Raw genomic sequence first — 115,343 nt, 5'->3', positions numbered from 1 at the left:
CCGGAGTCGGCGTTTCGTGACGGCAGCGTCAATCAACATGACAAAATAGTCAAGTGCGAGATTCGGCGTCGCCGACTCGCGACGGCGGCCACTCAGTCCGAGTCGCACGACAGGCTGAGGCTGCGACAACAGACTTCGCACCTCCGGGTGACCGCGGCAGCACGCGAGGTAGCGATCAACCGCACGATCTCCTCCCTTGTGACGCTCATCTCAATGACAAAATAGTCAGATGCCGGGGACGACTGCAGCGCGAATCGGGGAAGCCGCTGGTGAGACCCCGTACGGGAGTTCAGCCGGGAGCCGCCGTGCGGCTGCGACCGCGCCCCACGCCCCCGCGACGCCTCTTGCCGGTTTATGCAACGAGTTGCAGAATCGCTGCCTGCCCCTGCCGAGAGCCTCTCCGCCGGTCACGTTGCCGAGAGCTCACCGATGCCGCTCAAGGACCCGTCATGCCGTTGCCCCCTGCCGTCAGCGCCTCCACGCAAGGCCATGTCCGTACGATCCGACTCGACCGGCCGGCCCGGATGAACAGCCTGGATCTCGACGCCAGGACGCGACTGCTGGCCGCGTTGCAGGCTGCGGCCGATGCCCCCGATGTCCGTGCCGTGGTCCTCACCGGAACCGGACGGGCCTTCTGCGTCGGCCAGGACCTGGAGGAAGCACGGACCGCAGAGGGCCCCGACGCCATGGCCGACGCTGTGCGCGAGCACTACAACCCCCTCGTCCGGACCCTGCTGACCATGCCCAAGCCCGTGATCGCGGCCGTCAACGGAGTCGCCGCCGGCGCGGGCATGGCGCTGGCGCTGGCCTGCGACCTCCGGATCGCCGCCACCTCAGCGGCCTTCACCAGCGCCTTCGTCGGCATCGGTCTGTCCTGCGACACCGGGATCTCCTGGACCCTGCCCCGCATCGCCGGACGGGCGGCGGCACTGGACCTGTTGCTCCGCCCCCGCCTCATCGGTGCGGCGGAGGCGCTCGACCTGGGACTGCTGCACCAGGTCACCGCCGACGAAGACCTCGACGCCGAGGTCCACCGCAGCGCCGCCGCACTGGCCGCCGGCCCCACCCGCGCCTTCGCCGCCATCAAGGCAGCCGTGACCTCGGCGTCCGGATCGACACTCGACGCGGCGCTGGAACACGAAGCGGCGCAGATCGCCCGCACCGGGGCCTCCGAGGACTACCGGCGCGGCCTGCACGCCTTCCTCGCCAGGCAGCAACCGTCCTTCACGGGGCGCTGACCCGGCCACGCCCCATGACTCGGCGCCCGCTGATCATGAATGCCTCGACCCGGCTTCCGGCCGTGTCAGTCGGACGCCGTCCCCGCGGCGGCACGGGCCCGAGCGGCCCACCCCTCGTCGGGCGCGCCCTGCAGGCCGATGGCCGACGCCCACAGCCGCGAGAGGTGATCGACGACCGTGTCCTCGTCGTACGGCTCCTCCATGGCGGACCGCGCGTGGGCGACCTGCTCGACCATCGACCCCAGCGCCAACGCCGTCAGGCGCGTGTCCAGGTCCGGATTGGCCAGCCCCGCGTCCTGCAGCCGCCGCAGGCCCTTCGTGGCCCGGCCGACGTAGAACTCGCGGATCTCCAGGACGATCTGCCGCAGGGCCTCGTCCGCGGCCGCACCCTGGTCCACGAGCCGCAGCACCTTCGACGCCCTGTCCCAGGCACGGAGGTAGAGCCGGTTGGACTCCACGAGCTTGGCGTAGGGATCGCCCACCACGTCCGGTGACACCAGGCTCGCGGCCAGCATCTCGCCCGCGACCGACCGGACGACATGGTGCAGCAGGTCGTCACGGGACTCGAAGTACGTATAGAACGTGCCGTACGAGACACCTGCCGCCTGCGCCACCGCTTCGGGACTGAAAGCGGACCAGCCTCGCTGCTCCAGGATCTCCCGCCCGGCAAGGATCAGGCCGTCCCGGGTACGCCGGCCACGCGTGGTGGTCGGCGGCGTCGGGGCCGGCTTGGTCCGCTGTCGTCCCATGCCCTCATCATCGCATTCCGCTCCCGGCCGACACCGAGCCTCCGTTCCGTGACCGTCGGGGCAGTGCGCCGACGGTGCTCCGCACCGCATGATGGACGTATGGGAACGGGTACTGGTCGCGCTCCGGACGGGGTCGGGAGCGACGAAGAGGTCGCCGGCATCACCGTGGGACCGGACCTGCTCGACTTCCGTTCCGGGCAGTTCCACGGAGATGTCGTGGGCAAGAAGGTGGAGCACCACTTCCACCACGCTCCGGGCGCCCTGGCCCTGCGGTCGCTGCCCGGCCCCGTACCCGGTTTCGTCGGACGCGACGGCGAGTTACAGGCCCTGCTGACCGCCCTGGACCCCGCCGAACCGGCCCGTGGTGCCGTCCTCGTGTCCTCGGTCACCGGACTCGGCGGCATCGGCAAGACCGCGCTCGCCCTGCAAGCCGCCCATGCCGCGCAACGCCGCGGCTTCTTCCCCGCCGGAGTGGTCTTCCTCGACCTGCACGGCTACGACAACGTCCCCGTGGCCCCGGAACAGGCCCTGGAACAGCTTCTGCTGGCACTCGGCGTGCCTCAGGACCACATGCCGGCGAGTGCCGACGCACGTGCCGGGCTGTACCGCTCGGTGCTGGCCGACGTCGCCGGGAATCAGGGTGCGCTCCTGGTCGTCGTGGACAACGCCTCCCACTCCTCCCAGGTGCGACCGCTGCTGCCGGGCCATCCGCGTCACCGCGTACTGCTCACCTCCCGTGACGTCCTGGCACCGTTGGGCGCGCGGTTGCTGCGCCTGGGGGTGCTCTCGCCCGAGCACTCCGTGGAGGCGCTGAAGACGGCACTCCGGTCGGCCGACCCGACCGACACGCGTATCGCACAGGAACCCGACCAGGCACGTCGGCTGTCCGAACTGTGCGGGCATCTGCCCCTCGCCCTGCACATCGCCGCAGCGCTGCTCGTCAACGACCCCGCCAAGCCGGTCGCGGAACTCGGTGACGAACTCGCCGACATGACGACACGCATCGACCACCTGGACGACGGTGAGCGAGCGATGAGGGCGGCCTTCGACATGTCGTACCGGCGACTGGGGCAGGGCCCGGCACGGCTGTTCAGCCTGATCGCCCTTGCGCCCGGGCCCGAGGCCGGACCGGAGGCACTCACCGCCCTCGGCGGTGCGCCGCCGGATCCGCGGTCGCTCGACGTCCTCGTCCGGGCCCACCTGATCGAGACCGGCAGCAGCCGCGGCCGCTGGCGGATGCACGACCTGGTGCGTGCGTACGGTGTCTTCAGGACCGGGGAGAACGCCGCCCTGTCCGCGGACGCGCACGCGGCGCGAGCCCGGTTGCTCAGCCGGTATCACCAGCGCGTCGCCGACAGTCACGCCTTCCTCCAGACGCTTGCCGAACAGCCGCGCAGCGGTGGGTTCACGGACCGCGAGGAGGCTCTGCGCTGGCTGGACGCGGAACGTGAGGGGCTGGTAGCGGCCTCCCAGTGGGCCGCCGATCCGGAACATGCCGGGACCGGTGTGCGCTTCGCGCTCGGCCTGAGCCACTACCTGTCCTGGCGGCACCACTTCGACGACGCCGCCGAGGTGTACCAGCACGCGATCCAGGGGGCTCGCCTGCTCGGCGACCGGCTCTTCGAGGGAATGGCGCAGGACAACCTCGGCATGGCCCTGCGCTATCTGCGGCGGGGAGACGAGGCGATCGCCGCCCACCGGCGGGCCCTGGACCTCTTCCACGTGATCGGCGCGGTCCGGGAGGAGGGTACCGCCCGCTACAACCTGGGCAACGCCCTGCTGGAGGGCCGCCGCTTCGACCAGGCCCTGGACGCGTTCCAGGAAGCGGACACACTGCTGCGTACGTCGGGCGCCGTCCGTACCGCTGCCATGACCCAGAACGGACTGGGCGTCCTGCGCTACAGGATGGAGCACTTCGAGCAGGCCCTGACGCATCTCGACGCGGCCCGGACCGCGTACCGCTCGCTCGGGGACACGATCATGGAGACCATCTCCACCAACAACCGGGCGCGCGTCCTGCGAGGTCTGGGGCAACTCGACGCCTCCCTCGACGACCACACGCGCTGCGTGGCGTTCTTCCAGGAACTGGGCCACACGGAGCGTGCGGCGAGTGCGCGCAACGATCTCGCCCTCACGCTTCATGCGATGGGCAGGTTCCCGGAGGCGATCGAGCAGCACACGAAGGCCCTGGACGTCGTCAGGCAGCAGAAGGAGCAGTACCGCGAGGCCATGGTCCTCAACGATCTGGGCAGCACCTTGCGGTCGGCCGGGCGCCACCGGGACGCCGTCGACTGCCACGAACGGGCCTTGGCGGTGTTGCGTGACGTCTTCTTCGACACCTACGGCCAGGCCCGCTCGCTCGATCTCCACGCCGCCGCGGTATGCGACGCGGGTGACGTCGACAGGGCGTTGCGGTCCTGGCAGGAAGCGGCCGCGCTGTACCGGCGCAGCGGCTCCGAGGACGCCGCACGAGCGGTGATACGACGGGTCACGGCCCTGGGTGTGCCCGCGGGAGCCGTCCATGCGGAGGCAGGCGATGACTGAACTGGCCCGGACCGCGTCGGTCGTCTTCCTGCAACCCACCACGCTGTGCAACCTCGACTGCTCGTACTGCTATCTCCCGTACCGTGCCGCTCACCGGCGCATGTCGGTGGCGGTGGCCGACGCCGTGGCGCGCGGCGTGGCGGCCTGGTCCCTCCTGCATCCGGTACGCGTCGTCTGGCACGGCGGGGAACCGCTCGCCCTCGGCACGCCGGGTTTCACCGAACTGATCGGACGGTTCAGCAGCGACGGCGGCCGGGTCACACACTCCGTGCAGACCAATGCCACCCTGATCGACGACGCCTGGTGCGAGGTGTTCACCCGCCATCGGATCAGCGTGAACGTCAGCCTGGACGGCCCGGGCCACGCCAACGGTGCCCGCACCACCCGGGCCGGACGGGAGAGCTTCGAACTCGCTCTGCGCGGCATCGCCGCACTGCGCGGACACGGCATACCCTTCGGGGCCATCGCGGTGGTCGAGGACCCCGACCCGGGCCGCGCCGTGGAGCTGTACGACTGGTTCGTGGCCCTGGGGTGCCACTCGCTCGGCATCAACATCGTGGAACGCAAGGGCGTCCACGCCGGCGGTCAGGTGGACGACGGGCGGGTGACCGCCTTCTGGGCCGCGCTCGCCACCCGCTGGCGCTCCGACCGGCGCCTGCGGATACGGGAGTTCGATCACGCGCTGCGCCATGTCTCGGCGACGCTGGCCGGTACGGCCTCACAACGCGCTCTGGCCCCGCACGACCCCATGCCCATGATCGGCTGGGACGGCGAAGTCACGGTGCTGGGGCCGGATCTGGCGGGGTTCTCCTCCCCGCGCCACGGCCCCTTCACCGTGGGCAATGTGCGCGACGCCGACCTCGTCGACCTGGTGCGGCGTGCGCCCCAAGCCGCCTGGGTGGAGGAGACCCTGGAGGGCTTCGCAGCCTGTCGGGCCACCTGTGGCCACTTCGGCTACTGCCTCGGTGGCGGGGCGGCGAACAAGTATTTCGAGACCGGCCGATTCGACGTCACCGAGACCGCGTACTGCCGCAACAGCAGGAAACGACTCATGGAAGGGCTGATCCGCAGTGTCGGACACACCTGAAATCAGCGAGAACCTCGAGGAACGCATCGAAGCGCACCGAGCCGCCCTGGCAACTCTGCTGGCTCAGACCGGAGTCACGGCCCAGCCCGCCGCGGCCGAGGGTGTGCCACCACGGGCGGACGTGCTGATCTCCTCTGACGCGAACCCCTGGCACGACGGCCGCACGAACAGGGAGGAGAGGGAGGAGAGCAAGGAAGAGGAGAAGAAGAGCGAGAGCGACTAGGACCTGTCCGGCGGGCCACCGCGCCGGGAACAGTTCGGTACGGGTTCGGCCGCCGTCCCCACAGGGTGTCTCCTGGCTCCGCAGCCGGGGACCTGAGCGTAAAAAGCCCAGGTCACCCCCCATCTCACCCTCCGCTGCTCCCCCGGTTGCGCCGGCTCGGTCGGCGCACAGCGCCGGGGGCTGCGGCATCCGGCCCCCCGCTCGTGGCACTGAGCGTGTCGAGACCGATCACCGTGATCATCCTTGTTAACGTCCACTTCGCCTTGAATGATCCATAAAGGACCGATTCGCACCCGCGAGTGGTCGAGAGGACACGGACCATGAATGACTTTTCCCGTCGCCGACTACTGAAGACTTCCGCGGTCGCCGGCGCCGGCTCTGTCGTCGTGCCGGGTATCGCGGCCGCCGCGGCTGCTGACGCGAGCGCCGTGACGGAAGGCGCCGCGGGTGCGGCACACGGGGGGCACGGGCACTGCCCGCCGGCGAAGCTGACCGGCCGGATCGTCCGGCCCCACGACGCCGGCTACACGAACGCGCGCCTGGGCTGGGACCAGCTCTTCTCCCACTATCCGCTGGTCATCGTCTTCGCCCAGAACACCCAGGACGTGGTCAACGCCCTGACGTGGGCGCGGCAGCACGACACCGCGGTGCGGATCCGCAGCGGCCGCCACAACCTGGAGGGCTGGTCGAACGTCGATGCCGGCCTCGTGATCGACATCAGCGACCTGAAGTCGGTCCACATCGACGCCCACGCCCGCGTCGCGACCGTCGGCTCCGGGCTCAACCAGGGTGAAGCGGTGACCGCGCTCGCGAAGCGGAACTTCGCGGTGACGACGGGTACCGAAGGCAGCGTGGGTCTGTCCGGCGCCACGCTCGGCGGCGGCTTCGGCTTCCTGACCCGCTGGATCGGCATGGCCTGCGACAGCCTCATCGGCGCCGAGATCGTCGTCGCGGACGGCGACGAGTGCGCCAAGGTGCTCAAGGTCGACCTGAACCACCACTCGGACCTGCTCTGGGCGCTGCGCGGCGCGGGCAACGGCAACTTCGGCATCGTCACCTCCCTCACCTACAAATTGGCCCCGCTGAAGAGCGTCACGTACCTCACGGCCACGTGGAACGACACCAAACACCTGCGCAGGACCTTCGAGACCTACCAGCGCGTCGCGCCGTTCACCGACAACCGCCTCGGCACCCAGCTCGAGATCCACAAGAACCAGATCCTGCTGTTCGCGGTCCTCGCCGAAGGTACGCCCGCGGAGGCGAAGCGGCTGCTGGCCCCGCTCCTGTCGATCGACAGCCCCGACGTCACGACGCAGGTGGGCAACTGGGGCGACGTGTACACGGGGTTCCAGGTCCCGATCGAGCTCGAACCCGCGAACTGGAAGTTCTTCTCGCAGTTCACCAGGAAGCCGTTCCCGGGCAAGGCGATCGACATCGTCAAGCATTTCATCGATCAGGCCCCCACGGACGACAGCAACTTCTTCGTCCAGGCGTTCGGCGGGGCGGTCCGCAAGAACCCCCGCGGCGGCACGGCGTTCCCGCACCGCGACGCGCTCTTCTACGCCGAGCCGGGCGCCGGCTGGGGCAAGCGCAGTGACCAGCCGGGCATCTGCGACCCGCTCACCCCGCAGGCACAGGCCTGGATCGCCGAGTTCAGCCAGAAGCTGCGCCCCTACGTGGACGGCGCCTACGTCAACGTGCCGAACATCGGCACGCAGGACTGGGAGACCGCCTACTGGCGGAACAACTTCGACCGCCTGCGCAGGATCAAGGCGAAGTACGACCCGCAGAACGTCTTCCAGTACGACCAGAGCATCCCGCCCGCGGTCCGCTGACCGTGCGCCGATGGAGCCCCCCTCCCGACCGGGGAGGGGGGCTCCCCCATACCTGCCCGCCGCGGGCAGGCGCTTCGCCGGACGGTTCTCTCATGCACGGGACAGGGACGAGCCCGTGAACTGCCGGTTCATCCGCAGCCGCAGCCCGCCGATTCGGGGGCAGGTCCGGCGGCCCGGCCGATGCAACAGCCGTCACCGGTGGCGTCGGTGGCACTGACGGCGTCGGGGTCGGCGCTCTTGCCGAGGGTGTCCGCGTCGGCCTTCACGACGTACACCTCCCACGGCTCCCGGCCGGGTCCGTGCACCCACACCTTGTCCTGGAGCGCGTAGCAGCAGGAGGTGTCGTTCTCCTCGAAGGTGGCCAGGCCTGCGCCCTTGAGGCGGTCGGTGGCGGCGTGGACCTGGTCGGCGGACTCGACCTCGACGCCGAGGTGGTCGAGCCGGGTCTCCTCGCCGGGACTCCCCTCGATCAGGACGAGCTTGAGCGGGGGCTCGGTGATGGCGAAGTTGGCGTAGCCCTCGCGCCGCTTGGCCGGTTCGGTGTCGAAGAGCTTCGAGTAGAAGGCGATCGACGCTTCCAGGTCGCTGACCCGCAGGGCGAGCTGAGCACGGGGCATGGCAGGACTCCCATCGGCTTGTATTGACACCTTTCGATGCAACCTTGCGCCCCTGCATCGAAGGATGTCAACATAGACGCATGTCAAAGCAAGAACTCGCGGTCCTCGGTCAGGACGACGAGAACGGCTCATGCTGCCCCGGCCTGGTGACCGCCCAGCTGGACGACGGCCAGGCGGCGGAACTGGCGAGGCTGTTCAAGGCCCTGGGCGACCCGGTCCGTCTGCGGCTGCTGTCGATGATCGCCGCGCGGGCGGGCGGTGAGGTGTGCGTCTGCGACCTGACCCCGGCCTTCGAGCTGTCCCAGCCGACGATCTCGCACCACCTCAAGCAGCTGCGGCAGGCCGGTCTGATCGACTGCGAGCGACGCGGCACCTGGGTCTACTACTGGGCTCTGCCCGCCACCCTCGACCGGCTCGCCGCCTTCCTGAAGACGTTGCAGGCTTCGGCGGCGACCGCGTGAGCGCCCCTCTCGGCCGCCGGGCCGTCGCCGAGTTCGCCGGTACGGCGGCCCTGGTCGCGGTGGTCGTCGGCTCCGGCATCCAGGCCACCGAGCTCACCCATGACGTGGGCGTGCAGCTGCTCGCCAACTCAATGGCCACGGTGTTCGGCCTGGGCGTGCTGATCCTGCTCCTGGGGCCGGTCTCGGGAGCGCACTTCAACCCGGCCGTCACCCTCGCCGCCTGGATCACCGCCCGCCGCACCGGCAACGGACCGACCGCACGTGAGGCCGCCGCGTACATACCGGCTCAGGTCGCCGGAGCCGTCGCGGGGGCCGTCCTGGCGGACGCGATGTTCGGCAGGCCGCTCGTACGGTGGTCCACCCACGACCGCTTCGCCGGCCATCTGTGGCTGGGCGAGGTCGTCGCGACCGCCGGGCTCGTCGTGCTGGTCTTCGGGCTCGACCGCACCGCTCAGACCCGCCATGCACCCGGAGCCGTGGCCGCCTACATCGGCGCGGCGTACTGGTTCACGTCGTCGACCTCGTTCGCGAACCCCGCGGTCAGCATCGGACGGGCCTTCACCGACACCTTCGCCGGCATCTCCCCCGGCTCCCTCGGCCCGTTCATCGCGGCCCAACTGCTGGGCGCCGCACTGGGGCTGGGGCTGGTGCGCGCGGTCTTCGGGCACCCGGCACCCGTACCGGCCGTCCCTGCCGATCTCCCGGGCGAACCCGGACTCGCCGCCCCCGCACACCCCTGACCGGCCCTCCGCCAGAAAGCGCAACCGCCGTGAACATCCCTGCCGAACGACCGTCCGTACTCTTCGTCTGCGTGCACAACGCCGGGCGCTCCCAGATGGCCGCCGCGTTCCTCACCCACCTCGCGGGCGAGCGCGTCCAGGTGCGTTCCGCCGGGTCCGCCCCCGCCTCGACGGTCAACCCGGCCGTCGTCGAGGCCATGGCCGAGGCCGGCATCGACATCTCGGCCGAGGTCCCGAAAGTGCTCACGGTCGAGGCCGTGCAGGCCTCGGACGTCGTCATCACGATGGGCTGCGGCGACACGTGCCCGGTCTTCCCCGGCAAGCGTTACCTCGACTGGGAACTCCCGGACCCGGCCGGGCAGGGCGTCGCCGCCGTGCGGCCCATCCGCGACGAGATCGACAAGCGCATCCGCGAACTGATCGCCGAGATCGCCCCGGTGGGCCGGGCGTGAGCGTCCCGCCCGGCCTGCGCATCACGGCCATGGGCCCCGAACACGCCGCCGAGGTCCTGACGATCTATCAACTCGGCATCGACGAGGGCGACGCCACCTTCGAGACGACCGCGCCCACCTGGGAGCACTTCGACGCCACCAAGCTGCCCGGCCACCGACACGTCGCCGTCGACGACTCGGGCCGGGTGCTCGGCTGGATCGCCGCGGTGAGAGTGTCGGACCGGTGCGTCTACGCGGGGGTGGTCGAGCACTCGGTGTACGTCCACCCCGACGCCCGCGGGCGCGGCGTCGGCTCGGCGCTGCTGGGCGCCCTGATCGCCTCGACCGAGGCGGCGGGCATCTGGACCATTCAGTCGGGCGTCTTCCCCGAGAACTCCGGCAGCCTGGCCCTCCACCAGAGAGCCGGATTCCGCGTCATCGGCACCCGCGAACGCATCGGCAAGCACCACGGAGCATGGCGCGACGTCGTACTGATCGAGCGCCGCAGTCCTGCCGTCACGTAGGCGGGCAGGCCGGCCGCCCGCGAAAACACCTCGCGCGGGATTTGCCGAACCCTGGCGTCGGCCGGGCTCAGTCGGGGGCTTCTTCCTCGTCCTCGCTCTCGAAGTCGGCCGATGGGACGAGCCTTTCGACGAAGGACCGGAAGTCCGGGGCGAGGGCCAGCTCGGTTTCGCGGTCCGCGTCGAACCAGACGACCGGGGGTTCGCCGTGCCGGCCGCAGGCCCGGTAGTCGAGCCCGATGAAGCACGCCCCGCCGGCGGCGGACACCAGGACCACGTCGGCCGGAAGTCCCCACTCCGCGACCAGATACGGGCTGTGGAGCAGGGAGAGCGTGTCCTCGCGGCCCCCGATGCCCATCACGAAGTCGAACGGCACATGGTCGGCGCTCCACGAGGTCGGCCCGCTCGTCGGGAACGCGTCCCAACTCTGCGCTACCACGCCCCCGTTGCGATGGCACAGCAGGCCGAGCAGGGAGGCGGGGAGCGTGACGCCCAGCAGCCGCTCGGCCTCCGCGATCGCCCGGTCCGTCAGCGGCGGCTGGACGACGGCCTCGCCGTCGGTGTCCCACAGGGAGCCGCAGAGATCCTCGAATCGCGCCATGCCCGGCATCATACGAACGAGCGGTGGGGCGGCCGGCGGCGCCGCCAGGAGCGGCGCCGTCGAAGTCGACCAGCGGACGCTGTGGATTGCGTCGCCGGAGACTGAGAGACACCTGTCAATTGTTCGCAGGGGGAAATTCCGCCCGGACGGGACGCTCCGCGTCCTGGGACCCGGGCCCGGCACCGCTGCGCCGGGCCCGGACCTGGGCCTACTCGGCCGGCAGGCTCTCCCGCATCGTCTTGGCGGTCGTAGCCGCGTCGTAGTTCTCGGGAACGCCCTCGACCAGGATGATGTCGCCCTCGATGTGCCGTGAGCGCAGTGGTGCGATCTCCTGGTACGCGGGCGAGTCCCACCAGGCCCGCGCCTCGGCGATCCCGGGGAAGCCGATCACCACGACGTGCCCGGGCCAGCTGCCCTCCTTCACCTCGTGCTGGGAGGCGTGTACCAGGAATCGGCCGCCGTACGGGGTGAAGGTGGCGGTGATGCGCTCGATGTACTCGGCGATCTCGGGGACCGGGGTGGCCTCTTGCAGGTGCGCTATCGCATAGGCGGGCATGATGTCCTTCCCTTCGGTCGGGCTCCGTACGTCACCGATCATGGCATGCGAGAGCACCGGGAGTGACAGCCTGCCGGGAGTTCCCGCTTCGCCGTGAGGGCCGGTGACGGCATCAGCGAGACAGGGTGACGAGCCCCGTCTCGTAGGCGGTGATTACGAGTTGGACCCGGTCCCGGGCGCCCAGTTTGGTGAGCAGGCGGGAGACGTGCGACTTGGCGGTGGCCACCGTGATGTACAGGTCTTCGGCGATCTCGGCGTTCGACCGGCCCCGGCCGACCAGGGTCAGTACTTCCCGCTCCCGCTCGGTGATGCCCTCGACCGGCCGAGGGCAGAGCGCAGGGACCGGCACCGGGCGCCCGACGAAGTTCGCGATCAGACGACGCGTCACACCCGGCGCGATCAGCGCGTCGCCGGCGGCGACCACGCGGATCGCCGCGAGGATGTCGTCCAGCGCCATGTCCTTGACCACGAAGCCGCTCGCACCGGCCCGGAGCGCGCCATAGACGTGGTCGTCCTCGTCGAAAGTGGTCAGAACGAGGACGCGGGTGGTCGCCGCCCGTCCGGTCGTGATCAGGCGGGTGGCCTCGATCCCGTCCATGCCTGGCATCCGGATGTCCATGACCACGACATCGGGGCCGAGTTCGCCGACCAGTCGGACTGCTTCGGCGCCGGTGCCGGCTTCCCCTACGACCTCCAGATCGCTGTGGTCGGCCATGAGCACGCGCAGACCGGAGCGCACCAGCGGCTGGTCGTCGGCGAGTACCACCCGGACGGTCATCGGGCTTCCACCACGGCCGCGACGACTGCGGGCAGCGGCAGCCGGGTCGCCACCCGGAAGCCGCCTCCGGGGCGTGGTCCGGCGCTGAGGTGACCGCCCAGCAGGGCGGCCCGCTCCCGCATCCCGATGATGCCGAAGCCGTGCGCGGGGCCGTTGCCGGTGACGCCGTGCCCGTCGTCGACGATCTCCACGGACAGTTCTTCGTCTCCGTAGTCGACGGCCACGCGGCAACGCCCGGTGCCCGCGTGGCGGACCACGTTGGTCAGCGCCTCCTGCACGATGCGGTAGGCGGACAGATCGATGTCGGCCGGCACCGGGCGCTGCTCCCCGGTGCGGTGCACGTCGACGCGTACCCCCGCGCCCGCCGTCGCCGCCGCCAGCCGCTCGACGTCCGCCAGACCGGGCGACGGTGCGAGCGGCGACCGCGCCTCGGTGGTCGCGGCCCGGTCGGCCTGACGGAGCGACACCAGAGTGCGCCGCAGACCCGACAGGACCTCTCTGCTGGTGGCCTCGATGGCGCGCAGGGCCTCGCACGCCTCTGCGGGCTGAGTCCGGATGACCCGGCTGCCCACACCGGCCTGGATGGCGACGATGCCGATGCCGTGCGCCACCATGTCGTGCAACTCCCGTGCTATCCGCAGCCGTTCGGCGAGCACCGCCTCGGCCACCTCCTGTGCCCGCAGCGCCACCGCGTGCTCGCGGCGCTCGCGGCTCAGCAGACCGGCAAGGCAGGACGCGGCCAGGGCCAGGACGGCGATCACCTCGTTGACGGCCAGGCCGTCCCCGTGCGAGAAGCCGGCGATCACCAGAAGCTGCACGGTGAACGACACGGCCACGGCAGCGATCGAGGCGCGCCGCTCACAGGTGGCGACGATGAGACCCAGCATGAGGTCCACCGCCAGATACGACAGGAACTGGCCCTGGTACGCCGCCGCCAGGCTCTCCCGGCCGGAACTCGGCGGGCCCACCACCACGACAGTGGACCCGAACAGTGCCATGGCCAGAGCCGGCAGCGGCATCCTGCGCACCATGCCGGCGAGCAGGATCACGGCCAGCAGCGCCCCGATCCCGTGGACCGTGCCCGACGCCCGCGGCGCGGCCCCCACCAGCAGACCCACCACGAGGAGGTAGGAGATGCTCCCCGCCCAGGCCGCGGCCTTGGTTGTCGTCATCGGCGATGTGCCCTCCCGGGAACGGGGCCACAGCGCAACGCGCGCAGGCAGAGGAGCAGTTGTCATGGGGTTCACGCGGCGAGACTAGCCGGGCCGCCGACGACGCGGCATCAGTCCGCGGACGTACGCCCACGGGCTGGTCCGGGCGCACGATTGCCGCCCACGGCCCCATGCCCGGACGGGGCTCCGGTCGGCAGTGTGGGTGCCGTGATCGAAGTATGCGAACTCACCAAGCAATTCGGTGGCAGGACCGCCGTCGACCATCTCTCCTTCACCGTCCGGCCGGGCCGGGTCACCGGATTCCTCGGCCCCAACGGAGCCGGCAAGTCCACCACCCTGCGGGTGATCCTCGGCCTGGACGCGCCCACCACCGGCGCCGCCACCGTCGATGGCGTGCCCTTCCACCGCCGCCCCCGCGGACTGCGGTACGTCGGCGCCCTCCTCGACGCCGGGCAGGTCCACGGCGGCCGCAGCGCCACGGCCCATCTGTGCGCTCTGGCCCGCAGCAACGGCATCCCGCGGAGCCGGGTGGACCAGGTGCTCCAGGAGGTGGGGCTGGCCGAAGCGGCGGACCGCCGCATCGGCGGCTTCTCCCTCGGTATGAAGCAGCGGCTGGGAATCGCCGCCGCCCTTCTCGGTGACCCGCCCGTGCTCATGTTCGACGAGCCGATCAACGGGATGGACCCGGAGGGTGTCCTGTGGGTACGTCGGCTCCTGCGACGCCTGGCCGCCGAGGGGCGCACGGTCTTCCTCTCCAGCCATCTGATGGCGGAGATGGAGAACACCGCCGACCATCTGGTCGTCATCGGCCGGGGCCGCCTCGTCGCCGCCGAGCCGCTGCGGGACTTCGCGGCGCGCAGCACCCGGAGCAGTGTCCTGGTGGGGACACCGCGGACCGCCGAGCTGGCGGCCCTGCTGACCGCGGCGGGAGCCTCGGTCGAGCCGGAAGGCTCGGCGGGAGCCGAGACGCTCGCCGTGACGGGTCTCCCGGCCGACCGGATCGGGGCGCTGGCCTTCGAGCACGGTATCCGACTGAGCGAACTGACCACCCGTGCCGCCTCGTTGGAGGCCGCGTTCATGGACCTGACCGCCGACAGCGTCGAATACCCGGCAGGACAGCCTCGATGACCACACTCGCCTCCCGCTCCCCGGCCGCTTCGTCCACCGGGCCGCCCGCCCGCTTCGGCGACCTGCTCGCCGCCGAGTGGATCAAGGTGCGGTCGCTGCGCTCCACACCGTGGACGATCGCGCTCACCCTTGTGTTCGTCCTCGGGGCCTCCGCGGTGGCCACACTGACGGACCGGGCCGCGAGCTCCGGTCCCGCCGATTTCCGGCCTTTCGACGCCTACCCGGCGGCCGGCTACTGGACGCTGATGCTCATCGCCGCCTGCATGGGTGCCCTCACCGTCGTGAGCGAGTACAGCAGCGGCCTGATCCGCGCCACCACCGTGGCCGTCCCGGCCCGCGGCTCGGTGGTACTGGCCAAGGCGGCCGTCACCGCCACCGTGTGGACAGCGGTCGGCACGGCGGCCTCCACCGGTTCCTTCCTGGTCCATGTGGCCGTCCTGGACGGGCACGGTGCCGCCGTTCCGGTCACTCACCCCGGGGTGTTCCGGGCCCTGGCGGCATCCGCGTTGCTGGCTCCGGTATGTGCCCTGGTCGGTCTGGGCCTCGGCGTGCTGCTCCGGCATGCCGCCGCGACCACGGGCACCAGCGTGTTCACCCTGCTGATGCTGCCCACCATGTTCCCGGAGAGCAACCGCTGGTCGGCGGACGTCAAACACAGCCTGGTGTCGGCCGCCTGGAACCGTCTGGTCCAAACCTGGGAGCCGGACCCCGCGTCCCTGGGCTACACCGCCACGGTCACCGGCTCCTGGATCGTGTACGCGCTCTGGCCGCTGGTCACGGTCGCACTCGCCGTACTGGCCGTGCGGCGCCGCGACGTCTGAGTGTGCCTCCCGAGGAACGGCGGGGTTGCGGAACGGCTTTCAGCGCGCCACGCGGTAGCGGACGTAGACGAACCTCGAACCGAAGGTGCGGGTCTCGACGAGTTCGAGATCCACCCGGCGCTCGTGCCGGGGAAAGAACGGGATGCCGCCGCCGACCAGCACCGGGTGGACCACGGCCCGGTACTCGTCGATCAGACCGGCCGCGGCCGCCTCGGCGGCGAGAGTCGCACCGCCGATCGCGATCTCGCCCCGGCCCGGCTCGGCCCGCAACCGCTCGATCTCCTCCACCAGGCTGCCGGAGGCCAGGCGGGCGCTGCCCTGCACCTCCGACAGCGTGGTCGAGAACACCACCTTCGGGAGCGGATTCCACAGCGCGACCCACTCCAGCTGGGCGTCGTCCAGCGACGGATCCTGGTCGGCGGTCTCCCAGTACAGCATCGTCTCGTACAGCCGTCGCCCCAGCAGATGCACACCGACGTCCCGGATCTCGTCGATCCAGAAACGGAAGACCTCGTCGTCAGGCTCCGTCCAGTCGAAGCCACCGTCCGGCCCGACGATGTAGCCGTCGAGCGACATACCCATCGAATAGGTCACGCTGCGCATCGCAACTCCTCCTCCGTAGCGGCTTCGACAGTAGGACCGCCGGTGTCCGCAGGACTCATCGCGGCGCGCCGGACCCCCAAAACGACCACCCGCCTGACGTCCGAGCGCCGGCCGGCCACGGTCCCGCATAAATCGCTGGTGCGCGATCCGGTGGTGCTTGTACGTTGGCATCGCGACCGCGCCTCCGATGCGCTCGGCTGCGGCTACTTCTTCCGAAACCAAGTGACGCCGCCGCCACCTCTGATCTCGGCAGGCGCGGGCGCCTTCGCCCCGTCGACCCTTGCGGCCGGGGCCGTCCGTTCCTTTGAATCCGGGGGGATTCACTGCCTCGTTACGCCCCACGCGTCTCCAAGATCTGGTCCGAGATGCTCGTGGCCCCGCATGTCTCGGCGGCCGCCGTCTCCCTGTCCCCGCCACAACCGGTGCACGCGTTCTCGCCGCCCGTCTGCACCCACGAGGGCGGCCGGGCCTTCGTCCGGGAGCCCCGCGAGGAGCTCTTCCTCCTCGCGGTCGGCAACTTCGTCTCCCAGCAGACCTTTTACGAGAGCGGTGCGGAACGGGACGACCGCTACGTCCGCCTCGTCGGTGAACTCGCCCTCCAGGACCCCGAGTGGACGGCCGGCCTGCTGCGCTGGCTGCGCGGCGAGGGCAACATGCGCACGGCGTCCCTGGTGGGCGCCGCCGCGTACGTACACGCCCGGCTCGAGGCCGGGCACTCCGGGGGCCCGTCCAACCGGTCCGTGATCGACTCGGTGCTCCAGCGCGCCGACGAGCCCGGCGAGCTGCTCGCCCACTGGATCTCGACGTACGGGCGCAACGTGCCGCAGCCGGTGAAGCGGGGCGTCGGCGACGGCGTACGCCGTCTGTACACGTCCCGGTCCCTGCTCAAATACGACACCCCGTCCAAGGGCCTGCGCTTCGGCGACGTGCTCAACCTGGTGCACGCCTCCCCCGACCCGGACAAGCCCTGGCAGGGTGCGCTCTTCCGGTACGCCCTGGACCGCCGCCACCATCCGGAGCGCGCGGTTCCGCCGTCCTCCGACCGTCTGCTGACCGCCCACCGGACGCTGATGGAGGCGGCTCCGGACGAGCGGCGTGCCCTGGCGACCGGACCGGGCGGCTCCGGACGGCTGACCGCGGCGGGCATGACGTGGGAGGTACTGGCAGGTTGGCTCCAGGGTCCGCTGGACGCCGCCGTCTGGGAGGCCGTGATCCCGGCGATGGGGCCGATGGCGCTCCTGCGGAACCTGCGGAACTTCGACCAGGCGGGAGTCTCGGACAATGTCGCGGCCCAGGTCGCCGCCCGGCTCTCGGACCCCGCCGAGGTGGCCCGGTCCCGGCAGTTCCCCTTCCGCTATCTGGCCGCTTACCGGCACTCGCCGAAACGGCGCTGGGGCGCCGCGCTGGAGCAGGCGCTGGGCCACTCCCTGGCCAACGTACCGCCCCTGCCCGGCCGGACCCTGATCCTGGTGGACCGGTCCGCCTCGATGTACTACGCCGGCGTCTCCGAGCGGTCGAAGCTGAACTGGGCGGACACGGCGGCCGTGTTCGGCACCGCGGTGGCCATGCGCGCCGAGCAGGCGGATCTGGTGGAGTTCGGCTCGACCAGCACGCAGGTGCCGTTCGAGGCGGGCGAGCCGGTGCTCGGGGTGCTGAAGCGGTTCCACCATCTGGGCGGCACCAACACCACGGAGGCGGTGCAGGCCCACTACCGGGGGCACGACCGGGTCCTGATCGTCACCGACGAGCAGGCAGCCCACTGCTGCCAGGGTGAACCGACCGAATCGGTCCCGCCCGACATCCCGGTCTACACCTGGAACCTTGCGGGGTACCTGCCCGCCCACGGCCCGACGGGCCCGCACCGGCACACCTTCGGCGGCCTCACGGACGCCGCGTTCCGGCTGGTCGGCCTGATCGAGGCCGACCGCGAGGCCGCCTGGCCGTGGACCGCCGAGGAGTCCTACTAGGGCCATTCGTTTGGATCAGGCCGGCCATGACCGACCTGTTGCCCGGCCGACCCGCGACGCCGGACTGATCCAAACGACAGGCCCTAGGAGCAGCCGACGGCGTCGAGGGCGTGCTCTTTGAGGAACGCGCCTGCATGGGCTGCTGCTTCTTCCGCTGTCGCGTATCGCGTTGCGTCAGCGACCGGGCCTGATGTGCCGTCAGCGCCCCTGCCCGTCCAGCTCCAGTCACCGGCAGCCGCCTGCATCAGCTCGGCCGTCCCCCCGAAGAGCGCGAGCGTGCTCCTGCCCGTTGCCGCGGGCGCCGGGCGACCGACGGCGTCGGGCCATTTCTTGCGGGCACCCTGCCGGGTGATGCCCCAGACCGCCCCCAACTGCTCGTAACTTGCACCGTAGGAGCCCGCGGTTGCTGCCGCATGCGCGGTCAGGCGCCTGACCTCGGCATCCATCACCTTCCAGGCGGCCAGGACGGACAGTGCCACTTCGACGGGATCCGCTTCCCACATGCGGCCCACGGGCAGCCCGGTCTGCCGGGAGCGAATGGCCGAGGCCAGTGGATTCAAGGCGTCATAGAGGGCCTTGTCGAGTTCTGCCTGCTCTTCCGGAGTGATCTCAGAGACCGTCATACGACAACTCTAGTTACCGCATGGGATTACGACAAATAAAGTTACCGACTGCTTCAGAACGGAGGCTCCTCGCTCCAGGCGATGGCCGAGGGCTGTGGTGGCGTGGGGTTGACCTGGTGCAGGACTGCCACGGCCTCCTCGACGCGGCCGAGGTCGATGAGGTGTCCGGCCAACTCGTGGCTGTTCACGGCGGCGTGCGGTCGCAGGGCCGCGACGGCCTCCTCGGTGCGTCCGGCGCCGGCCAGCAGTTCGGCGATGTGCGGCGCCGCGTACGAAGTGCCGCCCTCGAGGTGAGCCCGGGCCCGCTCGATCGCTTCGTCGACGCGGCCGCAGGCGGCCAGCAGCGGAAGCCGGATCCAGAACAGGTCCCACTCCTCCTCGCCAGGGCGCTTCAGGAGAGCGTCGAGGTGGGCCAGGCCGTCCTCGGGGCGGCCCGCTTCGGTACAGAGGGTGCACAGCACGTGGAGAATCCAGTCGTCGACCCCGCCAGGCCGACCGGCCAAGGCCCGCATCACCTCGATCGCCTCGCCCCCACGGCCGTGCCGCGCCAGGAGCAGCGCGAGCTCCACCGTCATGTTGGCCGAGCCGGCGGAGGAGCCGTCGGCCTGCCGGTACACGCCGATCGCACCCTCCACGTCCCCGCGTTCCTCCAGCAGTTCCGCAAGGCGCCGCTTGGCGCACCCCAGCGACTCGGTCTCCGCGTAGGCGCGCAGTTCCGCGGTGCGGTCGTGCCGGGCCAGCAGGTCGGCCAGTTGGTCGCGGCCGTTGACCGAGGTGGCGTTCCGGGTCCGTAGCAGGGCTATCGCTTCGTCGATACGGCCCTGGCGTTCACGGATCACGGCGAGCAGACCGATCGCCGTGTCGGGATCGAGACCGCGGCAGCACCACGGACTGTCGCAACGGTGCCCGTCCGGGATCCGGGCGGCGAGCAGTGCCGCGGCCTCCTCGTCATGGCAGGCGCCCGCCGCCACGTCGACCAGGGCCGCGGCCAAGGAACGGTCGTCGATGTACGGCCGCAGCAGGGTGAACGCCTCTTCGCTGCGGCCGTGCCGGGCAAGCAGTCTCGTGTAGTACTCCAAGGCCTGCGGATGCCCGAGCTTCATACGGTTCCGGGTCAGCACGATCGCCTCGTCGGCCCGTCCCCAGCTCTCCAGCAGTTCCGCCGTGGTCGTGGTGGCCGTCCACGAGCCCGTGGCGCGGTACGGGGCGAGGATCTCCAACGCCTCGGCCTGCGAGCCCTGTTCACCGAGCAGTCGCGCCCACTCCCGCGCGCAGAACCACTCCCCCCGGCCGGCCCAATACCCCACGCGCTCGGCATGGCCGAGTTCGAGAAGGCGGGAGACCAGATGCGGCGGTATGCAGCCCGCCTGCGTGCGGGCCCGGTAGTCGAGATCGGCAGCGTCCACGGTGACGTACCGTAGTGCCTGCCTCTGACACCGTGCCGATGCCCGGTGCGGAGCCGACGGCCACAGCCACGGCCACAGCCACAGCCACAGCCACGGCGCGATCATGAGTAGAAGTACTCATGACGCCCGGCGGCCCGCAGGAAAGGATCGGGGGATGACGACGCGAGCGAAGACGAGAGCCCGGCTCGGGATGCTGACGTTGGCGGTGACGGTCCTGTCGGCGGCAGGGTGCGGAACCGAGCGGGCCGGGGACGCCGCCGACGCGTACCCGAGTTCGCATCCGACGCCGACCGTCATATCCACGCCCAGCACACCGGCCGACTTCCCCTGTCCCGGCGAGAGCCCCAGCCCCGAGCCGACCGTTCCCACGTCCGCCGCCACTCCCACCTCGACCGGGTTGCCGGTCGACCACTACGCCGAGAACCACGGCTTCAGGGTGCCCATCCCGCTGCACGGCCAGAACCGCTGCAAGGGGCTCGCCGCCGTCGCGCGCGTCAAGAAAGCGCTGGAACCGCTGCGCGAGCGTGGCGACTTCGCCCCGGACAGCGTCCGCAGCGCGCTCACCAGCCTCGGCTACTCCGCCGGGAAGATGCAGGTGTACCAGGGCGGGTCGGCCGCCGGGGTCGGCTTCCTCATCGACATCGGCGTCTCTCCCTGGTGCGTGGAGGGCACGATGACCAGGGACTCCACCAAGGCGGACGCCTTCGGCGGCTACCCCGACGGCAGCAACTGCGAGCCCCCGAGCGGCGGCCACTGACCGGATCCCGGCCCGGCGGGTCCGGAGGACGGCGAGGTCGTGCGCGATCTCGCCGACCGCCGCGGAGCGTGCGTCGTGGGCCGGTCGGCCCGTCCTCTTCTTGAGACCGCCGCCGCCGGGGAATGACATGTCCGCAGACCGCCGCCACCGGGAAGGGACATGCCCGCACATGTTCACCACACAGGAGGAATGGGACCGCGGTTACGCCGACGGTCTCCGCTATCGCCGACTCGGCGACAGCGAGCGCCTACTGCTGGCCGCTCACACACCGGCCCCGGCCGAAGGACGGGCCCTCGACGTCGGCTGCGGGGTCGGGGAACTCGCAGCTCACCTGGCCGGCCTCGGCTACTCCGTGGACGCCGTCGACTGGTCCGCGACCGCTCTCGCCGAGGCCGGCGCCCGCTACGGAGGGGCGGTCCGCTGGCTTCGCCTCGACATCGAAGGCGACGACCGGGGCCCCCTGCACGCCGACGGATACGACCTGATCACCCTGCGGTTCGTGGCTCCGTTCCTCACCTCCCGCGACCGCACCCTGCACGCACTGGGCCACCAGCTGCGCCCCGGGGGCACTCTCGTGGTCATCACACCGCTCATCGCCGACACCCCGGCCCTGCGGCACGGCATCGCCCTCGGCGAGGACGAACTCGCGGCACTGCAGAACCGCTGGTCCACCGCCGAGCGTCACGACACCGAGGGGCTGGCTCTCATGTTCCTGCGGGGCCCGCTCCGGAGCGCGGCCACGCCGGACAGCCCGCTGACCGTCGCCGTACCGGGCATGCCGTCCGGCGCCCGCGTAATCGAGCCCGCCGGGGCCGCCGTCCCGCGCCAGCATCACTTCCATCTGCTGGGGCGCTACTACGGCCAGGTGGAGTCGGGGCGGAAGACCGTCGAGGTACGCGTCGCCACCCCGGAGAAGGCCGCCGTCGAAGCCGGGGACACGATCGTCTTCCACGACCGGGACAGCGACCGGGAACTCGATGTCGTCGTGCAGCGGGTCACCCGGTACGACTCGTTCGAGGACCTCCTGGACGCTGAGGATCCGGCACGCGTCGATCCCGACGCGCCGCGCGAGGAACTGCTCGGTGCGCTCCGCGGCATCTACCCGCCGGACCGGGAAGCGCTGGGCCCGCTGGCCTTCGCGTTCGACCACCGGCCCGCGCGGCCCGGCCGGTCCATGCCGATGCCGCCGTCGCAGTACGTGCAGACCGTGCCCCACCACACGGTGTACGGCTGCCTGTACGTACGCGACGAGCACGACCGGCCCGTCCAGCTGCGCTCGGTGTACGGATCCCGGCACTGGCAGTTCCCGGGCGGCAATCTCGACACCCGGTCGGAGGATCCTCTCCAGACCGCCCGTCGTGAGACCGTCGAGGAGACCGGGCTAGAACTGGCCCTGGAGACACCGAAGTTGCTCTTGACGCACTTTCTGCACGCCGGGCCCCGGCTGCCCTTGAACAAGGTCGGCTTCATCTTCGACGGAGGGCGCCTGAGCGCCGACCAGCTCCGCCGGATCCGCCTCGATCCCGCGGAGCACGACATGTGGGCCGTCCACGACCTCGCAGCGTGGCGGCAGTTGATGGCGCCGGGTGCGTTCACCCGCCTCGACGCCGTCGAACGCGCCCGGCTCGGCGAAGGCCCGGCCTACCTCGTCACACACAGCTGAACCGGATCGCACACGCACGAAGCCGGATCGCAGCACCCATGAAGGAGACACCGTGACCACCGAGGACATCGGCACCCAGGCCCGGACCGTCCACGGACAGCGCCCGCCCACCCGCTCCCACCTGCCGCCCGTACGCCTTTCCAGCCGCCCCCGCACCAACCGGCCCCCGGTACCGCACGCGGCCGTCGGGGTCGGAGTGGTTCTGCTCGGCGAGCAGGGAGTGCTGCTGGGCCGCCATCGGCGCGGCACCCTCGAACTGCCCGGCGGCACCGTCGAGGCCGGGGAGGCCTTCGAGTCGACGGCAGTGCGCGAACTCGCCGAGGAGACCGGTCTGGTCGCCCGCCCGGACGACGTCAGCCTCCTGGGGACGCTGGTCGACCACGTCGACGGCGTCGTACGGGTCACGGTGGGCGCCCTGGTGCACGCCTGGCAGGGGCAACCGGACACGCAGCCGGGCGAGCGCGTCGGCGACTGGGCGTGGTATCCCCTGGACCGGCTGCCCGACGGCCTGTTCGAGTGCAGCGCGCAGATCCTCACCGCCTGGCGCCCCGGTCTGCCCATCGACCATGCCCCCGCGCACTTCACGCCCTTCGCTTCCCGCGCGCCCCGCTCCACAACCACGGCCGAACGCCCCGCTTGACAGCCACCCCTACCAGATCAGGCACCAGTAAGGGCCGTATTGGCCGATCTCGATCAGACCGCCTTGCGGGATCAGAGCCGGGTCAGGCGGTCCGACAGCCGCCAGCGAGCACGCCGGGTCGCCGACGGCTCCGGCAGCGGCCATCCGTCGGGCGGCGTCCACCGCCGCCCAGGTCGTGACCCAGGTCGTCGTCGCCGCTCCTCCGGCAGTGGCCGACGGCCTCGGTGTTGCTGGTGCCGTCGGTGCGGCCGTTCGGGTGAGGGTGGCGGTGGGGGCTGGTTCGGCTGTTCGGGTGGGGGTGGGTGCAGGCGTCCGGAAAGGAGTCGGTGCGGTGGCGGCCGGGCGGCTCGGTCGCGTCGTCGAGGACGACGGCCTGGGTGAGACCGGCGCTGCGGTGGGCAGTTCGGTAGGCACTCCGGTGGGCGTCGCGCTCGGGTACGGCGTCGCGCTCCGGTACGGCGTCGCCCTCGGCGTGCGCCCGGCAGACGGGGCGGCCGACGGAACGGCGGACGGGGCGGCCGTGGTCCGGAGCGGAATCGGCCCGATGCCAGTCGGTGCCGGGGGGACCACCAGCGGTACGGAAGAGACGCCCGCCGGAGTCGGCGGAACGGCCAGCGGCACAGGAGAGACGCCCGCCGGCACCGACGGAACAAGCATCGGTACGGGAGAGACGCCCGCCGGAGTCGGCGGAACGGCCAGCGGCACAGGAGAGACGCCCGCCGGCACCGACGGAACAAGCATCGGCACAGGAGAGACGCCCGTCGGAGTCGGCGGAACGGCCAGCGGGACAGGAGAGACGCCCGTCGGAGTCGGCGGAACGGCCAGCGGGACAGGAGAGACGCCGGGCGGGGCCGATGGAACGACCAGCGGGACAGGAGAGACGCCGGGCGGTGCCGGTGGAACGAGCGGTGGGACGGGGCCGGTGGCGCTCGGCGCCGGTGGAACGAGCAGTGGGACAGGGCCCGTCGCGGTCGGCGCCTGTGACATGACCGGTGGCACGACGGGCGGGACGACCGGCGGCGCGGCACCGGTGGCAGTCGGTGCCGGAGGAACGACCGGCGGGACGGGACGGGTCCCGGTCGGCGGCGGAGGAACGACCAGTGGGGCCGGGCCGGTGCCGGTCGGCGCCGGCGGTACGACCGGTGGAACAACCGGCGGGACGGGCCCCGGGGTGAAGCCTGGCGGGGCCGGTTGCCGGCTCGTCGCCGTCGGCCGGGGCGTCGTCGTGCCCGTCGGCGTACGGGCCGACGAGCCCGAGGGCTTGGGCTCGGGCTTGCGGGTGGGTATCGGGCTCATCGACGGCAGGGACAGGATGCCGGAGCGCGACGGCGTCGGGTGAGGCGTTCCGCCGCCGGACGACACCAGTGCCCAGATCCCGTAGCCGCCCACGACGAGCAGCGTCGCGCCGCCCGCGATCCATGGGGCCTTTCGCGCCGGGCGCCGGTGCCGATTCATGATTCACACTGTCCAACCGATCCCCGACGGCCTCAACCGGGGATCCGACCCGGTCTCCGGCGAAAGTGGCGCCAGGGCGGGACGGTCGCCCCCGGTGATCGGGCAACCCCCGTACGGCTACTTGGAGTGGCCGTCTGCATACTCGTCGTGACTATGCTGCGCGTGGCGCCGATCTCGCGGCGCCACGCGGACGGGACCGGGCACTCCGGTCGGTCCGCGACAGACGCAAGGAGTCAACCGAACATGTCGATCCCTGTCGTCGACGTCTGGGGCCAGGTCTCCCCCATGGCCCGCTCCTCGTTTCCCCCCGCACCCGAGCCGCACGACGTATGGTCCCTCGCCGGCGGAACGGCCTGGATCTACTACAGCCCGCTGAACCGCAGGCAGCTCGTCAGGCCCGTCATCCTCTCCGACGGCTTCTCCGGCGGGTCCAGCAACCTCGACCAACTCTGGCACGGCCTGGAGGAGAACGGCGACTACCGCTTCATCTCCGAACTCCACGCGGCCGGCCGGGACGTGATCATCCTCGGCTACGACGACCGCACGGCGTCGATCACGGACAACGCCGACACCGCCATCGAATGCATCCGCCGGGCCATCGGCGAGCGGGTGGGCCGGGCGAAGCTGGCCGTGGGCGGCTTCAGCATGGGCGGACTGGTCACCCGCTGCGCACTGGCCAGGATGGAGCACGACCCCTCCATGCCCGACCACGAGACGTCCCTGTACTTCTCGTACGACACACCCCACCAGGGCGCCTGGTTCCCCATCGCCCTCCAGGCCTTCACGCACTACGCGACGGACAAGTGGGGAGACTCCCCCGGCGTGGGTCCCCTCCTGCGTCAGCTGTCCGGGCTGCTCAACAGCCCCGCCGCGCGGCAGATGGCTCGCTGGCACATCGAAAAGGTCGGCGCCACCCCGACGCAGGCGCCGGAGCGCGTGGCGTTCCTCAAGAAGCTCGACGAGCTCGGGGGTTGGCCGCGCAGCGTCCGCAAGATCGGCGTCGCCAACGGTGTGGCCACCGGCAACGGCAACGGTGTCAAGCCCGCCGCGACCGCGGTCAGGTGCGACGGTGACACGCTGCACGACACATGGCTCAAGACCCAGGCGCAGGGCGACCAGGTCGTCGCGCGTCTGCAGCAGACGGGCGACGCGGCCACATCGGTTCGCACCAGCGGGCTGCCCGACATCGACGGAGCTCCCGGCGGCCTGTTCACCGTGCCGTCCCCCGCGGGCGACACCGGCAGCTTCGGCCTGGCCGCGGCCCTGATGGCGCTGCTCGGCAACACCGTGGACCAGGACGTCATCAGCACGTCCTGTTTCATCCCCAGCATCAGCGCCGTGGACGCCGGTGAGATCGGCGACCAGAAGGCGCTCTACCGCCCGGTCACACCGGCGGACAGCGCACTCGACGCCATGCTGTGCGCCGGCCGCAACGAAGGACACACCTCCATGACCGAGGAACTCGGGGCATGGATCGTGAACGAGATCGTCGCCTGCGGGTGACCATCGGCTGATCGCCGGGGTGGGCGGGCCCACTACCGAAGGCCCGCCCACCTCTCGGCCTGGGCGACCGAGGGAGATATCCCATGGCGCGCTCGGCACCGGCTTGATTAGGTTCTGCGGATGCGGCAATTCGGGGACATCGAAGACCTGTCGGGGCTCGTGGGGGACGCGCTGGGCGCGGGATGTCACGTCGTCGCGGTGGACCGGTTGCGCGGGGGAAGCAAGAAGGGCGTGTACCGGGTCCGGCTCGACGGAACCCGCGCGGCCAGCGTGATCGTCTACCGCTGGGCCGAGGCGGAGAACTACTGGCCGACAGCACGCGAGGCGGACCCGACGGACCCGTTCGCGCCGGCCTCCGGACTGATCCCCTTCCTGACCGCGCAGCGCACCTTGGACAGCCTCGGGGCACGGGTTCCGCGGCTGCTGCTGGCGGATGACAGCCGGCGCCGCTGTCCGGCGGACGTCGCGGTGGTCGAGGACGTTCGCGGCGGCACGCTCGAAGCGCTCTTCGCGACCGATCCCGCGCGCGCCTCGCGGACGCTGGGCGAGCTCGCCGGCATGCTCGAAGTGATGCACCGTCATCAAGGCCCGCACTACGGCAGGTTGGACCTGCTGGAGCGCGGCGGCTCCGTCGGCGAGGTCACCTGCGAGCAGCGGGTCCTCGACCGCGCCCTGCGAGATCTTGCGGAGGCGGCGGGGCGTGACGGCCGCGTCGCGGCAGCCGGCACCGCACTGCGCGACCGCCTGTACGAACTGGCCGACCGGGTGAGCCCGCGCACGGAGTACGGACTGGTCCACGGAGAACTCGGCCCCGACCACGTCCTGGTCGACGCCGAGGGGCGCCCCGTCCTGATCGACATCGAGGGCCTGATGTACTTCGACGTCGAATGGGAGCACGTCTTCCTCCGCCTCCGCTTCGGCGAGCGGTATCCCGCGCTGGCCCGGCCCGGCCTCGATCCACGGCGGCTCGACCTCTACCAGCTCGCGATGCGCCTGTCGCTGGTGGCCGGTCCACTGCGTCTCCTCGACGGTGACTTCCCCGACCGGGCGCTCATGCAGGGCATCGCGGAGCACAACACGAAGGAGGCACTGGCGCTCCTGGCGACAGCATCAAGTCCCCGCCCCGCACACCACGGGACAGGGCCCTCACAACGCGCCCGGTAGCCCCGTTCCGGCCGGACGGGCGTCAGCGGGGCCGGTAGTCGAGGGTTCCGAGGGGCCAGTGTGTGGTCAGCCAGGTGGTGACGGCCGCGTACAGGGGTGCGTCCAGCTCGGCCTTGTCGGCGCGGACCCAGGAGCGCACGTCGGTGTCGTGGTCGTCGCTGCGGGAGGGATAGATGTAGACGCAGCCGATCACCTCGCCGCCGGCCGGCTCGATGACGGTGTAGGTGAATCCGCGGCGACGGGCGAAGTCGTCCGCGTGACGTTGCAGGTCGGCGAGGTTCGCCTCCAGGGACATCCCGTCCACCGGGGGCCAGCCCCAGTCGCGGAAGCCCGGGGTCGCGCGGATGTGCTCGATGCTGCCGCTCCAGGCAGCGTGGTCGGCGGCGTTGTGCCGGGGTCCCAGCGGCTCCAGCCGGAACTGCGGGGTGGTCAGGTCCGCGGGGACGACGAAGTCCTCGGATACGAAGGCACGGTCGTCGGTCATGGGACCGAGGCTAGGGGGCCGGGCGCACGGGCCGCACCTCAATTCGGGCACCGGTTCGGGGTGAGCGGTCCCCGCCCCGAACCGGCGGTAAGTCCCGGGCTCGGGCCGGGCGCTCGGTATCGTCAAGATCATGACGAATCCGCCGCGTCCCGAAGTCCTGCGCTACACCGCCTTCTCCAGCGACCCCGGGGGCGGGAACCCCGCGGGCGTCGTCCTGGACGCCACCGCCCTGGACGACAGCGACATGCTGGCCATCGCCGCCGACCTCGGATACTCGGAGTCCGCGTTCCTCACCCCGGCCGCAGCGGGTCCCGGCGACCGGGAGGAACGGGCGTACGACGTCCGCTACTTCAGCCCGAAGGCCGAGGTGCCGTTCTGCGGGCACGCCACCGTCGCGGCCGCCATCGCGATCGCCGAGCGGACCGGGCCCGGCGAGCTGGTGTTCGCCACACGGGCCGGAACCGTACCGGTGGAGGTGGCCCAGGAGGGCGGGACGCTGCGGGCCACGCTCACCAGCGTCGAGCCGCACCTCGAGGAGATCGCCGAGGCCGACCTGAACGAGGCCCTCGCCGCACTCGACTGGCCGGCCGCCGATCTCGACCCGGCCTTCCCGCCCCGCATCGCGTTCGCCGGGGCCCGCCATCTCGTGCTCGCGGCCGCGACCCGCGCCCGACTCGCCGATCTCGCCTACGACTTCGCACGCCTCGAAGCCCTGATGCACCGTCTGGACCTGATCACGGTCCAGCTGGTGTGGCGTGAGTCGGCCGACGTCTTCCATGTGCGTGATCCGTTCCCGGTCGGCGGTGTCGTGGAGGACCCGGCGACCGGCGCCGCGGCGGCCGCGTTCGGCGCGTACCTCCGTGAGCTCGGCCTTGCCCCCGAGGACGCCGTCCTCACCCTGCACCAGGGCGTGGACCTGGGCCGCCCCGGCGAGCTCACGGTGACGCTGCGCGCGGGAGATCCCCGGGTCCGCGTCAGCGGCGCGGGAACGCGCATCGGCTGACCGACCGGGCCGATCCGGCCAAACCGGCCGTTGCGGCCTCGACGGTTGACCCGTCGGCACATACGGCTTGTTCTCGATCACGGGGCGTGGCACCGACGGTGCCACGCCCCGGCCTTCGTCCCGGGGGCCGAGGGCCGGCGGGGCCTGTCGCCCCATGCGCCGCACAAGCCCCGCCGCGGCTCACCGACCGCTGACGCATCGACACCCCGCCCGGGCGCCGGGCCGGCCGCCGGCGCGGGCGTTGGCGCAAACCACCTGTATACGGTCATCGATCGACGATCCGACACCAAGTCCTGAGCACAAATTCCACACATGCCCCTCTTCAGACTGGCCCCGATGGTCTAGATTGACCGTGCTTCACCTGTTCGAAGGCGAGGCGACCAACAATGGTCCATAGGTCCGGCGTTACGGGGTAGAGAGCGTTTTCGACTCCGGTGCCGGACGTGGGGGTGATCGGTTCTTGGGGTCCGAGGGGGGAGCCTTGGTCGTGGGGAGCACCAAGGTCTTCGACGGACTTCCATGTGCCTCGAATGCCTGGCGGGACACGCAAGTGCGCTGTCGCCGGGGTGGGTTGTTCACATAGCTCTGCAATAGCCGAAATGTCATGCGCGGGGGGGCGGGACCTTCCGCGGGGAGGAACGGCGCGGCACGGGAGGCGGGGGCCTCCCACAGAGAAGGTCAGTGCTAGGCGAACACGTCGACCCACTGGAACCTGGGGGGTTCTGTGCGGCAAGGGGGACTGGTACGCCCGTTTCCGTCTGAACACGGGCGTCTGACGACCGGGGCGATCGACCAACCGGCAACCGACTGGGAGCAGCGGTACCGCCGTACGGTGATCACCAGCGACATGGTGGCCACCGCCTTCGTGGTGGCGGCGATAGGCAACTTCTTCGGGGCCCGGGACGCGGCCAACTGGCATGAGAAGTGGGGGATTCTCGCGTTCGGCACCGAGTTACTGGTGCTGGCGACCCTCACGGTGAGCCGGTCGTGGGCTCCGGCCGTGCTCGGGCAGGGGGCCGAGGAGTTCCGCAGGCTCGGACGCTCGCTGTTCGCGGCGACCGTCGTACTGGCGCTGGGCGGGATCGCCCTGACCTCGCGCAACATCAAACTCTGGATCTTCGTCGCGATCCCCGCGATCGCGCTCGTCACCATGATCACGCGGTATCTGCTGCGTATCTGGCTGCACAGGCAGCGCAAGGAAGGCAGATGCCTGAGACCGGTGCTCGCCGCCGGAAGCCTGGCCACCGTGCGCGACCTGATCCACCGGACCCGCAAGTTCCCGCACATCGGCTGGCGGGTGGAAGCGGTGTGCACGACGGACGGTCTCGGACCCGACGGTGACCTGGTGGACGGAGTACCGGTCGTCGGCCGGCTGACGGACGTCGCGAACCATGTCCACCGCGACGGGTACCGTGTCGTCGCGGTCACCCCGGATCCGCACTGGTCGCCGGACAAGTTACAGCGACTGGCCTGGAACCTCGAGGGCAGCGACGCCGAGATGGTCGTGGCCCCCGTGCTGATGGAGGTGGCCGGCCCGCGGCTGCACGTCGACGCGGTGCTCGGGATCCCGCTGCTGCGGGTGAGCATGCCGACCTTCACGGGAGGCCGCCGTACGGTCAAGATGATCGTCGACCGGCTGGGCGCGGCGATCCTGATCCTGCTGTTCGCGCCGCTGATGCTGTTCGTCGGCCTGCTCGTGCTGGCGGACAGCCGGGGCGGGGCGTTCTACCGCCAGCGCCGGGTCGGCAAGAACGGCCGCGAGTTCACCATTCTCAAGTTCCGCACCATGGTCGTCGGGGCCGACGCGGCACGTGCCGCGCTGGCCGACCGCAACGAGGGCGCGGGCCTGCTGTTCAAGCTCCGCCGCGATCCCCGGGTGACCCGGGTGGGGGCGGTGCTGCGCCGGTACTCGATCGACGAACTCCCGCAGTTGTTCAACGTGCTCGCCGGATCGATGTCGCTCGTCGGTCCGCGGCCGCCGCTGCCGGAGGAGTCCGCCGCCTACGGCCCGGACATCCGGCGGCGGTTGCTGGTCAAGCCCGGACTCACCGGCCTGTGGCAGATCAGCGGACGCAGTGATCTCTCGTGGGAGGAGGCGGTCCGGCTGGACCTGCGGTACGTGGAGGACTGGTCGCTCGCCCTGGACACGGTGATCCTGTGGAAGACACTGCGTGCGGTGCTGTACGGGCAGGGGGCCTACTGATGCGCGCGGAGCGTCGTCGGGCAGGGGCGCGGACGGCAGGCCGGAGCGGCCTGCCCTGGGGGAGGAACGAGTCATGAGGATCAGCGTTTTCGGGCTCGGCTACGTGGGCTGTGTGTCGGCCGCGTGCCTGGCCGGCCAGGGCCACGAGGTCATCGGGGTGGACGTCAACCAGGTGAAGGTCGACCTGGTCAACGACGGCAAGGCCCCGGTGGTCGAGGAGGGGATCGGCGAACTCGTAGCCGACGTCGTGCGCAGTGGGGCATTACGCGCGACCACCGACGTGCGCGAGGCGATCGCGGGCAGCGAAGTGTCGCTGATCTGCGTGGGCACGCCCTCGGAGCCCAACGGCAGCCTGTGCACGACGTACTTGGAGCGGGTCACCGAGCAGATCGGTGGCGCGCTGGCCGAGCGGGGCGGGCGGCACACGGTCGTCTTCCGCAGCACCATGCTCCCGGGCACCTGTCTGAACCTGCTGGTGCCGATCCTGGAGAAGTCCGTCGGCGGCACGGCCGGGGTGGACGTCGGGGTCGCGGTCAACCCCGAGTTCCTGCGCGAGGGCACCAGCGTGCGGGACTTCTTCGACCCGCCCAAGACCGTCATCGGCGAGCTCGACAGGGCGAGCGGCGACGTGGTGGCGGCCCTGTACGAGGGCCTGCCCGGCGAGGTGTTCCGGGTGCCGATCCCCACGGCCGAGGCGATCAAGTACGCGGACAACGCCTTCCACGGCCTCAAGATCGGCTTCGCGAACGAGCTGGGCGCGGTCTGCCAGGCGCTCGGGGTGGACTCGCACCAGGTGATGGACGTGTTCCTGGCCGACCGCAAGCTGAACATCAGCCCCGCCTATCTGCGGCCCGGCTTCGCCTTCGGCGGCTCCTGCCTGCCCAAGGACCTGCGCAGCCTGGTCCACGCGGCGCAGCGGGCGGACATCTCGGTGCCGATCCTGTCCCATGTGCTGCCCTCCAACGCCGACCATCTCCAGCGCGCGGTGGAACTGGTCGAGCGCACCGGCAGGCGCAAGGTGGGCCTGTTCGGGCTGTCCTTCAAGCCCGGCACCGACGACCTGCGCGAGAGCCCGCTCGTCGAGCTGGCGGAGCGGCTCTTCGGCAAGGGCTACGACCTGCGGATCCACGACGCCAACGTGAGTCTGTCGCGACTGCTGGGCGCCAACCGCGAGTACATCGAGAACCGGCTGCCGCACCTCGCGCAACTGCTCGCGGACTCCGCCGAGGAGGTCCTCGACCACGCCGAGGTGTGCCTGGTCGGGACGAAGGACCCGGCCGTGCTGTCGGCACTCCCCCGCGGGGGCGACGGCCCGCTGATAGTCGACCTCATCCGCCTTCCCGACGCCGAGGCGCGCCGGGCCGAACCGGGATACGTGGGCCTTGCTTGGTAGAACGACCGGCGGCGACCGGCAAGACCGGCGCGCGCTGATCCTGGTGGAGAACCTGTCGGTGCCGTTCGACCGGCGGGTGTGGCAGGAGTGCACGACGCTGCGCGACGCGGGCTGGACGGTGCACGTCATCTGTCCGCAGGGCAGCAAGCGGGACACGGAGCCGGAGGCCGTGATCGACGGGGTGCGGATCCACCGCTACCCGTTGCGCGCGGCCACCGGAGGACCGGCCGGCTATCTGCGGGAGTACGGATCGGCGCTGTGGCACACGCTGCGGCTGGCCCGGAAGATCGGTCCGGTCGACGTGGTCCATGCCTGCAACCCGCCCGATCTGCTGTTCCTGCCCGCGCGGTGGCTGAAGCGGCGCGGCGCGCGGTTCGTCTTCGACCAGCACGACCTGGTGCCGGAGCTGTACCTCTCCCGGTTCGGGCGCGGCAAGGACCTGCTCTACCGCGGGGTGTGCGCGCTGGAGCGGATGACGTACCGGGCCGCGGACGTCGTGCTCGCCACGAACGAGAGCTACAAGGACGTCGCGGTGAGCCGCGGCGGGCGGCGGCCGGAGGACGTCTTCGTGGTGCGCAGCGCGCCCGACATCGACCGCTTCCACCCCGTACCGCCGGAGCCGGAACTCAAGCGCGGCAAGCCTCATCTGCTGTGCTACCTCGGTGTGATGGGCCCGCAGGACGGCGTCGACTACGCCCTGCGGGCGCTGGCGAAGCTGCGCGACGAGGTCGGGCGCAGCGACTGGCACGCGGTGTTCGTCGGCGGCGGTGACACCTTCGAGGCGATGGTGGAGCTGTCCCGCCGGCTCGGGCTCTCGGAGCAGGTGCAGTTCACCGGGCGCATCCCGGACGCCGATCTGGTGCGCTACCTGTCCACCGCGGACGTGTGCCTCTCCCCCGACCCGCACAATCCGCTCAACGACGTGTCGACCATGAACAAGGTCCTGGAGTACATGGTGATGGGCCGGCCGCTCGTCTCCTTCGACCTCCGGGAAGCGCGCGTGTCCGCCGGTGACGCCGCCGTCTACGCGCCCGCCGACGACGAGGCCGAGTTCGCGCGGCTCATCGGGCTGCTGCTGGACGATCCGGAGAAGCGCGCCCTGATGGGCAAGATCGGCCAGGAGCGGATCAGCGGGCCGCTGTCCTGGCGCAACTCGCAGGCGTCGCTGCTCGCCGCCTACGCCGCCGCCTGCGGCGACGACACACCGGCGGCGGCGGGCGACCCGGGCCGGGCACAGGGCGGAGGCCGCACCGTTGAACGATGACACGATACGCCTGGTGACGATCGGGCGGATCATCCGTCGGCGCTGGCGGCTGCTCACCATCCTCGCGGTGGTGGGCGCGCTCGCCGGGTACGGCACCTCCTTGCTCTTTCCGCCGCGCTACACGACCTCGGCGTCGGTACTGCTGCCGGGGGCCTGGGAGGAGCGCGAGCTGCTCACCCAGGAGCAGCTCGCGACCAGTTCGACGGTGGTCGACCAGGCGGCCGCCACGCTCCACTGGCGCGGGGTCAGCAACAGCGAGCTGCGGGATCAGGTGAGTGCCAAGACCGCCGACGGGAACATCATCAAGATCTCGGGCACGGCCGACACCCCGGAGCGCGCGCAGCAGCTCTGCGACCAGGTGGCCCAGCAGTTCGTGACGTTCGCCGCGCGCGTGGTGGACGACAACACCGACCCCGAAGCGGCGGAGCAGCGCGAGGCGCTTCAGCAGACGGTGACGCAGACCAGCCGCCGCATCACCGAGCTGGCCGACTCGGCCGATCCGGGGCGGACCGTCGAGAGCGTGCAGGCCCGCACGGAGCTCGAGAAGCTGCGCACCACGCTTCAGGCGGCCATGACCAAGCTGGACCAGGCCGATCCGGCCGGCAACAAGGCCCACATGGTCGTCATGGGACCGGCGGCCCGGCCGACCGGAGAGGCGCCGCCGACCAGGATCCAGCTCGTCGTGGCCGGAGCACTGCTGTTCTTGCTGCTCGGGGTCATCGGTCATCTCACCGCGGCCCGGATGAGCCGCCGGCTGCGCACCCAGCCGGAGATCGCCGCGGCGTTGGGCTCGGCGCTGCTGGGCACCGTCGACGTACCGGGCGGACGGCCCGTAGACCGGCCGCGGGGCCGTGGCCCGCGGTGGATCCGCCGGCTGCTGGGCGTCGACGTCCGCTGGGACGTCCCGGCTCCGCAGGCGTCCGGCGACGAGGCCAGCAGACAGGTCCGCTACCGGCGGGTGTGTGCCCGGCTGCGGGATCGGCTGCCGGGCGCCCGGCAGGTGCTGGTGGTCGTCCCCGGCGGTGACGAGATCGCACTGCGGGCCGCCGGGCAGCTCGCCGCCGAGGCGGGGAGCGATCCGCTCCTTCGGCCGGTGGAGGTCCCGATGTCCCACCCGCTGGTGCCGGACCGCGGCGACGAGTCCGGTGCCCTGGTCGTGCTCAGCGCGGGCAGCTGGACGGCGGCGGAGCTCGCCGGCCTCGCCGAGGCGTGTACGGACGCCGGGCACGAGGTCGTGGGCATCGTCCTCGCCGGCCCGGTCCGGGCTCTTGCGACGCGGTCCGCCGACCGTCCTCGGCATACCGCCACGCCGGTGCTCGCGGTTGGTCACGACGGGAAGGGAAGTTCAGCGTGACGACGAGTACGAGTTCGGAGTCGTCGCCGGCCGCTCCGCTGCTGGATGTGCAGGCGCTGGTGGTGGCGGTGCGCAGGCGGCGCCGCTTCTGGTGCTCCGTGGGGCTGGTGGGGCTGCTCGCGGGCGGGTCGGTGGCGGTGCTGAAGCCGCCGCCGCCGACCGCGGTGACCAAGGTGCTGGTCGCGCATCAGGAGGACCAGCCGAACGACCCCGGCACGCTGATCCGCACCGACGTCGCGCTGCTCCAGACCACGCGGATCGCCGACCAGGCCCTGCGGACCCTCAAGTCCTCCGAAAAACCTGAGGACTTCATGCAGGACTACGTCGGTCTCGGCCTGACCAACAACCTGCTTCAGATCACCGTGACCGGTGACACCGACGCGGAGGCGGTGGCCCGGGCCAAGGCGCTGGCCGAAGCGTTCGTCGCGGACCATGTGCGGCGGATACAGGAAGCCGCGACCGCCGAGTCCAAGGCCCTGCTCGACCAGCGTGACCGACTCCAGGACGAACTCGCGCAGGTCAACAAGGCGATCGGGGACGGATCGCCGGGGAACGGGCCGAAGGCGTCGGCGGACCTGGAGTCGCTGTTCGCCCGCCGCGCCGAACTCACCTCGCGGATCAGCGACTTCAGCCAGAGAGCGTCGGAGGCGCGGATCGGCACGCCCCAGCTCGTCGCCGGTACGCAGATCGTGGACGACCCGCGCGTCCTGGCGCACTCCCTGCCCAAGAGCGCTGCCACCGACTCCGGGATCGGTCTGGTCCTCGGGCTGGTCCTCGGGCTCGCGCTGTCCGCGGTCGGCTCGGTGGTGGCGGACCGCCCCGTGCTGCGCCGGGAGATCGCGTCGAACCTCGGCGCCTCGGTCGTCGCGGAGCTGCCCCGCCGGTCGGTCCGGCCGTGGCGGCGCCGACGGGTCCGGGTGGCCCGCGAACGGCTCATCACGTCACTGGCGCGCACCGCGCGCGGCTCCGCGGAACCGGTGTCGCTGCTCGAACTGGGCTGTGCGCGCAGCACGAGCGGGCTCGCCCTGGACCTCGCCGGGGCACTGACGGCGGACGGGCCGGTGGTGGTCGTCGACGGGCTGCCCGGCCCGCAGCTGGCCAAGCGCCGCCGGAGGCCGGCAGACGTGGCCGTGGTCGGCGGCGAGAGTGCCGCGGCCGTGCCGCAGCAGGACCGCAGGATCGGCGTCGGCTCGGTGGCGCCCGGTACGGCGTGGACCGACCTGCGGTACCTCGGCACCCGGACCGTGCTCGTCGTACGGGCCGGGCACGGCAGCACCGCATGGCTGCACACCGTGGCCAGGCAGCTCGCGGACCAGCGGATCGCGGTGATCGGTGTGGTGCTGATCGACCCCGATCCGCGTGACCGGACCGACGGCACGCTGTGGGACGGGCCGCACACCGCGGTACGTGCCCAGAGCGAGCGGTCGGCCCGGCAGAACGGTGGGGGTACCTCCCAGGCCGTTCAGGCAGTGGGGGAGGACCGGTGGCGGGCCGAGCAACTGCCGATGCGGGCGACACGGTTCCCGGACAGCGACCAGGAGGCGCGGTAGTACATGTGTGGCATCGCAGGCACCTATCGATGGCCGGACGGGAAGGCGGTGGCCGACCGGCTCACCGAGACCCTCGCCCACCGCGGTCCGGACGGGGCGGGCCGTTACAGCCACTCCGCCGGTGACGGCGAGGTGCACCTCGGGCATCGTCGGCTGGCCATCATCGACCTGTCCGAGACCGGCGCCCAGCCGATGAGTTCGGGCGGCCTCGTCCTGACGTACAACGGCGAGCTGTACAACGCGCCCGAGTTGCGAGCCGAGTTGGAGGCCGCCGGGGTGCGCTTCCGCGGCACCTCCGACACCGAGGTGCTGCTGGAGGCCTGGCGGCGCTGGGGCACGGACTGTCTGCCGCGGCTGCGCGGCATGTTCGCGTTCGGGATCTTCGACGAGCGCACCGGTGAACTGGTGCTGGCTCGTGACCAGTTGGGCATCAAGCCGCTGTTCCTGCTGCGGCGCGGCCAGGGCCTGGTGTTCGCCTCCGAGCTCAAGGCGCTGGCCGCCGTGACCGGCGGCACGCTGGAGGTGGACCACGCCGCGCTGGTGGCGTCGCTGCTGTACTACTGGGTGCCGGACTCACGGTGCGCGTTCCGCGAGGCGGAGAAGCTGCCGCCGGGGACCTGGATGCGGTTCCGGCCCGACGGCCGGGTGGAGCGCGGCCGGTACTGGAACCTGCGGGAGGTCGCCGCCGAGGGCAGGGAGCGGGCCCGCAGCGGCGAACTGCCGGACATAGCCGCCGTCGTGGAGGAGTCGACCCGGCGTCATCTGCTCTCCGACGTACCCGTGGCGACCTTCCTCTCCGGCGGTCTCGACTCCAGCTATCTGACCGCGCTGGCCGCCCGTGACCGGCCCGGGATCTCCGCCTACACGATCGGGTTCCGCGCCGAGGACGCCCGGTTCGAGGCGATGCCGGACGACCTGCGCTACGCCCGGCAGGTGGCCGAGAGGTTCGGCGTCGACCTGCACGAGATCGAGATCGCGCCGGACGTGCTCGACCTGCTGCCGCGGATGACACACCACCTGGACGAGCCGATCGGCGATCCCGCCGCGATCAACACGTTCCTGATCTGCTCGGCCGCCCGGGAGGCCGGGGTCAAGGTGCTGCTGTCGGGGATGGGTGCCGACGAGCTGTTCGCCGGCTACCGCAAGCACCTGGCCAACGTGATCGCGCTGCGCTACCAGCGCGTCCCGCGGCCGCTGCGGCGTGGTCTGTCCGCGGCCGTGGACCGGCTGCCGGTCGCCTCGGCCCGCCGCGGGTACCGGTCGGTGCGCTTCGCGAAGCGGTTCCTGTCCTTCGCCGACCTGCCGGAGGAGACCGCGTTCCGGCGCAGCTACACCATGTACGACCGGGACGAGCTGCTCGCCCTGATCGATCCGGACCTGGCCGGGACCGTCGAGGACGTGCTCACCGAGCACGCGGACGTCTACGAGGACAACGACCTCGACGACTTCGTCAACCGCATGTGCCTGGGCGATTCCCGGATGTTCCTGCCGGGCCTGAACCTCACCTACACGGACCGGTCGAGCATGGCCGCGTCGACCGAGGTGCGGGTGCCGTACGTGGACGTCGAGGTGGTCAGGGCGGCGTTCGCGGTGCCCGGTGACCGCAAGATCGTCAAACGGCAGGGCAAGGCCGTCCTCAAGGAGGCGGCCACCTCGGTCCTGCCCCGGGAGATCGTGTACCGGCCCAAGGGCCTGTTCAGCGCCCCGCTGCGGGCCTGGATGAGCCGGGATCTGGCACCGCTGGTGCGCGAGGTGGTCAACGACGGCGAGCTCGTCCGCTCCGGGCTGCTGCGCCGCGACGCGCTGGCGCGCATGGTCGCCGAGGACGCCTCCGGGCAGCGGGACTTCTCCAAGCATCTGTGGCATGTGCTGACCCTCGAGTACTGGTATCGCGGCGCGACCTCCAAGGCCGGCCAGGACTCCCCCGTGACGGCGTAGAGACAGTAGAGACAAGAGGACTTCGGTGAAACAGGTCGTACAGAACTACAAGAGCGGTGAGCTCGCGCTGCTCGACGTGCCGGTCCCGGGGTGCAAGCCCGACGGTGTGCTGGTGCGGACCGCCTTCTCGCTGATCTCCACCGGCACCGAGCTCATGAAGGTGTCCGAGGCCGGGATGTCGATGCTGGGCAAGGCCCGCTCCCGGCCGGACCAGGTGGCCAAGGTCGTGCAGAGCGTGGCCACCAACGGGGTGCCCGCCACGTACCGCAAGGTGATGGGCAAGCTGGACTCCTACACGCCGCTGGGCTACTCGCTGTGCGGGGTGGTCGAGCAGGTCGGCGCCGGGATCGACGACGTGAAGGTCGGCGACCTGGTGGCCTGCGCCGGCAACGAGCACGCGCTGCACGCCGAACTGAACTGGGTGCCGAAGAACCTCTACGCCCCGGTGCCGGACGGCCTCGCGCCCCGGCACGCGGCCTTCGGCACGGTCGGTTCGATCGCGTTGCAGGGTGTGCGCCAGGGCGAGTCGCGGCTGGGCGAGGTGGCGCTGGTCATCGGCCTCGGGCTGATCGGGCAGCTAGTGGTGCAGCTGCTGACCGCCTCGGGAGTCCGCGTCGTCGGCGTCGACCCCGACCCGGCGCGCTGCGAACTCGCCGAGCGGCTGGGCGCGGCGGCCTGCGGCGACCCCGCCTCCGCGGCCGTCGAGGCGGCCGTCGCCGAACTGACCGACGGTCACGGCGTGGACCAGGTGTACCTGGCCGCGGGCGGCGCCAGCAACCAGCCCGTGGAGCTGGCCGCGCGGCTGAGCCGGGACCGCGGCCGGGTCGTCGACATCGGCAAGTGCCGCCTCGACCTGCCGTGGAACGCGTACTACGAGAAGGAGCTCGACGTCCGGTTCTCCCGCAGCTACGGCCCCGGGCGCTACGACCCGGCGTACGAGCTGGAGGGGCGGGACTACCCGATCGGCTATGTGCGCTGGACGGAGCGCCGCAATCTGGCGTGCTTCCTCGACCTCGTCGCCCGCGGCCGCGTCGACGTGGAGCCGCTGGTCTCCCACGTCGCCGACTTCGACGACGCCGTCGAGACGTACCGGAGCCTGAAGGACGGCGAACTGAAGGCCGTGGCCGTGCTGTTCCGCTACCCCGAGCACACGGCAGAGGCGCCGGCCCCCGAGGTGACCGTGCCCGCGGTGAAGCGGGCCGGCACCCAAGTGCCCGCTGCGGCCCGGGCCGTGAAGTCGCCGGTGCGCCTCGCGTTCGTCGGCGCGGGCAACTACGCCACGTCGATGCTGCTGCCGCACCTGTCCCGGCGCGACGGCGTCGAGCTGTCCACGGTCGTCACCACGACGGCGCTGTCCGCGGCCAACGCGCAGCGCAAGTTCGGCTTCGACCGGGCGACCACCGATCTCGACGCCGTGCTCGGCGACAAGTCCGTCGACGCGGTGTTCGTGGTCACCCGGCACAGCTCGCACGCCGACCTGACCCGCAAGGCGTTGCTGGCCGGCAAGTCGGTGTTCGTGGAGAAGCCGCTGGCGCTCACCGAGGACGAACTGGCGGGCGTGCTCGCCACGGTGGAGGAGTCCGGCAACGACCGGCTCCAGGTGGGCTTCAACCGCCGGTTCGCACCGCTGCTCCAGGAGGCCAAGCAGCGGTTCGGCGCCCGGACCGGTCCGGCGAACCTGCGCTACCTGGTCAACGCGGGCCGCCTGGACCACGGCAGCTGGTACCTCCGACAGGGCACCGAGGGCTCGCGGTTCGCGGGCGAGGGCGGTCACTTCATCGACACGGCGAGCTGGCTGCTCGACGCCGACCCGGTCTCGGTGTACACGGTCGCCGCGCCCGGCAACGACGACCTCCAGGTCGTGCTGCGCTACCCGGACGGCTCCACCGCCACCATCAGCTACGTCACCACCGGCGCGGCCGGCTTCCCCAAGGAGACGCTGGACCTGGTCGCGGACGGCAAGGTGCTGCGGCTCGACGACTTCGTCCGCGCCTCGGTGTACGGCCCTAAGAAGTGGGTCAGTTCACGGCTGCCCAAGGCCCGGGACAAGGGCCAGTCCGCCGAACTGGCCGCGTTCGTCAAGGCCGTGCGGACCGGTGGCCCGATGCCGGTGCCGCTGGAGTCGCTGGTCGCCACCACCGCGGCCACCCTCGCCGTGCAGACCGGTCTGGCCGGCGGCGCGGCGGTGACGTTGGCGAGTGCCCGATGACCATGAGCGCGGGCTGGTATCTGCGGCGGCTGTCCCGGATGGGACCGCGGGAGGTCGGCGGCCGGGTCGGCGACACGGTGCGCAGACGGCGCTGGCGCTCGGCGCGGCCGGTCGCCCCGGGCGTGAGCGGTGCCCGGTTCACCGCGTTGCTGCCCGCCGGGACGATCGCCGCGGTGCCGCCGGACGCCGCGAAGCGGCTGGTCGCCGAGGCGGACCGGCTGCTGGGCGGGCACGTCGAGTACTTCGGCGTGGCACGCGACGACCTGGCCGACCCGAACTGGTGGTACGACCCGAAGACCGGGCGCCGGGCTCCGTGGGGCTACGCCTTCGACGTGCCGTACCGCGACGAGGACGCGGTCGGGGACATCAAGCAGATCTGGGAGCTGTCCCGGCACCAGTACCTCACCGTGCTCGCCGCCGCCTACGCGGTCACCGAGGACGAGCGGTACGCCGAGCGGGTGGCCGCGCATCTGCGGTCGTGGTGGGCGGCCAACGCGCCGCTGCGCGGGGTGCACTGGACCAGCGGCATCGAGCTGGGCATCCGGCTGCTGTCCTGGGTGTGGATCCGCCGGCTGCTCGACGGCTGGCCGGGCGTGTCCGCGCTGTTCGAGGACAACCCGGTGGCGCTGCGCCAGATCTGGCACCACCAGCACTGGCTGGCCTCCTTCCCCAGCCGGGGGTCCTCGGCGAACAACCACGTCATCGCCGAGACCGCCGGGCAGTTCGCCGCGGCCTGCGCGTTCGACTGGTTCCCCGCCTCGGCGCGCTGGCGGGCCGACGCGCTGCGGTCGCTGGAGCGGCAGCTGCGCGCCAACACCTTCGGCTCCGGCCTCAACCGCGAGCTGGCCACCGAGTACCACGGACTGGTGCTGGAGCTCGGGCTGGCCGCGCTGGCCGAGGCGGACACCGCGGGCGTACCGGTCCCCGCGACGGTCCGGCTGGTGCTGCTGCGGATGACGGACGCGCTCGCGGCCGTCGTGGACAACCGGCTGCGGCCGCCGCGCCAGGGCGACGCGGACGACGGGCACGGGCTGGTCGTGGACGGCGCGGGCACCGACCGCTGGGGCTCGCTGCTGGCGACCGGGGACGCCGTGTTCGGCCGGCTCGACTGGTGGCCGGAGGTGACCGGCACCGATGTGCGCACTCCGCTGCTGGCCGCGCTCGTCCGGCCGTACGCGAATGACGAGAGCGCGCCGGCGGTGACCCGCCCGGCGGACCGGCCGGCCCACTTCTCCGACGCGGGCATGACCATCCTGCGCGGTCCTGGGCACATCTGGGCGCGCTGCGACGGCGGCCCGCACGGGTTCCTGTCGATCGCCGCGCACGCCCACGCGGACGCGCTGTCCCTGGAGGTCCGGCACGACGGGGTCGACGTGCTCGCCGACCCGGGGACGTACTGCTACCACGGGCAGCCGGAGTGGCGGCGGTACTTCCGCTCCACCCTCGGCCACAACACCCTGGAGCTCGACGGCGCCGACCAGTCCGTCTCCGGCGGCCCGTTCCTGTGGACCCGGCACGCCCGCAGCCGCGTCCTGGTCACGGAGCCGTCCGGTGCCCTGGCCGGGGGGACGGCCCGCTGGTGCGCCGAACACGACGGCTACCAGCACTTCGTGCACCGCCGCCAGGTCGAACTGACGTCAGCGGAGCAGGAGTTGAAGGTGGTCGACGAGGTGCGTGGCCCGCGCCGGGCCGCCGTGCGCCTGGCGTTCCACCTCGGTCCGGCGATCACCGCGGACCTGGTGGGAAACCGGGCCCGGCTCACCTGGACCCGGGACGGCGAGGACCGCTCCGCGGAGCTCGAACTGCCCGGGGAGCTGGACTGGCAGGCGCACCGCGGCGCGAGCGACCCGCCGCTCGGCTGGTACTCGGCCGGCTTCGGACGCAAGGAGCCCAGCACCACGCTGATCGGCAGCGGTTTCGCCGACGGCACGCAGAAGTTCACCACCGTACTCGGATTCCACGGCTAGGGGGGAAGGACGCTTGGGGACCAACTGGCGGCGCTGGGCGCTGCCGGCTGCACTGCTGGCGCTGGCCCTGCCGACGGCGACCGGCTGCAAGAGCACGCCGGATGCCCTGCCGAAGCCGACCACCGCGCAGGCCACGGCCGTGGCCCGGGTGTGCGCCAAGCCCGCGGCCGGGCCGGCGACGGCGCCCGCGGGCGCGGTCACGGTCGACCCCGCGGTGACCGGCGACCTGGCCGCGAAGACCAAGAGCAGCCCCCCGAACACCACGTTCTGGCTGCGGCCGGGCAAGCACCGGCTCGACCGGGACCGCTACGCCCAGGTCGTCCCCAAGAAGGGGGACGTCTACCTCGGTGCGCCGGGCGCGGTCCTCGACGGCCGCAGGACCAACCAGTACGCGTTCGCCGGCACCGCCCCCGACGTCACCATCCGCTACCTCACCGTGCAGGGTTTCGCCGCCCCGCAGAACGAGGGCGTGGTCAACCACGACTCGGCCGACGGATGGGTGATCGAGCACTCGACGATCCAGAACAACTCCGGTGCCGGGCTGATGGCCGGTGCCCGCCAGCAGGTGCGCGCCAGCTGTCTGCGCGCCAACGGCCAGTACGGGATGAACGCGTACAAGGGCAGCGGCCGTATCGGCGGCCTGGTCCTGGAGGGCAACGAGATCACGGGCAACAACACGGACGACTGGGAGCGCAGGCAGTCCGGCTGCGGCTGCACCGGGGGCGTGAAGTTCTGGGCCGTCGACGGCGCCGACGTACGCGGCAACTGGGTGCACGACAACCGCGGAACCGGGTTGTGGGCGGACACCAACAACAACGACTTCCTCATCGAGGACAACGTGCTCGAAGCCAACGACGGTGCCGCGCTGATCTACGAGACCAGCTACAACGCGGTCGTCCGCGGGAACACGATCCGGCGCAACAACTGGGTCGAGGGCCGCAAGTACGCCGACCGCGGCGACACGTTCCCGTTCGCGACCGTCTATCTGTCCGAGTCCGGCGGCGAACCACGGGTCCGGGCCCGCACGAACAAGATCGACATCTATCGCAACGTGCTGGAGGACAACTGGTCCGGGATCACCCTGTGGGAGAACGCCGACCGGTTCTGCAACAGCCCGGCCAACACCTCCTCCGGTGACTGCACGTTGCTGGTGAACAGCACCAAGCGCTGCGCACAGCCGGCCATCGCCACCGCGCCGCTGTACGCCGACTGCCGGTGGAAGACCCAGCGGGTGGACATCCACGACAACCGCTTCGTGCTGGACAAGTCCGTCGTCGGCTGCACGGTCAAGTGCGACCGCATGGCGGTGCTGGCCAACTACGGAACCTATCCGGAGTGGTCGCCGTACCAGGGCGAACGGGTGGCCGAGGCGATCACCGGCAAGCAGCACAACCGCTGGCACGACAACGTCTACGTCGGACCGTGGAGCTTCGTCGTCCACGACCCGAGCCGGATCCTCGACTCCGCGCAGTGGCAGGCCGCGCCGTACCGGCAGGACGCGGGCAGCACCTTCCGCGCCCAGGACGGGGGTTGAGATGCGCACGGACCACCCACCGAAGTCGCCCGGCCACACGCCGAAGATCGTCGGAACCGTCTGGGGGCTGCTGATCCTCAACACGCTGGGCTCCGCCGGGGCGAAGACCATCGTCCCGCTGCCCCGCTCCCTGATCCAGATGGTCACCATGGGCGCGCTGGTCACAGCGTTCGCCCTGGCCCTCGCGGTCAACACCCGGCTGCGCATCCGGCCCAGCGCCTTCGTGTTCCTGCTCACCCTGCTGCTACTGCTGAGCGTGATCTCCAGCGCGAACCTGGAGTCCGGGTTCGGCGCCCTGTTCCGCTGCTTCCGGCTGGCTCTGTTCGTCGGCACGCTGTGGCTGCTCACCCGCTGGTGGGACGGCGGCATGACGTTCGTCCGGCACCACATCCGGATGTACCTCGCGGTGCTCGGGACGGTGGCCGCCGGTCTGGTCGCCTCGCCCGGCGCGGCCCTGCCCGACCTCTACGGCGGGCGGCTGGTCGGCGCCCTGTGGCCGCTCACCCCGCCGCAGATCGGACAGTACGCGGCGGTGATCATCGGGCTCACCGTGCTGCTCCTGCTGGGCCGGCAGACCGACCGGACCAGCGCGGCCGTGGTCATCGTGCCCTCGCTCGTCCTGCTCGCCCTGACGCACACCCGCACGGCCACGCTCGGCCTGCTCGTCGGGCTCGCGCTGGCGATCGGCTCGCTCCTGCTGACCAGCGGCGCCGCCCGCCGGTTCTTCACCCGGGCGGTGCTGATCGGCACCGTGGCCGCGGTGGGGTTCGCCTCCGCGCTCCAGACGTGGTTCCTGCGCGGACAGAGCCAGGAGAATTTCTCCAGCCTGACCGGCCGGGCCAAGGTCTGGCACGCCCTGCTGATCGAGCCCCGCACGACGACGCGGTTCCTGTTCGGCGCCGGCCTCGGCGACAAGTCGTTCGACGGGCTGCCGATCGACAACAGCTGGCTGGCCGTCTACAACGAGCAGGGCCTGATCGGCGTCGTCCTGGTGGCGGCGGTCATCCTGGTGCTGGGCGGCGTCGCGCTGCTGCGTCCGCCGTCGCTGGCCAGGGCCTGCGCGATCTTCCTGATCAGCTACTGCGCGATCGCGTCGTACACCGAGGCCGGGCTGGGCGACGCCTCCCCGTATCTGCTGCATCTGGCCGTGGCCGCCTCGCTGCTGGCGACGCCCGCCGCGGCCGCTCCCCGCTCGACGCCCGAAGTCCCCCGCCGGCGCATCCCGCGCTGGGCCCAGAGATCGGAGGCGAGCTGAGCATGCACGTCCTCGTGGTGCACAACCGCTACGCCTCGGCGCAGCCGAGCGGCGAGAACAAGGTCGTCGACCAGGAGGTGGCGCTGCTGCGCGAAGGCGGCCACCGGGTCGAGCTGTTCGAGCGGCGCAGCGACACCATCGCCGCGCGGTCCCTGCCGTCCAAGGCCGCCGTGCCGCTGCTGGTGCCATGGAACCCGGCGGTCCGCAGGGAGCTCGCCGCGAAGCTGCGCGCCGAGCGGCCGGACGTGGTGCACGTCCACAACGTCTTCCCGCTGCTGTCGCCGGCGGTGCTGGCCGCCTGCGCCGACGCGGGCGTGCCCGCCGTGGCCACGCTGCACAACTACACCCAGGTCTGCCCGCCCGGCACGCTCCAGCGGGACGGCCGGCCGTGCACGGAGTGCGTCGGTTCCACGCCGCTGCCCGCCGTCCGGCACGGCTGCTACCGGGGCTCCCGGCTGGCGACCGTGCCGCTCGCGGTCAGCCTGTCGGCCAACCGACGGCGGTGGTGGACCGGCGTGGAGCGGTTCTTCTGCATCTCCGAGGCGCAGCGTGAGGTCCTGGCGGGAGCCGGGATGCCGGCCGAACGCCTGGCGGTGAAGCACAACTTCGTGCCCGAACCGGGCATCGTGCGCAGCGGCGCCGGTGAGCATCTGCTGTATCTGGGGCGGCTCGCGGAGGCCAAGGGCGTACGGCTGCTCATGGCCGCCTGGGACGAGATCGCCGCCGGCGGCGGAGTCGGCGTGCCGCTGGTGGTCGCCGGCACGGGGCCGCTGGAGCGGGAGGTGAGCGCCTGGGCGGCGGGCCGGGACGATGTGCGCTACGTCGGCCTGTACGACCAGGAGCAGTGCCGGCAGGCGATCGTGCGGTCGGTCGCCGTGGTGGCTCCCTCCACCTGGCTGGAGGCGTTCGGCCTGGTGGTCGTGGAGGCGATGGCGGCGGGGGTCCCGGCCGTCGCGGCCGGTCACGGCGCCTTCGTGGAACTCGTCGAGGACGGGGTGACGGGGCTGCGGCATCTGCCGGGCGATCCCGGTTCGCTCGCGTCCTGTCTGCGCCGGATCACGACCGATCCGGAGCACAACCGGGAGATGGGGCAGGCGGCCCGGCGCCGTTACGAGAAGGACTTCAGCCCGGCCGTCGGGCTGGAGCGACTGCTGGAGGGGTACCGCTCCGCGATCGCGGGACGGTCCGGCGGCGGGGACGGCCCGCCGCCGGTAGGGGAACGAACGGACTCGCCACGGGTGCATCCGGGCGAGCGGGATGGGGGAAGTTGATGACACGTTGCCGACTCTGCGGCGCGGGGTCACTCGCGAGCGTCGTCGATCTGGGGGCGACCCCGCCGTGCGAGAGCTTTCTCGCCGCGGACCAACTGGACCAGCCGGAGCCGGCGTACCCGCTGCATCTGCGCGTCTGCACCGACTGCTGGCTCGCGCAGATCCCGCCGCTGATCACGCCGGAGGAGACCTTCAGCGAGTACGCGTACTTCTCCTCCTTCTCGACCTCCTGGGTGGAGCACGCGCGGACGTTCGTCGACGGCGCCGTCGAGCGGCTGGGGCTGGACACCGACGCCTTCGTGGTCGAGGTCGCCAGCAACGACGGGTATCTGCTGAAGCACGTGGTGGACCGGGGGATCCGCTGCCTGGGCATCGAGCCCTCGGTGAACGTCGGCGCGACCGCGCGGGACGCGGGCGTGCCCACGCTCACGGAGTTCCTGTCCCCCGACACGGGCTCGGCCGTCCGCGCCGAACACGGCCCGGCGGACCTGGTCGTGGCCAACAACGTCTACGCGCACATCCCCGACGTGGTCGGCTTCACCCAGGGGCTGCGCGCCCTGGTCGCCGACGACGGCTGGGTCTCGATCGAGGTGCAGCATCTGCTGACCCTGATCGAGGAGAACCAGTACGACACGATCTACCACGAGCACTTCCAGTACTACACGGTCGCCTCCGCGATCCGGGCGCTGGCCAGTGGCGGACTCGCCTTGGTGGACGTCGAGCTGCTGCCCACGCACGGCGGCTCCATCCGGCTGTGGGCCCGCCCGGCCGAGGTCGCGGGCGAGCCGTCCGCGCGGGTGGCCGAGGTACTGGACCGGGAGAAGGCCGCCGGGCTCCAGGAGCTGTCCGGGTACACCGAGTTCTCCGCCCGGGTGGCCAAGGTGCGCCGGGACCTGCTGCGGTTCCTCATCGACGCGGCCGAGCGTGGCGAGACGGTCGTCGGCTACGGCGCCCCCGGCAAGGGCAACACCCTGCTCAACCACTGCGGCATCCGGCCCGACCTGCTCGCCTACACGGTCGACCGCAATCCCTACAAGCACGGCAGGTTCACCCCGGGCACCCGCATCCCGATCCTTGCGCCCGAGCGGATCGCCGCCGACCGGCCGGACTACGTCCTCGTCCTGCCGTGGAACCTGCGGGCCGAGCTGACCGAGCAGTTGTCCTTCGTGCACGAGTGGGGCGGCCGGCTGGTCTTCCCCATACCGGAACTGAGCATTGTCGAGGTCAAGGCATGAAGGTCGTACTGTTCTGCGGCGGTTACGGGATGCGGATGCGCAACGGCACCTCCGACGACGTGCCCAAGCCGATGGCGATGGTCGGGCCGCGTCCGCTGATCTGGCACGTCATGCGCTACTACGCGCACTTCGGGCACACGGAGTTCATCCTCTGCCTGGGCTACGGGGCGCACCACATCAAGGACTTCTTCCTCAACTACGAGGAGACGACGTCCAACGACTTCGTGCTGCGCGGCGGGCGGACCGAGCTGCTGTCCACCGACATCGCCGACTGGACGATCACCTTCGCGCAGACCGGCATCGAGTCGCCGATCGGAGAGCGGCTGCGCCGGGTGCGCCACCACCTGGACGGCGACGAGATGTTCCTCGCCAACTACGCCGACGTGCTCACCGACGCCCCGCTGCCGCAGATGATCGACAACTTCGCCCGGCGCGACGCCGGGGCGTCGATGACGGTGGTGCCGCCGCAGTCCTCGTTCCACTGCGTGGACCTGGGCGAGGACGGTCTGGTGGGGGGCATCACCGCGGTCAGCGACATGCCGCTGTGGGAGAACGGCGGCTACTTCGTGCTCCGCCAGGAGGTCTTCGACCACATCCCGGAGAACGGGGACCTGGTCGCCGACGGCTGCGCCCAACTCGCCAAGCGGGGACGGCTGGTGGCGCACCAGCACCGCGGTTTCTGGAAGCCGACCGACACCGTGAAGGAGCGGGCCGCGCTCGACGAGGCGTACGCCCGTGGCGACCGCCCGTGGGCCGTGTGGGAACACGGCGGCGCGGAGGCGTTCGTGCCCGCGAGCCGGGCCGGCGTCACGGCGGGGACCGCGTGATCCGGCTCGGGGCCGAGCGCCTGGGCAGCGTCGTCGCGGTGGGCGCGCACTGCGACGACATCGCCATCGGCGCCGGCGGCACGCTGCTGGCGCTGTGCCTGGCGCGGCCGGGCATCCGCGTCGACGCGCTGGTGCTCTCCGGCGGCGGCAGCGAGCGGGAGCAGGAGGAGCGGGCCGCGCTCGCCGCCTTCTGCCCGGGCGCCGATCTGCGGCTGACCGTGGACAAGCTGCCGGACGGCCGGCTGCCCGCGCACTGGGACGAGGCCAAGGGCGCCGTCGAGGAACTGCGTGCGCAGACGGAGCCCGATCTCGTGCTCGCCCCGCGCACCGAGGACGCCCACCAGGACCACCGTGGCCTGGCCAAGCTCATGACCACGGCGTTCCGCGACCATCTCGTGCTCGGCTACGAGATCGTCAAGTGGGACGGCGATCTCGGCCGTCCGGTGGTTTACCAGCCGCTGTCGCCGGAGATCGCCGAACAGAAGGTGCGACTGCTTCAGGAGCACTACCCCTCGCAGCAGCACCGGCCCTGGTACGACCGGGAGGCCTTCCTGGGGCTGGCCCGCATCCGCGGTATCGAAAGCAACACGCGCTACGCCGAGGCGTTCGCGGTCTCCAAACTCACTCTCGACCTGGGGGAATGAACCTTGCGCGTACTGCTGACCGGGCACCAGGGCTATCTGGGCACCGTCATGGCCCCGGTTCTCACGGCCGCCGGGCACGAGGTCGTCGGACTGGACTCCGGCCTGTTCGCCGACTGCGTGCTCGGCCCGACGCCCGCCGACCCGCCGGGGACGCGTGTCGACCTGCGCGATGTCACCGCCGAGCACGTGGCCGGCGTGGACGCCGTGATCCACCTGGCCGCGCTGTCCAACGACCCGCTGGGCTCGCTGGCGCCCGACCTCACCTACGACATCAACCACCACGCCTCCGTGAAACTGGCCCGGCTGGCCCGCGAGGCCGGGGTGCGGCGCTTCCTGTACGCGTCGACCTGCTCGGTCTACGGAGCCGCGGGCGGCGACGAACTGGTCGCCGAGGACGCCCCGTTGCGGCCGGTGACGCCGTACGCGGAGTCCAAGGTGCGGGTGGAGGACGACCTGCACGAGCTGGCCGACGGCGACTTCACCCCGGTGTACATGCGCAACGCCACCGCCTTCGGCTTCTCGCCCCGGCTGCGCGCCGACATCGTGCTGAACAACCTGGTGGGCCACGCGCTGCTGTCCGGCGAGGTGCTCGTCCTGTCCGACGGCACGCCCTGGCGCCCGCTGGTGCACGCCGCCGACATCGCGCGGGCCTTCACGGCCGCGCTGACCGCGCCGCGCGAGGCGGTGCACGACCGGGCGTTCAACATCGGCAGCGAGACCAACAACGTCACGGTCGCCGAGATCGCCGAGCAGGTCGCCGAGGCGGTGTCCGGCGCGAAGGTGGTGATCACCGGGGAGAACGGGGCCGACCCGCGGTCCTACCGGGTGGACTTCTCCCGCTTCCGCGAGGCGATCCCCGGCTTCGACTGCGAGTGGACGGTGAAGCGGGGCGCGCTCGAACTCGCCGACGCCTACCGCGAGCACGGGCTGACCCGGGAGGCCTTCGAGCAGCGCTTCACCCGGCTCGCCGTGCTGCGCTCCGCCTCCGACGCGGGCACCGTCGACGACACCCTGCGGTGGCGCCGGTGACCACGCGTGTAAAAAGAGGTGCCGGCGAGGAGATGCACGAACTGGTGCGGCGGATGTATCCGCTGTGCCGGAGCATCACCGGCGACGGGGTGCGCGCCACCCTGGAAATCGTCGGCGAATACATCCCGCTCACCGTGCACGAGGTGCCCACGGGCACGCAGGTGCTCGACTGGACGGTGCCCCAGGAGTGGAACATCCGGGACGCGTACATCGCCGACGGTACGGGGAAGCGGGTCGTCGACTTCGCCGCGTCCAGCCTGCACGTGCTCGGCTACAGCGTTCCGGTGTCGGCGACCATGCCGCTGGCCGAGCTGCGCGGACATCTGCACACCCTGCCGGAGCACCCGTCCTGGGTGCCGTACCGCACGAGTTACTACCGGCCGGAGTGGGGGTTCTGCCTGGCGCAGGAGACCCTGGACGCGATGCCGGACGGCGAGTACGAGGTGTGCGTCGACTCCACGCTCGCCGACGGCCACCTCACCTACGCCGAGCATGTGATCCCCGGCCAGGTGGCGGACGAGGTGATCGTCTCCTGCCATGTCTGCCACCCGTCGCTGGCCAACGACAACCTGGCCGGCGTCGCGGTGGCGACGTATCTCGCGCGGGCGCTGGCGGAACAATCGCCGTACTACACCTACCGGTTCATCTTCGCGCCCGGCACCATCGGGGCGATCACCTGGCTGGCCCGCAACGTGGAGCGGATCGACCGGGTCAAGCACGGGCTGGTGCTGGCCTGCGCGGGCGACCGGGGCGATCTGACGTACAAGCAGAGCAGGCGCGGTGACGCGGAGATCGACCATGTGCTGCGGCACGTGCTCGACACCTCCGAACGCCCGCACCGGATCGACGAGTTCACCCCGTACGGCTACGACGAGCGGCAGTACTGCTCCCCCGGGTTCGATCTCGGCGTGGGCTCGCTCAGCCGGACCCCGTACGCCGGGTACCCCGAGTACCACACCTCGGCGGACAACCCGGACTTCGTCTCGCCGGAGGCGATGGCGGACACCCTGGCGGTCTGCCGCGAGGCGTTCGCCGTACTGGACCGCAACCGGCGCTACGTCAACCTCAGCCCGTACGGCGAACCGCAGTTGGGCCGCCGTGGGCTGTACGACTCGCTCGGCGGCCGCAGCGACGCCAAACAGGCGCAGCTGGCCATGCTCTGGGTGCTCAGCCTCTCCGACGGCGAACACACGCTGCTGGACGTCGCCCAGCGCGCCGGGCTGCCGTTCGACACCGTCGTCGCGGCGGCCGACGCGCTGCACGGCGCCGAACTGATCAAGGCGTGAGACCGATGACCACGAAGGGGGAGATGACGAGGACACCGGCCGGGTCCGCCAGGCGTGCCCTCGTCGGCCGGCTGTCCTGGGGACTGGCCGACCAGGCGGCCTCCAGCGTGAGCAACTTCGCGGTGGGCCTCTACGTGGCCCGCTCGCTCGGGGTGACCGCGTTCGGCGTGTTCAGCCTCGCCTGGGTGACGTACGGCGTGGTGCTCAACGTCTCCCGCGGGCTGGCCACCGATCCGCTGACGGTGCGCTTCAGCGGCCCGCCCGGCACAGCCTGGCGCGGGGCCGTGGGCCGCTCGACGGGCACCGCGCTCGGCGTCGGCGCCGTCCTCGGCGCGGTGTCCCTGGCCGCCGGGCTCGGCCTCGGCGGCCGCGTGGGGCCCGCGTTCGCCGCCCTCGGTGTCATGCTGCCGGGACTGCTGCTCCAGGACGCCTGGAGGTACTCGTTCTTCGCCGCGGGCACCGGGCGCAAGGCGTTCCTCAACGATGTCGTGTGGGGGGTCGCCCTGATCCCGGCCATGGTGGTGGCTGCCCGTGTGGGCAGTGTGGCCGCCTTCGTGCTCGCCTGGGGCGCGTCCGCCACGGTGGCGGCGGGCTACGGCTGCGTCCAGTCCGGCATCCGGCCCCGGATGGCGGAGGCACGCGGATGGCTGCGCGAGCAGCGTGACCTCGGCTACCGGTACCTGGTCGAGAACGTGAGTCTCAGTGGCGCGAGCCAGTTGCGTGCGTACGGGGTCGGCGTGATCGTCGGGGTGAGCGCGGTGGGGGCCGTGCGGGGCGCCGAGCTCCTCATGGGCCCGTTCCTCGCCGTACTGATGGGGCTTTCGCTGGTCACCGTCCCGGAGGCGGCACGGGTACTGCGCAAGGCCCCGCATCGGCTGGCCAGGTTCTGCCTGCTGCTCGGCGGGGGGCAGGCTGCCGGCTCGTTGCTCTGGGGCGCGGCGCTGCTGCTGCTCCCCGGACGGCTCGGCGCGATGGCACTCGGAGACGTCTGGCACTCCGCCTCCCAGCTCATCGTGCCGATCAGCCTCGGCGTCGCCGGTGCGGGCCTGGGCACCGGCGCGGCGGCCGGGCTGCGCGCGCTCGGCGCGGCCCGGCGCAGCCTGCGCTGCCAGTTGTTCGCCTCCGTCTGCTACGTCGGCGGCGGGCTCGGCGGCGCGGCCGCCGCCGGCGCGGTCGGCTCGGCCTGGGGCGTCGCCGCCGCGACCGTCAGCGGCTCGGCCGTGTGGTGGCTGCAACTGCGCTCCGCCCTGCGCGAGCACGCTCAAGAACCGATCCGCGAAGTGAGGACGTCATGACAGCGCAACCCAGGCTGAGCATCGGCCTGCCCGTCTACAACGGCGAGGAGTACCTGGCCGAGTCGTTCGACGCCCTGCTCGGCCAGACCTACGAGGACTTCGAGCTGGTCGTCTCCGACAACGCCTCGACCGACGGGACCGAGGACATCTGCCGCCGGTACGCAGCGAAGGACTCCCGCATCCGCTACCTGCGGCTGCCCCGCAACATCGGCGCCACCCCGAACCACAACCTTGTGCTCGCCGAGTCCCGCGGCGAACTGTTCAAGTGGGCCTCGCACGACGACCTGTACGGCCGGGACCTGCTGCGGGTCTGCGTGGAGGCGCTGGACGAGCGACCGGAGATGATCCTCGCGCACACCGGCCAGGCGGTCATCGACGGCGACGCCCGCGTGAAGGTCCCCTACGAATACGGCCTCGCCACCGAGTCGCCGCACGCCCCGGAGCGCTTTCGCAGTCTGCTGTTCGAGCCCGGCGGCGACGACTTCTACGGGGTGATGCGGGCCGACGTGCTGCGCCGTGTGAAGCCGATGGACAGCTACCACCACGCGGACCGCACCTACGTCGCCGAGATCACTCTGCACGGGCCCTTCCACCAGGTGCCGCAGGTGCTGTACTTCCGCCGCGACCACCCCAGCCGGGCGGAGCGGGCGAACCCGTCCAAGCGTTCCCGGTGCGTCAACCTGGACCCGCGCCGGGCCGGCCTGCTGCACCCGACGCCCCGGCTGCTCGCCGAGTACGTCTGGGGATTCGCCTCGGCGATCCGGCGGGCGCCGCTGTCCCCGGCCGACCGGCGCGCGTGCTTCGGCCATCTGGCCGCGTGGATGACCAGCCGGGTCCGGCCGGGCGCCGGCGAGCGGGTCGAGGACCGCGCCCCGGTCGACCCGGAACGGCTCGCCGTCTCCGTCGACGCCCTGGTCGCCGGCCGTGAGGGCAGGCAGTCATGACACCCGCCGACGGCAGACCGGTGCGGGTCGGGGTGTTCGGCCTGCTCGGCTCCGGCAACCTCGGCAACGACGGCTCCCTCGAAGCCATACTCGGATACCTCCGGGACCGGCACCCGGGAGCGGCCGTGGACGCGCTGTGCGGCGGGCCCGAGGCCATCACGGCCCGGTACGGGATCCCCGCGACGCGGCTGCACTGGTACCGCGGGGAGTACCGGACCGCGTCACGGCTCGGCGCGGTCGCGGGCAAGGGGCTGGGCAAACTCGTCGACGCCCTCCGTACCGCCTCCTGGGTGCGGGGGCACGACGTGGTGATCGTCCCGGGCATGGGTGTCCTGGAGGCCACGCTGCCGCTGCGGCCGTGGGGCTTCCCGTACGCGCTGTTCCTGCTGTGCGCGTCCGGCCGGCTGTCCGGCACCAAGGTGGCGCTGGTCGGCGTCGGCGCCGCCCCGATCGGCAACCGGGCGACCCGGACCCTGGTGCGCTGGTCTGCGCGCCTTGCCGCGTACCGGTCGTACCGCGACGCCCCCTCCCGTGACGCCATGCGGGCGATGGGCGTGGACACCGCGCGCGACGAGGTCCACCCGGACCTCGCGTTCTCCCTGCCGGTACCGCCGGTGAGCACTCCCCCGCACGCGCCGGGACGGGTCTGCGTCGGTGTCATGGCCTTCCACGGCGGCGACGACGACCGCGCCAGGGCCGAGGAGATCCACCGGCGCTACCTCGACGGGACGACCCGGTTCGTCCGGACACTCGTCGAGGAGGGCAGGCCGGTCCGGCTGCTCACCGGCGACCAGGTCGACGCGCCGGTGGTCGCCGCGATCCTCGACGCGGTGGACTCGCCGCTGGTCACCGTCGCCGAGACGGCCTCCCTGGCCGACCTGATGAAGGAGACGGCTGACGCCGAGGCCGTGGTGGCTACGCGTTACCACAATCTGATCTGCGCGCTGAAGGCCGGCACACCGACCCTCGCGCTCAGCTACGCGGCCAAGAGCGACGCGCTCATGGCCGGGATGGGTCTGGGGACGTACTGCCATCCGGCCCGCGAGGTCGACGCCGACCGGCTGCTCGAACAGTTCCGTGAACTGGAGAAGAACTCGGCGGACGTGCGACGGACCCTCGCCGAGCGCAACCAGGACGCCGTCCGGCACCTCGACCGCCAGTTCACCGCCCTGACCGCGGCCCTGTTCCCGGCGGCCGACGACGCCCACGCCCCGCGGGAGACCCCATGAGAGCGACCGAAGTCCCGGCGATCACCGGTGCGTTCCTCTTCGAACCGACACCGTACGCCGACGAACGCGGCTTCTTCTGCCGCACGTTCGACGCCGACGTGGTCCGCTCGGTGGGCCTCGACCCGCACGCCTTCATCCAGGACAGCGTGTCGCGCTCGGCCGGCGGCGTGCTGCGCGGACTGCATCTGCGCTCCGGCGCGGGCGAGGCCAAGCTGGTGCGCTGCTCGTACGGACGGATCTTCGACGTCGTCGTGGACCTGCGGGCGGACTCGCCGACGTACCGCAACGTGGCCACCTTCGAGCTGTCCGGCGAGACCCAGGTGACCCTGTACATCCCCGCGGGGTGCGCGCACGGCTTCCAGGCGCTGACCGAGACCGCCGACACCTCGTACCGGATCGACCGCCCGCACGATCCGGCCGAGGACGTGACGATCGCCTTCGACGACCCGGAACTCGCCATTGCCTGGCCGCTGCCGGCCACATCGATGTCCCAACGGGACCGCGAGGCGCCGAGCCTCGCCGAGGTCCTGAAGCACAGAGAAAGTTGAGGTACCCGTGGACACCGAAGAGCTCCACCTGCCCCTGTCGCGGACAGCCAACGAGCGGCTGCACGCCCTGATCCCCGGGGGCGCACACACCTACGCCAAGGGCGACGACCAGTACCCCGAGGACCTGGCCCCGGTCATCAGCCACGGCAGCGGTGCCCACGTATGGGACATCGACGGCAACCGCTACATCGAGTACGGCTCCGGGCTGCGGTCGGTCAGCCTCGGCCACGCCCACCCGCGGGTGAACGAGGCGGTACGGCGCGAACTCGACCGCGGCAGCAACTTCGTACGGCCGTCCATCGTCGAGGTCGAGGCCGCGGAGCGTTTCCTGGCCACGGTGCCGACCGCCGAGATGGTGAAGTTCGCCAAGAACGGCTCCGACGCCACGACCGCCGCGGTGCGCCTGGCGCGTGCCGCCACCGGGCGTCCCCGGGTGGCGATCTGCGCCGACCATCCGTTCTTCTCCGTCGACGACTGGTTCATCGGCACCACGCCGATGTCCGCGGGCATTCCGTCGGAGACCAACGAACTGACCGTGACGTTCCCTTACGGGGACCTGGCCGCCACGGAGGAACTGCTCACCCGGTACGAGGGCGAGGTCGCCTGTCTGATCCTCGAACCGGCCGCCCAGTGCGAGCCGCCGCCCGGCTACCTCGCCGGGCTGCGCGAGCTGGCCGACCGGCACGGCTGCGTCCTGGTCTTCGACGAGATGATCACCGGCCTGCGCTGGTCCGAGGCGGGCGCCCAGGGCCTGTACGGCGTCGTGCCCGACCTGTCCACGTTCGGCAAGGCGCTGGGCAACGGATTCGCCGTCTCCGCGCTGGCCGGGCGCCGCGAGCTGATGGAGCGGGGCGGGTTGCGGCACTCCGGCGACCGGGTGTTCCTGCTGTCCACCACGCACGGCGCGGAGACGCACTCCCTGGCGGCCGCGATGGCCGTGCTCAACACCTATGTCGAAGAGGGCATCACCGCGCGGCTGCACGCCCTCGGCGAGCGGCTGGCCGCCGGTGTCCGGGCGGCCGCGGCCGATGCGGGCGTCGGCAACCACATCGTCGTCCGGGGGCGGGCCAGCAACCTGGTCTTCGCCACTCTCGACGAGCACGGCCGACCGTCGCAAGAGTACCGCACCCTGTTCCTGCGCCGGCTCCTCGCGGGTGGGGTGCTGGCCCCGTCGTTCGTGGTGAGCAGCGCACTGGACGACACCGACATCGACCACACCGTCGAGGTGGTGGCCCAGGCCTGCGCGGTCTACCGCAAGGCACTGGACGCGGCAGACCCCACCCCCTGGCTGGTCGGCCGACCGGTGAAGCCCGTGTTCCGCCGCTTGGCGTGATGTGACGTGATGTGAGGTGACCTGACGTCAGCGGTGTTGCCGGCGAACGGCGTCGACCGCCGGATCGACTGACCGACCGGCCGCCTGATCGGCTGCCCGCTCGGCCGGCCGATCCGTCGGCCGATCCGTACGCCGGTCCGTACGCCGGTCAGCGCCGCGGCCGGACATCCGGTCGGGCAGCCGATCCGTCGGCCGGCCGGAGATCCGATCGGCCGTCCGGTCGAGCAGCCACGCGGTCGCCGGAACCACCGCCAGCGCGGTGCACCAGCCGCCGAGGACGTCGGTCGGGTAGTGCGCGCCCAGGGTGACCTGCGCCCAGCCCATCGCCGCGCCGGCGACCAGCGTGGTGGCGAGCACGAGTGACATGCCGGCCGCCCTGCCGAGGCCGGGCCGGCCGGTCGCGGTCAGCGCCACGGCCAGCGCGAGCGCGGTGGCGAAGGCGGTGTGCCCGCTCGGGTAGGACAGGTGATCACCGTGGATGGTGCGTCCCACCACGGACTTGAGCAGCGTCGCCGTCACCACGGCCACCCCGGCCCCGGCGACGACGAGCACCGCCGCCCGAGGACGCCGAAACAGCAGGCAGCCCGTCACGATGGCCCCGACCAGCAGCACCGATCCCCCGGGCTCCCCCAGAAAGTCCAGGGCCAGCGCGAGATGCCGCCACCGCGGCCCCACACCGTACAGCGCCGTCCCGATCCGCGCGTCCACCGTGCCGGGCTCGCTCTCGCCGCCGTACCGGACACCGAGCACGACGACCACGAGCGCGGCAAGGAGCGCGGTGAGCCCTAACCACCTGCGCAGCCCCGGCGGCACCACGGGCGCCGACCGGCCGGTCACACGCCCACCGCGTCCGGTCGCCCCGCGGCGCTTCGTAAACCGTCCGTTCCGCCTTCGGTGACTTGCCTGTCCGTCATGTGCAGCACTGGTTCATGCCCCCGTCCCCGTGCAACCACAAGCCGCGGCCCTGTCCGACGCTCCGGCCATGGGCACCGCAAACGGTCTCCGCTCGCCACCCTAACCAACAATGCCGGCGCACCACACGGCGGTTGGGAAGTCCGCGGTGACGCGGCACGAAGCGCACCTGCACCCCACGGTCAGGCGGGCTGCCAGAGTTCGATCCGATTGCCCTCCGGATCGGTGACCCAGCCGAATCGACCGACACCCTCCATGTCCTGCGTCTCCTTCGCCACGTCCGCTCCCTGGGCCCGCAATTGCGCGAGCATCGCCTCCAGGTCGCCGACCCGGAAATTGAGCATGGACTGCTGGGCGCGGGAACCGAAGTAGTCGGTATCGGCCGCGAAGGTCGCGAACACCGTCGGCCCGCTCCCCTGATGCCACACACCGTTGTCGTCGACGTCCAGACCCAGGCAATCGCGATACCACGCGCTCAATGCCACCGGGTCGGTGGCCCGCATGAAGTACCCGCCGATTCCAAGCACGCGTTCCATACCGCCATCCTCCCACCCGCACGGGTCGACGGCCCGCCCGTCACCGGAAGATCCTGACGATGATCACCGGGATGGACCGACCGGAGCGTGCCTCCACTCCGTCGCCGGCCTTCACCAGTGAGGTGCGTCGTGCGGGCCGGGGCCGTTAGGGTGCGCCGTCATGGGCACGGACATCTACGGCGGGATCGAGTTTCGTCACACCTACGCCGGCACCGACGACTATGACGGCGAGCCGTGGGTGACTGCCATGGATCTGTGGCCGCTGTACGACGAGACCGACTACAAGGCGTTCGGCCTCCTCTTCGGGGTGCGCAACTACGCGGGCTTCCCGCCGCTTGCAGCCGCTCGCGGTCTTCCCGCCGACCTGTCGAGCGGTATGCGTTCGCATCTGGGCTCGTGGATCGAGCGAGGCGAGATGGACGGCGCGAGCTGGGTCAGCTGGGGAGAGCTCGCCTCCCTCGACCCTGCGACTGAGCCAGAGCACTTCGTGGGCGAACCACCGACCGCGGGCTCCGTCCTGGGTTCGCACACCCACTGGCCCCACGTCTTCGCCGTGATGAAGGCTCTGGCCGGCCGCTTCGGTGACGACGGGGTCCGCCTGGTCGTGGCGTTCGACTGAGAGCGCGGTGCCCGGAGCGTCACACAACTGCCGACGGCGTGCCGGTCCCTTGTGGGGTCGGCACGCCGCCGTGTCGTCACCGTGTCCGGGGCGCGAATTCAGCCGCCCGGACACGGTGTGCGGTGTCAGTGACGGTTGCCGCCCTGACGGTGGTCGTCACCGTGGCCGCGGTTGTCGCCGTGGCCGCGGTTGTCGCCGTGGCCGCGGTTGTCGCCCTGGTGGCCGATGCGGCCCCAGGACTCGTCGTCGATGAAGCGGCCGCGGTTGTCGCGCAGGGTGATGGTGCCGCGGTCGTTGTCCCAGACGTGGTTGCGGCGGTCCTGGAAGAGGTCCGTACGGGTGTCACGGCCCTGGCCGGTGTGGATACGGACGCTGTCGCGGCCGCCCAGGCGGTAGTGGTGGAAGGTGTAGGTGCGGCCGACGTTGTCGCGCAGGGTCCAGCCGTCGAGGTTGACCGCCCGGCGCGTGGTGTTGCTCAGCTCGACCCATTCCTTGTTCAGCGAGCGATCGGAACGCTCGTCACGTCCGGGGGAATCGGCCTGCACGGCCGTGATCTTCACCTGCGGCTGGTGCGGCCGGGCCACTCCGGCAGCGGACGCCGGCAGCGCCGCCACACCCACCACGGCACCGGCCGCCAGCGCGGCAGCGGCCAGACGGCGAGCGGAGAGGGAGCGGGCGTTGGCAAGGACAGAAGCGGACATGAAGTCCCCCTGATGGTGCGGGCGTCGGTGCGGAAGCGGCCTTGCGGGCCGCCGCGGCACCGACGCGGTGTACGAGGTCACGGCCCCTTTTTGCGGCCGCACACACACTCTGTCCGCAATGCGGAGGCTTTGAGCTGGAAACCAGCTGCTGTTACAAGTTGCCCATATTTCCGTGACTCTTGGATGTATCACTCATGTATGTCGGCAGTGCCCGTACTTGACGCCCACACAGACTGACGACCCGTGCACGCGTTGGGGAACACCACCCGATCGCCGCTCCACACCGGGCCGGCAGCGAGAAGGCCGTCACCCTAAAGTGAGTAACGGCCCTCCGCTCCGCGGTGGCCCGTGCCCGCCCCGCCGCCGGTACCGCAGCACCCAGCCTGCTCAGCCGGCCGTCTCAGTCGGCCGCAGACGCTGGTTCAGCCCGGCGGCCCTGGCCGTGAGGTAGCGCTGCTCGGGCGTGCTGGCGGTCAGGGCCGCCGCGAGGCGGTAGTGGTGAACGGCCGCCTCCGGCTCTCCGGACATCTCCAGCAGATGGGCTCGCACCGCGTGCGCACGGTGATGACCGGTCAGCGGTCCGCGGCCGCCGTCGTCGAGCCGGTCCAGCAGTGCCAGGGCGGCGGCCGGTGTGTCGGCCATCGCGAGGGCGACCGCGCGGTTGAGGGTGACCAGCGGACTGCCCGTCACCTGCTCCAGCAACTCGTAGAGGCCAAGGATCTGCGGCCAGTCGGTGTCCCGGGCGTGGGCGGCGCGGTCGTGGACGGCCGCCACGGCGGCCTGCAACCGGTATTCGCCGGGCCGTTGCCCGTGGGCGAAGGTACCGATCAGCAGCGCGGTGCCCTCCCGGACCAGGCGCCGGTCCCACAGGGTGCGGTCCTGCTCGGCCAGCGGGACCAGCTCGCCGTGCGGGCCGGTGCGCGCCGGCCGACGGGCCTCGGTCAGCAGCATCAGGGCCAGCAGCCCGGCCGCCTCGCCCTCGTCCGGCAGGATCCGGTGCACCTGCCGGGCCAGCCGGACGGCCTCACCGGAGAGGTCCGCCCGGTGCAGCGTCGTACCCGCGGAGGCGGTGTAACCCTCGTTGAACAGCAGATACAGCACGCGCAGCACGGACCGCAGCCGCCCCGGCCAGTCGGGCGAGCCCGGCACGGGTACGTCGAACCGTACCGCCGACGTCTTCAGGCGCTGCTTGGCCCGGCTGATGCGCTGGGCCATCGTCGCCTCGGGCACCAGGTAGGCGGCTGCGATCTGGGCGGTGGTCAGGCCGCCGACGGCCCGGAGCGTCAGGGCGATCGCCGAGGCGGGGGTGAGCCCGGGATGGCAGCACATGAACAGCACCGCCAGACAGTCGTCGGCTGCCGGGATCTCGGCCGAGGCCGGTTCCCTCGCCACCCGTTCCTCGCGCTGCCGTCGTGCCGCCTCGCTGCGCACCTGGTCGGTGTAGCGGTGCGTGGCGGTCCGCAGCAGCCAGCCGCGCGGGCTCTCCGGCACCCCGTGCTCGGGCCAGTGCCGGGCGGCGGCGATCAGGGCTTCCTGCACCGCGTCCTCGCATGCGTCGAAGTCGCCCAGCCGTCGCACGAGCAGGCCGAGGACCTGCGGCGCCAGCGAGCGCAACAGGTCCTCGACGCAGGGCTGTCCGGTCACAGGTCGAACGCGGTGTCGTTCATCACCTGACGCACCTGGACCGGCTGCTGCGTGGGCACCCCGCCCGGGCCGGGCACCGCCGAGATCCTCGCGGCGATCTCCACGGCACGCGCCTCGGACTCCACATCGACCACGTTGAACCCGGCCAGGACCTCCTTGGACTCCGGGAACGGGCCGTCCGTCACCACCGGAGCAGCGACGCCGTCCGAGCGCACGATCCGGGCCAGGCGCGGGTCGGCCAGCCCGGTGAAGTGCACCATCTCACCGCTCTCGACCAACTCCTCGGTCAGCGCCGCGTAGTAGTCGAAGTGCGCCGCGATGTCGTCGGGGGCCCACTCGTCCATCGGCTGCTCGAACACTCCACCGTCGTGGTCGACCATGAGCAGGAACTTCGGCACGTGAACTCCTTGATCGTCAATGCGGCCCGGTCGGGCGCACTCACCCCATGAACGGAGCCGTCGAGGGGTTCTCTACATCGCCTGGAAGAACTGGCGCCGCGTTGCCGACCCGATCAGGTTCAAGCGCCACGAGGATGAGGAACCTGCTTCCAGCCCTCGACCGACTTGGTGACGAACATGACCCGGTACACCTCGCGGGTCCACACCCCCTTCGCGTCCTTGATCATCCCCACTCTGCCTGGCAGCCCGGCAAGCCCCATACTCACGACGATCTTCCTGCCCATTCGAGTTCGCAAGATCGTAACCGCTTCGCCAGGGACGAAACGGGGACGCCGGAACGGCTCCGCCGTCAGCCGTTCTCGGGCGCCGGTCCGACGCCGACGACGTGGGCCGTGGGCGCGGTGGGGGCGTCGGCGCCCACGGGGACGGTCAGAAGCGTCGGACCTCGACGCCCCGCTGCTCCAGCGGTGACACGACGGCGTCCAGGAACTCGGCCCGGTCCGCCCCCGCGCCGACCACATCGGCCGGGATGATCATCGGCCAGTCCCCCGCAGCTACGTGCACACCCTCGCCGGAGAAGACGACGATCCGGTTCGCCTGCTCCCAACGGATCGCCCTGGCGCGGCCGCGGGCCGTGCCGACCAGACCGTGGTCGTAGACATAGACCGCCATCCGGGCCCGCACCAGCCCGCGCACCGCCCGGATCAGGCCGATCAGGACACCCGCGAGCAGGGCGATGGCGAGCCCACGGAAGATCCCCGTCCAGCCCGAATCCTCGAACCGGGACAGGACCAGCCCCATCACGGCCAGGCCGACCGCCGAACCGACCGCGAGCACGATGCCACGAAGGGTCTCGCCCGCCCTGCCGGGCTCCCGTCGGGCCAGCCTCAACGCCCCGAGGCCCGCGGCGGCCGACCGGACACGGTCGGTCTCGAGCGCCGGCTGCCAGGTCGCCGGACCGCTCTCGGCCCACTGCGGCGCGCGGGATGCCGCGGCGGTCCCCGCTTGGTCTTTCGGATCCCGTTCTGCCATGAATGTCCTCCTGAATAGCGGAATCGCGATCGTCGGCATGTGCCGGGCGTCCGGGCGCGCCCACCCCGTCGTGGGCGCCGGAACTCGACCGCGAAATCTCGGCTCGGGCCCCAACTCCCTTGGAAGCCCTGTCTGTTGCCGGTGATTATGGGGCGCCTCGCAGGGCATGCGGTCCGGTTCCCGTGTTTGGGACTCGTTCGTCGCGGGGCCGCATTCGGCATTGTCCCGGTGCAGGGGTAATTGCCCGGAGAAGAAGCCGAGTTGCTCCGGCCGCGACCCCCCGATACCGTCCCGCCCATGCCTGCTCGGACTCCGCTGCCCCACACCCTCACCGGCCGTCACGTACGCCTGGAGCCCCTCACGACGGAGCATCTCGGCGACCTCTTCGAGGCGGGCGGCGGTGACGAGGAGGTGTGGCGGTGGCAGGGCGGGCCGGCGCCACGGACCCAGGCGGAGCTGGGGGACAAGCTCACCACGCTGCTCGAGGCCGCCGAGCAGGGCGCATACGTTCCCTTCGCGGTCGTCCACCGCGCCACCGGCCGGGCCATCGGCTGGACCACGTACATGGACATCAACGTGGCCGACGAATGGCTGGAGATCGGTTGGACGTGGTACGGGCGCGCGTACTGGCGCACCCCCGTCAATACCGAGTCGAAGCTGCTTCTGCTCACCCATGCCTTCGAAGACCTGGGCATGGGACGCGTGCAGTTGAAGACCGATCACCTCAACCACCGCTCGCAGGCCGCGATCGCGCGCATCGGGGCGCGCCGCGAAGGCGTACTCCGCCGCCACCGCCGCCGCCCGGACGGCACCTAGCGGGACACGGTGTACTTCTCGATCCTCGCCGACGAGTGGCCCGCGGCCAAGGAGAACCTGACAGCCCGCCTGGGAGAACGCGACCACGCCGGATAGGGCCTGTCCGGCGGCTGTCCGTCGGGCAGTCCCGTACCAAGGCCTGAGGCGGGGCCCGAGGAGCCAGAGGGCCCGGTACCGCCGCGCATCGCGCATCGCCACATCAACTGTATTTTCTGTTATGCCAATTGACACAACATCACGCCTGCGTCTAGCTTCGTGCCATGCCCGAGACAAGAGGGCGGGGTCGCCCCCGCAAGAACCCTCAGGCGCTGGCTCGTTGGACTCCGCCGGAGGGCTGGTCCCGGCTGGTGGCATGGGTCTCGCCCGAGGAGAAGAAGGCTCTCAAGCGCGTCGCGGTCGAGGCCGAGGTGTCGGTGGCCGATCTGGTGCGCTCCCTGGCGGGCGGACTGGCCGCGGGGGTGATCGACGCGGAAGAACTCATCCGACAGGTCCGAAAGGGTATGCAGGTCATGGAGAAGATCCCCACCTTGTTCGAACGGGACGACCGCTTCCGGGTCGTCGACCGGCCGCGCGCCGAATGCGCATGGGTCTTCGCGGGCGAGGGGACTCCGACCGAGAAGCTCGACGGCACCAACGTCCGGCTCACCGTCCGTTCCGGCCGGCTGGTACGGGTGGAGAAGCGCCGAAACCCCAGCAAGGCGCAGAAGCAGCAGGGCATCGTGGACGGCTGGTACGTCGACACGGACGAGTACGCGGCCGACGACAAGTGGATCCTGGCCGCCGCCCGCAACACCGACGTCTCCGGCTGGCCGGACGACGAGCACCCCTGCGAGGCGCTGGGCCCGCGCATCCAGGGCAACGCGCTGGCACTGGACGACCACCTGTGCGTGCCGTTCAACCTCGAGATCCCGATCTACCAGGACGTGCCGCGCAGTTACACGGGCCTGCGGGACCTCCTCGACAAACTCGAGAGCAGGTACGCCCCGGGGCACCTGGCCGAGGGAATCGTGTTCCACCACCCCGACGGGCGCCGCGCCAAGATCAAGCGCAAGGACTTCCCGCAGAGCAACTGACGCTTACCACGCCTGACTCGGTGCCACCGGGGACCACCCGGCGGCACCGCGGTCAGAACGGGATGCCCGACCTCAGGGGGCCTGGACCGGTCAGCCCGCTGTCACGCTCCCCGGCGCCTCCGCCCGTCTGAACCCGTGACTGCGCTCCACCTTCGCCACATGCAGGGTGTAGCTCTCGTACCACTGGTCCCGCCCGCGCTGCTGCGCCGCGCGGTGCTCGGCATGGGTCCGCCACTGCGTGAGGGCGTCGGCATCGCGGAAGTACGCGACCGTGATACCCAGCCCGCCAGGGGTCTGTGCATGGTCCATCCCCAGGTACCCGGGAACGTCCTTCACCAGGTCCTCCATGCGTGCGTTCGTCTCGCCGTAGCCGCTCTGGTCCTGGGTTCGCACAGTGGTGAAGACGGCTGCGTAGTAAGGGGGTTCAAGGGCCTCGAAGGGCTCGACAGGTGCTTCCGGATGATCGCTCATGGCGCCACCGTAGGGCGGGATGCGCCCTGCGATCCAGCGTCTTTCCCGACGACGCCTCAGCGCGTGCGCACCCATACCGCCGGCAGACCCACCACGGCCGTGCCGGCTCCATAGCACGCGCCCCGGAGGAACTGGGTGGCCGCGACGCGCCGCCGTCGCAAGACCCACCGGGCGACGTCGCACGCCGGCCTGCCGCCGTACGTCCCCGTGGTGGACAGTCATCGTCCGACGGTCCCCCGTCGGCTCGAGGGTGTCACCGGCCGACCCCGGCCGGGACCGGGTGGCCGGCCTGTGCGGGACGGAGCAGCCGGAAGGTGACCCGGCCGTCGGCATCGATGCGGGCGCCGTGCACGGCCGGTTCGGGCAGGCTGTTGTAGTGGAAGGGCGTGGAGAAGTAGTACGCACCGGTGTCCGGGACGACGACGAGGTCGCCGACGTCGAGGAGGGGCAGGGCACGGTCGCGTGCCAGCAGGTCACCGGCGAAACAGCACGGGCCCGCGACGTCCTGGTGCACGGGCCGGCCTTGCTTGACCCGGCCACGGGGATCGTGGGCCTCGACCCGCAGGGGCCAGGCATCGGGGGCGAACGCCGTCCGCGTGGCGACCTGCGCTCCCGCGTGGGTGATGGCGATGGGACGCCCGCCGACGGTCTTGGTGTACTCGACGTACGCGGCCATGAACCCGTTCTTGGCCAGCACCGAGCGGCCGAACTCGGTGACGATCTCGTACCGGCCCGAGAACAGCGCCGGTGCCTGCGCGCGCAGGTGGTCCACATAGGTGTCGAAACCGGGCGTCGTCTCGTCGCTGTCGAAGTTGACCGACAGCCCGCCCCCGACGTCGATGCCGGTGACCTGCCGGCGGCCGAGGCGGGTGTTGATCTCCTCGGCGAACTCCACCGCCGTCGCGACGCCCCGGGCGATCAGGTCCGGGGGGCAGCCCTGCGAACCGACGTGCGTGTGCAGCCAGGTGAGCCAGGGGCGGTCCCGGTACGCCTCGATCAGTCGTCGCCGGTTGCCCTCGTCCGCCAGCGGGATGCCGAACTTCGAGGTCGCGGTGGCCGTGCTCATGGCGCCGATCGAGCCGGCGCCGATCTGCGGGTTGATGCGCACACCGAGCCGCGAGTCGGAGGAGCGGGTCGCCAGGATCTCGTCCAGCCGGGCGAGTTCCTGGAAGCTGTCCGCGTTCACCGCGACCCCCAGGTCCAGTGCCCAGGCCAGTTCCTGCCGGGTCTTGGCCGGGGAGTCGAACACGATGCGGGCGGGGTCGAAGCCCGCCTCCAGCGCCTGGGCGAGTTCCCCGGCACTGGCGACCTCGCAGCCCATGCCGCTGCGGCGCAGTTCGTCGAGCACGGGCACCAGGCAGTTCGCCTTGGCCGCGAACGCGTGCAGCACCCGCAGGGAGTCGGGGAACGCCCCGTGCAGGGACGCGACGGTCTCGTTGACGCCGTCGAGATCGACGAACCCCGCCAGCAGAGCCGTCTCGGGGTCCAGGAGTCCCTCCTGGACCGCTGCCCGCAGAATCCGCTCACGCCGGTCGGCCCTGTCGTGACCACTCACGCCGCACCCTCCCTGGGTCGAGGTCTGACCGCCCCTCGGCCTCCGTGGGGCGGACCACCAGCGTCCCGTCGCGGCGGTGCGGGTGTCTTCGTCGCCGGTCCCGGTCTTCCGCCGGGTGACTCTCACCGTGGAGCGAAACCGCGGGCCCGACGCGGCCCGCGTTGTGCGCGGGCACGAAGGAACCGTCCGTTCTTCGTGGCAAACGCCCGAGCGCTCAGGTCTCCCGGCCGTCGCGTTCGAGAAGGCGCAGTTGCAGTTCGGCGAGGAGACGGGCGTCCGGGCTGCGCAGGTCGAGCCCGGACACCTCGGTGATCCTGCCGATCCGGTGGCGCAGGCTGTTCGCGTGCACCCCGAGCGCCCGCGCGGTGTCCGGCACATGACCGAAGTGGTCGAGGTAGGCCCGCAGGGTCCGCACCAGGGTGCCCCCGCCCTGGCCCGCGTCGTACGCGATCAGACGTGCCACCGGTGTCTCCGGTGCCAGGGCCGATCCCGTCAGTCTGTCCAGCATCTCGTTGAGGGCGATCGTCTCGGCGACCTCGTCGGCGCAGGCGACGCTGCGCTGCTCTCCCGGCGCGAGCAGGGCCCGTAGCACCAGGTCAGCCGACCTGCGGGACGCGGGCAGGTCCGCCAGGGTCTCGACGACCGTGCCCAGGCCGATGCGCGGGTGCGGGCCGAACACGTCGCCCACCTGCCGGACCAGTGACCTCCCCAGCCGGGCAACCTGTTCGACGGCCCGCCGCGGGTCCTCGTGCAGCGCGCCCACCAGGACCAGGGCTCCCTGGTCGACCGGTATCACCACCGGTGTGAGGCCGTTCGCGCCGCAGCACACCGCCAGCAGGGCGCACAGTCTTCCGGTCTCCTCCCCCTTGGCGGCGTCTCCGGGGCGCACCGCCAGGACGGCGCAGTGTCCCTGCGCGGCGATCCCGGTGAGTTCGCTCAGCGCGCCGGCCGATCCCCGTCCGTCGAGCAGCGCACGGGCCGCGTCCTCGACCAGCCGGGCGTGGGTACGGTGCGAGCGGTGGTGGAGCAGATGTGCGGCGGCCACCCGCGCCGCCGAGCGCAATGTGTCGGAGGCGTGCGGCGGGAGGTCGCCGCCCGCGGCCGCCACCCAGATCGAGCCCAGGATCTCGCCGCCGGCCCGCACCGCCACGACCAGCCGTTCGGGATTCTCCCCGTGGGCCGGCCGGTGGATGACGTCCCCCGAACCCCACAGCGCCCGGAAGAACCCGGCCTCCGCCATGGCGGCCACACGCCACTGCGGCACCCGGCGGCCCAGGATCGTCAGCCGCCGCATCTCGTCCACGTCCTCCTTGGTGGACGAGTACGCCAGCACCCGGGACTCCACGTCCTCGATGGTCACCGCGCCGCCGACCAGGACCGCCAGCGCGTCGGCCAGCCCGTCCAGGTCACCCGGCGGCACCGCCGGGTCGGCGGGGACGCCGCACAGGACCAGACCGGCCCGCAGCGCGCCGACCAGCTCGGTCCAGCCGCACCACGCCGTACGCAGGAGCACCGCCAGGCCGGCCTCCTCGGCGGCCGCCCACAGTGCGGCCGGGGGCCGCCCCGACCTGCCCTGTCCGAAGACCACCGCGGCCGCTCCCGCGCCGGCGGCCTCGCGTACGACGTCGACGGCTGCGGCCGACTGCGGGTCGATGCCCACGGCCAGCAGCACCTGTCCGCGCGGCTGCCCTGGCTCGAGCGGGTCGAGCATCATGACGCCCTCGACCACCGCCCCCAGGCCGTGCGCGGCCGTGCTCGGCTCCAGGGCGCCGGCTCCCATGACCGACAGCAGTCTGTCCACCGTCGGCCTCGCCGCGGCGGCGTCCTGCTGCTCGACGATGCTGTTCGGCACCCTCCGGCCCCCCGTCACGGTCGGTCAGTCGCGTGACGGTGAGTTTACGAGCACTCACCGGTGTGCCGCGCGGCGTCCCCCGGATCCCGGCCGGACCGGCAGTGGTGCGACCGTCCTCGTGGGACGGTCGCACCACTGCCGTGGCGCCGGAGGTCAGCCGGTGAAGGTGAACCAGTTGATGTTGGTGAAGTCCGCGCCGCTGCCCGTCGAGAAGACCAGGTAGACGTCGTGGACTCCGGTGGCGGAGGCGACGATGTTCGCGGGAACGCTCTGCCAGCTCTGCCAGCCGCCGCTGCTGGCGAAGTTGATCTCGGCGATCTTCGTGCCGCCGGTGCTGTCGAGCCGTACCTGGACGGAACCGCTGACCCCGGCGGCCGCACCCGACGCCAGCCGGGCGATGAACTGCTTCGGGGAGGCCGAACCGAAGTCGACGCCGGAGAACTTCAGCCAGTCACCGTTCCCGATGTAGCCCACATCGCTGCCACCGCCGGTGTCGGTGCAGCTCTCGGTGGTGGTCCCGCTCTGTGCGGAGTAGGACTCGGCCTGGATGGTGCTGTAGGCGCTGACGGCGCCCGAGCCGCCGCCCGAACCCCCGCCGGTGCCGCCGGCTCCCAGGGTGATGCTCCACGAGGTGGGCGCCCCGTCCTGGATGTGCCCGTCGACGGGTGCCGAGCCGGTGGGGCCGACGTCGTCGTAGGGGAAGGCGTAGCCGATGCTGGCGTACTTGTGGACCAGCCGTGCGTAGTGGTTGGTGATCGGGTCGGTGTAGTACTGGGCGGGTGTCACGCCGTCGGGGTTGTTGTTCCCGCCGGAGACCAGCAGCGAGCTGCGGTTGATCGCGGCGGCGAGCCGGGCGGCGATCGCCCCGCGGGCGTCCCCGCCGGAGTTGTAGAGCGGACCGGACGCGCAGCCGAAGATGTCGACGGCGCTGGGCTTGGTGAACGGCACGCCGTTGGTGTTGAGACCGGCGAAGACGATGGCGTTGCCGGAGACGGTGCCGGTGTAGGAACCGATGCTGCCCTGGCCGTTGATGGTCAGCGGGGTGGTGGCGTAGTGGCTCCAGACCCGGTTCAGGTAGTCGTTCCAGTAGCCGCCGAAGTCCACCGGCGAGTGCGCGGGCGCCATGACGCGCAGCACCCCGCCGGAGGAGTCGGTGACCACCAGCCGGTCCCAGGGGGCTCCGTCGGAGGCGTGCTGCGTCTGGAGGCCGGAGGCGATGGAGGCGAGGGCGCCGGCGGGCAGCGGGCTGACCGTCTGGGTGCCTCCGCTGCCGGTGCTGGCCATCGAGATGGGCAGCGCGACCATGTCGACGTAGGAGATGTTGGCGTAGAGGTTGGCGCTGTTGAACGTGAACTCGCAGAACGTCCAGTTGGTGGCCCAGTTGGGGTCTGAGCTGACCAGGGCGGGCTGCACCACGCCGGGCACGGTGCCCGGGTTGACGAAGAACTGGAGTTTCTTCCCGACCGAGAACCAGACGCGGCCGCCGATGATGTAGTCGGTCAGGGTGACGGTCTTGGCAGCCGAACCGGAGGCGCCCAGCGCGATGGAGTAGTCGGCGATGGGGGTGACCGGGGACGACGGGTTGGGCAGCCGGTTCAGGGCGCCGTTGGCCGAGACGAAGACCGGCCAGCCGCTGCTGTCGGTGCCGGATATGTAGGCGTAGACGGTGTCGTAGCCGGAGTTGTTCGCCAGTTTGACGGGAAGCGAGGCTCCCGCTGCCGCCGCGGCGGAGGTCAGCGGCGAGACCGGCGAGAACGGGCTGAGCGCAACCGCACCGGTGGCGGCGCCGGCTGCGGCGAGGAAGGAACGTCGGGAAACCACAGTGGGGCCCTCCCAGAGGGAGTGATGGTCCGTCAACTGCATGACGGTTGGGGGGTGTTGTGTCATGGGGAGTTCTGTGCGGACGCTATTGGACTGGACCAATAACGTCAAGGTTACGGAACCATTACGTCCACGCGACAGCGCCCGCACTTCTCCTGCGCCCTCGCGACCGACGTCCGCGCGGCCGAAGGGGCAGGCGGTGTCGCGACCGGTGCCGGTGACGACCGGTGCGACCGGAGCATTCGGCCGACTGCCCATTGCGGACGCAGTCGGCAACCGCTCATGGTTCAGGCTGTCGCTGTCCGCGCGTCAAGGCGGGCCCGTCCGTGGCTACCGCTCCCACCCGTCGGCTCATCCTCCTCGGCGGAGGCTTCTCCACCGAGGACGACGGCGCGCTGGACGACTGGACGCTCTCCCACGTGGGCGTCGCGCAGCCCAAGGTGTGCTTCGTGCCGACGGCCAGCGGTGACGCTCCCGCCTACGTCGAGCGATTCCTGACCGCGTTCGGGTCACGCGACTGCGAGCCCGGCGTCCTGACCCTGTTCCGCAGGGACCTCGACGACGACGCCCTGCGGACGTTCCTGCTGTCCCAGCACGTCGTATACGTAGGCGGCGGCAACACCGCGAACCTGCTGGCGGTCTGGCGCGTGCACGGTGTCGACCGGATGCTTCACGAGGCCTACGACCGCGGAACCCTCCTATGCGGGATCAGCGCCGGCGCCAATTGCTGGGCCGCAGGCTCCCATACCGATTCGTTCGGACCGCTGACGTTCCTGCCGGACGGATTGGGCCTGTTGCCCGGCTCGGTCTGCCCGCACTACGACAGCGATCCGGGCCGCCGCTGCTCCTACCAGGAAGCCGTGGCAGCCGGCTCGCTCGCCGACGGCTGGGCCCTGGATGACGGCATCGGAGCCCTCTTCACCGACGGTGCGCCGACGGAGGCGGTGACCCGGACGCCGACCGCCCGGTTGCACCATGTACAGGCGGACGGAAGGGGCGGCGCAACGGTGCGGACCCTGCCCTGCCGCTCGCTCGGCCATGACGATGCAGAAGTACGCGCCACAGAAGCCGAGTTCACTCCACCCCCGCCGATGTGACGCAGGCCTCCATCTCGGCGCTTCACGTCGGGCGTGCGCAATCATCATCTGCATGGAAGCTCGTTTCCTCGGTATCGCCGAGCTCACCGATGCCCCGCCCGTGGCGGTCGTGGTCGACGTCATGCGCGCGTTCACGGTGGCGGCCTGGGCCTTCGCCCAGGGGGCGGAAAGGATCGTTCTTGCCGAGTCGCTGGACCAGGCCCTGGCGCTCAAGGCTCGTCACCCGCACTGGGTGGCGATCAAGGACGGGCCGCCCGCCCCCGGGTTCGACGCCGTCAACTCGCCGGGCCTGCTGCGGTCCCTCGACCTGACCAGACGGACCGTGGTCCAGAAAACCACGGCAGGGACGGTCGGCGCGCTTGCCGTCAAGAAGGCGTCACTGGTGCTGTGCGCCGGCTTCGTGGTGGCGGAGGCGACGGCTCGGCTCCTGCGGACCCGCGAGTGCGACCGGGTCACGTTCGTGGTCACCGGCGAGGAAGGCCGGGCCGAGGAGGATCTGGCATGTGCTCAATACATCGCCGGGAGAGCCATCGAGACCGAGACGGACGCCGCCGCGTTCCTCCACCGCGCCGCCGTGTCACGCGCCGCGGTCGAGCTGACGGAGGGCGTGCGTCAGGGAGTCCACCCTGACGACGTCGCACTCTGCCTGGAGGTCGACCGCTTCCCCTTCGCCATGGTGGCGACCATGGAGGACTCGCTCATGACCCTCCGCCCGCATCCCGCACCCACGCCCGCGTGAGCTTCGGGGAGTCGGCACCTCGTCGGGCCGGCAGCAGGTCAGGCCGTCAGTCGCCTCCGCGCCGGCCCTCATGAGCCTGTCCGTACTCCCCAACAGGGCAGGACCAACTCCCCCGTTGGCCTGGATCTTCCCAGACAACCGTGTCCGCCACCAATCTCGGCGTGGCAGGCCTCTCGGTACCCGGCACTACAGGCAGCCCGACGGCATACAGCTCGACATAGGCGTCCGGGATCCGATAGGCCATCTCGTAGAGAATTTCCGCCCGTGACGCCGCCGGGTCCACGGTGAAGCCCACGCCCATCCCCGACTCGTCCTCGACCAGGATTTCAACGTAGCCTTGCCCATTCGGGCCGGAATACGTGATGGAGGGTGTCGCATCGATGGCCACCGACAGATCACGTACGACCAGATCGACAAGATCCATCAGGTTCGACATGGACGGCTCCTTCGAAGTCGAGAGCGTGGCCTTCCCGGACGGACCGATCGCGTGATCGAGGTCCGTGGACGGTCCGCCCTCACTCCTCCCCGGAGAACCGCCCCCAGGCCGACTGGCGGGTGATGCCGAGCGCCTCTCCGATCCTGGCCCAGGTCACACCGCGTCGCCGCAGCTCCATGACCCACCTGCGCAGATCGGCCTCGACCTGGTCGGCGGCGGCCGCGACCCGGGGCAGCCGGGCCAGCATCTCGGCGTCGGTCAGGTCGCCCCACATCGGCATCCGCTGCTCGGTCGGGGCCGGGTAGTACTCGGCCACGATCGAGGCGGCCAGGTCCACACACTTGTCGCAGATGTGCACTCCGGGACCGGCGACCAGTTTGGCCACCTCCGCCTCGGGCTTGCCGCAGAACGAGCATGCCCGGCTGTCGTCATCCATCGCCTCCGCGGGCATGGAGCCCCTCCTCCGACCGCGACCTGGCTGTCAGGTCTATCCTGACAGCCAGCGTATGCATGTCAGGACTACCCTGACAAGCACGGGCCGCGCGGACAGTGCAGCTGGGGTGGGAGGTCGTTCCGCCACGACCCGGACGACCCCACCCCCGCCCTTGGCGGCCCCTTCCCACCCGCGCCGTGTGCCCGCGCGACATCAGCAGCCTGGAGGCCCGAGGGGACGCACTGACCTTCGCCGGGCCGCCGTTGACCGAGCCCGTCGACATCGTCGGACCGGTCTCCGCGGGGTTGAGCGTCTCCACGGGCACCGTCAACGTCTGTGACGGACTGGGGCGGCTTCGCACGGACGGGGCGGAACCGTCGTTGATCACCGTGCCGATGGGGGCCGCCTTCACACCGGTGCGCCTCGCCCGCCACGCCGACTCGACACTGCTGCCGACTGCCGGCGCGAGGTGACTCGGCCTTGGTCCATACTCTGGGTCGGCGACCTTGGGGAGGGCATGTTCATGCAATACAGCGGTCGGGGTGCACGAGCCGTCGCACGAGCAGCGGCCGCTGTCGTCGCCGCTGTCCTGATGAGCAGTTGCTCTTCGGGCGAGCCCGCGCAGGCCAAGGAGTGGCAGGAGGACTACTGCGCCAAGCTGGGCTCCTGGCAGGACGCCAGGCACGCCACGACGGCCGACGCGACGGACACCGGCGGCGGTGACGGAGAGCCCGCCCGAGCGCCCGAGTCGGACAGCCTCGGGGCAGCCGAGACGTTGGCCATCGCCGCCGCGAAGAGGCTCGCCGGGGAAGGCCTCGAGCACGGCGGCGGCCACATCCGCGACGACACCGTGTACGCCGTCGGCGGCGACGCCGGAGCCGAGCGTCGCGCGGTGTCCTACTGCGACAGCTCGGGATTCGAGACGCTGGTCGATTCGGCCGGCTGACCCCGGGACCGCACGGACTCGGCGACTCCGGCCACGGACCGCCTCGCGGCCGGCGCCGTCACCCCGCCCGGCCGGCGGACCTCATTTCTCCGCCCGCTGCGTGACGTCCGCTTCGGTGCGGTCGCCCAGGAACTCGTACCAGCGGCGCTCCAGGCACACGTAACGCACGTCCGCCTCGACGAGGCCGAGGAATCCCGACACGGTCTCGGCGAGCCGTTCGTGCAGCCCCGCGTCGGACAGCCGGCCGTCCTCGGCGAAGGCCTGGTAGCTGTCGGCCAGGCTGAACATGTCCGGGTAGACACGGGTGCCCAGATGCTCCAGCGGAACCCGCAGCGCCCACAGCCCGCGGTTCCCGCCCACCAGGGACGGCGAGGCGGACACGAGCATGGCGTGCTTGGTCTTGAACGGCTGCGGCCGGATGCGGGAGACCCAGTCGATCGCGTTCTTCAGCACGCCCGGCACGGAGGCGTTGTACTCCGGGGAGGCGATGACGAAGGCATCGCTGCGGTCCAGCCGCTCGTGCAGTGCCAGGGCGCCGGGCGGCAGCCCCTCGGCCGTCTCCACGTCACCGTCGTACGAGGGCATGTCGAAGTCGCGCATCAAGGCGAGGTCGGCGTCGGCCCCGGAGTCGGAGACGAGCCTGGCCACCAGGGAGGCGAGACGGGCGTTGACCGAGTCGGTCCGCAGTGACCCGGCGAATACCAGCACCCGCAGCGGGCCGGGACGCGTGTCGGAGGTCATGACAGTCCTTCCATCGCAGGCACACGCCTCCCGCGAGGCGCTCACGCAACGAGTGTGATCGGGAAAGAGCCACCGTGCGACCGACACGCAGGACCGCGAACGGCCTCGTCCCCGGCGCTCCGGCGAGGCGAGCCTCGGCCGGAGCGAGGCCGTCATACTTGATTGACTAATCCAGAAAGCGCGCTAGGCTGGCCGCATGGCACGCACCAGGGAGTTCGACATCGACCAGGCGGTGGACCGCGCCATGGACCTGTTCTGGCGCCGCGGCTACGCCGAGACGTCCCTGCAGGACCTGCTGAAAGAGCTGTCCATAGGCAGCGGGAGCTTCTACGCGGCCTTCGGCTCGAAGGAGCAGCTCTACCTCCGCTCCCTGGAGCGCTACACCTCCCTCCAGGGCGACGACCTGGAGAAGGCCCTCGGCGAAGCCCCCGAGATCCTGCCCGGCGTCCGCAAGGTGCTCGCCGCGCTGATCGAGGCGGACCTGGCCGAACCCACGCGCGGCTGTCTCGTGGTCAACGCCTCCACCCAGTGCGGCGACCTGCCCTCGGCGGCGGACCGCGTCACCACCGCGATCCGGCAGGTCGAGTCCTTCCTCGCCGGTGCCCTGGAGCGGGCACAGACACGGGGCGAGCTCTCCCCGGAGAAGGACCCGAGAGAACTGGCCCGGTTCCTCACCACGTTCATCCAGGGAATCAGGGTCGTCGGCCGGGCACGCATGGGACGGGAGTTCGCGCAGGAGGCCCTGTCGGCCGCGATGCGCGTACTGGACTGACAGCCACCGGGACCTCCCGCCGGGCCGGGACGGAGAATCCCCGTCCGCGACCACCGCCACCAGCACCGACTCCGCGACCGCTACCGCGGAAAGTCGTACCTCGATTATGTATTAATCATTCCAGAAAGGGATCGTCATGGAACTTCAACTCAAGGACAAGGTCGCCGTCGTCACCGGGGCCAGCAAGGGGATCGGTCTGGCCGTGGTCGAGAGGCTGGCCCGCGAGGGAGTCAAGGTCGTGGCCGGCAGCCGCTCCTCCACCCCCGAACTGGACGCCCTCGCCGCCGAACACGACGTCACGATCGTCCCGGTCGACCTGTCCACCGCACAGGGCGCGCAGACCCTGGTCCAGCAGGCCGTGGACCGGCACGGGCACCTCGACATCCTGGTCAACAACGTCGGCGCCGCCGAGCCCCGCGAGTCCTTCCTCAAGGTCGACGACGCCGCATGGCAGCGGATCTTCAACCTGACCTTCTTCAGCGCCGTACGCGCCAGCCGCGCGGCCCTCCCCCACCTGATCGCGGCGGGCGGCGCGGCCATCGTGAACATCAGCTCCATCAACGCCCGACTGCCCTTCCCCATGGTGGTCGACTACTCGGCGGCCAAGGCCGCTCTGACCAACCTGAACAAGTCCCTGTCCGAGGAATTCGCACCACAGGGCGTGCGCGTCAACGCGATCGCCCCCGGCCCGGTCCGTACGCCGTTCTGGACCGCGCCGGGCGGTTTCGCCGACGCCACCGCCGCGAGTGCCGGCATCACCGCCCAGGAAGCTCTGGACGTCGCCGTACCGCAGGGCATGGGGATCACCACCGGACGGATCACCGAGGCGTACGAGGTCGCCGACCTCGCCCTGTTCCTCGCCTCGCCCCTCGCCGCCAACATCACGGGCACGGAGACCCTCATCGACGGCGGCCAGGCCAAGACGCTCTGACCCGACCCCGCACCCGCCCCGCGACGAGACCGCCCAGGGCCCTCGAACCCCCGCCCGAACAGGCGGCTCGAGGGCCCGCGGCGGTTCGGCCGAACGCTCACCGGCGGTGCTCGGACGGCTCCGGTGAGCGGCGGTCCTGGGCGGACATGACCGTCTGTCACCGTCCGGCTGCGCGTGTAACAGGACTGTATTACCGGCCGGTCGGTCGGAACGGAGTGCGGGGCCGGGCCGGTCTTGCTGGTCGTCACAGACGCTCACTCGTACCGAGCAGCCTGGTCTGCCCACCGAAACCGAGGAAGTATCGATGCGCGTTCACCAGCTCACCTTCGCCGCCCTGGCCGTTGCCGCAGGTCTCTCGCTCACGGCCTGCCAGAGCGGCGCGGACGGCACGGGACAGAGCACACCGCCGTCCGCGTCCACCACCTCCTCCGCGACGGGCGGCTCGACGACGGGCGGCTCGACGACGGGCGGTTCGGACCAGGACGGCGGGAAGGACAGCGCCGGACAGGGCACGGCCGGCACGGGTTCCACCGGACAGGGCACGGCCGCCGGAAGCAGCTCCGGCTCCGGCTCCGACGCGGGCAGTACGACCACCGGCCGGTGCCACACCGCCGACCTGGAGATCACGGCGAAGGACCGCACCATCGACGGCGACCCCGACGGCACCGTCGTGGTCGAGCTGAAGAACCGCGGCGGCCGGGACTGCACCCTGTCCGGGTACGCGGGCGTCGACCTGAAGACGAATGCGGGGTCGCTGTCCGCGCAGCGCACCGGTGACCCGGCCCCCTCAGCCGTGCTCAAGAGCGGACGGTCCACGGCCTTCGGCATCAGCTACCCGCTCAACACCTCGGGCGGCTCCGGTGTCCGCATCACGGGTCTGCTGGTGACTCCGCCCAACGAGACCAGGACGGTCGCCCTCGCCTGGCCCGGCGCCGGCAGCCTGCCCGTCACGGAGGGCGGCGGCATGCCCGTCAAAGTGGGGCCGATCGGCAGCGCCGGCCAGGGCGGCTGACCCGTACGTCCGCAAGCCGGACCGGAAAGTCCACCCCAAGGTCCATGCGCAGTGGGTCTGTTGTCCACCTCCCGAGTACAACCATCCGCCGCAATCGGACGTCTGAACGGATGCCCCGGGATTGGCCGCGGGGCGGATCCGGAATGGGCCGGACGGCCGGACCTCGTCGCAGGGGCGGCGCAGTACAGACGGAGGACCGTGGACACGCAAGGCGGCAGGAACATCGACCCCGCGGACCAGTGGGTCCTCGACCCGGAGACCGGTGAGTACCGGCTGCACACGCACGCCGGCGACGCCCCGGCCGCCACGGTGCCGGAGCAGGGCGGGCGTCGCGCACGCCGCGAGGCGGAGCGGCGACCCGCTCCGGAGCCGGGCGAGGGCGCCCACGACGACGGCGGTACGGGCGAGGGCGCCCGCCGCGGCGGCGCGGCGAAGTCCCGGAAGGCCAAGCGGTCCACGAAGCGCAGGGTCCTGGTGTGGACCGCGGGCACGCTGGGTTTCGTGCTGGTGGCGGGCGCCGGAGGGGCCTATCTGCTGTATCGGCACTTCAACAACAACATCAACACGGTGGACGTCGGCGACGCGGGCAGCAAGAACGCGACCAGCGACGACGCGGTGAACATCCTGGTCATCGGCACCGACAGCCGAATAGGCCTGGGGGGCAAGTACGGCGACGCCGGCAGCGTGGGCCACGCCGACACCACGATCCTCTTCCATGTCGCGAAGGACCGGTCGAACGCGACGGCGATGAGCATTCCCCGCGACATGGTCACCGGCATCCCGGACTGCCCGACCAAGCAGAAGGACGGCTCCACCAAAACGATCAAGGGAACGCCCCAGGCGTCGTTCAGTCCGCGTTTCAACGAGAGCCTCGGCCAGGAGGGCCGCGACCCGGGCTGCACCATGCGGACCGTCTCCGAGATCACCGGTCTGCCGATCGATCACTTCATCCTGGTCAACTTCGAGGCCGTGAAGACGCTCTCCACTGCGGTCGGCGGCGTACCGGTCTGTCTCACGCACCCCATCGACGACACCGACGAGCGGGGTCAGGGCTCCCATCTGCATCTGTCCGCCGGCCCGCACACGGTCCAGGGCGAACAGGCGCTGCAGTTCGTCAGGACCCGTCACTCGCTGAAGAACGGCAGCGACCTGGACCGCATCGACCTTCAGAAGCAGTTCCTGGGTTCGATGATCCGCCAGATGAAGTCCGGCAACACCCTCACCGATCCCACGAAGCTCTTCAAGCTGGCGAACGCGGCCACCAAGTCGCTCACCGTGGACACCGGCATCGGCGGCGTCGACAAGCTCACCGCGCTCGCCAAGGATCTCAACCGGGTGGATTCCGAGCACATCACCTTCACGACGTTGCCGGTCGTAGACAATCCCGCGGAGGGGAAGAGCCACCGGACCGTCGTGATCGACCAGACCAGGGCGCCCGCGCTCCTCACGGCGATCAAGAACGACGTCTCGCTGACCACGGTCGCGAAGAAGCCCACGACGGCCGACTCCAAGCTCAAGGGCCCCAAGGCGGACCCGTCGCAGGTCCGGGTCACCGTCTACAACGGCGGCGGCCCCCAGGGCGCGGCGCAGACCACCTTGGAGTGGCTGCAGAACACCAAGGGCGTCGCCCACTCCACCAACGGCGGCAACGCCCCCGGGGCGAAGCAGGACCGTACGACTCTGGCCTACGCGCCCGAGCAGGCCGACCAGGCCCGGGCGCTCGCCGCGATGATGGGCCTGTCCGCGTCGGCGCTCCACCCCGCCACGGCCGCCTCCGGTTCAGGGTCCGGTACCGGTACCGGTATGACACTCACCCTCGGACGCGACTTCCACGGCCCCGGAGTGCCGCTCACCGACCCGGCCAAGCCCCCGACCGGCATCCCGCAGTCGCGCGCCGACAAGAAGGAGTGCGTCGGCTGACGGCAGACGGGGCGGGTACCTCGGCGGCGACGGGACGTACGTAAAACCGCTTCGCCGCCCGGTACGACGGTGCACGGCCGTCACCTGGGCCGTACGGTCGCGCGGCCGTCCCGCCGCCCTCGCGCTGTTGCGGAGGGATCCGCCCCGCGTTGGAATCAAGTGTGAGGCACTTTGGCGGCGCCATGTCCGCCGGCCGTCCCGCCCCCGGCTCTGGGGCCGGCCGAAAGGGACTCAAGAGCAATGCCCTTGGCATGTTCTCCTCGGTCGTCATGGCGCTGGCCTCCACCGGCCCCGCCTACAGCCTCGCCGCCACACTGGGCGTCATCGTGGCGGGGGTCGGGCTGCAGGCCCCGGTCATCACCATGCTGGCCTTCGTCCCGATGCTCCTGGTCGCGTACGCCTTCCGCGCACTCAACGCGAGCAACGCCGACTGCGGGACCACCTTCACCTGGGCCACCCGTGCCTTCGGACCACGCACCGGCTGGATGGGCGGATGGGGCCTGATCGTCGCCAACATGCTCGTCATGGCGAACCTCGCCGCGATCGCTGCCTCCTACGCCTTCCGGCTGGTGGGCCTGGACGGGCCGGCGGAGAGCCGGCTGTGGACCACTGTGGCGGGCATCCTCTGCATCGTCGGGCTGACCGCGATCTGCTACGCCGGTATCGAGGTCTCGGCAGCGGTCCAGCGCTGGCTGCTGTGCCTGGAAGTGGTGATGCTGCTCGTCTTCGCCGTCGCCGCGCTGGTCAAGGTCTACACCAGCCCTCCCCCGACGGCCATGCATGTCTCCGCCTCCTGGTTCAACCCCTTCGAGGTGCCCTCGGCGCAGGCCCTGACCTCGGGCGTTCTCGCGGGAGTCTTCATCTACTGGGGCTGGGACACCGCGTTCTCGGTCAACGAGGAGACCGTCGACAGCAACCGAGTCCCGGGACGCGCGGCGGTCCTGTCCACCGTGCTGCTCCTGCTCATGTACGCGCTGGTGTCCACCTCGGCGCAGGCGTTCGCGGGAGTCGGCACCACCGGCATCGGGCTCGCCAACCCCGACAACGTGGACGACGTGTTCGCCGGGCTTGGCGCGGCCGTGTTCGGGAGCCAGCAAGGGGGGGTCCTCCTGTCGAGACTGCTGATCCTGATGGTGCTGACCTCGGCGCTGGCCTCCGCCCAGACCACCATCCTGCCCCTGGCCAGAACCGTCTTCTCGATGGCGGTCCACAAGGCCGTCCCACCCCGGTTCGCCCGGGTCCACCGCAAGTACCTCACCCCGACCTGGGGAACCGTGGGAACGGGCGCGGTCTCGATCGCGCTGCTGGTGCTGCTGTCCTCGTTCAGCCAGAACGTCCTGGCCGACTCGATCGACTCGATCGGTCTCGCGATCGCGTTCCAGTACGGGCTGACCGGCTTCGCCTGCGTCTGGTACCACCGCAGGGTCCTCACCCACAGCCGCAGAGACCTGATCTTCAAGGGCGTGCTGCCGGGGCTCGGCGGGCTGATCATGCTCGCCCTGTTCCTCTACGCGGCCTTCGTGGTCTACGCGGAGCCCGGGTACGGGTGGACCGTCGTCGACCTGCCGCTGATCGGAGAGACCGGCGGCGTCACCGTCCTGGGTCTGGGCGCCCTGCTGATCGGCCTGCTGCTGATGCCCGTGGTCACCCGCGGCCACACCGTGGCCCTCAAACTCCAGCGGGGCCTGCTGCCGCGCGGCCTGCCGCAGCACGTCGCCGTCGACTCGGCGAGCCGCTATCAGCCCGCCGACAGCGGGGCCGGGGTGGGCGGCGACTGGTACGACGTCATCCCCCTGTCGGGCACCCGGGTCGCCCTGGTCGTCGGGGACGTACTCGGTCACGGCCTCCAGGCGGCGGCCACCATGGGACGTCTGAGAACGGGTGTGCGCGTGCTGGCCCGGATGGACCTGAGCCCGGACGAGCTGCTGTCACGCCTGGACGACCTGGTCGAGCAGACAGCGCTGGAGACCACGGTCGGCCGCGGCCCGGGGCCTCCGAAGGGCCCGGGACATCCGAAGGACCCGAGGCATCCGAAGGTACGGGCCGACGGCGCCCTGGGAGTGTCCTGCCTGTATGCGATGTACAACCCAGTCTCGGGGGGCTGCAGCCTCGCACGGGCCGGGGAGTCGGTGCTCGTGGTCATCGATCCGGGCACGGGCGTCGTCGACCATCCGAAACTGCCCCCCGGACCGCCGCTGGGGGTCGGCGGCCCGCCCTACGAGAGCATCGAACTGAAGCTCGCGCCGGGCACGCTCATCGCCCTCTTCACGGGCGGCCTCCTCCAGGACTCCGACAGCCGTGCGGCCGGACTCGCGCGGCTGTCCCACACCCTTGCCGACAACCGATCACCATTGGAACAACTGTGCGATCGAGCGGTGGACACGCTGCTTCCCGGGGCGGTGGACGAGGACGCGACGCTGCTCATAGTCCGCACCCACCTGCTCGATCGCAGCCAGTTCGCCCAGTGGGACGTCTCGACCGACCCGGAGGCGGTGGGCACCATACGCACCGCCGTCAGCAAACAGCTGCGCGACTGGGACCTGGACGATCTGGAGTTCACCAGCCAGCTCATCGTCAGCGAACTGGTCACCAACGCCATCCGCTACGGCGGGGGCCCGATCCAGGTACGCCTGATCCGCGACCGGGCACTGATCTGCGAAGTCTCCGACGCCGGCCACACCACGCCCAATCTGCGGCACGCCGCGACCGACGACGAGGGGGGCCGGGGTCTGTACATCATCGCCCAGATGACCCATCACTGGGGCACGCGCTACACCTCCACCGGCAAGACACTGTGGACCGAGCAGGACCTGCCACCGCCGGACAGCCCCTAGCTCCTCTGCTCACAGCTCCTCTGCTCATAGCTCCTCCGCTTCAGGGCCGCGCCCGCTGCAAAGCTCTGCCTGCCCGCTTCAGGGCCGCGCGCGCTTCAGGCACCGGGCCGGTACCTGGCCGCCGAGCACGATCCGCCACTGGCTCCCGCCCCCGCACTCCCGGTATGCCGAGCGCCCGCCCCGGCCGATCGCGACCGCGCACGACCGGACCTTCTCTCCCCGGCGCAGATACCGCACGAGGGGCGACACCGTTGTCGCGACCGGCCCCTCGTTCCCCGCGGGCTTGCGCACGGCGGCCTTCTGCACGGCCTCCCACGCCGACGTGCACGGCGCGGACGCGGTGGGGGCGGCGGTGGCCGGCGGGGCGGTGGACAGGGCGGTCGCCAGCAGGAAGGCAGCGGCCGTGGTGGACAGGCGTCGGGTCAGGTGCATACCGGCTCAACCTCGGCACCCACCGGACCGGTCACGGGCACCCGCCGAAGATCACTCGACGGAGATCGACCGGGCCCGGCGGCAGACGCACGCGTGACGCTTCACCGACCGGGTCGTTGAACAGTGCACCCCCCGAAACGGGCCCCGGGAAATCTGTCCCGGGGCCCGTTGGTCCGTGGCCGACGCCGGGTGAGGGGCGTGCCGACCGCGGCCCGGAGTTTTCGGGTCACACCACCACTTCGGTCAACACGCCGTCCGCATCCATGAACCAGCTGCCATGCTCGACGCCGTACACCTTCTTGCCGTCGAGCCACTTCCAGGACATGTGCTGCAAGACGTGGGCGGCCTGACGCTCCCAGACCGGATTGTGGTCCCAGCCCTGGACACGCAGCATCAGCTTGCCGGTGCCGGGGATCCCCTTGTAGAGATCCGGGACGGAGAAGTGCAGCAGTGCCCCCAGCTCCACGGGGGTGTTGGCCGTGGTGTCCTGGTCCCCGTAGACGATGCACACCGGGACGGAGTTGCCGAGCGTGGCGGCGTGCGGCACGGTGCTGTTGTTCCAGCCCCACCAGTACGAGTTGCGCCACCGCATGACGCCCTCGGGCGCGCCCGCCGTCGAGCCGCCCCACTTCCTGCCGGTGTTGTCACTGTCCATGATGGCCGACCACACATGGTCGGCCATCTCCTTGTCACTGATGGTGGCTTGGAGTGACGCCTTGCTGGTCAGGTTCATCGGGAAGCCGAAGACCGCGGGCGGATTGGACTCGGCCTGGGCGGGCACGGGCGTTCCGGGCGGTGGATCGAAGGGCGCGGCGGCCTTCGTCGACCATCGGCCGTTCGGGGGGAAGATGGGCGCGAGAAGGAACAGGCTCGACACGTCCGCGGGATGTTGCAGCACGTACGGACCCATGACGAACGCGGCCGCGGACCAGCCGATGAACGCGACCTTCTCGTTGTTGCACCGGTCCCTGATGAACTTGACGACGGTGGCCAGCTCGTCCCATTCGCTCTGGGAGTTGCCCAGTTGGTGCGCATACGTCGCCGTCGGGGAGCAGCTGGCTGTGCCGGGGTTGGTCGCCAGCAGGCCCCGCTGGGCCGGGTTGGCGTTGCAGTAGTCCTCCATCCTGGGACGAGGGGAGAGCCCGGATCCCTGGAGATCCATGACGTACACGTCGTAACCCTTGCCCGCCAGGGCCTGCGCCCAGCTGAGACTGGCGTCGGGGTTCGAGGAGCCGCCGTGCGGAGGGAGCACGAGGTCGAAGCCGGGCAGGGCCGGAACGCTCCTGCCGTGGAGCATGAGAACCGGCTTGGGGGTACCGCCGGAACCGGCGGCCTTGTACTCCCGTACGAAGAGCTCGACCTGCTCGTCGCGGTTCGCCGGGATGGTCGATCTGTGCTTGACCTTGTGATTGACAGGGGTCATGGACGGCATGAGCGCCTTCGGTGTCTGTTCGATCCAGGGAACGGTTGTTCCCTCCGTGGTCACCCTCTCCGCCGCTCCCGCGCGGTCCGGGGAGCCGGGACGGCGGGGCGCACGGACGGTGACCGATCGAGTGGGCGCCCCTCCTCCGATCGGCGGTGCCCCTCGGTCCCGCAACGCGGGAGTGCCTCCCCGGTGGCTGCCGGGGAGGCACTCGTAGGCCGGCAGCGGCCGGTGAGGTCCTAGCGGCGCAGTGCCGCCAGGTTGCGGTAGCCGATGGCCGCGTGTTCCAGGGACTGCCCCGGGTTCGTGCTGCTCGGGGCGTTGTCCTGCTCGACCATCGGGTTGTGGTAGTTGCGGTGGCCGACGCGGGAGAAGAACGTCTTGTAGTCGATGACCCCGGTGCCGAACGGGACCATGTCGTAGCCCATGCCGTTCGTGGCGTTGACGACGCCGTCCTTGGCGTGGAACAGCGGGTAGCGCTTGTCGTGGCGGGTGACCAGGCCGGCCGGGTCGAAGATGTTCGTCCGGGTCGAGCCGTCGTGGGCGGTGTAGGTGCGGAACTTGTACTGGGCCACGTGCGCCCAGAAGATGTCCATCTCCAGCCAGACCGTCTTCGGGTCGGTGATGGACAGGAAGTACTCCAGCTTGCGGATGCCGGAGCTGCGGGTCGGCCTGCCCTGGGCGTCGAGCGGGCCGCCGTCGAGGAGGAAGCCGTAGGCCGCGTCGTGGTTGTGGGTGTACAGCTTCAGGCCGGCGCCGCGGGCGAGGGCGCCGAGGGCGTGCCACTTGTCGGCGGCCACGTCCCAGTCCGCCTTGTAGGCGCTGCTGGTGGGGTCGCCGCCGGTGCCCACATGGGCCATGCCGAGGATGTTGGCGATCTCCAGGTGCTTCTTGAAGGTGTCCAGGTCCGCGGTGGACAGCGGCCAGGAGCCGGGGATGAAGCCGTGGTTGCCCTGGGCGCGCAGTCCGTTGTCGTCGAGCCAGCGGCGCAGCTGCTTCGCGCCCTCGACGGACTCCAGACTCGCCCCGCCGGGCGCGTTGGCGTGCTGGCCGTAGCCCGCGAACTCGACCTGCTGGTAACCGAACCGGGCGAGCTGCTCGAACACCGCGCGGAAGCCGGACGGCAGCGTGCTGGTCTGCGGGTCGCGGCCGATGGCGTCACGGACGGTGTAGAGGATGATGCCGCGCCTGTCCGCGGGGACGAGAACCTGCCCCTTGCCGTTCTCGCCGCCCTTGTTCTCCGCCCCGGGTGCGGCGTGGACGGGGCCCGCGCCGAGGACCGGGGCGGCGATCGCGCCCGCCGCGACGGCGGTGCAGGTGCTCAGGAAGCTGCGGCGGCCGATGCCGAGGCTGCGGCGCAGCTGGTCGTCGGAGTGCTGGTTCATGTTCAACGGGTGCCTTCCTTCACAGGTGACCGGTACCGAGACCGGCGAGGTGGAGCAGGAGCGGTTTCACGTCGGTGGCCGCGAGGCGGTCGCCGACGGCGCGGGGGGTGGAGCACAGGAGGAGCGGACCGTCGTCGTCGCTCGTGGGGAGGCGGCCGTGGCTGCCCCGGACGGGTGTGGCGTCGAGGGGGACGACCGCCATGCGGTAGCGCAGGCCGAGCTTCTTGCGGGCGAGCGCGGTGGCCGCCTTGACCTTGACGTAGGGGTCGTGGGGGTCCATGAACAGCTCGACCGGGTCGTAGCCGGGTTTGCGGTGGATCTCCACGAGCTGCGCGAAGTCGGGGGCGCGGGCGTCGTCGAGCCAGTAGTAGTAGGTGAACCAGGCGTCGGGTTCGGCCACTGCGACCAGTTCGCCGGCCCGCGGGTGGTCCAGGTGGTGGGCCTTCTTGCCCTCGTCGTCGAGGAGTTGCTCGATGCCGGGCAGTCCGTCGAGGGCGGCGCGGGTGGCGGCCAGGTCCTCGGGGCGGCGGACGTAGACATGGGCGATCTGGTGGTCGGCGACGGCGAACGCGCGCGATGCCATCGGGTCGAGGTACTCCATGCCGTCCTGGGTGTGGACCTCCAGCAGGCCCGCGCGGCGCAGGGCGCGGTTGATGTCGACGGGCCTGCTGACCTTGGTGATGCCGTACTCGGACAGGGCGACGACGGTACGGCCCTGTGCGCGGGCGTCGTCGAGGAGCGGGGCCAGGGCGGCGTCGAGGTCGGTGGCGGCCTTGAGGGAGCGCGGGTCGTCGGGGCCGTAGCGCTGGAGGTCGTAGTCGAGGTGGGGGAGGTAGCACAGGGCGAGGTCGGGCGTGCGGGTGCGCAGGATGTGCCGGGTGGCGTCGATGATCCACTGGCTGGAGGTGAGGTCGGCGGCCGGACCCCAGAAGCGGAAGAGGGGGAACGTGCCCAGTTCTTCGGTGAGTTCGTCGTGCAGGGCGGCGGGTCTGGTGTAGCAGTCGGGTTCCTTGCGGCCGTCGGCGTAGTAGACGGGGCGCGGGGTGACGATGATGTCGGTGTCGGCGCCCATGGCGTACCACCAGCAGATGTTGGCGACCGTGTAGCCGGGGTGGGCGCGGCGGGCCGCGTCCCAGATCTTGTCGCCGGCGACGAGCCCGTTGTGCTGGCGCCAGAGGAGTACGTCGCCGAGTTCACGGAAGTACCAGCCGTTGCCCACGATGCCGTGCTCGGCGGGGAGCGTGCCGGTGAGGAAGGTGGACTGGGCGGCGCAGGTGACGGCGGGCAGGACGGTGCCGAGGTGTGCCCGGGAGCCGTTGTCGGCGAGTTCCCTGAGGTGGGGCATGTGGGCGAGGAGGCGGGGGGTGAGGCCGACGACGTCGAGGACCAGCAGCGGGGTGGGTGCGGTCACGGCTGCTCCTTCAGTCCGAGGTCGGTCAGCAGGTCGCGGGCCAGGGCGAGTTCGGCGGCGATGCCGTCGGCGAGCCCGTCGCGGTCCCGGGGGCGCAGGCCGGGCGGGAGTGCCTGCCAGGTGTACGTCTCGACCTCCAGGTGCCTGGTGAGGGGGCGCGGTCCGCCGACGAGGCGGGTGAGGGCGGTGCGCAGTTCCGGGTGCGTGGCGGTGAGGGGGCCGTCGGGTTCGGCGTGCAGCGGGACGTGGAAGTGGGCGCGCCACGGCGTGTTCGCGGGGAGCGTGTCGCCGGCGAGGGCTTCGGGGAGGTCGTCGGTGCCGTGCAGCCCGGCGGCGGTGCGGATGCGGGTCTGGTGCAGGAAGCGGGGTTCGGCGAACTCGGCCAGGGCGTCGCGTACTTGGGGGCGGTCGGGGTGTTCGGCGTGCAGGGCGGCCGACAGTTGCGCCTTGACGACGGGGATGTGTGCGGCGGCGAGGTCGTCGAGTGCGGTGCGCGGGTCCTCGAAGGAGGTCGCGAGGTGGCAGGTGTCGACGCAGACGCCGACGCGGGGGTGGGCGACGGCGGTGAGCGGGGCCAGGGCGTCGTGGGTGGTCTCCACGGTGCAGCCGGGTTCGGGTTCCAGGCCGACGCGGATGGAGCGGCCGGTGAGTTCGGCCAGGGCGTCGAGGCGGGTGCCGAGGGTGCGCAGGGCCTTGTGGCCGGTGCGGGCGCGGTCGGCGCTCCAGCCGGTGCGCCAGCCGAGCGGCAGGGTGGAGATGCTGCCCTCGGTGACGTCGTCGGGCAGCAGCGCGCCGAGGATCCGGGCCAGCGCGGTGGTGTGTTCGAGGCGCTCGGGGTCGGCCCAGTCGGGCTTGTACACACGGTACTTGACCTCGTCGGCGCCGAATCCCTCGTACGGGAAGCCGTTGAGGGTGACGACCTCCAGGCCCCGCCGGTCGAGTTCGCCGCGCAGGGTGCTCAGCGCGGCCGGGTCGGTGTCCAGGGCGCGGGCGGCGTCCCGGGCGAGCCACAGGCCGATCCCGAGGCGGTCGCGGCCGAGCCGGCGGCGCACCGGTTCGCAGTGGTCGCGCAGTTGGGCGAGGACGCCGTCGACGGTCTCGGCGGGGTGGACGTTGGTGCAGTAGGCGAGGTGGACGGTCGTACCGTCGGGGTGGGTGAAGCGCATCGCTCACTCCCCGCCGCGGGCGAGGGAGTTGCCCTCGTGGGTGGCTTCGGGCTGCGCGATGTCCAGGTTCAGCCGGCCGCTGAGTCCGTAGAAGGCGACCGGGTTGCGCCACAGCACCAGGTCGACGTCGTCCTCGGTGAATCCCTCGGCCAGCATCAGGTCGGCCACCGCGCGGGTCTTCAGCGGGTCGCTGCGGCCCCAGTCGGCGGCGGAGTTGACGAGCACCTTCTCGGGTCCGTGGGTGCGCAGGATCTCCACCATGCGCCGCTCGTCCATCTTGGTGTCGGGGTAGACGGAGAAGCCCAGCCAGCAGCCGCTGTCCTTGGCCTCCTTGACGGTCGTCTCGTTGAGGTGGTCGACCAGGACCCGGTCCAGGGGCAGGGCGGACTCGCGCACGACGTCGAGGGTGCGGCGCAGGCCCGCGAGCTTGTCGCGGTGCGGGGTGTGCACGAGGGCGGGCAGACCGTGGTCGGCGGCGAGCTGGAGCTGTGTGGCCAGGGCCTTGTCCTCGGCGGGGGTCATGGAGTCGTAGCCGATCTCGCCCACCGCGACGACCTGGTCCTTGACGAGGTAGCGGGGCAGTTCGTCCAGGACGGGCGTGCAGCGCGGGTCGTTGGCCTCCTTGGGGTTGAGGGCGAGGGTGCAGTGGTGGGCGATGCCGTACTGGGCGGCGCGGAACGGCTCCCAGCCGAGCAGGGAGTCGAAGTAGTCGAGGAAGGAGGCGGGTGAGGTGCGGGGCTGGCCGAGCCAGAACGCGGGTTCCACCAGCGCGCGGATGCCGGCGGCCCGCATGGCCTCGTAGTCGTCGGTGGTCCGGGAGGTCATGTGGATGTGGGGGTCGAACAGACGCATCAGGACTCCTTGCGGCTCGGTGCGGTGGCCAGGGCCAGCACCCGGTGCAGACCGGCGGGGACGGGGCGGTCGGCGGCGGTGCGCTCGGCGGCGAAGTCGGAAAGCATCCGGGCGAGTTCGGCGTCGGCGTGGGCGCGCTCGTCGAGGGCGGCGACCGCGTCGACGGGAACGCCGGTGAACAGGCACTTGAGGACGGCGTGCCGCCAGGCGTGGGTGTCCAGGTGGCGGGCCGCGTAGGGGCCGACGGCGGCGGCGATCAGCCGGGTGTCGTTGGTGCGCAGGGCGTCCTCGGTGAGCGGCAGCGCGTCCGGGCCCGGCACGAGGTGGGGCAGGGCGAGCAGCACGGCCCGGCGTTCGTCGGCCGTGCCCTGCCGGTAGACGCGGGTGAGGGCGGCGGTGTCGGCGCGGGCGGCGTGCAGGATCAGGACGCGCGCGGCGTCGGCGTGCCGGCTGCCGCAGCGGCGCCCGGCCTCCGCGAGCCGCAGTTCCCAGGCGCTGATCGGTCCGTGTCCGCCCGGGTGTTCGGCGGCTTCGGCCAGGGCTTGGCAGTACCACCGACGGGCGGCCGGATCGAGGTGCGTGTCGAGGTGTTCGCGCAGGGCGCCGAGGGAGGGCGCCGCTGCGACGGCGGTGTGGGTCACGGAGTGCTCCTTTGCGTCCTGGGCGGGTGGCCGGCCGCGCGATCCCGGTGGAGTGAGGTCACGGCGCGCTCGCGGGCGGGGTGCCGGCGGCGCGGCGCAGGAACGGCAGCGAGGTGGTGGCGTGGTGGGGGCCGGCGTGGGAGTGGCGGGGCAGTTCCACGACCGTCAGGCCCTGGTAGCCGCTGGTGTCGAGGGCCGCGAGGACGGACGGGAAGTCGATCTCGCCCTCACCGAACGGGAGATGGTCGTGGACGCCGCGCCGCATGTCCTCGATCTGGACGTGCCGCAGCCAGGGCGCGGCGGCGCGTACGCAGTCCTGGGGCGGCAGGGGCTCCAGGCACTGGCAGTGGCCGATGTCGAGGGTGAGGCCCAGGGCGGGCGGGTCGCCGAGCAGGCCGCGCAGGTGGTGGAAGTCGGCGAGGGTGGCGAGGAGGTGGCCGGGCTCGGGTTCGACGGCGAGGGGGATGCCGGCGGCGTCCGCGGCCTCCAGCACGGGCGTCAGGGAGGCCGCGAGCCGCTGCCATGCCGTACCGGGTTCCGCCACGGTTGGCGGAACGATTCCGCTGAAGCAGTGCACGGCCCGTGCCCCGAGGTCCGCCGCCACCCGCACCGCCCGCAGCAGCAGGTCTGTGCGGCGCGCGCGCTCCTGCGGGTCCGGGTCGAGGAGGGACGGCCCGTGCTTGCGGCGCGGGTCGAGGACGTAGCGGGCCCCGGTCTCCACGGTGACATCCAGGCCGAGACCGGCCAGCCGCTTCGCGACCCGGCGGGTGCGCTCGGCGAGGTGCGGGGCCAGCGGGTCGAGGTGCATGTGGTCGAGGGTCAGGCCGACGCCGTCGTAGCCGAGGTCGGCGAGCAGCGCGAGGGCGTCGTCGAGCCGCAGGTCGGTGAGGCCGTTGGTGCCGTACCCAAAGCGCAGGGTCATGTCACGCTCACCTTTCTCGACAGCCGGGCCGCCAGCGGGGCGAGCGCGGCGGTGCACAGCGCGGCGACGGGCGCGCCGGCGCGGGCGCAGAGGGCGGCCTGGAGGGGGATGGTGGCGCGGATGCCGCCGCCGACGGCCTTCTGGGTGAGCTGGGGCGAGGGGTTGAGGGCTGCGTGCAGGTAGGGGCGGGCGGCCAGGGCGGTGTAGGCGGCGGTGAGCGCGGTGCCCAGCGCTCGCGGGGCCGTGCCCTCGGCGGTGCTGCCCGGCGGGCCGGGGGTGGGTGCGGCACCCCGGTCCGCCGGGGGTCGCCGGGCGAGCAGCACTGCGAGGGCGCCCGCCGTGGTCAGGGCGGCGAGCGGGGGCAGTACCGCTCCCCCGGTGGTCTCGTGCCGGGAGACCGTGGTGAGGGCCAGGGTGTGGGTGCTCAGCAGCGCGGCGGAGGGCAGGGCCCGGCGCACCGTGTCCCGCTGCGGTCCGGTGGCCGCCGCGCCGAGCAGCAGGTCGAGTCCGCGGGCCGCCGCCATCGCCGCGGGACCGGCCGCGGTGCGCTTGAGGCCCAGGTCGTACGCCCATACGGTGGCCGCGAGCGAGGCCGCGACGGCGAGGGCGGGGCGGCCGGCGCGGGCGGCGAGTGCCAGGCCGGCCGCGGTGAGCGCACCGGCCGCGGTGAGGGCGGCCGCGGGCTTGATGCGGCCGGAGGGCAGGGGCCGGTGCGGGCGCTCGGCGGCGTCCTCCTCGCGGTCGGCCCAGTCGTTGAGCGCCATGCCGGCCTCGTAGAGGCACAGCGAGCAGCCCGCCGCCAGCAGGGTGCGCCGTCCGGGCCGTCCCGGCGCGGCCGCCGCCCCGGCGAGCACATCGCCGGGTACGGTGAACAGCGCGGGCAGGCGCAGCAGTTCGGCCCAGGCGCGGGCACTCACACGGCCTCCCGCAGCCGCTGTCCGAACCGTACGAGCGCCGCGTACTGCTCCCCGAGCGCCGAAGGCGCCTGCCCCACCGGGTCCTTGAAGTAGAAGCCGAGGCCGGTCAGCGGTCCCCGGATGCCCGACTCGTGGGCGCGCAGGGTCAGTCGGGCCAGGTCCAGGACCAGGGGCGCCGCCAGGGCCGAGTCGCAGCCCTGCCAGATGGTCTGAAGGATCATGCGGGTGCCGAGGAAGCCGTCGAAGGCGATGTGGTCCCAGGCGGTCTTCCAGTCGCCGAGCGCCGGTACGTCGTCGATGTGCACCTCGCCCTGCGGGCTGCCGCCGAGGGTGTCGGCCAGGACGCGTTCCTTGCCGGCGTTCTTGGCGGCGGCGGCCGCCGGGTCCGCCAGCGCCGCGCCGTCGCCGCCGCCGAGCAGGTTGGTGCCGGACCAGGCGCGCACGTCCAGCGCCCGCTGCGCGAACATCGGTCCGAGGACCGAGCGCAGCAGGGTCTGTCCGGTCTTGCCGTCCCGCCCGGCGTACGGCGCACCGGCGGTCGCGGCCACCGCGGCCAGCGCCGGGTGGTGCAGTCCCGTCGAGGGGGTGAAGTTGACGTAGCCGCAGCCGGCGCGCAGGGCCGCCGCCGCGTACAGCGAGCTCGGCGGCAGGGCCGCGCCGTCGGCGGCAGGTTCGGTGGAGGCCACGTTGACCACGACGGCGCGCTCCAGCCGTCCGCGCCGTACGAAGTCCTGGATGTCGGCGGTGAAGGCGGCGATCAGCCGCTCGGCGCTGCGGGAGTCACCCGGGGCCGGGCCGCCCGGCCTTATCTCCGCGTCGGCCGCGGCGAGTTCGGCCGCCACCGCGGCCGGCAGTCCGTGCGGCAGGACACCGTCCGCGGCCAGTTCCTCCGCCCGTTTGGGCAGCGGGCAGTCCGTCGTGTCGTGGCCGCCGAAGACGAGGGACGCGAGGGACGGCAGCCCGCTGTCGGCGAACGGCGGCGTCTCGGTGACCATACCGGTGGGCGGGTGCAGGCCCGCCGCCACGGCGGCGCAGCCGGCCACGGCGGTGGTGGCGACGGAGCCGCGGGCACCGATCAGCCACACTCCCACGCGGGTGCGGGGAAGGGACGCGGACATGGGCAGCCTCCTTGACGGGCGCGGACCCCTGGTGGGTGAGGAAAAAGACGGCGGGCGGGGGTCCGGCGTCCCCCGCCCGCCGCCGCTCAGCTGCCCTTGACGGGCAGGTCCTTGATCCGGATGTTGCGGAACGACACGTCGTCACCGGCTCCGTGGTTCTGGATGCCGATGTGTCCGTCGCGCAGGCTCCGGGCCGGATCGGTGTTGGTGAAATCGTTGATCTTCACGCCGTTGAGCCAGACGCGCAGTCGTTCGCCCTGCACGCGGATCTCGTACGTGTTCCACTCCCCCGGCGGATTCAGCGCACGGTCGCGCTTCTTCACATCGGCGGACCGGAAGCCGTAGACGGAGCCCGTGGTCTTCTCGGGCACGTCGGTGGCGTCGATCTGGATCTCGTAACCGTTGTCGACCGCCGACCAGGGGTCGTCCGAGGGCGGGAAGCCCACGAACACACCCGAGTTGTCGTCGCCGGCCGCCTTCCAGTCGAGCTTCAGCGAGTACGAGCCGAAGCTCCGCGGGGTGTACCAGAGCAGTCCCAGGCCGCCGTCCGACGTGAGCGTGCCGTCGTCGGAGCGGGTGAAGCCGCCCGGGCCCGCCTGTCGCCAGCCGTCCAGGGAGCTGCCGTCGAAGAGCGGCCGGTAGCCGTTCTCGGGCCGGCAGTCGGCCTGGACGTCGCCGATGACCCACCGGATGCCGCCCAGCAGGTGCTGCCGGAAGGCGGGGTCGGCGTAGGACTCCTTGGTGTGGCCGCCGCCGGTGTAGAAGGCGCGGCCGCCCTGGTAGTCCTGGCACCATGCGATGGGATGGTCGCCGTTCATGGTGCCGCCGGTGTACGACGTCTCGTCCAGGGAGGCCAGGACGTGGGCGTGCTCGCGCGGGTTCGAGCGGTAGTTGTACCACTCGTCCGTGCGCTCCCAGGTCCGTCCCAGGTGCGAGGTCGCCGGGTGGGCGCGGTCCTCCACGTTCACCGTGGCCGGCTGGATCGCCGGGTGGTTCTGGAAGTACGCGCCCGCCAGGCCGCCGTAGAACGCCCAGTCGTACTCGGTGTCGGCGGCCGAGTGGACACCGACATAGCCTCCGCCGTGCCGGATGTATCCCTCGAACGCGTCCTGCTGGGCGGCGTCGAGGACGTCACCGGTGGTCGACATGAAGACCACGGCGTCGTAGCGGCGCAGGTTCTTGCCGGTGAAGGCGCCGGCGTCCTCGGTGGCGTCGACGGTGAAGCCGTTGGCCCGGCCGAGCTGCTCGACGGCGGCGATGCCCTCGGGGATGGAGTCGTGCCGGAAGCCCGCGGTCTTGGAGAAGACCAGGACGTGCTTGGTGTGGGCCGGGTCCGACACGGCGGGTGCGGCCATGCAGCCGAGGAGCAGGGCGGCACCGAGCGCCGCGGTGGTGGTTCTGGCCGTCGCTCTCATGGTGTCGCCTCCTCTCAGCCGGTGGTGAAGGTGAAGTCGTCGAGCTCGTACAGGGATCCGCTGCCGCCCTTGAAGACCAGGCAGAGGGTGGTCGTGCCGCGCGGTGCCCGGGACAGGTCGGCGGAGACGTCCTGGTAGGTGTCCCAGCCGCCGGTCACCGGCACGGTGGCCTTGCCCAGCAGGGTGCCGGTCGCGGACCCGGCGCGGACCTCCAGGGTGCCGCCGGCGCCTGCGGAGGCGACCCGCGCGGTGATCTTCTTGGCGTTCGACAGGGCGTACGGGGTGAAGGCGATCCAGTCGCCGTTGCCGATGTCGCCGACGGTCCTGGCACCGTGGGCGCCGGTGCGGTCGGTCACCGTGACACCGGAGGAGGTGCTGAAGTGCTCGGCCTGGCGGTGCCGGGGCTGAAGGACGCTGCGGGCGTGCGTGGTGAGCGCCTCCTGGCCGCCGCCTCCGTTGTCGGTGTACTGGGCGTCGAGGACACCGAAGATGTTGGCGTCCTCGTCGTGCCCGCCGTCCGCGCTGGTCTGGATGGTGCCGGAGCAGCCCTGCGCGGAGGTCAGCGGGTGGCCGTGGGTGTCGTGGCCGAGGATGAAGTTGACGGTGACCTTGGAGCAGTCGATTGCCTTGCCGTCCTCGGGGTCGGTCACCTTCACCTTGAACGGAATGGCGTCGCCGAAGCTGAACAGCTGGCCGTCCTGCGGGAGTTGCAGGGTGACGGTGGGCGCGGTGTTGCCGACGACCACCTGGACGCCCGCGCTGCCGGTGCGGCCGGTGGTGTCCTTCGCGGTCACCGTGGCGGTGTAGGTGCCGTTCTTCTTGTACTTGTGCGTCGGGCCGGCCCCGGACGCGGTTGCGCCGTCGCCGAAGTCCCAGCTGTAGGTGAGCGCGTCGCCGTCCTGGTCGCTGGAGCCGGCCGTGGAGAAGGCCACCTTCAGCGGGGCCTGTCCGGAGGTGCGGTCCGCCGTCGCCTGGGCCACCGGGGAGTGCCCGTCGGTGGCGTTCTCGATGCGGTACAGGCCCGAGTGGTCGTCGCCGCCGAACCAGGCGGTGCCGTAGTCGAGCACGTAGAGGGCGCCGTCGGGGCCGAAGGCCATGTCCATCACCTGGGTTCCGCTCCAGGGGATGTCGTTGATCGACTGGACCTTGCCGTCGGCGTCGCTGGTGATCCGCTTGATCCAGCGGCGGCCGAACTCACCGGCGAAGAAGTCGCCGTCGTAGGCCGCGGGGAACTTCACGGGCGAGTCGAGGGCGGCGTCGTAGTGGTAGACCGGGCCGCCCATCGGGGACTCCGAACCGGTGCCGAACTCGGGCACGGACGCGCCGTCGTAGGGGATCCAGGCCGGCTGCGCCGGGGGCAGGTCCGTCAGACCGGTGTTGTGCGGCGAGTCGTTCTTCGGCGCGGAGCAGTCGAACCTGGCGCCGGAGGTCTTCGTCGCGAAGTCGTAGTCGACGAACGCGTCGTTGGCGCCGGTGCAGTACGGCCAGCCGAAGTTGCCCGCCTCGGTCACCCGGGCGAACTCGACCTGGCCGGCCGGGCCGCGGGCGGGGTCGGCCGCGCCGGCGTCGGGGCCGTAGTCGCCGACGTAGACGATGCCGGTCTTCTTGTCGACGCTGAAGCGGAACGGGTTACGGAAGCCCATGGCGTAGATCTCGGGCCGCGTCCTGTCCGTGCCGGGCGGGAAGAGATTGCCGTCGGGGACGGTGTAGGAGCCATCGGCGCCGACCTTGATACGCAGGATCTTGCCGCGCAGGTCGTTGGTGTTGCCCGCGGTGCGCTGGGCGTCGAAGCCGGGGTTGCGGTCGGCGCGCTCGTCCAGCGGGCTGTAGCCGTCGGACTGGAAGGGGTTGGAGTCGTCGCCCGTCGACAGGTACAGGTTGCCGGCCGCGTCGAAGTCGATGTCACCGCCGACGTGGCAGCACAGGCCGCGCGTGGTGGAGACGTCGAGGACCTTCTTCTCGCTGGCCTTGTCGAGGGTGCCGTCGGCGTTCAGCACGAAGCGCGAGAGCCGGTTGACGCCGTCGAAGGGCGCGAAGTCGGCGGCGGTGCCGGTCTCCGGGGCGTCGCCCGCCGGGGTGTTCAACGGCGGTGCGTAGTAGAGGTAGATGGCGCGGTTGTGGACGAAGTCCGGGTCGACGCCGACGCCTTGCAGGCCCTCCTCGTCGTGGGAGTAGACGTCGAGCTTCCCGGCGAGGCGGGTGTTCCCGGCGGCGTCCGTCAGCCGCAGTTCACCGTCGCGGGAGGTGTGCAGGACCGAGCGGTCCGGCAGGACGGCGAGCGACATCGGTTCGCCGACCTCCGCCTCGCCCTTGGCGAGGGTGACCTGCTGGAAGTCCTCCGTCGGCGCGGCCGCTTCCTGACCGGTGACGGCAGCGCCGGCCTGGGGGGTGGTCAGGGTGAGAGTCGCTCCCGCGAGCAGCGCTCCGCTGAGCAGGGCGAGCGACTTGCGCAGACGTGTTCTGCGGTTCGCGTGGCGGGTGGTGGGGTCGTTCCCGTGCACGAATGGCCTCCAGATCGGGGCTGGTTGTACGGGTGGGTGCGTACGCCGGGATGCGCCGTCATCCCGGAGCCGTGACGAGCGGACGCCGGGGGCTGTCGTCCGGACCGGGTCGGACCGGTCCGGACGGCAGTCCCGGGACGTCAGCTGGAGAAGGCCGCGTCGAACGAGGCCGACGGCGGCTCGAAGTCGTAGGCCCGCAGCCGGGTGAGCGCCTCGGGGGCGCCCTGGAGCCGGTCCATGCCGGCGTCCTCCCACTCCACGGAGACGGGTCCGCGGTAGTCGATCGAGCGCAGCATGCGGAAGACGTCCTCCCAGGGCACGTCGCCGTGTCCGGCCGAGACGAAGTCCCAGCCGCGGCGCGGGTCGCCCCAGGGCAGGTGGGAGCCGAGGCGGCCGTTGCGGCCGTCGAGGCGCTTGCGGGCTTCCTTGCAGTCGACGTGGTAGACGCGGTCGCGGAAGTCCCACAGGAAGCCGACGGGGTCGAGATCCTGCCACACGAAGTGGGAGGGGTCGAAGTTCAGGCCGAACGCCGGGCGGTGGCCGACCGCCTCCAGGGCGCGGTGGGTGGTCCAGTAGTCGTAGGCGATCTCGCCGGGGTGGACCTCGTGGGCGAAGCGCACGCCCTCGGTGTCGAAGACGTCGAGGATCGGGTTCCAGCGCTCCGCGAAGTCCTCGTAACCTCGCTCGATCATCGACTCGGGAGCGGGCGGGAACATGGCGACCAGATGCCAGATCGCGGAGCCGGTGAAGCCGATGACGGTGTCGACGCCGAAGGCCGCGGCCGCCCGGGCGGTGTCCTTGATCCGCTCCGCGGCGCGCCGCCGTACGCCCTCGGGGTCGCCGTCGGCCCAGACGGCGGCCGGGAGGATGGCCCGGTGGCGTTCGTCGATGATGGCGTCGCAGACGGCCTGCCCGGTGAGGTGGTTGGAGATCGCCCAGCACTTCAGGCCGTACTTGTCGAGGAGTTGGTGACGCGAGGCGATGTAGCCGGGGTCGGCGAGTGCCTTGTCGACCTCGAAGTGGTCTCCCCAGCAGGCGAGTTCGAGACCGTCGTAGCCGAAGTCACGGGCGAGACGGCAGACCTCCTCCAGCGGCAGGTCGGCCCACTGGCCGGTGAACAGGGTGAACTGGCGCGGCATGTGACGGGCCTTTCAGTCCGCGACGGGCGTGTAGACGGAGTTCTTCTCTGCGCTCTCCTCCACCGCAGCCAGGACGCGCTGTACCTGGAGTCCGTCGGCGAAGGAGGGGTCGGGGCGGCGGCCCTCGTCGATGGCGTGGACGAGATCGCGTACCTGGTGGACGAAGGTGTGCTCGTAGCCGAGGCCGTGGCCCGGCGGCCACCAGGCGTCGATGTAGGGGTGGTCGGGTTCGGTGACGAGGATGCGGCGGAAACCTGCCTCGGTGCCGGGATCGGTGGCGTCGTGGAACCACAGCTCGTTCAGCCGCTCCAGGTCGAAGCAGAGGGAGCCGCGTTCGCCGTTCAGCTCGATACGCAGCGCGTTCTTGCGGCCGGTGGCGTACCGGGTGGCCTCGAAGGAGGCGAGGGCGCCGGAGGCGAACCGGCCGGTGAACAGGGCGGCGTCGTCCACCGTGACCGTGCCGGTGCCGGCCGCGGGCATCGCGGTCAGGCCGCTGCCCGCGCCGCCGGGCAGCGGCCGCTCCCGTACGAACGTCTCCGTCAGCGCCGACACTCCGGCCAGCCGCTCCCCCGCCAGGTACTGGGCGAGGTCGACGATGTGGGCCCCGAGGTCGCCGAGCGCGCCGGAGCCCGCGAGTTCTCTGCGCAGCCGCCAGGTCAGCGGGAAGCCCGGGTCGGTCAGCCAGTCCTGGAGGTACGCCACCCGGACGTGCCGCAGGGTGCCGAGCCGGCCGTCGGCGATCATCCGGCGGGCGAGCGCGGTGGCCGGCACCCGGCGGTAGTTGAAGCCGACCATCGCCAGCCGTCCCCGCCCGTACGCCTCGTCGGCGGCCCGGGTCATGGTCACGGCCTCGGCGACGGTGTTCGCCAGCGGCTTCTCGCACAGGACGTGCTTGCCGGCGGCCAGCGCGGCGAGGGCGATCTCGGCGTGACTGTCACCGGGGGTGCAGATGTCCACGAGGTCGACGTCGTCGCGGGCGATCAGTGCCCGCCAGTCGGTCTCCACGGCCGCCCAGCCGTGCCGGTCCGCCGCCGCCCGCGCCGCCGCGCCGTCCCGTCCGCACAGCACGGCCAGGACCGGCTGCCGGGGCAGATCGAAGACGCGGCCCGCGGTGCGCCATCCCTGGGAGTGGGCGGCGCCCATGAAGGCGTAGCCGACCATGCCGACGCGCAGCGGCGGCTTCCCGGCGCCCGGTGGCGTCTCTGCTTCCCCTGACGGCTGCGGCTGTTCCATGCACTCGTCCTCCTGTCGATCGTGGCGCGCTGGGGGCTTGCGCCCCCCGCGCGGTGGGGGGTGCGGGCGGGTCCGGTCACCGGAAGCCGGTGGACATGTACTGGTCGACGTTGGTCTTGTCGACGACGGCCGAGTAGAGCGTGACCGACGCGGGGATCTCGAACTCGGCGAGGCCACCGACGCCCTTGGCCTGGCCGAGGGCGCGGGCGAGGTCGATGGCGGAGGCGGCCATCGTGGGCGGGTACAGGACGGTCGCCTTCAGTACGCCGTCGTCCTGCTTGATCGCCTGGAAGGCGGACAGCGCGCCGGCCCCGCCGACCATCAGGAAGTCGTCGCGTCCGGCCTGCTGGATGGCCCGCAGCGCGCCCACGCCCTGGTCGTCGTCGTGGTTCCACAGGGCGTCGAACTTCGACTGGGCCTGGAGCAGTTGCGCCATCTTCGCCTGGCCGGACTCGACGGTGAACTCGGCGGCCTGGCGGGCCACCTTCTGGATGTTGGGGTAGTTCTTCAGGGCGTCGTCGAAGCCCTGGGTGCGCTGCTTGGTCAGCTCCAGGTTGTCCAGTCCGGCGAGTTCGACGACCCGCGCGTTCGGCTTGTCCTTGAGCTTCTCGCCGATGTAGCGCCCGGCGTTGAGGCCCATGCCGTAGTTGTCGCCGCCGATGTAACAGCGGTAGGCCTGAGCGGAGTTGAAGATGCGGTCGAGGTTGATGACCGGGATGCCGGCGCGCATCGCCTTGAGGCCGACCTGGGTGAGGGCCTTGCCGTCGGCGGGCAGCACGACCAGGACGTCGACCTTCTTGTTGATGAGGGTCTCGATCTGGCCGATCTGCTGGGCGGTGTCGTTGGAGCCCTCGGTGACCTCCAGGGAGACGTCCGCGTACTTCTTGGCCCGGCTCTTGGCGTTGTCGTTGATGGCGTTCAGCCAGCCGTGGTCGGCCTGGGGCCCGGCGAAGCCGATGGTGACGTGCTTGCCCGGCTTGTCGTCGGCGGCCGGCTGGTTGTTCGCCGCGGTGTTGTCGTCCTTGGTGTCGTTGCTGGTGCAGGCGGTGAGCAGGGCTCCCGCGGAGACCGCCGCGGTTCCGAAGAGCAGTCCTCTGCGACTGGTGGTGTGTGACATGGCGGTGAACCCTTTCCTCAGGTCGTGCTCGCGGTGCGGCGCTGCACCAGGACGGCGGCGACGATGATGGCGCCCTTGGCGATCTGCTGGACGTCGCTCTGGAGGTTGTTCAGGGCGAAGATGTTGGTGATCGTGGTGAAGATCAGGACGCCGAGCACGGAGCCGGTGATGGTGCCGCGGCCCCCGCTGAGCAGGGTGCCGCCGATGATCGCGGCCGCGATGGCGTCGAGTTCGTAGAGGTTGCCGTTGGTGTTCTGGCCGGAGCCGGAGAGCACGATCAGCAGGAAGGCGGCGATGCCGCAGCACAGCCCGGACAGCAGGTAGAGGTAGAGCCGCTGGCGGCGGACGTCGATGCCGGCGAGCCGGGCGGCCTCCGCGTTGCCGCCGACGGCGACCGTGCGGCGGCCGAAGGTGGTGCGGTTGAGCGCGAGCCAGCCGGCGATCGTCACGAGCGCGAAGACCAGGACCAGGGGCGGGATGCCCAGCAGGTAGGAGTCGCGCTCGCCGAGCTTGAGGACGCCGTCGATGCTGACGATCTGCGTGCGGCCGTCCGTGATCTGGAGGGCGAGCCCGCGCGCCGAGGCCAGCATGGCGAGGGTGGCGATGAAGGGGACCATCCCGCCGTAGGCGATCAGCAGTCCGTTGACCAGTCCGCAGCCGAGGCCGACGAGCATCGCGGTGAAGAGGATGCCGGCGAAACCGTACTCCTGGGTGGCGACCGTCGTCGCCCAGACCGAGGCGAGGGCGACGATGGCGCCGACGGAGAGGTCGATGCCGCCGGAGGTGATGACGAAGGTCATGCCGACCGTGACCACACCGATCACGGAGGCCTGGGTGAGGACGAGTTGCAGATTGCGGGTGTCGAGGAACTCGTCGGGTTTGGTGATGCCGCCGATCAGGACCAGCGCGGCGAGCACCCCGAGCAGGGAGAGGGTGCGGACGTCGGCGCGGGCCGGCAGGGCGCGCCAGGGGGTGAGCCGGCCGGCCGGCGCCATCTTGCCGGCGGTGTCCCGGGGCGGGGAGACGGGCTGCGTCATGACGCCGGGGTTCCTTCCATGACGAGGTCGAGGACACGGTGTTCATCCAGTTCACGGGCGGGCGCCGTATGGACGACCCGGCCCTCGCGCAGCACCAGTACGCGATCGGCGAGGCCCAGCACCTCGGGCACCTCGCTGGAGACCAGCAGGACGGCGAGCCCCTCGTCGGCCAGGCGGCGTACCACCGCGTACAACTCGGCGCGGGCGCCGACGTCGACGCCGCGGGTGGGCTCGTCCAGCAGCAGCACCCGGCAGCCGCGCAGCAGCCAGCGGGCCAGGACGGCCTTCTGCTGGTTGCCGCCGGACAGGGTGCGTACGGGGACTTCGGGGTTGTCGGGCCGCAGGGACAGTTCCCGCACGGCGGCCCGGGCGGCGCCGCGTTCGGCGCGCCGGTCGACCCAGCCGACCCGGGAGAACCGGGACAGGGAGGACACCGAGACGTTGCGGGTGACGGACTCCAGCATCAGCAGGGCCTGCGCCTTGCGCTCCTCGGGTGCCAGTCCGAGTCCGGCGCCCACGGCGGAGCGGACGCTCCCGGGGCGCAGGGTGCGCCCGGCGACGGACACGCTGCCCGCCGTGGGCCTGCGTGCGCCGTAGATCGTCTCCAGGATCTCCGAGCGGCCCGAGCCGACCAGTCCGGCGAGTCCGACGATCTCGCCGGGCCGCAGGTCGAGGTCGAGCGGGGCGAACTCGCCCTCGCGGGCCAGGCCCCGCACCCGCAGCACGGGCTCGGCGTCGGGCTCCCGCTGCGGCCGCTCCGGGAAGACGTACTCGACGTTGCGGCCGGTCATCAGGGCGACGACGTCCCGGGTCGGGGTGGTCTTGGCGGGCAGTCCCCCCGCCACCGCCCGTCCGTCCTTGAGCACGGTCACCCGGTCGCCGATGCGCCGGATCTCCTCCAGGCGGTGCGAGATGTAGACGACGGCGACGCCGTCGCCGGTGAGGTCGGCGACGATCCGGAAGAGGTTGTCCACCTCGTCGGGGTCGAGGGCCGCGGACGGCTCGTCCATGACGATGAGCCGTACGTCGTGGGAGAGGGCCCGGGCCATGGACACGATCTGCTGCTGGGCCGCGGACAACTCCCCGACCGAACGGGCGGGGTCGATCTCCGGGTGGCCGAGTCGCTCGAGCAGCTGGGCCGTTGACGTTCGCGCCGCCTTGCCGCGGACGACGAAGCCGGCCGTGGTCGGCTCGTGCCCGAGGTGGACGTTCTCCGCCACCGACAGATGCTCCACCAGGTCGAGTTCCTGGTAGATGGTGGCGATGCCCAGGCGCATGGCGGCGATGGGCGAGCGCAGGGTGACCGGCTCGCCGCGCCAGTGGATGGTGCCCTCGTCCGGCTGGTGGGCGCCGGCCAGGACCTTGATGAGCGTGGACTTGCCGGCGCCGTTCTGGCCGAGCAGACAGTGCACTTCCCCCGCCTGGACGTCGAGGTCGACACCGTCCAGGGCGCGGACGCCGGGGAACGACTTGGCGATCCCGGACATGCTGAGCAGCGGTGGTTCTTGTGCCATGTGGGTTCCCCTCGGCGAACGTGCGGGCCGGTGTCAGGGCGTGCCGCGCCTGCGGGCCGGGCAGGCGTGCTGCGGCTCGGAGTGCGGGGCTGGGTGCCGTACGGACGAAAGGCGTCGTTACGTCGTTACACGAGTCAGTGAACTGTTACACGAGTCAGTGGGCGTGACGGAGGGAGGTCTCGCGCATCGACGGGAGTCGGCGCGGTACGGAGCCGTTGTGGGCCTTACGCGGGCGAGAAGAGGTGGTCGCTGATCAGCCGGGCCGCGCCGATGACGCCGGCGCTGGGGCCCAACTCCCCGAGGACGATGGGCAGGTTGCGGGTGGCGAGCGGGAGTGACTGGCGGTAGACCTGGGTGCGGATGGCGGCGAGCAGGTTGTGGCCGAGGCCGGTCACCCCGCCACCGATCACCACCAGGCCGGGGTTGAAGAAGGACACGAGTCCGGCGATGATCTGGCCGACGTGGGTGCCCCCCTCGCGGATCAGTTCGAGCGCGGTGGCGTCCCCCGCCGCGGCCGCGGCGGCGACGTCGGCGGCGGTGAGGGTGCCGTTCGTCTCGAACCGGGTCGCGAGTTCGACGGAGAGGCCCTGTTGGGCCGCCTGCATCGCGTCGCGGGCCAGGGCCGCCCCGCTGAAGTGGGCTTCCAGACAACCCCGGTTGCCGCAGGCGCAGGGCCGGCCGTCGGGCACGGCCTGGATGTGGCCGATGTCGCCGGCGCTGCCGGTGGTGCCCCGGTGGACCTGGCCGCCCGCCACGATGCCGCAGCCGATGCCGGTGCCGATCTTGACGCAGAGGAAGTCGGCCGTGGTGCGGGCGACCCCGGCGTGCTGCTCCCCCATGGCCATGAGGTTCACGTCGTTGTCGACCATGACCGGGCAGCCGAGTTCCTGGCTGAGCGCCTCCCGCACGGGGAAGCCGTCCCAGCCGGGCATGATCGGCGGGGCGACCGGCACACCGTCGGGGAAGCGGACCGGCCCGGGTACGCCGATGCCGGCACCGTCGAACCCCGCGGCGAGCCCCGAGGCCTTCAACTTCCCCGCCATGTCGAGGACTTGCTCGAAGACCGCGACCGGCCCCTCACGGACGTCCATCGGCTGGTTGAGGTGGCCGAGGATCTCCAGTTCGGGTGTGGTGACGGCGACGTCGACCGAGGTCGCGCCGATGTCGACGCCGAGGAACCTGAGGTCCGGGTTGAGCCGGATGTTGTGGGAGCGGCGGCCGCCGCGCGAGGCGGCGAGTCCGTCGGCCGCCACGAGCCCCGTCTCCAGCAGCCGGTCCACCTCGACGGCCAGCTTGGACCGCGAGAGGTCCATCCGGTCGCCCAGCTGGGCACGGGAGTTGGGGCCACCGTCACGCAGCAGCTGCAGCAGACGAGCCTGATGCGTGTTCGCCGGTCGAGCAGTCATGCGTCTCACATGCCCCTCCCCGCCAGTTTCGGCCACCAGTGTCGGGCTTTCGACAGGGAACGTATCAGCGACAGCTGAACCTGGGAAGAAGCTGTGCACGGTTCGCCGCAAGCTTTTTCCACACAGAGGACAAAGACCGTCTGCAGGCCCGGAGATCAGACCGCGTACAGGCCGTGCGAGGTGAAGACGGAGCGGGCCTCGGCGACCTGGGCGGCGGTCGGGACGGGCGTCTCGGCGAGGGTGAACTCCATGCCCAGCTCTTCCCACTTGGCGGCGCCGAGCTTGTGGAAGGGCAGGACGTCGACGCGGCTGACATTGCCCAGGGACCCGGCGAAGGAGGCGACCCCCTCCACGTTCTCCGTCGGGTCGGTCAGACCCGGGACCAGCACGAAGCGCACCCAGACCTCTTTGCCGAGGGCTGCGAGCCGGTGGGCGAAGGCGAGGGTCGGCTCCAACTGGCGTCCGGTGAGGCGCAGATACAGCTCACGGTCCCAGGACTTGATGTCCAGCAGCACCAGGTCGACGCTCTCCAGCAGCGTGTCCGAGGCACGGGCGCCGAGGAATCCGGAGGTGTCCAGGGCGGTGTGCAGGCCCAGTTCGTCGTGGCAGCGGCGCAGGATCTCGCCGGTGAAGTCCGGCTGGAGCAGCGGCTCGCCGCCGCTGATGGTGAAGCCGCCGCCCGCGGCACTGATGAACGTGACGTATTTCTTCACCTCCTCGACGATCGCGTCGGCCGTGGTCCGCTCGCCGTTGCGCATCCGCATGGTGTCGGGGTTGTGGCAGTACAGGCAGGCCAGCGGGCAGCCGGCGAGGAAGAGGACGAAGCGGGTACCGGGGCCGTCCACACCGGTGGACAGGTCCCAGGAGTGCACCGAGCCGCTGACCGGCCCGGCACCGCGCAGCGCGGCGGCCTGCTCGGCGGGGTTGTCGGTGCTGACGGGGATGAGGGGCAGCAGGGCGCCCGGCTGGATCAGATTCATCACGAAGCCTCCTGGCGTCCCGTGTCCGGATGGACGGATGGCTCTCCCGGGGAACGCGCCGGGCGCGTTCCCCGGGAGGGGGTGGCTACAGCGAGCCGTGGAAGGTGCGGCTCAGCACGTCCAGCTGCTGCTCTCGCGTCAGCCGCACGAAGTTGACCGCGTAGCCGCTGACCCGGACGGTCAGCTGTGGGTAGTTCTCCGGGTGCTCCATCGCGTCCAGCAGCGTGTCGCGGTTGAGCACGTTGACATTCATGTGGAAGCCCTGGGAGGTGACGAAGCCGTCCAGGACTCCCGCGAGGTTGCGGACGCGGTCCTCGGGAGTGCGTCCCAGTGCGTCGGGGGTGATGGTGTTGGTGAGCGAGACCCCGTCCTCGGCCTGCTCGTAGGGGAGTTTGGCGACCGACAGCGCGCTGGCGACGTAGCCGTGGGTGTCGCGGCCGTTCATCGGGTTGGCGCCCGGGGAGAACGGCTCGCCGGCGCGGCGGCCGTCGGGGGTGTTGCCGGTCTTCTTGCCGTAGACCACGTTGGAGGTGATGGTCAGCACCGACTGGGTGTGCTCGGAGCCCCGGTAGGTGGGGTGCTTGCGCACCTTGCGCATGAACTCCTCGACCAGCCACACCGCGATGGCGTCGGGCCGCTCGTCGTTGTTGCCGTACGCCGGGTACTCACCCTCGGTGCGGTAGTCCACGACCAGCCCGCTCTCGTCGCGTACGGGCATCACCCGGGCGTACTTGATCGCCGACAGGGAGTCCGTGGCGACCGAGAGCCCGGCGATGCCGCACGCCATGGTGCGCCGGATGTCCCGGTCGTGCAGCGCCATCTCCAGCCGCTCGTAGGCGTACTTGTCGTGCATGTAGTGGATGACGTTGAGGGCGTGGACGTAGGTCTCGGCCAGCCACTCCATCTGCTGGTCGAGGCGGGCCAGCACCTCGTCGTAGTCCAGCACCTCGGAGGTGATCGCCCCGGTGGCCGGGCCGACCTGGGCGCCGGACTTCTCGTCCCGGCCGCCGTTGATGGCGTACAGCAGCGTCTTGGCGAGGTTGACCCGGGCGCCGAAGAACTGCATCTGCTTGCCGACCTCCATCGCGGAGACACAGCAGGCGATGGCGGTGTCGTCACCGAAGCGCGGGCGCATCAGCTCGTCCGACTCGTACTGGAGGCTGGAGGTGTCGATGGAGACCTGGGCGCAGAAGTCCTTGAAGCCCTGCGGCAGCGCCGGCGACCAGAACACGGTCATGTTGGGCTCGGGCGCCGGACCCAGGTTGTACAGGGTCTGGAGATAGCGGAAGGAGGTGCGGGTGACCAGGGTGCGGCCGTCCGCGCCGATGCCGCCGATCGACTCCGTCACCCAGGTCGGGTCGCCTGAGAACAGCTCGTCGTACTCCGGGGTGCGCAGGAAGCGCACGATCCGGAGCTTGATGATGAAGTCGTCGACCAGTTCCTGGGCCTCGCTCTCGTCCAACACCCCCGCGTCGATGTCCCGTTGGAGATAGACGTCGACGAACGTGGAGGTGCGGCCGAGCGACATCGCCGCGCCGTTCTGTTCCTTCACCGCCGCGAGGTAGGCGAAGTACAGCCACTGGATCGCCTCCCGGCCGCTGCCCGCCGGCCCGGAGATGTCGTACCCGTAGGAGGCCGCCATCTCCTTCAGCTCGCCCAGCGCCCGGATCTGCTCGGCGATCTCCTCGCGTTCGCGGATCACCTCCTCCAGCCGGGACGCGTCGTGGGGCATGGCGTCGAGGTCGGCCTTCTCCTCCTGCTTGACCTCGATCAGCCGGTCCACGCCGTACAGCGCGACCCGGCGGTAGTCGCCGATGATGCGGCCGCGGCCGTAGGCGTCGGGCAGACCGGTGACGACGCCGGCCTTGCGGGCGGCACGGATGTCCGGGGTGTACGCGTCGAACACCCCGGCGTTGTGGGTCTTGCGGTACTGGGTGAACACCCGCTCCAGCTCGGGCCGGACGGGATAGCCGTAGGTCTCCAGCGCCCCGGCCACCATCCGCCAGCCGCCGTAGGGCATGATCGCCCGCTTCAGCGGGGCGTCGGTCTGGAGCCCGACGATCAGGTCCAGGTCCTTGTCGATGTAACCCGGCGGGTGGGCGGTGATGGTGGACGGGATGTCGTACGAGACGTCGAAGACACCCTTGGCGCGCTCCTCGGGGAAACGGTCGGTGATCTTCTTCCATACCGCCGTGGTGCGCTCGGTGGGACCGGCCAGGAAGGAGCTGTCACCCTCGTACGGGGTGTAGTTCTGCTGGATGAAGTCCCGTACGTTGATCTCGTCCCGCCACAGACCGCCCCGGAAGCCGTCCCAGGCGCTGCGGGTCGGCCGCTGCTGTTGCGTGGTCATCGATGCACGACCCCTTCGGAGTTCGGGTTCGGGTTCGGGTTCGGGTTCGGAGTTCGGATTCGGAGCCGTCCGGGCGGCTCAGACCGGATCGCCGTAGTAGGCGGTGCGCATCAGCTCCTGCATGTCGGCCAGCATCGGCAGCCGCGGGTTGGCGGGCGCGCACTGGTCCTCGTAGGCGTTCATCGCCTGCTCGGGCAGGGCGTCCAGGAAGGCCGCCTCGTCGACCCCGGCGTCCTTGAAGGACCGCGGGATACCGACCTTGTCGCGCAGTTCCTCCACCGCCAGGGCGAGGGACTCCACCCCTTCCTCCGGGGTGGCGGCGGACAGGCCCAGCATCCGGGCGACGTCCCGGTAGCGCTCGGGGGCGATGTAGCTGCGGTACTTCGGCCAGCCGGTGACCTTGGTGGGGGCTCCGCCGTTGTAGCGGATCACGTGCGGCAGCAGCAGCGCGTTGGTGCGGCCGTGGGCGACGTGGAAGGTCGCGCCCAGCGTGTGCGCCATGGCGTGCACCACGCCGAGGAAGGCGGAGCCGAAGGCCATGCCCGCGATGGTTCCGGCGTTGTGCATCTTCTCCCGGGCGACCGGGTCGTCCGCGCCCTCGTTGACGGCCTTCTCCAGGTTGTCGAAGATCAGCCTGATGCCCTGGAGCGCCAGTCCGTCGGTGAAGTCGTTGGCGTACACCGAGACATACGTCTCCAGACAGTGGGTCAGTGCGTCGAAGCCCGAGTCGGCGGCCACGGTCCGCGGCAGGTTCATCGTCAGCGCCGGGTCGCAGATCGCCACGCTCGGCGTCAGCGCGTAGTCGGCCAGCGGGTACTTCTGCCCGGTCTCGGTGTCGGTGATCACCGCGAAGGGGGTCACCTCGCTGCCGGTGCCCGAGGTGGTCGGGATGCACACCAGCCTGGCCTTCTCCCCCAGGTCGGGGAAGGTGAAGGCGCGCTTGCGGATGTCGAAGAACTTCTCCTTCAGGTCCGCGAACTCGAGCTCCGGGTGCTCGTACATCAGCCACATGACCTTGGCGGCGTCCATCGGCGAGCCGCCGCCCAGCGCGATGATCGTGTCCGGCTCGAAGTGGCGCATCATCTCGGCGCCCTGCTGCACGGTACGCAGGCTCGGGTTGGGCTCGACGTTGTCGATCACCCGGATCTCGGGGGCCTCGCTGCGGCGGCCCAGCACGTTCCGGATCCGCTCCAGGTGCCCGATCTCCACCATCGTCTTGTCGGTGACGATGACGAACTTGCGCGAGCCGCGCACATCGGCGAGGTACTTGATGCAGTCGCGCTCGAAGTAGATCTTCGGTGGGATCTTGAACCACTGCATGTTGTTGTTCCGCCGCCCGATGCGCTTGATCTGGATCAGGTTGGGCGCGGTGACGTTGCCGGAGACCGAGTTGCTGCCGTACGAGCCGCAGCCCAGGGTCAGCGACGGCATGAACGCGTTGTAGACGTCACCGATGCCGCCCTGCGAGGTGGGCGCGTTCCAGATCACCCGGCAGGCCTTCACCGCGTGCCCGTACTCCTCGGCGAACGCCGCGTCCTCGGTGTGCACGGCGGCCGAGTGGCCCAGACCGTTGAACTCCACCATCTGCGTGGCCAGCCGCACGCCGTCGGCCCGGCTGTCCACCGTCAGGACGGCCAGCACCGGGCAGAGCTTCTCCCTGGTCAGCGGCTCGTCGATACCGACCTCGGAGACCTCGGCCAGCAGCACCGAAGTGTCCTCGGGTACCTCGAAACCCGCGCCCTCGGCGATGGCGACCGCGCTCTGGCCGACGATGGCCGCGTTCAGCTGGGCGCCCGCGCAGTCCCGTCCGGCGCCCTCGGTGACGCCGAACAGGTACTTCTCCAGCAGCGCCTTCTCGTGTGCGTTCGTCTGGTACGCCTTGAGTTTGCCGAACTCCTCGATCGCCGCGTCGCGGATCTCCCGGTCCAGGATCACCGCCTGTTCCGAGGCGCACACCATTCCGTAGTCGTAGGTCTTGGACAGCACCACGTCGTTGATCGCGCGCTGTACGTCGGCGCTCTTCTCGATGTACGCGGGCACGTTGCCGGCCCCGACGCCCAGCGCCGGCTTGCCGCAGCTGTAGGCGGCCCGGACCATCGCGTTGCCGCCCGTGGCCAGGATCGACGACACCCCGGGGTGGTGCATCAGGGCGCTGGTGGCTTCCTTGGAAGGATGCTCGATCCACTGCACGCAGTGTTCGGGGGCGCCCGCCCGCACGGCCGCGTCCCGGACGATCCGGGCGGCCTCGGCGGAACACTTCTGAGCGGCCGGGTGGAAGCCGAAGATGATCGGGTTACGGGTCTTAAGCGCCATCAGGGCCTTGAAGATGGTGGTGGACGTGGGGTTGGTGACGGGGGTGACGCCCGCGAGCACCCCGACGGGTTCGGCGATCTCCACGATCCCGTCGATGTCGTCGCGCCGGATCACCCCGACCGTCTTCACGCCCTTCATCGAGTTGGTGATGTTCTCGCAGGCGAAGATGTTCTTGACGGCCTTGTCCTCGAAGACACCTCGACCGGTCTCCTCGACCGCCATCATGGCGAGTCCGGTGTGCTCGGCGAGCGCCGCCAGGCTGGCCTTCTTCACTATGTGGTCGATCTGCTCCTGGGTGTAGTCTGCGTACTCCTGCAACGCCTCCAGCCCGCGTGCGACGAGCTCGTCCACGGCCTGGTCGACCCCGTTCGGCTGGTTCCGGGCGACCGGAGCGGCGGCTGCCGCAGCTGCCGGGCTCGTCTCGGAGGTGTGCTGGCCGTCCTTCTTACGGCGGCTGGTCATCGGATCACCTTTCGTTCAGCGGTGTGCCGAAACAGCCGGGCTCCTACGGCTCGGGTGTACTACCAGCGTTGCATTGCCCGCCGAATCGTGCAGATGCGCTGATGGTCCCCTGCCTCCGGCCACCCGGACCAGGCAAAACGGGCCGCCCGGACCGGGTGGAACGGACCCTGCGGACCGGGCCGAATGGACCCTGCGGACCGGGCCGAATGGACCGTGCGGACCGGGCGGGAGGGGACCGACCGGCTCCCCCGGATCGCCGGCTCGGGACCTGGCTGGGCCAGCGGTCCAGGACAGGCCCTACGCCCCGTGCCGCCCCGGAACCCGCGGACCGTGTGCGCACCGCGCCCGAGGGCGACGCTACTGCTCGGCCGAGGCGGGCACGTAGTGCGCGAGGTACACGAGGAGCTCCGGATCGAGATCGGCGGCGCGCTCCTTGTCGTGGACGGCGGACGAGAGTCTCGCCTCGACCAGGAACCGGCAGGCGTAGCTCTCCACGCTCGGCGCGCACCAGAAGATCTCGCGGCTCGGTCGCCTCAGGACGATCTTGCCGTCGGGTCCGTACCTGATCTCCGGTTCTGCGGTGAGATCCCGGTCGGAGCAGACGACGGCGGACTGCCCGCCGTGGTGCAGGTAGAGGTACCACATGATGCAGCTCTGCCGGTCGCGGAAGAAGAGCACCATGCGGTCGGCCGGGTCGACGGGACTGGGCAGCGGGCCGGACACGTCGGTCCAGGCACCGCCGCCCTCGCGGTCGAGGCAGCGGTGCAGGTGGGCCCGGGTGATCAGCGCCGTGAAGTCGGCGGGGAGTACGAAACCGTCTCTCGCCAGTTCGGCCGCGATCGAATCCATGACGGCCGTACGGTGAACGAGCGGATCACCGATGTCACCGAACCAGGCGAAGTCGCCGACGAAGGACTCCTCGTCCAACGGCGGAACCGGGACAGAAAGATCGTTGGGCTGACAGGACGGTCAGTCGATGCAGAACTCGTTGCCCTCGATGTCACGCATCACGATGCAGGAGTCGTTGCCGTCGTAGAGGAGTTGCACGCGTACCGCGCCGAGCGGGACCAGTCGCGCGCACTCGGCTTCGAGTACGGCCAGGCGCTCCTCGCCCATGAGCCCGGTACCGACCCGCACGTCGAGATGCACCCGGTTCTTGGCGACCTTCCCTTCCGGGACACGCTGGAAGTACAGCCGCGGGCCGACACCCGAGGGATCGCTGCACGCGAACCACGATCCCCGGTCCTCCGGGGACTGGGAGCTGTTGAACTCCTCCCAGGTGGCGAATCCTTCCGGTGGCGGGGGAACCACGTACCCCAGGATCTCGCACCAGAAGCGGGCGAGACGTTCGGGTTCGGCGCAGTCGAAGGTGACTTGGAACTGTTTGATCGATGGCACCGGCGCACCATAGCAGGGGTCGGGTTGGTCATCTCCCGTGTGGATATCGGCGTGTTGACGAACGCCAGTGCCACGTCTCGTCGTCTTGGATCCGTCAAGTACGGTGCAATGGCAGGCTGTTGACGTCCGGTCGGGGTGGAGCTGGGGACTGCGAGGGGGATCGCCCGGTGTCGTATGCGATGAACGGGACGGCGGAGGCCGCGTCGTGAACAGCGGGATGGACTGGATCGTCGCCGGCTGGCTGCTGGGATTCGCCGCGGTCAACGCGGGACTCGGTGCGGCATGGTGGTGGCGCACCCGGGACGAACGGAAGTTCCTCAGCGGCGTCCGGGCCGTGGACGCGGACCCGATACAGGCGGCATGGTGGCTCGGCGGCTCGTGGAACAGCGCGTCACCGCAGCAGGAACGGTACGCGGCGGAGGTGGCCGTGAGCCTGCTGATCCTGGCCGAGGACGCCGGGATCGACCGCGACGGCCGGATCGCCGTGCCGCTCGGACGGCTCGGCCGGCACGGGGACCCGGTCCTGGCCGCGCTCGTGACACTCCTGCGACTGCACAAGGGCGCCACGGTGTACGAACTGCTCACCGACCCGCGCTTCGAGCGGTTCCGAAAGGTCCTGGGGTCACGTCGTCCGCCCCTGCGCAAGTGGTTCGGCTACTACCGCGTCCCCGCGCTGACAGCCGCCTTCGTCACCGCGTTCGGCATGGCGCTGCACGCGATGCTCATGCGCCACGCCGTGCCTGGACTGCCCGACAGCACCCCGGGCTGGTGGGCCACGGTCTGGATAGGGCTGTGGGCCGTGCTGGCCGCCGTCGCGGCCCTCTGGCCGCAGGAACTCTCCCGCCCCTGGCCCCGGTTCACCCGCGGCTGCCGTACCGCCGTCGCCCGGGCCCTGGCCGGCGCGAGCCCGGACACCTCCCGCCGGGTGTCCACCAGCTCGTCGAAGCCGTCCGATCCGCCCGCGTCGACAGTTGTGGCCGACTCGCAGCCCCGGGTCGAAGGAGACTGACGGCGGCCCGTGGGTCAGGAGGTCGCATCGCGGATCTCGTCCAGGGCTTCGACGAGTTGCGGGGCGACCGCCTTCTCCCGCCACCGGAGGGCGGCCTCCCCCATCTTCCGTGGGACCGTCTCGACCAGCATGATCAGGTAGAGGTAGGCGCGGTAGAGGGCGAGACGGAGGAGGGCCGCCGTGTCGAAATCGGTTCGACCGCCGGACTCCCGGTAGCCGGCCAGAAAGGCCTCGTCCTTCTTGATGTCTCCCAGGAGGGCCAGGGAGACGAAGTCGGCCAGGGGGTCGCCCCAAAGCATGCGCTCGCCGTCGATGAGCCCGCCGATGCGCACCTGCTCGGCCGACCGCACCGGGTCGGCCGGGCGTGCCGACTCTGCCGACCGTGCCGACTCGACCGGGCGCTCCACGAGGACGTTGCCTCTCCACAGGTCGAAGTGGACGAGGGCGGGAACGGTGACCTCGTCGAGCGCGTCGTACGCGGCACGCAGCCCGCGGCCGATCTCGGCAGCCGGCCGGGGCAGCCTGGCCGCGAAGCGGTGCGCGTCGTCGAGGACCGCGTCGAGCATTCCTGTGAAGGCGGTCCGCCAGTCGGCCGCGAGCGGACCGAGTGCGCCGGACGGGTATCCGAAGGCCGGTCCGGTGACCCGGTGCAGGACTGCCACCTGACGACCCAACTCGGCTCGCAGCCCGGCCTGTTCGGCTTCGGTGAGCGAGCCGTCCCAGGGGGTGCCGGGGCACGCGGTCATCAACAGCGTGGTGTTGTCGCCATCGAGGGCGAGGAGGCGGGGCGCCGGCACCCCGGCCTCCTCGGCGCAACGGTAGAACTCCGCCTCGGAGACGAGGAGTCGGTTCTCGTAGCGCAGACCCGGGGCGTCCGGCGCGGTCTTCAGGACGCAGCGGTTGCCGTCGGTGAGCACGAGCTCCTCGACGGTGTTGTACGTGCCGCCGCTCAGCGGGCGCACCCGGGCCAGCCGCCCGGGCGCGATCCCCGCGCCATCCAGGATGACTCGCGCCCGCTTCCAGGAGTCCACCGCGTTCCCCCGCCTCTCCCCGTCGGCCGCCCGGCCGCGTGCACATCCTCGGCATTCCGGCCGTCCGTGATCAGTGTGCAGAGCCGTGCCCGGGGCCCGTCCGGCGGATCATGCCGCAGACGCGGGGTCTGGCACGCCCACCTCGGCTGATACGGCACCGCAGCTTTCCTGCGACTTGATCCGCCGGACAGGCCCTGGGCGCCGACCCGCCGGAGTCCGACGCGGGTCCGGCCCAGCGTACGTCCGTCCCGTCGCCCTCCGCATCGGCTTGCCGCTGTCCGTCAGGCGGGCGGGAGCCGGGCTTCAGCGTCGGACCGGGCGGACCGGGAGCGCTTGGACGCTGTTCCCGATGAAGCTGCGCTGGTGGGGCAGTTCAGCCTCGGGGACGGCGAGGTCGAGGTCCGGGAAGCGGGTGAAGAGCCGTTCCAGGGCGATCGTCGCCTCCAGGCGGGCGAGCGGGGCGCCCATGCAGTAGTGCACGCCCTGGCCGAAGGAGAGGTGCCGGGCCGCGCCGGGCCGGGTGACGTCGAAGCGGTCGGCGTCCGGGCCGTGGAACGCCTCGTCGCGCCCGGCGGCGGTGTAGCCGGCGAGGACCGGTGTGCCCTGCGGGATCACCGTGCCGCCGAGGGCCAGGTCGCGGGTGGGGTAGCGGAAGGGGAACCAGCTGACCGGACCGTCCCAGCGCAGCGTCTCGTCCACCACGTCCGACCAGGTGACCTTGCCCTCCAGGACCAGCGCCAGCTGGTCCCGGTGCGTGCACAGTGCCCGCACCGCATTGCTGATCAGGTTGAGCGTGGTCTCGTGGCCGGCGACCAGCATCAGACGCATCGTGCCGATGAGCTCGGCCTCGCTGAGCCGGTCGCCGCCGTCCTCGCGAGCGGCTATCAGGGCGCTGGTCAGGTCGTCGCCGGGGGCGGCCCTGCGGGCGTCCGCGATCGTGCCGAGCAGCTCGACGAGCTCGCGTACGGCGGCCATCACCTCGGCCGGGGTGGTGTCGGTGGCGATGATCACGGTGTAGGTGAGGTCGTGCAGCCGGGCGTGGTACTCGGCGTCCACGCCGAGCAGCTCGCAGATGACGCTCAGCGGGAGCGGCAGCGCGAAGTGCGTACGCAGGTCGGCGATTCCCTCCGGGTCCTCGGCGGCGGCCCGGCCGAGGTCGTCGAGGAGGCCGGTGGTGAGCTCCTCTATACGCGGTCGCAGTCGCTCCACCTGGCGGGCGGTGAACGCGTTGCCGACGAGCGAGCGCAGTCGGCGGTGGTCGGCGCCGTCGGCGGTGTGCATGCCCTGGGCGTTGGCGAAGACCCGCAGCGGCCAGTCCGTGGGGATCGTGCCGTCGTTCAGCGCCGGGCAGTGGCGGGCGTCCTTGGCCACGTCGGGGTGGGAGAGGAACTCCTTGAGCGCGTCGTGCCCCACGACCACCGCCGCGGGCACCCCGCCGGGCAGGACGACATCGGCAACGGGGCCCCGGGCCCGCAGCTCGGCGTTCAGGGCGTGCGGGCAGCCGCCTGCGGGGTCGACGACGTGAGCGGGAGCGGGGGTGTGGGAGGACAAGCCGGGACTCCTGACCGTATGAACGAATACCGGCGCCAACAGTGCGGTGCCGATGGGCGGTTGTACAAATGCATTCCTTCGAGACCGCGGTCACATTCTTACCGACCGCTCCGTGAGCCCTCGTGCGCGCAGTGTCGCGGAACCGGTGAAGCACCCCACATGACCCACGTCACCCACTACCCGCGATAGTGGACAGAAACAGGCAGGTTTAGGCACACATCCATGCTCTGACCTGGGGATTGAGAGCCAGC

The 115,343-nt window shown here is 71.3% G+C and carries 99 protein-coding genes and 3 pseudogenes; 53 read left to right on the top strand and 49 right to left on the bottom strand.

The genetic code is table 11. From position 1 onward, the window contains the following. Positions 1-449 precede the first annotated feature (449 nt). Positions 450-1,238 (top strand): enoyl-CoA hydratase/isomerase family protein, encoded by a 789-nt coding sequence (locus ACZ7OY_RS33755; protein WP_471914980.1) that lies wholly within the window; start codon positions 450-452, stop codon positions 1,236-1,238. A gap of 65 nt (positions 1,239-1,303) precedes the next feature. Here ACZ7OY_RS33755 and ACZ7OY_RS33750 read toward each other — a convergent pair whose 3' ends face one another. Continuing rightward, a complete protein-coding gene (locus ACZ7OY_RS33750; protein ID WP_471914979.1) occupies positions 1,304-1,987 on the bottom strand; it encodes a TetR/AcrR family transcriptional regulator in 684 nt (227 codons plus the stop codon). A 99-nt stretch (positions 1,988-2,086) separates the two neighbouring features. Between ACZ7OY_RS33750 and ACZ7OY_RS33745 the strand changes: the two genes are divergently transcribed. The 4 genes from ACZ7OY_RS33745 to ACZ7OY_RS33730 all read left to right on the top strand — a co-directional run bounded on the left by ACZ7OY_RS33745 (position 2,087) and on the right by ACZ7OY_RS33730 (position 7,676). After that, the gene (locus ACZ7OY_RS33745) at positions 2,087-4,531 is read left to right on the top strand and encodes a tetratricopeptide repeat protein (protein ID WP_471914978.1); all 2,445 of its coding nucleotides are present in this window, start codon (positions 2,087-2,089) and stop codon (positions 4,529-4,531) included. Continuing rightward, the gene (gene amcB, locus ACZ7OY_RS33740; RefSeq protein ID WP_471914977.1) at positions 4,524-5,618 is read left to right on the top strand and encodes a cyclophane-forming radical SAM peptide maturase AmcB; all 1,095 of its coding nucleotides are present in this window, start codon (positions 4,524-4,526) and stop codon (positions 5,616-5,618) included. Before ACZ7OY_RS33745 ends, amcB begins: the two co-directional genes overlap by 8 nt. Next, positions 5,602-5,841 carry a hypothetical protein gene (locus tag ACZ7OY_RS33735; protein WP_471914976.1) on the top strand — a complete coding sequence of 80 codons (240 nt, stop codon included), beginning with the start codon at positions 5,602-5,604 and terminating at the stop codon, positions 5,839-5,841. The genes amcB and ACZ7OY_RS33735 overlap by 17 nt, the downstream gene beginning before the upstream one ends. A 320-nt stretch (positions 5,842-6,161) precedes the next feature. Next, positions 6,162-7,676, top strand: a complete 1,515-nt coding sequence (locus tag ACZ7OY_RS33730) for an FAD-binding oxidoreductase (protein WP_471914975.1) — start codon at positions 6,162-6,164, stop codon at positions 7,674-7,676. Between the two features lie 128 nt (positions 7,677-7,804). Here ACZ7OY_RS33730 and ACZ7OY_RS33725 read toward each other — a convergent pair whose 3' ends face one another. Then, positions 7,805-8,293 (bottom strand): ArsI/CadI family heavy metal resistance metalloenzyme, encoded by a 489-nt coding sequence (locus ACZ7OY_RS33725; RefSeq protein WP_471914974.1) that lies wholly within the window; start codon positions 8,291-8,293, stop codon positions 7,805-7,807. 80 nt (positions 8,294-8,373) lie between these two features. Between ACZ7OY_RS33725 and ACZ7OY_RS33720 the strand changes: the two genes are divergently transcribed. Genes ACZ7OY_RS33720 through ACZ7OY_RS33705 form a run of 4 tightly spaced genes read left to right on the top strand, consistent with a single transcriptional unit; the run spans position 8,374 to position 10,449 of the window. Then, positions 8,374-8,754: an ArsR/SmtB family transcription factor gene (locus tag ACZ7OY_RS33720; RefSeq protein WP_471914973.1), complete on the top strand. Its 381-nt coding sequence runs from the start codon at positions 8,374-8,376 to the stop codon at positions 8,752-8,754. Then, the gene (locus tag ACZ7OY_RS33715) at positions 8,751-9,494 is read left to right on the top strand and encodes an aquaporin (RefSeq protein ID WP_471914972.1); all 744 of its coding nucleotides are present in this window, start codon (positions 8,751-8,753) and stop codon (positions 9,492-9,494) included. The genes ACZ7OY_RS33720 and ACZ7OY_RS33715 overlap by 4 nt, the downstream gene beginning before the upstream one ends. 29 nt (positions 9,495-9,523) lie before the next feature. Further along, a complete protein-coding gene (locus ACZ7OY_RS33710) occupies positions 9,524-9,946 on the top strand; it encodes an arsenate reductase ArsC (protein WP_471914971.1) in 423 nt (140 codons plus the stop codon). Positions 9,947-9,975: 29 nt separating this feature from the next. Then, complete coding sequence (locus ACZ7OY_RS33705) at positions 9,976-10,449, top strand: GNAT family N-acetyltransferase (protein WP_471915045.1); 474 nt, start codon at positions 9,976-9,978, stop codon at positions 10,447-10,449. A 67-nt stretch (positions 10,450-10,516) separates the two neighbouring features. Here the strand turns inward: ACZ7OY_RS33705 and ACZ7OY_RS33700 are convergent, their stop codons facing one another. From ACZ7OY_RS33700 to ACZ7OY_RS33685, 4 genes are all read right to left on the bottom strand, one after another. Continuing rightward, positions 10,517-11,047 carry an SMI1/KNR4 family protein gene (locus ACZ7OY_RS33700; protein WP_471914970.1) on the bottom strand — a complete coding sequence of 177 codons (531 nt, stop codon included), beginning with the start codon at positions 11,045-11,047 and terminating at the stop codon, positions 10,517-10,519. 208 nt (positions 11,048-11,255) lie between these two features. Then, a complete protein-coding gene (locus ACZ7OY_RS33695; RefSeq protein WP_471914969.1) occupies positions 11,256-11,603 on the bottom strand; it encodes a DUF1330 domain-containing protein in 348 nt (115 codons plus the stop codon). 112 nt (positions 11,604-11,715) lie between these two features. After that, positions 11,716-12,381 (bottom strand): response regulator, encoded by a 666-nt coding sequence (locus tag ACZ7OY_RS33690; protein WP_471914968.1) that lies wholly within the window; start codon positions 12,379-12,381, stop codon positions 11,716-11,718. Continuing rightward, positions 12,378-13,553, bottom strand: coding sequence for a sensor histidine kinase (locus ACZ7OY_RS33685; protein ID WP_471914967.1), 1,176 nt, complete (start codon positions 13,551-13,553; stop codon positions 12,378-12,380). Before ACZ7OY_RS33685 ends, ACZ7OY_RS33690 begins: the two co-directional genes overlap by 4 nt. 207 nt (positions 13,554-13,760) lie before the next feature. Here ACZ7OY_RS33685 and ACZ7OY_RS33680 point away from each other — a divergent pair, with 207 nt between their 5' ends. Together ACZ7OY_RS33680 and ACZ7OY_RS33675 are read left to right on the top strand one after the other, a co-directional pair. Next, entirely contained in the window at positions 13,761-14,681 is a 921-nt protein-coding gene (locus ACZ7OY_RS33680) for an ATP-binding cassette domain-containing protein (RefSeq protein WP_471914966.1), read from the top strand. Next, on the top strand, positions 14,678-15,502 hold the full coding sequence (locus ACZ7OY_RS33675) for an ABC transporter permease (protein WP_471914965.1): 825 nt from the start codon (positions 14,678-14,680) through the stop codon (positions 15,500-15,502). The genes ACZ7OY_RS33680 and ACZ7OY_RS33675 overlap by 4 nt, the downstream gene beginning before the upstream one ends. A 39-nt stretch (positions 15,503-15,541) precedes the next feature. On the opposite strand, the gene ACZ7OY_RS33670 is transcribed toward ACZ7OY_RS33675, so the two are convergent. Continuing rightward, positions 15,542-16,105 carry a dihydrofolate reductase family protein gene (locus ACZ7OY_RS33670; protein WP_471914964.1) on the bottom strand — a complete coding sequence of 188 codons (564 nt, stop codon included), beginning with the start codon at positions 16,103-16,105 and terminating at the stop codon, positions 15,542-15,544. Positions 16,106-16,470: 365 nt separating this feature from the next. On the opposite strand from ACZ7OY_RS33670, the gene ACZ7OY_RS33665 reads away from it, so the two are divergent. Beyond that, the gene (locus tag ACZ7OY_RS33665; RefSeq protein ID WP_471914963.1) at positions 16,471-18,072 is read left to right on the top strand and encodes a TROVE domain-containing protein; all 1,602 of its coding nucleotides are present in this window, start codon (positions 16,471-16,473) and stop codon (positions 18,070-18,072) included. 83 nt (positions 18,073-18,155) lie between these two features. Here ACZ7OY_RS33665 and ACZ7OY_RS33660 read toward each other — a convergent pair whose 3' ends face one another. Next, positions 18,156-18,695, bottom strand: coding sequence for a hypothetical protein (locus tag ACZ7OY_RS33660; protein WP_471914962.1), 540 nt, complete (start codon positions 18,693-18,695; stop codon positions 18,156-18,158). A gap of 53 nt (positions 18,696-18,748) precedes the next feature. Continuing rightward, a complete protein-coding gene (locus tag ACZ7OY_RS33655) occupies positions 18,749-20,101 on the bottom strand; it encodes a tetratricopeptide repeat protein (protein WP_471914961.1) in 1,353 nt (450 codons plus the stop codon). A gap of 154 nt (positions 20,102-20,255) precedes the next feature. Between ACZ7OY_RS33655 and ACZ7OY_RS33650 the strand changes: the two genes are divergently transcribed. The 6 genes and pseudogenes from ACZ7OY_RS33650 (at position 20,256) to ACZ7OY_RS33625 (ending at position 27,283) form a co-directional block, all read left to right on the top strand. After that, complete coding sequence (locus ACZ7OY_RS33650) at positions 20,256-20,858, top strand: hypothetical protein (protein ID WP_471914960.1); 603 nt, start codon at positions 20,256-20,258, stop codon at positions 20,856-20,858. 169 nt (positions 20,859-21,027) lie between these two features. After that, positions 21,028-22,521, top strand: coding sequence for a methyltransferase domain-containing protein (locus tag ACZ7OY_RS33645; protein ID WP_471914959.1), 1,494 nt, complete (start codon positions 21,028-21,030; stop codon positions 22,519-22,521). 127 nt (positions 22,522-22,648) lie between these two features. Further along, positions 22,649-23,161, top strand: a pseudogene (locus ACZ7OY_RS33640) (nucleotide triphosphate diphosphatase NUDT15); the annotation flags it as partial. 175 nt (positions 23,162-23,336) lie between these two features. Continuing rightward, entirely contained in the window at positions 23,337-24,500 is a 1,164-nt protein-coding gene (locus tag ACZ7OY_RS33635; RefSeq protein ID WP_471914958.1) for a hypothetical protein, read from the top strand. Positions 24,501-24,859: 359 nt separating this feature from the next. Then, positions 24,860-26,119, top strand: a complete 1,260-nt coding sequence (locus tag ACZ7OY_RS33630; protein WP_471914957.1) for an esterase/lipase family protein — start codon at positions 24,860-24,862, stop codon at positions 26,117-26,119. Positions 26,120-26,239: 120 nt separating this feature from the next. Then, a complete protein-coding gene (locus ACZ7OY_RS33625) occupies positions 26,240-27,283 on the top strand; it encodes a phosphotransferase family protein (RefSeq protein WP_471914956.1) in 1,044 nt (347 codons plus the stop codon). Positions 27,284-27,305: 22 nt separating this feature from the next. On the opposite strand, the gene ACZ7OY_RS33620 is transcribed toward ACZ7OY_RS33625, so the two are convergent. Further along, positions 27,306-27,767, bottom strand: coding sequence for a GNAT family N-acetyltransferase (locus tag ACZ7OY_RS33620; protein ID WP_471914955.1), 462 nt, complete (start codon positions 27,765-27,767; stop codon positions 27,306-27,308). A 130-nt stretch (positions 27,768-27,897) separates the two neighbouring features. Between ACZ7OY_RS33620 and ACZ7OY_RS33615 the strand changes: the two genes are divergently transcribed. The 22 genes and pseudogenes from ACZ7OY_RS33615 to ACZ7OY_RS33510 all read left to right on the top strand — a co-directional run bounded on the left by ACZ7OY_RS33615 (position 27,898) and on the right by ACZ7OY_RS33510 (position 57,078). Then, positions 27,898-28,770 (top strand): PhzF family phenazine biosynthesis protein, encoded by an 873-nt coding sequence (locus tag ACZ7OY_RS33615; RefSeq protein WP_471914954.1) that lies wholly within the window; start codon positions 27,898-27,900, stop codon positions 28,768-28,770. A gap of 724 nt (positions 28,771-29,494) precedes the next feature. Then, on the top strand, positions 29,495-30,973 hold the full coding sequence (locus tag ACZ7OY_RS33610; RefSeq protein WP_471914953.1) for a sugar transferase: 1,479 nt from the start codon (positions 29,495-29,497) through the stop codon (positions 30,971-30,973). 73 nt (positions 30,974-31,046) lie between these two features. Further along, positions 31,047-32,366, top strand: coding sequence for a nucleotide sugar dehydrogenase (locus tag ACZ7OY_RS33605; RefSeq protein ID WP_471914952.1), 1,320 nt, complete (start codon positions 31,047-31,049; stop codon positions 32,364-32,366). Continuing rightward, positions 32,356-33,623, top strand: a pseudogene (locus tag ACZ7OY_RS33600) (glycosyltransferase family 4 protein). Before ACZ7OY_RS33605 ends, ACZ7OY_RS33600 begins: the two are co-directional and overlap by 11 nt. Continuing rightward, positions 33,620-34,984 carry a Wzz/FepE/Etk N-terminal domain-containing protein gene (locus ACZ7OY_RS33595; protein ID WP_471914951.1) on the top strand — a complete coding sequence of 455 codons (1,365 nt, stop codon included), beginning with the start codon at positions 33,620-33,622 and terminating at the stop codon, positions 34,982-34,984. The pseudogene ACZ7OY_RS33600 and the gene ACZ7OY_RS33595 overlap by 4 nt, the downstream one beginning before the upstream one ends. After that, a complete protein-coding gene (locus ACZ7OY_RS33590; protein ID WP_471914950.1) occupies positions 34,981-36,534 on the top strand; it encodes a Wzz/FepE/Etk N-terminal domain-containing protein in 1,554 nt (517 codons plus the stop codon). The genes ACZ7OY_RS33595 and ACZ7OY_RS33590 overlap by 4 nt, the downstream gene beginning before the upstream one ends. Positions 36,535-36,537: 3 nt before the next feature. Continuing rightward, positions 36,538-38,472 carry an asparagine synthase (glutamine-hydrolyzing) gene (gene asnB, locus ACZ7OY_RS33585; RefSeq protein WP_471914949.1) on the top strand — a complete coding sequence of 645 codons (1,935 nt, stop codon included), beginning with the start codon at positions 36,538-36,540 and terminating at the stop codon, positions 38,470-38,472. A 25-nt stretch (positions 38,473-38,497) separates the two neighbouring features. After that, positions 38,498-40,681, top strand: a complete 2,184-nt coding sequence (locus ACZ7OY_RS33580; RefSeq protein ID WP_471914948.1) for a bi-domain-containing oxidoreductase — start codon at positions 38,498-38,500, stop codon at positions 40,679-40,681. Beyond that, positions 40,678-42,648 carry a heparinase II/III family protein gene (locus ACZ7OY_RS33575; RefSeq protein ID WP_471914947.1) on the top strand — a complete coding sequence of 657 codons (1,971 nt, stop codon included), beginning with the start codon at positions 40,678-40,680 and terminating at the stop codon, positions 42,646-42,648. Before ACZ7OY_RS33580 ends, ACZ7OY_RS33575 begins: the two co-directional genes overlap by 4 nt. A 13-nt stretch (positions 42,649-42,661) precedes the next feature. Next, complete coding sequence (locus ACZ7OY_RS33570; RefSeq protein WP_471914946.1) at positions 42,662-44,182, top strand: right-handed parallel beta-helix repeat-containing protein; 1,521 nt, start codon at positions 42,662-42,664, stop codon at positions 44,180-44,182. 1 nt (position 44,183) lies between these two features. After that, positions 44,184-45,437, top strand: coding sequence for an O-antigen ligase domain-containing protein (locus ACZ7OY_RS33565; protein ID WP_471914945.1), 1,254 nt, complete (start codon positions 44,184-44,186; stop codon positions 45,435-45,437). A 2-nt stretch (positions 45,438-45,439) separates the two neighbouring features. After that, positions 45,440-46,708, top strand: a complete 1,269-nt coding sequence (locus ACZ7OY_RS33560) for a glycosyltransferase (RefSeq protein ID WP_471914944.1) — start codon at positions 45,440-45,442, stop codon at positions 46,706-46,708. Next, positions 46,708-47,943, top strand: a complete 1,236-nt coding sequence (locus tag ACZ7OY_RS33555) for a class I SAM-dependent methyltransferase (protein WP_471914943.1) — start codon at positions 46,708-46,710, stop codon at positions 47,941-47,943. Before ACZ7OY_RS33560 ends, ACZ7OY_RS33555 begins: the two co-directional genes overlap by 1 nt. Then, the gene (locus ACZ7OY_RS33550; RefSeq protein WP_471914942.1) at positions 47,940-48,770 is read left to right on the top strand and encodes a glycosyltransferase family protein; all 831 of its coding nucleotides are present in this window, start codon (positions 47,940-47,942) and stop codon (positions 48,768-48,770) included. The genes ACZ7OY_RS33555 and ACZ7OY_RS33550 overlap by 4 nt, the downstream gene beginning before the upstream one ends. Continuing rightward, positions 48,767-49,414, top strand: a complete 648-nt coding sequence (locus tag ACZ7OY_RS33545; protein ID WP_471914941.1) for a PIG-L deacetylase family protein — start codon at positions 48,767-48,769, stop codon at positions 49,412-49,414. Before ACZ7OY_RS33550 ends, ACZ7OY_RS33545 begins: the two co-directional genes overlap by 4 nt. A gap of 3 nt (positions 49,415-49,417) precedes the next feature. Continuing rightward, positions 49,418-50,443, top strand: a complete 1,026-nt coding sequence (locus ACZ7OY_RS33540) for an NAD-dependent epimerase/dehydratase family protein (RefSeq protein ID WP_471914940.1) — start codon at positions 49,418-49,420, stop codon at positions 50,441-50,443. 32 nt (positions 50,444-50,475) lie between these two features. After that, entirely contained in the window at positions 50,476-51,729 is a 1,254-nt protein-coding gene (locus tag ACZ7OY_RS33535; protein WP_471915044.1) for a DUF4910 domain-containing protein, read from the top strand. A 5-nt stretch (positions 51,730-51,734) separates the two neighbouring features. Next, on the top strand, positions 51,735-53,024 hold the full coding sequence (locus tag ACZ7OY_RS33530) for a hypothetical protein (protein WP_471914939.1): 1,290 nt from the start codon (positions 51,735-51,737) through the stop codon (positions 53,022-53,024). Continuing rightward, positions 53,021-53,968 carry a glycosyltransferase family 2 protein gene (locus tag ACZ7OY_RS33525; RefSeq protein ID WP_471914938.1) on the top strand — a complete coding sequence of 316 codons (948 nt, stop codon included), beginning with the start codon at positions 53,021-53,023 and terminating at the stop codon, positions 53,966-53,968. Before ACZ7OY_RS33530 ends, ACZ7OY_RS33525 begins: the two co-directional genes overlap by 4 nt. After that, complete coding sequence (locus ACZ7OY_RS33520) at positions 53,965-55,197, top strand: polysaccharide pyruvyl transferase family protein (RefSeq protein ID WP_471914937.1); 1,233 nt, start codon at positions 53,965-53,967, stop codon at positions 55,195-55,197. The genes ACZ7OY_RS33525 and ACZ7OY_RS33520 overlap by 4 nt, the downstream gene beginning before the upstream one ends. Continuing rightward, positions 55,194-55,745, top strand: a complete 552-nt coding sequence (gene rfbC, locus ACZ7OY_RS33515) for a dTDP-4-dehydrorhamnose 3,5-epimerase (protein ID WP_471914936.1) — start codon at positions 55,194-55,196, stop codon at positions 55,743-55,745. Before ACZ7OY_RS33520 ends, rfbC begins: the two co-directional genes overlap by 4 nt. A 7-nt stretch (positions 55,746-55,752) precedes the next feature. After that, positions 55,753-57,078, top strand: coding sequence for a glutamate-1-semialdehyde 2,1-aminomutase (locus ACZ7OY_RS33510; RefSeq protein ID WP_471914935.1), 1,326 nt, complete (start codon positions 55,753-55,755; stop codon positions 57,076-57,078). A gap of 27 nt (positions 57,079-57,105) precedes the next feature. Here the strand turns inward: ACZ7OY_RS33510 and ACZ7OY_RS33505 are convergent, their stop codons facing one another. Continuing rightward, positions 57,106-57,915, bottom strand: coding sequence for a phosphatase PAP2 family protein (locus ACZ7OY_RS33505; protein ID WP_471914934.1), 810 nt, complete (start codon positions 57,913-57,915; stop codon positions 57,106-57,108). A 257-nt stretch (positions 57,916-58,172) separates the two neighbouring features. Further along, positions 58,173-58,526 (bottom strand): VOC family protein, encoded by a 354-nt coding sequence (locus ACZ7OY_RS33500; RefSeq protein WP_471914933.1) that lies wholly within the window; start codon positions 58,524-58,526, stop codon positions 58,173-58,175. Between the two features lie 160 nt (positions 58,527-58,686). Between ACZ7OY_RS33500 and ACZ7OY_RS33495 the strand changes: the two genes are divergently transcribed. After that, positions 58,687-59,145: a hypothetical protein gene (locus ACZ7OY_RS33495; protein WP_471914932.1), complete on the top strand. Its 459-nt coding sequence runs from the start codon at positions 58,687-58,689 to the stop codon at positions 59,143-59,145. A gap of 125 nt (positions 59,146-59,270) precedes the next feature. Here ACZ7OY_RS33495 and ACZ7OY_RS33490 read toward each other — a convergent pair whose 3' ends face one another. From ACZ7OY_RS33490 to ACZ7OY_RS33470, 5 genes are all read right to left on the bottom strand, one after another. Next, the gene (locus tag ACZ7OY_RS33490; RefSeq protein ID WP_471914931.1) at positions 59,271-59,846 is read right to left on the bottom strand and encodes a lamin tail domain-containing protein; all 576 of its coding nucleotides are present in this window, start codon (positions 59,844-59,846) and stop codon (positions 59,271-59,273) included. Positions 59,847-60,233: 387 nt separating this feature from the next. Then, positions 60,234-61,490, bottom strand: a complete 1,257-nt coding sequence (locus ACZ7OY_RS33485) for an RNA polymerase sigma factor (protein WP_471914930.1) — start codon at positions 61,488-61,490, stop codon at positions 60,234-60,236. Continuing rightward, complete coding sequence (locus ACZ7OY_RS33480; RefSeq protein ID WP_351617399.1) at positions 61,487-61,888, bottom strand: YciI family protein; 402 nt, start codon at positions 61,886-61,888, stop codon at positions 61,487-61,489. Before ACZ7OY_RS33480 ends, ACZ7OY_RS33485 begins: the two co-directional genes overlap by 4 nt. Positions 61,889-62,007: 119 nt before the next feature. Beyond that, positions 62,008-62,154 carry a hypothetical protein gene (locus ACZ7OY_RS33475; protein WP_471914929.1) on the bottom strand — a complete coding sequence of 49 codons (147 nt, stop codon included), beginning with the start codon at positions 62,152-62,154 and terminating at the stop codon, positions 62,008-62,010. 163 nt (positions 62,155-62,317) lie between these two features. Continuing rightward, positions 62,318-62,920 carry a hypothetical protein gene (locus ACZ7OY_RS33470; protein ID WP_471914928.1) on the bottom strand — a complete coding sequence of 201 codons (603 nt, stop codon included), beginning with the start codon at positions 62,918-62,920 and terminating at the stop codon, positions 62,318-62,320. Positions 62,921-63,217: 297 nt separating this feature from the next. On the opposite strand from ACZ7OY_RS33470, the pseudogene ACZ7OY_RS33465 reads away from it, so the two are divergent. Then, positions 63,218-63,832 (top strand): annotated as a pseudogene (locus ACZ7OY_RS33465) (GNAT family N-acetyltransferase). A 164-nt stretch (positions 63,833-63,996) separates the two neighbouring features. Then, a complete protein-coding gene (locus ACZ7OY_RS33460) occupies positions 63,997-64,809 on the top strand; it encodes a hypothetical protein (RefSeq protein ID WP_471914927.1) in 813 nt (270 codons plus the stop codon). Between the two features lie 90 nt (positions 64,810-64,899). Here the strand turns inward: ACZ7OY_RS33460 and ACZ7OY_RS33455 are convergent, their stop codons facing one another. From ACZ7OY_RS33455 to ACZ7OY_RS33440, 4 genes are all read right to left on the bottom strand, one after another. Further along, on the bottom strand, positions 64,900-65,280 hold the full coding sequence (locus tag ACZ7OY_RS33455) for an antibiotic biosynthesis monooxygenase family protein (protein WP_471914926.1): 381 nt from the start codon (positions 65,278-65,280) through the stop codon (positions 64,900-64,902). A 253-nt stretch (positions 65,281-65,533) separates the two neighbouring features. Then, entirely contained in the window at positions 65,534-66,835 is a 1,302-nt protein-coding gene (locus ACZ7OY_RS33450) for a type III PLP-dependent enzyme domain-containing protein (protein ID WP_471914925.1), read from the bottom strand. Positions 66,836-67,049: 214 nt separating this feature from the next. Next, positions 67,050-68,687: a PucR family transcriptional regulator gene (locus ACZ7OY_RS33445; protein WP_471914924.1), complete on the bottom strand. Its 1,638-nt coding sequence runs from the start codon at positions 68,685-68,687 to the stop codon at positions 67,050-67,052. A gap of 153 nt (positions 68,688-68,840) precedes the next feature. Next, positions 68,841-70,508: a beta-1,3-glucanase family protein gene (locus ACZ7OY_RS33440; RefSeq protein ID WP_471914923.1), complete on the bottom strand. Its 1,668-nt coding sequence runs from the start codon at positions 70,506-70,508 to the stop codon at positions 68,841-68,843. A gap of 326 nt (positions 70,509-70,834) precedes the next feature. Between ACZ7OY_RS33440 and ACZ7OY_RS33435 the strand changes: the two genes are divergently transcribed. Both ACZ7OY_RS33435 and ACZ7OY_RS33430 read left to right on the top strand, forming a co-directional pair. Further along, the gene (locus ACZ7OY_RS33435) at positions 70,835-71,605 is read left to right on the top strand and encodes a Type 1 glutamine amidotransferase-like domain-containing protein (RefSeq protein WP_471914922.1); all 771 of its coding nucleotides are present in this window, start codon (positions 70,835-70,837) and stop codon (positions 71,603-71,605) included. Between the two features lie 52 nt (positions 71,606-71,657). Beyond that, positions 71,658-72,344, top strand: coding sequence for a 2-phosphosulfolactate phosphatase (locus tag ACZ7OY_RS33430; protein WP_471914921.1), 687 nt, complete (start codon positions 71,658-71,660; stop codon positions 72,342-72,344). Positions 72,345-72,390: 46 nt separating this feature from the next. On the opposite strand, the gene ACZ7OY_RS33425 is transcribed toward ACZ7OY_RS33430, so the two are convergent. After that, positions 72,391-72,780 carry a hypothetical protein gene (locus ACZ7OY_RS33425; RefSeq protein ID WP_471914920.1) on the bottom strand — a complete coding sequence of 130 codons (390 nt, stop codon included), beginning with the start codon at positions 72,778-72,780 and terminating at the stop codon, positions 72,391-72,393. Positions 72,781-72,859: 79 nt separating this feature from the next. Further along, positions 72,860-73,231, bottom strand: coding sequence for a ClpX C4-type zinc finger protein (locus ACZ7OY_RS33420; protein WP_471914919.1), 372 nt, complete (start codon positions 73,229-73,231; stop codon positions 72,860-72,862). 179 nt (positions 73,232-73,410) lie between these two features. Here ACZ7OY_RS33420 and ACZ7OY_RS33415 point away from each other — a divergent pair, with 179 nt between their 5' ends. Continuing rightward, entirely contained in the window at positions 73,411-73,686 is a 276-nt protein-coding gene (locus ACZ7OY_RS33415; RefSeq protein WP_471914918.1) for a hypothetical protein, read from the top strand. A gap of 119 nt (positions 73,687-73,805) precedes the next feature. Then, positions 73,806-74,159, top strand: coding sequence for a hypothetical protein (locus tag ACZ7OY_RS33410; RefSeq protein WP_471914917.1), 354 nt, complete (start codon positions 73,806-73,808; stop codon positions 74,157-74,159). An 81-nt stretch (positions 74,160-74,240) separates the two neighbouring features. Here the strand turns inward: ACZ7OY_RS33410 and ACZ7OY_RS33405 are convergent, their stop codons facing one another. Then, positions 74,241-74,900, bottom strand: coding sequence for an NADPH-dependent FMN reductase (locus ACZ7OY_RS33405; RefSeq protein WP_471914916.1), 660 nt, complete (start codon positions 74,898-74,900; stop codon positions 74,241-74,243). A 196-nt stretch (positions 74,901-75,096) separates the two neighbouring features. On the opposite strand from ACZ7OY_RS33405, the gene ACZ7OY_RS33400 reads away from it, so the two are divergent. The 5 genes from ACZ7OY_RS33400 (at position 75,097) to ACZ7OY_RS33380 (ending at position 82,369) form a co-directional block, all read left to right on the top strand. Further along, positions 75,097-75,672, top strand: a complete 576-nt coding sequence (locus tag ACZ7OY_RS33400; RefSeq protein WP_471914915.1) for a TetR/AcrR family transcriptional regulator — start codon at positions 75,097-75,099, stop codon at positions 75,670-75,672. Positions 75,673-75,808: 136 nt separating this feature from the next. Then, a complete protein-coding gene (locus tag ACZ7OY_RS33395; protein WP_471914914.1) occupies positions 75,809-76,603 on the top strand; it encodes an SDR family NAD(P)-dependent oxidoreductase in 795 nt (264 codons plus the stop codon). A gap of 304 nt (positions 76,604-76,907) precedes the next feature. Next, a complete protein-coding gene (locus ACZ7OY_RS33390; RefSeq protein WP_471914913.1) occupies positions 76,908-77,615 on the top strand; it encodes a DUF4232 domain-containing protein in 708 nt (235 codons plus the stop codon). A 198-nt stretch (positions 77,616-77,813) separates the two neighbouring features. Further along, positions 77,814-79,535, top strand: coding sequence for an LCP family protein (locus ACZ7OY_RS33385; protein WP_471914912.1), 1,722 nt, complete (start codon positions 77,814-77,816; stop codon positions 79,533-79,535). Between the two features lie 251 nt (positions 79,536-79,786). Beyond that, complete coding sequence (locus ACZ7OY_RS33380) at positions 79,787-82,369, top strand: amino acid permease (RefSeq protein WP_471914911.1); 2,583 nt, start codon at positions 79,787-79,789, stop codon at positions 82,367-82,369. Positions 82,370-82,447: 78 nt separating this feature from the next. Here the strand turns inward: ACZ7OY_RS33380 and ACZ7OY_RS33375 are convergent, their stop codons facing one another. From ACZ7OY_RS33375 to ACZ7OY_RS33265, 23 genes are all read right to left on the bottom strand, one after another. After that, a complete protein-coding gene (locus ACZ7OY_RS33375; protein ID WP_471914910.1) occupies positions 82,448-82,801 on the bottom strand; it encodes a hypothetical protein in 354 nt (117 codons plus the stop codon). Between the two features lie 226 nt (positions 82,802-83,027). After that, a complete protein-coding gene (locus tag ACZ7OY_RS33370) occupies positions 83,028-84,224 on the bottom strand; it encodes an alpha/beta hydrolase (protein ID WP_471914909.1) in 1,197 nt (398 codons plus the stop codon). A 239-nt stretch (positions 84,225-84,463) separates the two neighbouring features. Next, positions 84,464-85,609 (bottom strand): sugar phosphate isomerase/epimerase family protein, encoded by a 1,146-nt coding sequence (locus ACZ7OY_RS33365; RefSeq protein WP_471914908.1) that lies wholly within the window; start codon positions 85,607-85,609, stop codon positions 84,464-84,466. Positions 85,610-85,628: 19 nt separating this feature from the next. After that, entirely contained in the window at positions 85,629-87,020 is a 1,392-nt protein-coding gene (locus tag ACZ7OY_RS33360) for a nucleotide pyrophosphatase/phosphodiesterase family protein (protein WP_471914907.1), read from the bottom strand. Then, positions 87,017-88,186, bottom strand: coding sequence for a metabolite traffic protein EboE (eboE, locus tag ACZ7OY_RS33355; protein WP_471914906.1), 1,170 nt, complete (start codon positions 88,184-88,186; stop codon positions 87,017-87,019). Before eboE ends, ACZ7OY_RS33360 begins: the two co-directional genes overlap by 4 nt. A gap of 3 nt (positions 88,187-88,189) precedes the next feature. Next, positions 88,190-89,038, bottom strand: coding sequence for a TatD family hydrolase (locus ACZ7OY_RS33350; RefSeq protein ID WP_471914905.1), 849 nt, complete (start codon positions 89,036-89,038; stop codon positions 88,190-88,192). After that, a complete protein-coding gene (locus ACZ7OY_RS33345; RefSeq protein ID WP_471914904.1) occupies positions 89,038-89,679 on the bottom strand; it encodes an EboA domain-containing protein in 642 nt (213 codons plus the stop codon). Before ACZ7OY_RS33345 ends, ACZ7OY_RS33350 begins: the two co-directional genes overlap by 1 nt. A 58-nt stretch (positions 89,680-89,737) precedes the next feature. Further along, on the bottom strand, positions 89,738-90,601 hold the full coding sequence (locus ACZ7OY_RS33340) for a sugar phosphate isomerase/epimerase family protein (protein ID WP_471914903.1): 864 nt from the start codon (positions 90,599-90,601) through the stop codon (positions 89,738-89,740). Next, positions 90,598-91,518 carry an SCO3242 family prenyltransferase gene (locus tag ACZ7OY_RS33335; RefSeq protein ID WP_471914902.1) on the bottom strand — a complete coding sequence of 307 codons (921 nt, stop codon included), beginning with the start codon at positions 91,516-91,518 and terminating at the stop codon, positions 90,598-90,600. The genes ACZ7OY_RS33340 and ACZ7OY_RS33335 overlap by 4 nt, the downstream gene beginning before the upstream one ends. After that, positions 91,515-92,636 carry an inositol-3-phosphate synthase gene (locus ACZ7OY_RS33330; protein WP_471914901.1) on the bottom strand — a complete coding sequence of 374 codons (1,122 nt, stop codon included), beginning with the start codon at positions 92,634-92,636 and terminating at the stop codon, positions 91,515-91,517. Before ACZ7OY_RS33330 ends, ACZ7OY_RS33335 begins: the two co-directional genes overlap by 4 nt. 86 nt (positions 92,637-92,722) lie before the next feature. Next, complete coding sequence (locus ACZ7OY_RS33325) at positions 92,723-94,051, bottom strand: ThuA domain-containing protein (RefSeq protein WP_471914900.1); 1,329 nt, start codon at positions 94,049-94,051, stop codon at positions 92,723-92,725. A 14-nt stretch (positions 94,052-94,065) separates the two neighbouring features. Beyond that, the gene (locus ACZ7OY_RS33320; protein WP_471914899.1) at positions 94,066-96,552 is read right to left on the bottom strand and encodes a PQQ-dependent sugar dehydrogenase; all 2,487 of its coding nucleotides are present in this window, start codon (positions 96,550-96,552) and stop codon (positions 94,066-94,068) included. A gap of 140 nt (positions 96,553-96,692) precedes the next feature. Then, a complete protein-coding gene (locus ACZ7OY_RS33315) occupies positions 96,693-97,691 on the bottom strand; it encodes a sugar phosphate isomerase/epimerase family protein (RefSeq protein ID WP_471914898.1) in 999 nt (332 codons plus the stop codon). Positions 97,692-97,703: 12 nt separating this feature from the next. Next, positions 97,704-98,924 carry a Gfo/Idh/MocA family protein gene (locus ACZ7OY_RS33310; RefSeq protein ID WP_471914897.1) on the bottom strand — a complete coding sequence of 407 codons (1,221 nt, stop codon included), beginning with the start codon at positions 98,922-98,924 and terminating at the stop codon, positions 97,704-97,706. A gap of 76 nt (positions 98,925-99,000) precedes the next feature. Further along, the gene (locus tag ACZ7OY_RS33305; protein WP_471914896.1) at positions 99,001-100,041 is read right to left on the bottom strand and encodes a substrate-binding domain-containing protein; all 1,041 of its coding nucleotides are present in this window, start codon (positions 100,039-100,041) and stop codon (positions 99,001-99,003) included. 17 nt (positions 100,042-100,058) lie between these two features. After that, positions 100,059-101,078: an ABC transporter permease gene (locus ACZ7OY_RS33300; protein WP_351613199.1), complete on the bottom strand. Its 1,020-nt coding sequence runs from the start codon at positions 101,076-101,078 to the stop codon at positions 100,059-100,061. Continuing rightward, complete coding sequence (locus ACZ7OY_RS33295; RefSeq protein ID WP_471914895.1) at positions 101,075-102,592, bottom strand: sugar ABC transporter ATP-binding protein; 1,518 nt, start codon at positions 102,590-102,592, stop codon at positions 101,075-101,077. Before ACZ7OY_RS33295 ends, ACZ7OY_RS33300 begins: the two co-directional genes overlap by 4 nt. Positions 102,593-102,816: 224 nt before the next feature. Beyond that, the gene (locus tag ACZ7OY_RS33290; protein WP_351613204.1) at positions 102,817-103,998 is read right to left on the bottom strand and encodes an ROK family transcriptional regulator; all 1,182 of its coding nucleotides are present in this window, start codon (positions 103,996-103,998) and stop codon (positions 102,817-102,819) included. Positions 103,999-104,153: 155 nt separating this feature from the next. Then, positions 104,154-104,978 carry a pyruvate formate-lyase-activating protein gene (pflA, locus tag ACZ7OY_RS33285; protein ID WP_471914894.1) on the bottom strand — a complete coding sequence of 275 codons (825 nt, stop codon included), beginning with the start codon at positions 104,976-104,978 and terminating at the stop codon, positions 104,154-104,156. Between the two features lie 85 nt (positions 104,979-105,063). Further along, entirely contained in the window at positions 105,064-107,328 is a 2,265-nt protein-coding gene (pflB, locus tag ACZ7OY_RS33280; RefSeq protein WP_471914893.1) for a formate C-acetyltransferase, read from the bottom strand. A 78-nt stretch (positions 107,329-107,406) separates the two neighbouring features. Further along, positions 107,407-110,103 (bottom strand): bifunctional acetaldehyde-CoA/alcohol dehydrogenase, encoded by a 2,697-nt coding sequence (adhE, locus tag ACZ7OY_RS33275; protein ID WP_471914892.1) that lies wholly within the window; start codon positions 110,101-110,103, stop codon positions 107,407-107,409. A gap of 357 nt (positions 110,104-110,460) precedes the next feature. Next, a complete protein-coding gene (locus ACZ7OY_RS33270) occupies positions 110,461-111,030 on the bottom strand; it encodes a hypothetical protein (protein ID WP_471914891.1) in 570 nt (189 codons plus the stop codon). 42 nt (positions 111,031-111,072) lie between these two features. Further along, positions 111,073-111,501: a VOC family protein gene (locus ACZ7OY_RS33265; RefSeq protein ID WP_471914890.1), complete on the bottom strand. Its 429-nt coding sequence runs from the start codon at positions 111,499-111,501 to the stop codon at positions 111,073-111,075. A 205-nt stretch (positions 111,502-111,706) separates the two neighbouring features. Here ACZ7OY_RS33265 and ACZ7OY_RS33260 point away from each other — a divergent pair, with 205 nt between their 5' ends. After that, positions 111,707-112,510: a hypothetical protein gene (locus ACZ7OY_RS33260; RefSeq protein WP_471914889.1), complete on the top strand. Its 804-nt coding sequence runs from the start codon at positions 111,707-111,709 to the stop codon at positions 112,508-112,510. Positions 112,511-112,524: 14 nt separating this feature from the next. On the opposite strand, the gene ACZ7OY_RS33255 is transcribed toward ACZ7OY_RS33260, so the two are convergent. Both ACZ7OY_RS33255 and ACZ7OY_RS33250 read right to left on the bottom strand, forming a co-directional pair. Continuing rightward, positions 112,525-113,541 carry a phosphotransferase family protein gene (locus ACZ7OY_RS33255; protein WP_471914888.1) on the bottom strand — a complete coding sequence of 339 codons (1,017 nt, stop codon included), beginning with the start codon at positions 113,539-113,541 and terminating at the stop codon, positions 112,525-112,527. A 303-nt stretch (positions 113,542-113,844) separates the two neighbouring features. Further along, positions 113,845-115,092, bottom strand: a complete 1,248-nt coding sequence (locus ACZ7OY_RS33250; RefSeq protein ID WP_471914887.1) for a cytochrome P450 family protein — start codon at positions 115,090-115,092, stop codon at positions 113,845-113,847. Positions 115,093-115,343: the final 251 nt, after the last annotated feature.

It is taken from the genome of Streptomyces sp. NPDC107559, from assembly GCF_055657365.1.
This window is presented reverse-complemented; position numbering and strand designations above follow the sequence as displayed.

Bases quoted from the DNA above. Each gene is read 5' to 3' on its own strand.
- ACZ7OY_RS33405 (WP_471914916.1), bottom strand. From the start codon at position 74,900: ATGACCTCCGACACGCGTCCCGGCCCGCTGCGGGTGCTGGTATTCGCC.
- ACZ7OY_RS33565 (WP_471914945.1), top strand. From the start codon at position 44,184: ATGCGCACGGACCACCCACCGAAGTCGCCCGGCCACACGCCGAAGATC.
- ACZ7OY_RS33530 (WP_471914939.1), top strand. From the start codon at position 51,735: ATGACCACGAAGGGGGAGATGACGAGGACACCGGCCGGGTCCGCCAGG.
- ACZ7OY_RS33705 (WP_471915045.1), top strand. From the start codon at position 9,976: ATGGGCCCCGAACACGCCGCCGAGGTCCTGACGATCTATCAACTCGGC.
- ACZ7OY_RS33375 (WP_471914910.1), bottom strand. From the start codon at position 82,801: ATGCACCTGACCCGACGCCTGTCCACCACGGCCGCTGCCTTCCTGCTG.
- ACZ7OY_RS33660 (WP_471914962.1), bottom strand. From the start codon at position 18,695: ATGACGGTCTCTGAGATCACTCCGGAAGAGCAGGCAGAACTCGACAAG.
- ACZ7OY_RS33665 (WP_471914963.1), top strand. From the start codon at position 16,471: ATGCTCGTGGCCCCGCATGTCTCGGCGGCCGCCGTCTCCCTGTCCCCG.
- ACZ7OY_RS33700 (WP_471914970.1), bottom strand. From the start codon at position 11,047: ATGGCGCGATTCGAGGATCTCTGCGGCTCCCTGTGGGACACCGACGGC.
- ACZ7OY_RS33365 (WP_471914908.1), bottom strand. From the start codon at position 85,609: ATGAACCAGCACTCCGACGACCAGCTGCGCCGCAGCCTCGGCATCGGC.
- ACZ7OY_RS33340 (WP_471914903.1), bottom strand. From the start codon at position 90,601: ATGACCCTGCGCTTTGGGTACGGCACCAACGGCCTCACCGACCTGCGG.
- ACZ7OY_RS33620 (WP_471914955.1), bottom strand. From the start codon at position 27,767: ATGACCGACGACCGTGCCTTCGTATCCGAGGACTTCGTCGTCCCCGCG.
- adhE (WP_471914892.1), bottom strand. From the start codon at position 110,103: ATGACCAGCCGCCGTAAGAAGGACGGCCAGCACACCTCCGAGACGAGC.
- ACZ7OY_RS33300 (WP_351613199.1), bottom strand. From the start codon at position 101,078: ATGACGCAGCCCGTCTCCCCGCCCCGGGACACCGCCGGCAAGATGGCG.
- ACZ7OY_RS33390 (WP_471914913.1), top strand. From the start codon at position 76,908: ATGCGCGTTCACCAGCTCACCTTCGCCGCCCTGGCCGTTGCCGCAGGT.
- ACZ7OY_RS33370 (WP_471914909.1), bottom strand. From the start codon at position 84,224: ATGACCCCTGTCAATCACAAGGTCAAGCACAGATCGACCATCCCGGCG.
- ACZ7OY_RS33645 (WP_471914959.1), top strand. From the start codon at position 21,028: ATGTTCACCACACAGGAGGAATGGGACCGCGGTTACGCCGACGGTCTC.
- ACZ7OY_RS33470 (WP_471914928.1), bottom strand. From the start codon at position 62,920: ATGGCAGAACGGGATCCGAAAGACCAAGCGGGGACCGCCGCGGCATCC.
- ACZ7OY_RS33560 (WP_471914944.1), top strand. From the start codon at position 45,440: ATGCACGTCCTCGTGGTGCACAACCGCTACGCCTCGGCGCAGCCGAGC.
- ACZ7OY_RS33670 (WP_471914964.1), bottom strand. From the start codon at position 16,105: ATGCGCAGCGTGACCTATTCGATGGGTATGTCGCTCGACGGCTACATC.
- amcB (WP_471914977.1), top strand. From the start codon at position 4,524: ATGACTGAACTGGCCCGGACCGCGTCGGTCGTCTTCCTGCAACCCACC.
- ACZ7OY_RS33720 (WP_471914973.1), top strand. From the start codon at position 8,374: ATGTCAAAGCAAGAACTCGCGGTCCTCGGTCAGGACGACGAGAACGGC.
- ACZ7OY_RS33410 (WP_471914917.1), top strand. From the start codon at position 73,806: ATGAGCAGTTGCTCTTCGGGCGAGCCCGCGCAGGCCAAGGAGTGGCAG.
- ACZ7OY_RS33575 (WP_471914947.1), top strand. From the start codon at position 40,678: ATGACCATGAGCGCGGGCTGGTATCTGCGGCGGCTGTCCCGGATGGGA.
- ACZ7OY_RS33650 (WP_471914960.1), top strand. From the start codon at position 20,256: ATGACGACGCGAGCGAAGACGAGAGCCCGGCTCGGGATGCTGACGTTG.
- ACZ7OY_RS33750 (WP_471914979.1), bottom strand. From the start codon at position 1,987: ATGGGACGACAGCGGACCAAGCCGGCCCCGACGCCGCCGACCACCACG.
- pflA (WP_471914894.1), bottom strand. From the start codon at position 104,978: ATGAATCTGATCCAGCCGGGCGCCCTGCTGCCCCTCATCCCCGTCAGC.
- ACZ7OY_RS33400 (WP_471914915.1), top strand. From the start codon at position 75,097: ATGGCACGCACCAGGGAGTTCGACATCGACCAGGCGGTGGACCGCGCC.
- ACZ7OY_RS33350 (WP_471914905.1), bottom strand. From the start codon at position 89,038: ATGCGTCTGTTCGACCCCCACATCCACATGACCTCCCGGACCACCGAC.
- ACZ7OY_RS33330 (WP_471914901.1), bottom strand. From the start codon at position 92,636: ATGTCCGCGTCCCTTCCCCGCACCCGCGTGGGAGTGTGGCTGATCGGT.
- rfbC (WP_471914936.1), top strand. From the start codon at position 55,194: ATGAGAGCGACCGAAGTCCCGGCGATCACCGGTGCGTTCCTCTTCGAA.
- ACZ7OY_RS33605 (WP_471914952.1), top strand. From the start codon at position 31,047: ATGAGGATCAGCGTTTTCGGGCTCGGCTACGTGGGCTGTGTGTCGGCC.
- ACZ7OY_RS33630 (WP_471914957.1), top strand. From the start codon at position 24,860: ATGTCGATCCCTGTCGTCGACGTCTGGGGCCAGGTCTCCCCCATGGCC.
- ACZ7OY_RS33535 (WP_471915044.1), top strand. From the start codon at position 50,476: ATGCACGAACTGGTGCGGCGGATGTATCCGCTGTGCCGGAGCATCACC.
- ACZ7OY_RS33490 (WP_471914931.1), bottom strand. From the start codon at position 59,846: ATGTCCGCTTCTGTCCTTGCCAACGCCCGCTCCCTCTCCGCTCGCCGT.
- ACZ7OY_RS33690 (WP_471914968.1), bottom strand. From the start codon at position 12,381: ATGACCGTCCGGGTGGTACTCGCCGACGACCAGCCGCTGGTGCGCTCC.
- pflB (WP_471914893.1), bottom strand. From the start codon at position 107,328: ATGACCACGCAACAGCAGCGGCCGACCCGCAGCGCCTGGGACGGCTTC.
- ACZ7OY_RS33755 (WP_471914980.1), top strand. From the start codon at position 450: ATGCCGTTGCCCCCTGCCGTCAGCGCCTCCACGCAAGGCCATGTCCGT.
- ACZ7OY_RS33495 (WP_471914932.1), top strand. From the start codon at position 58,687: ATGGGCACGGACATCTACGGCGGGATCGAGTTTCGTCACACCTACGCC.
- ACZ7OY_RS33675 (WP_471914965.1), top strand. From the start codon at position 14,678: ATGACCACACTCGCCTCCCGCTCCCCGGCCGCTTCGTCCACCGGGCCG.
- ACZ7OY_RS33520 (WP_471914937.1), top strand. From the start codon at position 53,965: ATGACACCCGCCGACGGCAGACCGGTGCGGGTCGGGGTGTTCGGCCTG.
- ACZ7OY_RS33615 (WP_471914954.1), top strand. From the start codon at position 27,898: ATGACGAATCCGCCGCGTCCCGAAGTCCTGCGCTACACCGCCTTCTCC.
- ACZ7OY_RS33555 (WP_471914943.1), top strand. From the start codon at position 46,708: ATGACACGTTGCCGACTCTGCGGCGCGGGGTCACTCGCGAGCGTCGTC.
- ACZ7OY_RS33730 (WP_471914975.1), top strand. From the start codon at position 6,162: ATGAATGACTTTTCCCGTCGCCGACTACTGAAGACTTCCGCGGTCGCC.
- ACZ7OY_RS33310 (WP_471914897.1), bottom strand. From the start codon at position 98,924: ATGGAACAGCCGCAGCCGTCAGGGGAAGCAGAGACGCCACCGGGCGCC.
- ACZ7OY_RS33420 (WP_471914919.1), bottom strand. From the start codon at position 73,231: ATGCCCGCGGAGGCGATGGATGACGACAGCCGGGCATGCTCGTTCTGC.
- ACZ7OY_RS33295 (WP_471914895.1), bottom strand. From the start codon at position 102,592: ATGGCACAAGAACCACCGCTGCTCAGCATGTCCGGGATCGCCAAGTCG.
- ACZ7OY_RS33500 (WP_471914933.1), bottom strand. From the start codon at position 58,526: ATGGAACGCGTGCTTGGAATCGGCGGGTACTTCATGCGGGCCACCGAC.
- ACZ7OY_RS33395 (WP_471914914.1), top strand. From the start codon at position 75,809: ATGGAACTTCAACTCAAGGACAAGGTCGCCGTCGTCACCGGGGCCAGC.
- ACZ7OY_RS33525 (WP_471914938.1), top strand. From the start codon at position 53,021: ATGACAGCGCAACCCAGGCTGAGCATCGGCCTGCCCGTCTACAACGGC.
- ACZ7OY_RS33625 (WP_471914956.1), top strand. From the start codon at position 26,240: ATGCGGCAATTCGGGGACATCGAAGACCTGTCGGGGCTCGTGGGGGAC.
- asnB (WP_471914949.1), top strand. From the start codon at position 36,538: ATGTGTGGCATCGCAGGCACCTATCGATGGCCGGACGGGAAGGCGGTG.
- ACZ7OY_RS33380 (WP_471914911.1), top strand. From the start codon at position 79,787: ATGTTCTCCTCGGTCGTCATGGCGCTGGCCTCCACCGGCCCCGCCTAC.
- ACZ7OY_RS33305 (WP_471914896.1), bottom strand. From the start codon at position 100,041: ATGTCACACACCACCAGTCGCAGAGGACTGCTCTTCGGAACCGCGGCG.
- ACZ7OY_RS33695 (WP_471914969.1), bottom strand. From the start codon at position 11,603: ATGCCCGCCTATGCGATAGCGCACCTGCAAGAGGCCACCCCGGTCCCC.
- ACZ7OY_RS33460 (WP_471914927.1), top strand. From the start codon at position 63,997: ATGCCCGAGACAAGAGGGCGGGGTCGCCCCCGCAAGAACCCTCAGGCG.
- ACZ7OY_RS33325 (WP_471914900.1), bottom strand. From the start codon at position 94,051: ATGAGAGCGACGGCCAGAACCACCACCGCGGCGCTCGGTGCCGCCCTG.
- ACZ7OY_RS33550 (WP_471914942.1), top strand. From the start codon at position 47,940: ATGAAGGTCGTACTGTTCTGCGGCGGTTACGGGATGCGGATGCGCAAC.
- ACZ7OY_RS33745 (WP_471914978.1), top strand. From the start codon at position 2,087: ATGGGAACGGGTACTGGTCGCGCTCCGGACGGGGTCGGGAGCGACGAA.
- ACZ7OY_RS33725 (WP_471914974.1), bottom strand. From the start codon at position 8,293: ATGCCCCGTGCTCAGCTCGCCCTGCGGGTCAGCGACCTGGAAGCGTCG.
- ACZ7OY_RS33430 (WP_471914921.1), top strand. From the start codon at position 71,658: ATGGAAGCTCGTTTCCTCGGTATCGCCGAGCTCACCGATGCCCCGCCC.
- ACZ7OY_RS33315 (WP_471914898.1), bottom strand. From the start codon at position 97,691: ATGCCGCGCCAGTTCACCCTGTTCACCGGCCAGTGGGCCGACCTGCCG.
- ACZ7OY_RS33425 (WP_471914920.1), bottom strand. From the start codon at position 72,780: ATGTCGAACCTGATGGATCTTGTCGATCTGGTCGTACGTGATCTGTCG.
- eboE (WP_471914906.1), bottom strand. From the start codon at position 88,186: ATGCGCTTCACCCACCCCGACGGTACGACCGTCCACCTCGCCTACTGC.
- ACZ7OY_RS33685 (WP_471914967.1), bottom strand. From the start codon at position 13,553: ATGACGACAACCAAGGCCGCGGCCTGGGCGGGGAGCATCTCCTACCTC.
- ACZ7OY_RS33455 (WP_471914926.1), bottom strand. From the start codon at position 65,280: ATGAGCGATCATCCGGAAGCACCTGTCGAGCCCTTCGAGGCCCTTGAA.
- ACZ7OY_RS33290 (WP_351613204.1), bottom strand. From the start codon at position 103,998: ATGACTGCTCGACCGGCGAACACGCATCAGGCTCGTCTGCTGCAGCTG.